Below are 115,343 nucleotides of genomic sequence, written 5' to 3' on the forward strand. Positions count from 1 at the left end.
GCGTGACGTTTGAGCGCCTGCCCGATTATGGGCGGCTGACCGTCCAGGCGGCGGCGAAGATCGCGAATCGCCTGGGCTTCAGCGGCTGAGTCACGGCAGAGGTTTACCAGGTACAGGTTATCAGGTTGCACGTTTGCAGGTTGTCTAGGTCTGGGCATATAGCAATACGCCCTTGTCTAGGTCTGGGCGTATAGCAATACGCCCTTGTCTAGGTCTGGGCGTATTGCTATACGCCCTTGTCTAGGTCTGGGCGTATAGCAATACGCCCTTGTCTAGGTCTGGGCGTATAGCAATACGCCCTTGTCTAGGTCTGGGCGTATAGCAATACGCCCTTCGCCGGTTCCGCGTTTCTTACCCACTCATTGGCACCGTTCACAAGGAGCATAGCGTGAAGACCAGTTTGCAAATCGCTTCCGAAGCTACGATTGCACCGATCAGCGCCGTTGCTGAGCAGCTTGGCATTCCCGATCAGTATGTCGAATATCACGGCCGCACCAAGGCCAAAATCGACCTGAACCTGCTCGATGCCTACCGCGACCGCCCGCTCGGCAAGTACATTCTGGTCACAGCAATCACGCCAACGCCGCTGGGCGAGGGCAAAACCACCACAACGATTGGCCTGGGCATGGCGCTCAACAAAATCGGCAAGCGCGCCGCGATTGCGCTGCGCCAAAGCTCGCTCGGCCCGGCCTTTGGCATCAAGGGTGGTGGCGCGGGCGGCGGCTACTCGCAGGTGGTGCCGCTGGAAGAAAGCATTGTGCACCTCAACGGCGACATCCACGCCATTCAGCAGGCCCACAACCAGATCGCCGCGCTGGTGGATAATAGCTGGTACCACGGCAACCCGCTGAATATCGACCCCGACCGGATCGTGATTCGCCGCGCCATGGACGTGAACGACCGCTTTCTGCGCAATATCACGATTGGCCTGGGCGGCGACAAGCACGGCTTCCCGCGCGACACCGGCTTCGACATGACTGTCGCCAGCGAGCTGATGGCGATCCTGGCGCTGGCCACCGGCTCGACCGCAGTCGAAGCGATCAAGAGCCTGCGCGCGCGGATCGGCAAGATGGTGGTCGCCTTCACCAAAGATGGCAAGCCCGTGACCGCCGAGGATGTGCGCGCGGCCGGCGCGGCCACCGTGCTGATGCGCGAAACGCTCAAGCCCAACCTGATGCAGACGATTGAGAACACGCCCGCCTTTATTCACGCCGGGCCATTCGCCAACATCGCGCACGGCAATTCCTCGATTGTGGCCGACCAGATCGCGCTGCGGCTGGCCGACTATGTCGTGACCGAGGCCGGCTTTGGTATGGACATGGGCGGTGAAAAGTTCTTCGACATCAAGTGCCGCGCTTCGGGCCTGTGGCCGGCCGCCGCCGTGGTGGTGGCGACGGTGCGCGCGCTGAAGAGCCACACCGGCAAGTACAAGATCACGCCGGGCAAGCCGCTGCCGCCCGAGCTGCTGGCCGAAAACCCCGACGACGTGCTGGTGGGCGGCGCGAACCTGCGCAAGCAGATCGCCAATGCGCGCGCGTTTGGCGTGCCGGTGGTGGTCGCGCTGAACGCCTTCCCCGACGACTATCCTTCCGAGATCGAGGCGGTGCGCCAGATCGCGCGCGAAGCTGGTGCAGCCGATATGGCGGTGAGCAGCGTGTTTGCCGACGGCGGCGCGGGCGGGGTCGATCTGGCGCAGAAGGTTGTCGCGGCGGCCGAAAGCTCGAACGCGACGCCGCAGTTCCTGTACCCGCTGGAGATGCCAATCAAAGGCAAGATCGACGCGATTGCGCGCGCGATCTATGGCGCGGATGGCGTGAGCTACACCGAGCAGGCCAGCGAGCAGATCGAGTCATTCGAGGCGAATGGCTTTGGCAACCTGCCGATCTGCATGGCCAAAACGCACCTGAGCCTGAGCCACGACGCCAAGCTGAAGGGCGCGCCGAGCAACTACACCTTCCATGTGCGCGAAGTGCGCGCCAGCGTTGGCGCGGGCTTTATCTACCCGCTGGCCGGCGACATGGTGACCATGCCGGGCCTGGGCGCGAACCCGGCCGCGCACACGATCGACATCGACGAAAACGGCAACACTGTCGGCCTGTTCTAGCGAACCACTGCGCGGGCGCGACGTGTATACCCGGCCCGCGCCTGACCTGATGCTAAAGAGGAATTCCATGACCGAGACCACCGACCGCCGACGCGAGCGGCGCGCCCGCCAGGCATCAGCCGCCAGCGCCGCGCGCATGCAGCCGATTACCTACAACCTGCCCGTCTATGAGCTGCTCAACCCCGAAGGTGTGCAGCGCGTGCACGAGATGTCGATGCGGATTTTGCGCGAGCTGGGGATCGATTTCTACGACGACGAGGCGCGCGAGATTTTGCGGGCGCACGGCGCGGATGTGCGCGGCGACACGGTCTTTTTCGACGAGGAGCTGCTGCTCAAGTATGTGGGCATGGCGCCGAGCCAGTTCACGCAGCTGGCGCGCAACCCGCAGAACAATGTCACCATCGGCGGCAACAACATGGTGTTCGCACCGGTGTATGGCTGCCCGTTTGTGGAAGACCTTGATGGCGGGCGGCGCGAGGCGACGCTGAAAGATTTCCAGAACTTCGTCAAGCTCGCCTACATGAGCCCGTACATTCACCACTCCGGCGGCACGGTGGTCGAACCAACCGACGAGCCGGTTTCGACGCGCCACCTCGACATGCTGCTCAGCCACATCACCTACAGCGACAAGGCGTTTATGGGCTCGGTGACCTCGGGCAAGAACGCCGCCGACAGCGTGGCAATCGCGGAAATTGTGTTTGGCGCTGATACCATTCGCCAGAACCCCGCGCTGCTCTCGCTGATCAATGTCAGCAGCCCGCGCCGCTTCGACGACCGCATGCTGTCCTGTATCAAGGTGTACGCCCGCGCCCGCCAGGCCATGATCATCACGCCATTCATTCTGGCCGGCGCAATGGGCCCGACCAGCGTGGCCGGCACGGTGGCGCAGCTCAACGCCGAGGCGCTGGCTGGCATTGCGCTCTGCCAGATGATCAACCCTGGCACGCCCGTGATCTACGGCTCCTTCCTCTCGACTATCGACCTGCAAAGCGGCGCGCCGACCTTTGGCACGCCCGAAAGCCAGACCGCACTCTACATCAGCGCGCAGATGGCCCGCCACTATGGCCTGCCCTTCCGCGGCGGCGGCACCTTCTCGTCCTCCAAAGTTCCCGACGCGCAGGCCGGCTATGAGTCGATTATGGTAATGATCCCGACGGTGATGGCGCGCACGAACTTCGTGCTCCACTCGGCCGGCTGGCTGGAAAATGGCCTCGTGTCGGGCTACGAGAAATTCGTGCTCGACTGCGAAATCCTGGGCATGCTGCACATCTGGGCCAAGGGCGTCGACCTTTCCGACGAGGCCTTTGCGATGGATGCCTTTGCCGAGGTGCCGCCCGGCGGCCACTTCCTGGGCACCGCGCACACGCTGCGCCACTTCCGCGACGCCTTCTACCGCGCCGAGCTGTTCGACTACAACTCGGCCGAGCAATGGGAGCTGAACGGCGCTCCCGACACCTACGCCCGCGCGAATGCCAAAGTCAAGCAGCTGCTGGCGAGCTACGAAGCGCCCGCGATCGATGCCGGCACTGCCGAAGCGCTGCGCCGCTTTATCGAGCAGCGCAAGGCCGAAATCGCTATCGAACCGCGAGATTTCTAAATTACGATTTACGATTTTGGATTTGCGATTGGGTTTTCCCAAGCCGCAATCTGAAATCGTAAATCTGAAATCGTAAATACAATGTCGCAGACCTTGATGAAAGAAGCCCGCCGCGCGCCGGGCAGCGAGTGGCTGAAGAATCACCCCAAACTGCTTGAGGTCGCCTATGTCGCCTCGAAGCGGCTGATTACGCTGAGCTACCCGCTCGTGCGGAAAGTCGCGCCGCGCTTTGCCGAGCGCTTTATGGTGCGCAGCGAAGAGGTGGTGAAGGGCTACGCCTTCAACTGCCAGATGTGCGGCCAGTGCATTCTGCACAGCACCGGCATGACCTGCCCGATGAACTGCCCAAAGAACCTGCGCAACGGCCCGTGCGGCGGCGTGCGCCCGAATGGCAACTGCGAAGTTATTCCCGACATGCCGTGCGTATGGACACAGGCGTGGCAGCGCAGTCAAAGCATGCTGATCTTTGCCGACGAAATTCATGTCGTGCAGCCGCCAGTAAATCGCTCGCTGCAAGGCACGTCGTCGTGGGTGAATATGCTCGACGGCATCGACACGCAGACGCCCAAGGGCTGGCAACCGGTGGGAAAGAGTTAGAAAGTTAGCAAGTTAGAAGGTTGCAGGTTGGCGAGGAACCAAGAACTGACGAAGGGCGTATTGCTCTGCGCCCAGACCAAGAACTGAGAATTCGCTAACCTTCAAACCTGTAACCTGCCAACGTGCAACTTGTAAACCTTCAAACCTGCAACCTGCCAACGTGCAACTTGTAAACCTGCAACCCGTAACCTGTGAACTGGTGAACCATGACCCGAGCATCCGCGCCAACGAGCCCTGCCCCCGCGACAATCAGCCGGCTTGAGCGCGTGCTGCGCTCGGGCCGTTTCGCCGTCACCGCCGAGCTGGACGCGCCCGACAGCGCCGACCCTGCTGATGTCTACAAAAATGCCCTGGTGCTGGCCGAGGTTTGCGACGCGATCAATGCCACCGACGGCTCGGGCGCGAACTGCCATATGAGCAGCCTGAGCTGCTGCGCGCTGCTGACCCGCGCCGGCTACGAGCCGGTGTTGCAGGTAAGCTGCCGCGACCGCAACCGCATCGCCATTCAGGGCGATCTGCTGGGCGCGGCGGCCCTGGGCGTGCGCAATGTGCTCTGCCTCACCGGCGACGACGTGACCAACGGCGACCAGCCCGAGGCCAAGCGCGTCTTCGACTTCGACTCGATCCAGCTCTTGCAGGTCGCCCGCACCATGCGCGACCGCGGCGTGTTTCTGAGCGGGCGCAAGCTCACCACGCCGCCGCGCATGTTTCTTGGCGCGGCCGAAAACCCCTTCGCGCCGCCCTACGACTGGCGACCGCACCGGCTGGCCAAAAAAGTCGCGGCTGGCGCGCAGTTCATTCAAACCCAATACTGCTTCGACGTGCCGCGCTTCGAGCGTTTTATGCAGGGCGTGCGCGACCTGGGTGTGCACGAAAAGGTTTTCATTCTGGTGGGCGTTGGCCCGCTGCGCTCGGCCAAGGCTGCCGAGTTTATGCGCACGCGCGTGCCGGGCGTGTGGATCCCCGACGCGCTGATGGACCGGCTGAACAAGACGCCCAAAAACCGCCAGGCCGAAGAAGGCAAGCAGATCTGCATTGAGATCATCCAGCAGGTGCGCGAGATCGTAGGCGTGCATGGCGTGCATGTGATGGCCTACCGCCAGGAAGAAACCGTCGCCGAAATCATCCATCGCGCCGGGCTGTTCCCGCGCCGCGCCAGCGCATCCCTTGCGGCCGCGCCCGCCAGCGAGCGCACCATTACCGACGTGCCGTTTGTCTGAGGCTGTATAAACGCCGCGCCTTTTGCGCTTCACTATGATCGGGAGGGAGTTCGTGGAAACGACCGTTTCATCGCCAACGCAAACCGTGATCATCGGGCCGGGGCGGCCGTTTGTGATCATTGGCGAGCGCATCAACCCGACTGGCCGCAAGCTGCTGGCGAAAGAGATGGCCGAGGGCAACTTCGACCGGGTGCGCGCCGACGCGATTGCGCAGGTTGCCGCTGGCGCGCATATGCTCGATGTCAACGCGGGCGTGCCGCTGGCCGACGAGCCGGCGCTGCTGGCGGAAGCGATTCGCGTGGTGCAGTCGGTGGTCGAGGTGCCAATCTGCATCGATTCCTCAATTGTCGCGGCGCTGCGCGAAGGGCTGCGCGTGGTCAAGGGCAAGCCGCTGGTCAACTCCGTCACGGGCGAGGAAGAGCGCCTGGAGGTGGTGCTGCCGATGGTGGCCGAGCGCGGCGCGGCCGTGATTGGCGTGGCGAATGATGAAACTGGCATTTCCTACGACCCGATCGAGCGCTTCAAAGTGGCGAAAAAGATTGTCGAGCGCGCCGAGTCGTACGGCATCCCGCGCCAGGATGTTATAATCGACCCGCTCGCCATGCCGGCGGGCGCGGTGCCCGGCGCGGCGGCCACGCTCTACCAGCTTGTGCGGATGATTCGCGAGGAGCTGGGCTGCAACACAACCTGCGGCGCGAGCAATATTTCGTTCGGCCTGCCCGACCGCGCGGCGCTGAATGGCACATTTCTGGCAATGGCGATTGGCGCGGGCATGGGCTGCGCAATCACCAACCCAATCGAGGGCGAGATCAAAAAGGGCATCATGGCGGCGAACCTGATGATGGGTTACGACGAAAACTGCCTGGCCTGGATTGGCGCGCACCGCGACACCGCCGCCGCGCCAGCCGCTGCTGCGGGAGCTGCGCCGAGCGCCGCCGACGCGGCTCGCGCCGCCCGCGAAGCACGCCGCGCCGCGCGCCGCGGTGGCGACACACCTGGGAACTAAAGCTGGCTTGGAACGACCACGCCTGTCGTACAATACTTTTCAACCTAAAAGGAGCGACCAACATGGACTTTTCAGATCTGAGCGACGAAGATCTGTGGCTGCAGATGCAGGATGACCTGTACGACGGCATGAAAGAAGAAGTCGCCGCGCAGACACACGAGGCGCTGAAGCGCAACTTCTCGCCGCAGGAAGTGCTGGGCCTGGGCCTGGTGGCCGGCATGGACATCGTCGGCGTCGACTTCCGCGATGGCGTGCTGTTCGTGCCCGAGGTGCTGATGGCCGCCAACGCCATGAAGGCGGGCATGGAAATCCTGCGCCCGCTGCTGGTCGAAACTGGCGCGGCGCGCATCGGCACCATGGTGATCGGCACCGTCAAGGGCGACATTCACGACATTGGCAAGAACCTGGTGGCGATGATGATGGAAGGCGCGGGCTTTGAAGTGATCAACCTCGGCATCAACAACGACGCCGACAAGTTCCTCGAAGCGATCAAGCAGCACCAGCCCGACATTATTGGCATGAGCGCGCTGCTCACCACGACCATGCCCTATATGAAGGTCGTGATCGACGCGCTGGGCGAAGAAGGCTTGCGCGACACGGTGTACGTGATGGTTGGCGGCGCGCCCGTAACCGAGACCTTCGCGAAGGCGGTTGGCGCGGATGCCTATGGCCGCGACGCGGCCGTGGCTGTCGAGCTGGCCAAGGCGTTTATGAACAAACGCCGGGCCGCGTAGAATTCGTTTGAGTTTATTTTTGTGTGTGTTTTCCGTGCTACGCACGGAAAACACACACAAAAAGATCAAAAATACCTTATTTTCATGACAAACCATCGCGTTGTTTTTCAGCCGTCTGGCCGCCAGGGCACCGTCGCCGAAGGGACGACCCTGCTCGATGCGGCGCGCCAGCTTGGCGTAGATGTCGATAGTATCTGCGGCGGGCGGCAAACCTGCGGCAAGTGCAAAATTCTGGTCGAGAACGGCGAGTTCGCCAAGTACGCGCTCGAATCCTCGGCCGCGCACCTGTCGCCGGCCGACGCCACCGAGACCGACTATTTTGCGCATCACGGCGGCATGCCGAACGGTGCGCGCCTGTCGTGCGCGGCCTGCATCAGCGGCGACGTGCTCGTCACCGTGCCGCCGGAAAGCCAGTCGCACCGCCAGATCATTCGCAAAACCGCCACCGAGCGCGTGATCGAGGTCGACCCAACCGTGCGGCAGGTGTTTGTCGAGGTTGAGCAGCACGAGCTTGGTGCGCGCAAAGGCGACTGGGAACGACTGCAAGAGGCACTTGCGCGCGAGTGGGGCTTCCAGAATCTGCGGATCGACCTGCAGGCATTGCGGCGGCTCGGCCCGGCGCTGAAATCGGGCAAGCATCGCATCACTGTGGTGGTGTGGAACGACGCCGAGGTGATTGATGTGCAGCCCGGCTACCACGAGGGCGTGTATGGCCTGGCCGTCGACGTTGGCTCGACCACCGTGGCCGCGCACCTGTGTGATCTGCGCACGGGCGCGGTGCTGGCGACTGAGTCGATGATGAACCCGCAGGTCACCTATGGCGAAGACCTGATGAGCCGCGTCAGCTACGCCATGATGCACGCCGATGGCCTGAAAAAGATGCACGAGGCGATCATCGCCGGGCTGAACAAGCTGGCTGGCATGGCTGCCCACGCCGCCGGCCTGCGCGCCCGCGACATTCACGAAATTGTGCTGGCGGGCAACACTGTTATGCACCACATCCTGCTTGGCCTCGACCCGACCGACCTGGGCGGCGCGCCTTTCACGCTGGCAACGCACGCGCCGATCGATATGAAGGCGCGCGACCTGGGCCTGAAGCTGCACCCCGGCGCGAATGTGCATTTCATGGCGCTGGAAGCGGGCCATGTCGGCTCGGACAATGTGGGCGTGCTGGTGGCCGAAGCGCCTGATCAGCAGGATTCGATCATGCTGGTGATCGATGTCGGTACCAACGCGGAAATTCTGCTTGGCAACCGCGAGCGCCTGCTGAGCTGCAGCAGCCCGACCGGCCCGGCCTTCGAGGGCGCGCAGATCGCGCACGGTCAGCGCGCCGCGCCCGGCGCAATCGAGCGCGTGCGGATCGACCCGGCCACGAAAGAGCCGCGCTTCAAAGTCATTGGCCGCGAAGATTGGTCGGACGAGCTGGAACCCGGCGAGATCGGCGCGACCGGCATCTGCGGCTCGGGTATCATCGAGGTTGTGGCCGAAATGTTCACGGCGGGCGTGCTGCGCGCGGATGGGCGATTTGACGACAGTCAGCACTCAGCACTCAGCACTCAGCAAAACGGCGACGGTTTGGCTGGCACAGAACTGCCGACTGCCAACGGCCAACTGCCAACTGGGCGCGTCCGCTGGAACGGCCCCAAGGGCGAGTATATTCTGGCAACTGCCGACCAGACTGCGACCGGGCGCGAGATTGTGGTGACGCAGGACGATGTGCGCAATATTCAGCTTGCCAAGGGCGCGCTCTATGCTGGCTGTAAGCTGCTGATGCACCGCCGCGGCGTTGATCATGTCGACAAGATTGTGCTGGCAGGCGCGTTCGGCAGCTATATCGACCCGCTGCGCGCCATGGTGCTGGGCCTCTACCCCGACTGCGATCTGTCGCAGGTGTATGCGGTGGGCAATGCGGCCGGCGACGGCGCGCGAATTGCCTTGCTCAGCAAATCGCGCCGCGCCGAGGCCGCCCGTGCCGCCCGCAAGGTCGACTATATCGAGACGGCAATCGATCCCGAGTTTCAGGCCGAGTTCGTTGGCGCAATGCACATGCCGCACATGAGCGATGCTTTCCCGCATCTCGATGCGCTGGGTATTCTGCCTGCCCGCGCCGAAGCCGCCGAAAGCGACCGCGCCCGCCGCCGCCGCGAACGCCGAGCGAGATAAACAACGCGCAATGGCACGAAGGCCAAACGATTGAGCCACAGAGAACACAGAGTTCACCGAGCAGTAAAACTAAACTCAGTGCTCTCGGTGCGCTCTGTGGCTCGGCTGGCCTTTCGCTGTAGTGGGAAAAAGGGAAGTCATGAGCCGACGCAGTGTGTTAATCGAATCGCTGGAAGCCACGCCCCGCGATCTGGCGCGCATGCTGCGCCGCGTGAGCGACGAGGCCGCGCGCGAGCGGCCCGCGCCCGGCGAGTGGTGCATTGCCGACGTGATCGCGCATTTCGCCTACATCGAGGAGCCCTACCTCGCACGCCTGCGCCGCATCATCGAGCAGGACAACCCGTTCGAGCCATACCTGCACCCCGACGAATCCGCGCACGACTTGTCGCACCCGCTCCAGGAGCTGCTGGAAGAATTCCTGCAGCGCCGCGCCGAAACGGTCGCTTTTCTGCAAAGCCTTGAGCAGCGCGACTGGGGCCGCCCGCTGGTGCACGCAACCATTGGCCCGACGCGTTTCCGCGATCAGGTGCAGGAGCTGGTGAGCCACGACAACACGCATCTGGCGCAGTTAGTGGCACTGCGCGAACATCTTGATCAAGCCCCCTCGCCCCCTGCCCCCGCTCCCCCATCGGGTGAGCGGGGAAAATAAGGTGTGATGGTGGTCGCCGCATTGCGGCGACCACCATCACTACCAACTCACCCCTCCCCGCGCTCGGGGAGGGGCAGGGGAGGGGCCTGGAAACGTTGATAGATTGAACCGCTGATAAAGAGGAACAAGCCATGCCCGAACGTCGAACACCGCTGTACGATAATCACATCCGCCTGGGGGCGCAGATGGTGAAGGGCGGCGGCGACTACATGTTCCCGCTTTCCTATACCTCGCCGGTCGAGGAGCATGTCAACACGCGCACCAACGTTGGCATGCAGGATCTCTCGACCATGGGCGAGGTCGATGTCAAGGGCCCGGGCGCCGAGCGCCTGCTCAACCAGCTCCTGGTGAACGAGATCAAAGACCTGCTGCCTGGCCAGGCGCGCTACTCGACGATGTGCCGCGAGGACGGCGGTGTGGTGGATGACATCACGGTCTACAAGTTCAACGACGAGCACTACATGGTCGTCACCAGCTCGGGGCCGCGCAAGAAAACCGCGCGCTGGATCGCCGACCATGCTGTGGGCACCAGCACCTACGTCACCGACATCAGCCCCGCCGTGGCGCTGCCGGTGGTGCAGGGGCCGCGCTCACGCGATTTCCTCAAGGCCGTTGCGCAGAATGTCGACATCGATGCGTTGAAGTTCTTCCGCTTTGCGCCCGCCCGCATCAACGAAACCGAACTGCTGATTTCGCGCTCGGGCTACACCGGCGAGCTGGGCTACGAGCTGTACACGCCCGCCGAGGAAGCCGGCGCGCTGTGGGATTACCTCGTTCAGCAGGGGCGCGAGTTCGGTCTGAAGCCTTACGGCGTGGCGGCCATGCAGACCTTGCGACTGGAAAAAGCATTCCCGCTCTACGGCAACGACATCAACGAAGACTACACGCCCTTCCACGTGGGTCTCGACCGCTGGATTCGTTTCGACAAGCGCGATTTCATTGGCCGCGACGCGCTGCTGCGCCTGCAGCAGACCGGCCTGGATCGCCGCTGGGTTGGGTTGACCTTGCAGGGCGATATTCCTGCCGCCGTGAATGCAACGGTGTGGAGCGTTGGCGCGGTGAACCCGAACGACGAAACGATGTACAGCGGACCCGAGGCCGGCTCCAAGAAAGATCGCATTCTGCCGGGCGAGGAAGTTGGCCACGTGACGTTCAGCGAGCGCGGCCACACCGTCGGCAAGATCCTGGCGCTGGCGTATGTGCGCACCTCGCACTCCTACCCCGGCAGCCGTCTGCTCGTCGATGTGAAGGGCAAGCCGGTGCCGGCAGTCGTGACGCCCACGCCATTCTTCGACCCGCAGGGCGCCCGCCTCCGCGCAAAGGCATGAAAACAGGTCATTCAAAAACACTGAATATTTCTTACCACCAAGGCACCAAGGCACCAAGGTTGTAAGAACACTGTCACTTTCTTGGTGTCTTGGTGTCTTGGTGGTTATAAATAGGAAGCATATGAATAGGCTTGCAAAACGCTATAACACGATTGTCGTTGGCGTGGGCGGCGCGGGCAGCCCAACGGTGTATGAGCTTGCCAAGCGCGGCAAGCGCGTGCTCGGGCTGGAGCGCTACGACATCCCGCACGACATGGGCTCGTCGCACGGCTACACGCGCATCATTCGCCTGGCCTACTACGAGCACCCTTCCTACGTGATGCTGCTGCGCCGCGCCTACGAATTGTGGCGCGAAATCCAGTCGCGCGTGGGTGAGCAACTGCTGCATATCACCGGCTCGATCGACGCCGGCCCGGCCGATAGCTGGGTGTTCAAGGGCTCGTGGCAATCGTGCCTCGACCACAATCTGCCGCACGAAGTGCTGACCGGCAGGGAGCTGGCGGCGCGCTACCCCGGCTATCGCCTACCCTTCGAGACCATGGCGCTGCTGCAGCCCGAAGGCGGCTACCTGACACCCGAGCGCTGCATTGTGGCGTATGTCGAAGCGGCGCAGGCGCTGGGGGCCGAGGTGCATGGCCGCGAAACCGTGCTGGGCTGGGAGCCGCTGGGCGGCGGCGTGCGCGTGACGACCGACCGCGACGTGTACGAGGCCGACAGTCTGGTGATTACGGCGGGCGCGTGGAATGGCGAGCTGGTCGATGTGCTGGGCGGTCTGCTCGAACCTGAGCGGCAGGTGCTGGCCTGGCTGCAGCCCTCCAAACCCGAGTATTTCGCGCCCGAGCGCTTCCCGGTCTTCAACCTGCTGGTCAACGAAGGGCGCTACTACGGCTTCCCAGTCGTGTCGGTGCCGGGCTTTAAGTTTGGGCGCTACCACCACCTCGAAGAAGTGGTCAACCCCGACACGATGTTTCGCGAGCCAACGCTGGAAGACGAGCACCTGCTGCGCGAGTTTGCCGAGCGCTACTTCCCCGACGGCAGCGGGCCGACCATGTCGCTGAAATCGTGCATGTTCACCAACACGCCCGATCACCACTTCATCATCGACGTGCACCCACAATACCCGCAGGTGTCGTTCACCTCGCCCTGCTCGGGCCACGGCTACAAGTTTGCCAGCGTGCTTGGCGAAATCATGGCCGACCTGGCCGAGCGCGGTGACACGCGCCATAACATCGAGCTGTTCCGGCTTGAGCGCTTTGCGAATCACCCGCGCGCGCGCCGCAGCATTCGGCCGGCCCAGCCGCGCCTGCCGAACGGCGTGAATCGCCACGCGCACACGCACAATGGCCTGTACGAGCGCCAGTCGCTCAATGCCGCCGAGGCCGTCGACGCGATCCGCCCGTTCTGGTAAGCGCATTGGACACAGACGAACACGGAAACGTAAGCATATTGGACGCAGACGAACACGGAAAACGCGGAGCAACGGCAGGAAGTTATCATTCTGCGTTCGCTCGCGTTCATCCGCGTCCGGTTTTGGCGCGCAATTGGACGAATGCGCGCTGATCCTCTAAAATATTGGAACACTTACTCAATGAATGAGTATATCGACGGCACGACGCCGCCTTCATTTCCGAGGGCGGCGCTATGCAGCCACATGTTGCAACAAGGAATAGTTCATGGCCAATCGTTTTCTTGAACTGATCGCCCGCGGCGAGCCGGTGGTGGCCGATGGCGGCATGGGCACCATGCTGATGAATGCCGGCCTGCTGTTTGGCGACCCGCCCGAGCAGTGGAATGTGCTGCCCGACAAGCAGCCGCATGTGCGTGCCATCCACCGTGGCTACCTCGACGCAGGCGCGCAAATCATTCTGACGAATAGCTTCGGCGGCACCGCGTTTCGTCTGAAGCTGCATAATTTGCAGGATCGCGTGTTTGAGCTGAACCGCGCTGCCGCCGAGCTGGCGCGCTCCGAAGCGGGCGAAGATCGCGTCGTGGCCGGCTCGATCGGCCCGAGCGGCGAGCTGTTCGAGCCCATGGGCGCGCTGACCTTTGACGCGGCGGTGGCTGGCTTTGCGGCTCAGGCGGCGGGCCTGGCGGCTGGCGGCGTTGATGTGCTGTGGATCGAAACCATGAGCGACTTGCAGGAAGTGCGTGCAGCCGTCGTCGGCGCGCGCCAGGGCGCACCGCACCTGCCGGTCGTCGCCACCATGACCTTCGACACGCGCGGCTTTACCATGATGGGCGTCAGCCCGGCGCAGGCGGTTGAAGAGCTGGCCGAGCTGGAGCTGGCCGCGCTGGGCGGCAACTGCGGCAACGGCACTGCCGAGATCGAAGGCGTGGTCTATGGCATGAGCCAGACCGGCACAGCCCTGCCGCTGATCGCCAAAAGCAACGCTGGCCTGCCCGATATGGTCGATGGCCGGGCAGTCTACAACGGCACGCCCGAAATCATGGCCGAGTACGCCCGCCGCGTGCGCGCGCTTGGCGCGACCATCATTGGCGCATGCTGCGGCAGCTCGCCTGCGCACATTGCTGCAATTGCCCAGGCCCTGCGCGAGCAGCCCGCGCTGGAGCTGAGCGAGATAGAGCTGGCCAGCGCGCCCGCCCAGCGTCAGTCGCCCGAGGCTGGCCGCCGCGCCCGCGAAGATCGCCGCGCCCGCCGGAGCGCGTAATATCGTTAGCAGGTTTGAAAGTTCGCAAGTTGCAGGTTTTCCACCGTAACTTGCCAACCTTCAAACCTGCCAACCTGCAACATCGATGACAGACATCGCTTCCCAAACCGAAGAAACGCCCGTCGCCTTTGTGCTGTGCGGCGCGCTGGCCCGCGAAGTCGTGGCGATGGTGAAGCGGCACGGCTGGAATGTCGCGCTGTTCGGCGTGGCCGCGCAGGATCATATGGTGCCGCAGCGCATCGGCCCGGATGTCGAGCGGCGGCTGCGCGAGCTCATTCCGCGCTTTGCGCGCGTGGTGGTGGTGTATGGCGACTGCGGCACCAGCGGCGCGCTCGATAGCGTGCTGGAGCGCTACAACGTGCCGCGCATCGCCGGCCCGCACTGCTACGAAATGTACGCCGGCCCGCGCTTCGACGGCATGATGGACGAAGAGCCCGGCACTTTTTTCCTAACCGACTTTCTGGTGCGTGGCTTTGAAGGCACCATCCTGAAGGGCATGGGCCTCGACCGCTTCCCCGAGCTGCGCGACACCTACTTCGCCAACTATCGCCGTTTGGTCTATCTGGCGCAGCAAACCGATCCCGCGCTGGAAACAAAGGCCAGTCAGATCGCGCAGACGCTGAACTTACCGCTGGAGATTCGCCCGACCGGCTATGGCGACCTCGAAACGCGCCTGGTCGATCTGATGGCCGAAATCGCGCAGCCGCAGTTCCAGCCGCGCATGGCCGAACCGCTGCCTGTGGCGGAAGAAGCGCCGCGCCGACCCGCCCGCGAGCGCCGCACCGCCCGCAGAACCGTGGCTAGCGGCGGGTAAATCGCGCTACGAATATATTCGAGCAGTGCTGCAGTTCCATCCGAAGAAGAGGTGAATCACATGGCAAGCTACCAGATCATGTACTGGGCCGACATTCCCGTGCAGGTGCGCGCCAAAGGCGCGGGCGGCCGCGCCAAAGCCCAGCTCGCCGAGCGCTTCCAGGAAGCGGTCGATCTCGCCGCCATGTCGGTGGGCTGGATCGGCTCGGACGAATACACCAACGCCTACCACTGGGGCGGTGAGCAGGAGCGCGACGGCACTGCGCAGGAAGTGGTCGATGCCGTAGTGGCCGAGATCGAAGCGCAGCACCCGCGCGTCGACTGGCGGGCCACTGCCACCACCATCCGCGCTGCCACCGAAACTGGCGGCTAGTTGCCCACCACAACTGAGAAAACCCGCAGCCAGCGATGCCACCCGTGCGTCCCTGGCTGTTTGTTTATCAGAGATCTTCGCGCCCCGCCCGATGCGTACATCTATTCAGAAAGCCGTGGCCGACGAAATACTGAAAAGCTATAGCGAGGCGTAATACTTTCGTTATTTCTGACTAAGATCTCGCGGCTATAGTACAACCATATCGAGATACACAAGGACAGACGCCATGCATAAACTTCTCGCATCCGAAATCACCCCCGAGCACCTGTTTCGTTCGCGCCGCCAGTTCATGCGCAACGCTGGCGCTTTGGCGCTTGGCTCGCTCGCGCTCGCAGCCTGTGGTGGAACATCCGATCAGTCGGCTGCCGGTGCAGGTGGAACGACCGCAGGCGCAACTGCTGCGCCCGGCGCGACCAACGGCCAGACCGACGAGCTTGGCGACGCCCTGACGCCCTACGATGCGGTGACGGGCTATAACAACTACTACGAATTCACCACCGACAAAGAAGGCGTGGCTGCGCTGGCCCAGAACTTCAAGACCACGCCGTGGACGCTTGAGGTCGGCGGCCTGGTCAACAAGCCGCAGAAAATCGCCATCGAAGACCTGCTCAAGCGCTACCCGCAGGAAGAGCGCATCTATCGCCACCGCTGCGTCGAAGGCTGGTCGATGGTCATTCCGTGGACGGGTTTCGCGCTGAACAAGCTGCTCAAAGACGTTGAGCCAACCGCGCAGGCCAAGTATGTGCGCTTCCAAAGCGTTATGCGCCCCGAAGAAATGCCCGGCCAGTCGAGCGTCTGGTACACATGGCCCTATGTCGAGGGTTTGCGCCTCGACGAAGCGATGAATGACCTCGCTCTCATGGTCACCGGCGTGTATGGCAAGCCCGCCCTGCCGCAGAATGGCGCGCCACTGCGCCTCTCGGTGCCGTGGAAATATGGCTTCAAGAGCATCAAGGCGATTGTGAAAATCGACCTGGTCGACGAGCAGCCCACCAGCCTGTGGATGAACGCCGCGTCGAATGAGTATGGCTTCTACGCCAACGTGAACCCCGATGTCCCGCACCCGCGCTGGTCGCAATCCACCGAGCGCCGCATTGGCGAGCTCTCGCGCCGCAAGACGCTGCCGTTCAACGGCTATGCCGATCAGGTCGCCAAGCTCTACGACGGCATGGATCTGCGGGTGAATTACTAAATGGAAGAACGCACAACAACAGGAGCTGGCATGTCTGCTACGCCGCTGCCCGAAACCAAACCCCGCGTTCGCCCGGCGCGCCCTGGCTTCGCGCCGCTCGGTATTTCGCTGGCCGACTGGTTGCGCATTGCCACGCATATTGGCGCGCTGATTCCGCTGGCGCTGCTGCTCTGGGATGGCTACCATAACCATCTCACCGCCAACCCAATTCAGGAAATAACCTTCCGCACCGGCAAAACCGCGATCATTCTGCTGGGGCTTTCGCTGCTGTGCACGCCGCTCAATATTGTGCTGGGCTGGAAGGCCGTGCTGCCGCTGCGTCGCCCGCTTGGTCTCTATGCCTTCTTCTATGTCTGTTTGCACCTGCTCATCTTCGCCGTGCTCGATTACGGTCTCGACTGGGGCTTGATCCAGCAGACGATTGCCGAGAAGCGTTATGTGCTGGTGGGTTTCGCGGCGTTTCTGCTGCTGGTGCCGCTGGCGCTAACATCAACCAAAGGCTGGCAGAAGCGTCTGGGGAAACGGTGGAAGCAGCTTCATCGGCTGGTCTATCTTGTGGCGCTGCTGGCGGTCATTCACTTTGTGTGGCTGGTAAAATCCGACATTCGCGAACCGCTGCTGTACGGGCTGATCCTGGCAGTGCTGCTTGTGCTCCGCATTTCGTCCGTCCGCCGCGCGATCACGCGTCTGCGCTCGCGGCTGGCGCGCTAAACGCCACAGCCACCAACCACAAAGGACGACGGATGAATTGAATCCGCCGTCCTTTTCTTTCTTTTTCTATGGCCGCGTAGCTTACCTGCCGCGCCAGTTCAACATTGCAATACACGCGGCCAGCCAGCTCATCCCAAGCGTGTAGCCGCCCAGCACATCGCTCAGGTAGTGGTCGCCAAAGAACATGCGCGTGTAGCCTACCACTAGCACCAATCCCACAACGCCAAGCACTGCTGCGAGCCGCAATTCGCGCGGAATGCGCGGGAATGCTGCCCACAGCAGCAAGCCATACAGCACTGTTGCCATCATCGCGTGCCCGCTTGGGAAACCCGTGTCGCGGATCGGGACGAACGGCGCGTGGAGCGGAATGCGCGGCGCGGCCAGGGCGTGACGCACCACTTCATTCAACGCAAACGCGCCGCACACAACTGCCAGCAGCGCCACAAGCTCGCGCCACTGCCGGCGCAGCCCCAGCCACACTACCAGTTCCAGCACAATAAACACCAGAATTGAGCGCCCAAACTCCCCCAGAACGATCAGAATTGTGTCCAGCGCGCCACCTTCGTCGCGATGAAATTGCTGGGTTAGTGCGAAATCCTGCGCGGTGAATCCAGGCTGGTGTACGCGCCCCGCCAGCATCACAAAGCCAACAAACCCACAGCCTGCCAGTAACAGCCATAGCAAAGAACCCATTCGTAGCCGCATCCGAGACTCCTACAAGGCGTTATATTGTACGGGTACAGAATTTACCGTAACCGTATCAGCTTTCGCAACAATAACAAGGAACAAGCATGAGCTATACCGGATCAGAAAGCGACCGGCGCGTCGATCTGGCGATCGTTGGCGCGGGAATTGTTGGCCTTGCCACTGCGCGCGAGCTGCTGGGGCGCTACCCGCACCTGCGCGTCGTTGTGCTCGACAAAGAGCCGGCCATCGCCCAGCACCAGACTGGCCGCAACAGCGGCGTCATCCACTCGGGCCTGTACTACAAGCCCGGCTCGCTGAAAGCCCGCCTGTGCGTGCAAGGCGCCGCTGCCATGATGCGCTACTGCGACGAGCGCGGCATCCCCTACAACGTCTGCGGCAAAGTCGTGGTCGCCACCAGCGCCGATGAGCAGGCCCGCCTTCAGGATCTCTACCAGCGCGGGTTGGCGAATGGCATCCCACAGCTGGAAATGATCGGCCCCGAGCGGCTGCGCGAGATCGAACCGCACGCAGTTGGCTTGCAGGCAATCTACTCGCCGCGCACTGCCATCGTCGACTATGGGCTTGTCGCGGCCGCCTACGCCGACGACATCCGCGCGCTGGGTGGTGAAGTACTCACCAGCCACGAAGTGCGTCGCATCGCCCGCACTGGCGAGCGCGTCTGGCTCGAAACACCCGCCGGCATGATCGAAACCCGCTTCCTGATTACCTGCGCGGGCGTCTACTCCGACCGGGTGGCCGCGCTCAGTGGCGCGCCGCGCGACCCCCGCATTGTGCCGTTTCGCGGCGACTACTACATCCTCAAACCCGAGCAGCGCCACCTGATCAACGCGCTAATTTACCCGGTGCCCGACCCAGCCTTTCCCTTCCTCGGCGTCCACTCAACGCTGAAAATGGATGGCTCGATGTGGTTAGGGCCGAATGCCGTGCTGGCCTTTGGGCGCGAAGGCTACCGGCGCTGGGATGTCAACCTGCCCGATCTGGCCGATGCCCTGCGCTATCGCGGCTTCCAGCGGCTGGCACGCTCCTACTGGCAGGTTGGCATGAGCGAAATGCTGCGCGACTGGAGCAAGGCACTCTTCGTGGCGGCGGTGCAGCGTTTCGTGCCCGAAGTCACGGCCGAGGGTGTAGTCGAGGGGCCAGCCGGCATTCGCGCTCAGGCGCTCGCCCCCGATGGCAGCATGGTCGATGATTTTGTGTTCCACCAGGATGGCCCGATTATTCACGTGCGCAATGCGCCTTCGCCCGGTGCCACGTCGTCGCTGATGATCGGCGCGGAAATTGGCACGATGGCAGCACAGTCGTTTGCGCTCGGCGCGTGAGTATGGCAGGCGGGCGCAGCCACCTGTGCCCGCCTTACGCGCTTATTCCGCCCAGATCGAAATATCGCGCACCTGCCACGGCCCGCCCCACCAGCCCGCGCCACGAAACTGCACGCTGCTCGTTCGTGTCGGCACAGGCATCCAGTACGACTTGAAGTGGTCTTCGTTCAGCTTTTTTTGCGCCTGCAACTGCGCAGCCTGCCAGCTCGCGCCGCCGTCGAAGCTCACTTCAAGCGTGCTGCCGATGCCGGCAAAGCGCAAGTGCGCGTTCGGCGGCGCAGGCGCGGGGAAATGTACGCTGCCTGCCGCATCCGGCCCCGCGCTGCGCCGGTCGGCGCGCAGAATGGTAAATGGCAGCGCCGGGCTGATGCGAATATTGTCCCAGTGCCACGTATCTGGCTCGCACACCGCTCCACAGCCATCCGACTTGCTTGGGTTGTAGGAATGGTGCCCAAACTGCACGACTCCACGACCCCAGTCGAGTTCCGACATATCGACGTCAACCCAGCTAAAGTGGTACGCTGGCATACCGAACTGAATATGCGTGCGCGCAATTCGCAGCTCAAACGTATCGCGGCGCTTGGCATCGGGTGTGAGCATGCTCTCATAGCTCACCCAGCTCTGCCCTGGCAGCTCAGTCGCCACAAAATCGTTGATCACAAACACATTGAAGTTCGTGCCGCCATTGAATGTGTTCATCCGCACATGGATCGCATTGCGCGGCACGCCACTCAGGTCGGGCAGCCAATCCTCCAGCGGCAGTTGCAGTTGCTCCGGGTAGGGTGTGATCCACAGGTCAACCCAATCGCGCTGTGAGGTGCGCAACGTAGAAAGATCGAAGCGTACAACCGCTTCACCCTGCGAAAAATCGACCATCTGGTTGGGCGTCAGGTAGATTACCCCATAGCCCTCGGCCTTGATCGCGGTCATCAGGTGGTCGCGGCAGAGGAACACCGCGTCGTCATACGAAGTGATTGTGTGGGTTTCGGGTGGCGCGCCGCAGTCGCTGCCGTGCATCGCCGCGACAGGCTCGAGCACTTCCCACGTGCCAACATCGCGCGAGTGCACCGTCACATCCCAGGTGCTGGGTTTCCAGGGCTGCGGCGCGGTGGGATTACCATCAAATGTTTCAAGAAACGCATGATCTGGGGCAGCTTGTACCGCTGTGGCAACGCCTGTTGCAGGTGCAGCCCTGGTTGCAGGTGCCGTTGTGCTGGCTGCTGCGGGGGCTGGCGTTCGCTCAAGGAGTTGTGTGTCGTTTGCCGCACCCAGGCCGAGTGCAATCACCAGCGCGCCGGCCAGAAATAGTGCGACCGGCAGAATCGCAGGGTGTGTTGTTTTCATTGTGGATGTGACGCGAGCATGCTATTCTGCCGCGCCGCCTTCCTGCTTGCTGAGGGCGCGGGCTTCCTCCTGAGTGGCGCAGCGTACCCCGCCCGCGCTCACGTAGCCGATCACGCGCGCCGGGTTGCCAACCACCACAGCGTGCTCAGGCACATCCCGCGTCACCACCGCGCCCGATCCTACCAGCGCCCAGCGCCCGATCGTCACGCCAGTGACCACGACACTGCCTGCGCCCAGCGCCGCGCCATAGCACACCCGCGTCTGCCCAACATGCCAGTCGTCCGCGCTTTTCAGCGTCCCGTTCGGGTTAATCGCCCGTGGCACGCGGTCGTTCGTGAAGATCACATGCGGCCCAATGAATACGCCATCTTCCACGGTAAGCCCAACATACAGCGACGCATTGTTCTGAATCTTGACATTGTCGCCCACCACCACATCGCACTCAATATACACATTCCGCGCAACAATGCAGTTTTTGCCCACCTGCGCTCGCTCGCGAATCTGCACATTGCTCCACACGCGCGTCCCTGCGCCAATGCTGGCTTCCGGCGATACGTCGGCACTCGGATGAATGATGGCCATATGCGTTCTGCCTCTTTCTGCAAAGTTATAGAGTGTTTGCTGGTGCGCCCGTCGGTGCGGGTGTTGTTTTCAGCGGCCAGTGGCGCAAGCAGCCCACCAGCGCATGGGCCGGCGAGCAGCGGAACGCGTACCACAGGCTTCGGCGCGCCCGCAATTGATTTCCCGCCGCAGCGTTGGCCTGCGCGTAGCCCAAAAAGTGCGCTGCCCACCATCCGCGATGCCGCCAGAGGATCGGCTCCAGGCGCAAGCGCTGCGCAAGCGGCAGGTCACGCGTGTGGCGATGAAAAATCGTGGCCATCGCCGGGAAGCGCCGCCACGCCAGTTCTTCTTCAGCCCCCTCGCGCTGCCGGAACAGCAGCACTGGCTGTTCAACCCGGCCGATCTGGTGGCGGCGCGCAACGCGCAACAGCCAGTCCCAATCGGTATCGCCGCTCAGCGAGGGATCCATCTCGCCCGCCTCGCGCGCCACATCACGGCGTGTCAGAATGGTGCCAACCTGCGGCCAGTAGCTGAGTAGTTCCTCAAACACCCAGCCCGACGGCAGTGGCCCTTCCGGCACTGGCGCGCCAAATGGCGTTCGGTCGGCATGCACAAGCTGCGATTGCGCGTGAACTGCTCCATATTCAGGGTGTTGTGCAAAAACTGCCAGCTGCGCGCCAACATTATTAGGCAGCCAGGCATCATCGTCATCCAGCAGCGTCACAAAGTCGCCATTCGCCATCCGCAGGCCGGTATTACGTGCGCGTGCCATTCCAATGCCATTGGTGTGCACATATATCACCGGGTAACGCGCAATGATTGCGCTCGTGTCATCAGTTGAGCCATCATCAACCACAATGATTTCAAGCTCAAATGTAAGCTGTTTGACGGCCAGCACACTCTCGATTGCTTCCTGCACAAGCCCGGCGCGATTGCGCGTTGTGATAATCACCGATACAAGCGGCATCGCACACTCTCTTTACAGCGATGTGTACCCGGGCACATTCAGCAGTTCAGGAATGGTCACAAATTCATAGCCTTCCGCACGCAGCGCCGGCACAATCCGCCTGATTGCCCGCGTTGTTTCGCGCTTCTGCCAGTATTGCGCGCCCGGGTACGCATCATGAAACAGTAGGATCGAGCCAGGCTTGGTGTCGCGGCGCGCTTTGTCGGCAATCGCGTGCCCATCAACTTCAGGAATACACCAGTCGAGCGTGTACACATCCCACCCGATAATCGTATATCCGCGCTGGTGCAGGCGCCGCCCCTCCCAGGGCGTCAGCCAGCCCCACGGCGGCCGGTACAGGCGCGGCAATTTCCCAAGAATTTTGCCAATATAGCGCGCCCCTTCATCAATATGGTCGCCGCCCCATGGCTTAATTGAGGTAATGCGTCGATGCGCCAGGGAATGGTTGCCGATCACATGGCCCTCGGTATCCATGCGTCGGAGCAAATCGGCATTTATAACGGCGTTTTGGCCTACACAGAAAAAGGTGCCTCTTACATTCATTTCGCCCATGGCCTCGATCAACTCTTCGGTGCAGGGCTTGCTCGGCCCATCATCAAATGTCAGAGCGATCTTGCGCTTATCGCGCGGCCCGTGGTTGCGAAACTGGCCAAGTCCGCCGCCAATTGGTGGGCTGAGCAGCAGGTTGCCAGTTTTGTTCAGGCCAAAAAACATCGTATTTTTCATGTGCTCAAGCATGCTGGAACCTCAACTAAACTTATATTGAAACTGGCAGGTGACGTTCTTGACGTTTGGCAGCAAGCTCTTGCAGCACGCGGAATGTGCGCCGGGCGTTTTTTTGTACATCGAAACGCTCTTCGGCAAGCGCGCGTGAAACCTGGCCCATCGCGATACGCTGCTGCTGGTCGCCAAGAATGCGCTCAATCGCCGCAACAAGCGCCACACCATCGTTTCCTGGCACAATATAGCCATTGCGCCCGCTTTGAATAATATCGGCGGTTCCCCCCACATCGCTGGCAATCACGGGCAAACCCGCTGCCATCGCTTCGATTGTGGCGATACCAAAGCATTCGCCGATGCTGGGAAGCACAAATAGGTCACTTTGTTGATAGAGTGTAAGCAGACGCTGGCTGTTCGGTTCCAAATCGCGATAGACAAAAATGCCGTTGCCAGCTGTAACTGGTTCGCGGGTCACAATATGCAGTTCGCAGTCTGGCTGCTGGCGCTGTTTGAACCACTCCAGCAGCAAGTTGCCACCTTTGCGGCGGAAATCGCCGCCAACAAACAGCACCCGTAACACCTTATCGTTTGGGCGCACGCTTAGATTTGGCTGCCAGAAATTCAAGCGCACACCCGGTGGTGTCACAATAATTTTGTCACCTGGCACATTATAATCATCAATGAGCGATTGCTTTGCCCAATGTGACCAGGCCTGTACGCGCACGGCAGCATCAAGCGTTCGTTTGAATAACTGCCATTTCAGGGTTGCTAGTGGCTTTGGGTCACGCCAGCCACTGGAATAGGCTTCCATACGGTCGATTTGCAGCGGTGTTGCATCCAGATCAATCATTGTGGGTATTGTTCGAAACGTGCGAAAAAAGAAAATACGCACCGAGGCATTCGTGAAGATAACGTCGCATTCAGCTTGCCGCAGCGCCCGATACATTTCGAAGGTGCCACGCATGACGCCGCTTACATATGAGGGCATGAACGGCAGGTACTCATCGCGCAGCCGTTCGAGCGAACCGCCGGCTTTGCGGTAGCTGATTTCATACCAGCGCGCATCCATTTCTGGCTCGTTCGCGGCTACAGCACGAAGGTTGTGGTAGTTCGTAATATGACCAGCAATCTGGTCCATAAAAAAACCGGCGGAGAAAGGCATCGCTGGCTCCTACACAATTGTCGAGCGATATAGCGTGCCAAGTGTTTTCGCAACCTGCTGGGCCGAAAAAGTGCTAGCTATTCGCTGATAGGCTTGCTCGCCGAACTGTGCGCGAAGGTGTGAGTCTTGCAGCAGCTGAATCGTGTGTGATGCAATCGATGCGGAATTACGCGGTTCAGCGCAAAATCCGCTCTCGCCATGCACCACCGCTTCGCCTTCACCGCCAAACGTAATGATCACTGCACGTCGCATTGCCATGGCTTCCAGCAAGCCAATCGACATTGAGCCTACAGGCACAGGCAACACAAACACATCCAGCAAGCCAAGATATGGCCGCGGATCGCTTTGGAAACCTGTAAACCGAACCTGGTCAGCAAAGCCAAGCCGTTCCGCCTGTGCTGCAAGTTCTTCGCGAAGCGAACCATCGCCAACCATAAGCAGGTATGTATTTGGGCAGGCAGCTAAAATTTCCGGCATCGCGTCGAATAAATAGTTCAAACCTTTTTCTGGTTCGAAGCGCACAACAGTCCCGATAATAAGCGCATCATCTGGCAGATCGTACTGGGTACGAAGATTCGCCAGCGCCGATTCTGGAATAGTTGGAAAATCATCGAGATCAACGCCATTATTTACCACTGTCGTGCGATGTTGTGGCGTATAGAGGTGGGCTGCCCGCGCAAGGTAATTCTTTTGCGAGACACAGACAAGGCCATCAATCAGCCGTGTCACCAGCGAACGGAGGGCGCGCTCAGGGACTGGAAGCTTTTCATCGGGCGCTAAATGCTCGGTGACATAGATGCGTTTCACACCAGCAAGTCGCGCCATCATCAACGCATACAACTGCCCGCGAAAGGTTGTCGAGTGCATATGGAGTACGTCAATTTTCCAGGTGCGCAAGTAGTGATACAGGCGTAGGCACTCTTTGGGGACATGAATAAGCCCATGCCGGCGATCAGGTGTTGCTTTCGCAACGTAATCTGACTCTTGCGCAAGCGAGCGATAAAAAGGCTCAGTGGCCTCCCATTCCGGGCAAATACTGAAGACCTCAAACTGGCTGCGGTCTAGATGCCTCGCAAGCAACTCGACATGCTCTTCCATGCCGCCAACAGAGATGCTATTCGTAAACAGCGCGACTCTTGTCAGCGAATGCGTGTTCTCGAAATGTGATAATTCTGCGGTTAAGGCTTTATCCATGCGCTGCCCTCCTGCATCGCAATTGAATGACACGTATGCGGTAAATGCTAATGCTGGTACGCGCACGCTTCACGCAGCATCGCCGCAATGTATTCCTGATCACTTTCGGTAAGCTGCGGGAATAGTGGAAGAATAATAGTTGTATCTTGGGCGCGCTCCGATTCGGGCAGAGATCGGTTGCGTGCAAGCTCGCGGTAGGGTGCCTCACGATGGGCGCACATAATACCGCGCCGGCTCGCAATGCCATGGTCAAGCAGATACTGCATCACCGCGCGCTGATCAGTTCCTTTGGGGAGGCGCACGCTATAGCTCTGCCAGTTGCTGCGCGCCCAGCGTGGCTCGTGTGGCACGCCTAAATCTGGAATATCGCCAAGCAATGTAGCGTACTGGTCGGCCAGTCGGCGTCGTGCTGCGACAATCTCGGGCAGGCGTTTGAGTTGTTCGCGCCCAACCGCCGCTTGAATATCGGTCATGCGATAGTTGAACCCAATGCTGGAGTGCTCTTCGAAAATCACCTCGTGTGCGCTGTGGCGAACACGATCATTCACGCTCATTCCATGCTGGCGCAGTAGCCGAAACTGCTGATCATATTGTGAATTGTGGGTCGTCAGCATGCCGCCATCGCCGGTGCTGATGACCTTGCGCGGATGGAAAGAGAAACAGGCAATATCGCCATGCGGCTTGCCAATACGCTCCCATTTTTCGTCGATAAGAATCTCGCTGCCGCTGGCGCAGGCTGCATCTTCCACAACCGGCAAGTTGTGGCGGCGGGCAATTGCCAGAATGGCTGGCATGTCGCATGGCATCCCGATCTGGTGGACGCACAGAATAGCTCGGGTGCGTGGCGTAATCGCTGCCTCAATCAGCGCCGGGTTCATGTTTTGCGTAGCGGGGTCAACATCCACAAAAATGGGTATAGCCTGACAGTAGTGAATACTGTTGGCCGTAGCGATGTATGAATGGCTGACGGTAATAACTTCGTCGCCGGGCTGCACGCCAACTGCAAGCAGCGCAAGGTGGAGCGCAGTGGTGCAATTGGAAACCGCACAGGCGTGTGTTGCCCCTGCAAAATCAGCGAATTCCTGCTCGAATGCTGCTACCTCCGGTCCTTGCGTGATCCAGCCTGACATAATTGGCCGTTTCGCGGCTTCTGCTTCAGCTTCGCCCATAACCGTCTTCGCGATTGGGATGGTGCGCATGCTTTTCTGCTCAATCATTTGCCTGCTCCGTTGCGCGTTGCCTGCCACCACGACACCAGCCGCCGCAAGCCTTCATCAAGATCAATCTGTGCTTCAAACCCAAGCATGTCGCGCGCCTTGGCGGTGCTGGCGAGGCGGCGCGGCACCGGGTTGACTTTGCGTTCGGGACCGTACTCAGGGTGCATATCTGCGCCCATCACACGCATCAGGGCGTAAGCCAAATCATTCAGGCTAGTTTCGACGCCACTCGCCACATTGAAGACTTGATCAGAAACATCGGACTCGGCGGCAAGCAAGTTGGCGCGCGCGATATCTTCAACGAATACAAAATCCATTGTTTGCGAACCATCGCCGAAAATCAGCGGCGGTTTGCCTTCAAGCAGGCGATCCATCCAGCGAATGAGTACTTCGGTATAAGCGCCGTAAATATCCATACGCGGCCCATACACATTGAAATAGCGCAACGCGACATAATTCAGGCCGTGCATGTCATTGAAGCTGCGCAGCAATCCTTCGTTATACGCCTTTAGCGCGCCGTAGATCGTGCGGTTGTTATATGGATGCTGCTCTTCGGTGGTTGGGAAATAATCCGCAAGCCCATACACCGAAGCCGAAGATGAGGCAATCACCTTTTTCACGCCAGCCTTGACGGCGGCTTCGAGCACATTAAAGGTTCCGTCGCCCAGCACTTCGTGCGCGAGGCGCGGATCTTCCGCGCACTGCGTTATGCGAATTGCCGCGAGATGGAATACCTGATCAATGCTCTGCATGGCTTCGGCAAGGAGTGCGCGGTCGCGGACATCGCCTTCGACGATTGTGACAGGGCCACGGCGCAGCGCTCCCGCGAGATTCGTGCGCTGGCCGCGCACAAAATTGTCGAGCACAACAATTTCGCTTACGGTGCCGCGCTCATAACGATCCATCAGCAAGTCGACAATATGTGACCCGATCAAACCGGCGCCACCAGTGACTAAAACTCGTTTTGATGTATTGCTCAAGGAATAGCCCCTTTCTTATGGCTGCCAGCTTTGCAGCGCCGCAATGACAACATCTTGCTGGTACTTCTGAAGTTCTGGGAACAACGGAAGCGATAGGACTTCATTGGCAGCTTGCTCAGCCTGCGGGAAGTCGCCGGCTTTGTAGCCAAGCTCAGCAAATGCGCGCTGGAGATGAACAGGGATTGGGTAGTGAATGCCAGTTGCGATTCCGCAGTCGTGCAGATACGACTGTAAGGCGTCACGCTGAGTGTGGCGCACTGCATAGATATGATAGACGTGCCGCCGGTCGCTCATTGCCTGTGGAAGTACAACTTTATTTTTTGGTAAGAGCGCGTCATAGCGGGCTGCGTGTCGGCGGCGGGCTTCTGTCCAATCCTCGATATAGCGCATTTTCACGCCGAGAACCGCCCCCTGAATACCTTCCATTCGGTAGTTAAAACCCTTGAGATCGTGATGATAGCGCCGCTCGGTACCCCAGTCGCGCAGCATGCGGACGCGGCGGGCGAACTCGGGATTGCTGCTTGTAACGGCTCCGCCTTCGCCATAGGCCCCCAGGTTCTTGCCAGGGTAGAAGCTAAAACACGCCAAGTCGCCAATGCCGCCCACACGGCGGCCCTTATATTCCGCACCATGTGCCTGCGCGGCGTCTTCAATTACAAGCAAATGGTATTTGCGCGCAATCGCAAGAATTGGGTCCATATCTGCTGGCTGGCCATACAGGTGCACCGGCAGAATAGCTTTGGTGCGCGGTGTAATAGCGGACTCAATTAGGTCAGGGTCGAGGGTTAAGGAAACCGGATCGATATCGACAAAAACTGGCTTTGCGCCGGTATAGTCAATTGCGGAGGCAGTTGCGATAAAGGTGAATGGTGTTGTGATTACCTCATCGCCAGGCCCAATACCAGCCGCAAGCAGCGCAAGATGAAGCGCGCTTGTGCCGGTGCTTACGCCCATTGCGTAGGATGCCCCGCAATAGGCAGCAAATTGCTCTTCGAAAGCAGTAACACTGGAACCAAGCACGAATTGGCTGCTTTCAAGCACCCCCAGCACTGCGGAATTGATCTCGTCTTTAATGGACTGGTATTGGGTTTTCAGATCAACGAACGGAATCATGAGATTTTCCTTGTATTGAAGATCGATATCGATAATTGCAAGATACGGAATTGTTTACAGATCGATGGGTGCGCCGCGCTTCGCAATTGATTGTGATGCGGCTTCGAGAATACGCACCACACGCAGCCCGACCTCGCCATCGGTCAATGGTTTGCGTTTGTTTGTGATGCATTCGATGAAGTGATTAGCTTCGATTTGAAGTGCCTCAATATTGTCGAGGCGTGGCGCCCACATGTCGCCGGCGCGGTAGCCGACTTTCAGTTGATAAATGTCGGCTGGCTGATCACTGAGTGTAATACCTTTGTCATAAACCTTAATTTTCTCGCTCATTTCAATGTCGTCGTAGACAATCATTTTTTGCGACCCACCAATCAGTGTTTGGCGTACCTTGACCGGCGCCAGCCAATTCACATGGAAGTGCGCAATCAAAGTGTCGGTGAAGTAGCACGTTAAATAGGCGAGGTTTTCGGGCTGCCCAGGAACGTGGGCCATACCTGTGGCGGCGATAGTGGCGGGGCTACGCTCAAATAGAAAGTCCATGATCGAGAGATCGTGAACTGCCAGATCCCACAGCACATTGACATCGTGCTGGAACAGGCCCAGATTGACACGGACAGAGTCGTAGTAGTGAATCTTGCCTGTGCTGCCGTTGTCAATCAGCTCTTTGATTTTGCGAACTGCGCTTGTGTAAACAAATGTGTGGTCCACCATCAGCGTCAGCTGGCGCTTTTCTGCCTCTTCGAGCAGATGTTCGGCTTGAGCTGAGGTTGTGGTGAATGGTTTCTCAACAAAGACATGCTTGCCTGCACGTAGTGCCTGAAGGGCCAGTTCATAATGAGATGAAACCGGAGTTGCAATTGCTACAGCGTCGATTGCTGGGTTTGACCACACATCTCGCACGTCAGTACAGGTTCGAACTCCTGGATAAATTGACTCAACCAGGGCGCGCCGCTCAGGGCGCTGATCACAAACGCTGACGATACGAGTATTTGCTACCTGCGAGAAGTTGCGAACGAGATTTGGCCCCCAATAACCATAACCAATTACACTCATTCCGATCATAAGTCCGCTCTCCTTGATAGTATAGTTGTGGAAAATTGATGGAAGCGGGATTGTGCACACAGTGTGTTTAATCAGAAGAAAATCGCAATATATAAATGGTTTACACGGAAATTGATACTATTGCACGATAGAAAAATCATGAAATATTTTGGAACACAAACGTATCCCTGTCTTTCGAAAAGCGGTGTAATTCAGGCGACGCGGCCGAAAATTTTAAACTATTGTAAGAAATAAGATGAAGATAATATCAAAAAATCACCATATGTACCGTGGCATCTCCTCAAGAAGATATGCGCTGTTCGGCCAATTTTGTCTGCAATTCATTCTCGCTGGGGTGATAGTGAGCTGCACAGGCGCGCCTTCACAACCGGCAGTGCAGCCAACACCCACTTTATCAGCCCTCATGGGTGCGCCATCGCCGGTAGCTACTCCTTCCCTACTACCAGTAACAGCGACACTTGAAATACCAAGGGCCGACGTTACTGTGACGGTTGATACGCTGCTTGGTCGCCATCCAATAAGTCCATTTATTTATGGAGTCAATGGGGCTTCTGCCGATGTACTTTCCAGCTTGCGTCCTACACTGAATCGGTGGGGGGGTAACCCAAGCACACGGTATAACTGGCAGCTAGGGAACGCTTGGAATTCAGGAAGTGATTGGCAGTATCGGAATGGCGATTATGGCTATACAGGTCGCTCTGCGAGCGATGATTTCGTTCAAGAAAGTACCAACGCAGGGGCTGAGGTTCTATTGACAGTGCCGACAATGGGGTGGGTGGCAAAAAATAACGATACTGCGACCTGTTCCTTTCCTGATAAAGACGGCAACTGCGGCGATGCCGGTGGCGCTAATTGCGAAAATCCCGGGCCGATAGCTGACCCTAACATGGCAAATACTCGCTCGGATGTGCAATCTGTCGTAGCGTGGATGCGACATATTCAAACGGAGGACGTGCGCTTTATTGCAATGGATAATGAGCCTGATCTTTGGGGGTACACTCACTATGACGTGCATCCAACATGTACATCGTACGATGAAATCCGCGATTCATACCTTACCTATGCCTCGGCTGTAAAAAGTGTTCTGCCCCATGCTGAATTGCTTGGCCCGGTAAGTTGTTGCTGGTATTACTACTGGAACTCTCCAAGTGGCGAAGTCGATCGTGAGCGGCATGGCGGCCAAGATTTTTTGCCGTGGTTTTTACAACAGGTGCGTGCTCACGATGAACAAAACGGTGTCCGCACGCTCGATGTACTCGATATTCACTTTTATCCTGAAGGTTTGTATAACGATCAATCGAATGCCCAGATTGATGCACAACGCTTGCGCAGCACCCGCTCACTATGGGATGCAACGTACATAGATGAGTCGTGGATTGCGCAGCCAGTCGCGCTTATTCCGCGTATGAAGCAGATAATTCAGCAGCAGTATCCCGGGACGAAACTTGGAATTAGTGAGTGGAACTGGGGTGGTGACAAAACGATGCCGGGTGCACTTGCGCTTGCGGAGGTGCTGGGCATCCTCGGTCGTGAAGATGTTTACCTGGCAAATTACTGGCGATACCCTGAACCTGGAACTCCAGGTTTTTATGCCTTCCAAATGTTTTCAAATTACGATCAGCGCGGCAGCCGTTTTGGCGATACCTCCGTCCAAGCAACGAGCACACATCCCCAGTTATTGAGTGCTTATGCGGCTATTGCAAAAGAGAATAGTCGCCTCACCCTGCTGCTGATTAATAAAGATCCTCAGCAAGCGGCAACTGTTGCAGTCGATTTGCAGAATTTTGCTAACCCGCGCGCGGTGACACTATTTCGCTATAGCGCCGACGTCCCGAAAAATATCACGAAGGAAGAACTTGGCATGCTTCCCTTTACTTTGGAAATTCCTCCGTATTCGCTTTCACTTCTGGTTATTGAGGCAAACCAATGAAACAGTACCAGTTCGGGTTTATTCTTGAGCAGGCCTTGGGGCATATTACCCATACAAAAAATCTTCAAGCAACAGTAGAACAAGATGCGTCTGTACAGGCATATTGGGGCCTGGTTCCTTTCGACGCTACTGGAATTGCAGGGCGCATTCCGCTGTTTCGGAGTAACTGGACGATTCGTGCAGGAGTTCGGGCGCGCCGCGAGGTGTCCGGGCTAGCAAAAGCCACGGCACTGGATGCAATACTCTTTCATACACAGGTACCAGCGATTCTTTCCACGGATTGGATCAAGCGTATTCCGAGCGTTGTCTCTCTGGATGCCACGCCCTTACAGTATGATGCGCTTGGTGAGGTATATGGCCACAAGCCCGGCGCTGCCTGGCTTGAGCGCACAAAATGGCGGCTCAATCGCGATTGTTTTCGCGCAGCCCGCCACCTTATTACATGGAGTGAGTGGGCCAAGCAGGGCTTGATCGCTGAATATGATGTGCCGCCAGAGAAGATCACGGTTATTCCGCCCGGGGTGCACGTCCGTGAGTGGTTCCGGGTTGAGCCCCGAAAAAAAACGGATGGACCGGTTAAAATCCTTTTCGTCGGTGGCGATTTTGCGCGTAAAGGAGGGCTGCTGCTTCTTGAGGCTTTTCGCGCTCTTCGGCCACTCGGCGTTGAACTCCACATCGTGACGCGAGATGCGCTTCCGTCAGAGCCAGGACTCTTTCTATATCACAATATGCAGCCAAATAGTCCAGCACTCAAAGCCCTGTATCATCGATCCGATATTTTTTGCCTGCCAACCTATGGCGACTGCTTGCCGATGGTTTTGTCGGAAGCTGGTGCCGCCGGCCTGCCTGTGGTTTCAACGCATGTGGCCGCCATTCCAGAGATTGTATCCGATGGCGAGACGGGCGCACTAATATCAGTTGGTGACACTGATGCTTTGACCAAGGCGTTGCGCAGGCTTATTTGCGATCCTGCGATGCGCTTGCGGCAAGGTGAACGAGCGGCTCAAGCTGTGGCTTCGAAGTTTGACGCCAGCCAAAATACACAGCGCCTGCTATCAGTTCTTAAGCGAGTAGCGCAAAAAAGCACCTAATAATTTTGCTTTCTTGCGCATTACTTTTGCGCAACAAGCGCGGTACACAGACAAATAGCCGAATATTGATAGCAATGCCCCAGGCAGGGCAAGGGATAGATGATGGCAGACGTCCTTCTCACCGTATCCGGCGTGATCGCGTCCAATATTTACGAGCAAGTTTCAGAGGGGAAGCGCCCACGGGCTGATTACCTTGAGTTGGCGCGCGCTCTAAATGCGGATCTACTCGATTATCCTGCGGCGCGGCGAGCAACAGGACGTTTTGGCATATTGCTGGAGCGTCTGGCTGGCGCAGATACTATGCTTGCCTGGGCATGCTTTCGGCTACGCAGGACTTATCGCACCATTTTTACCGATGGTGAGCAGGTTGGTATACCTTTTGCATTGATGAGCAAATTATTTGGCATGAACCAACGCGCTCATCATGTCATGATTGTCCACATTTTGTCGGTTAAAAAGAAGATGGTGTTTTTTGATTATATGGCTATCCAAAGCCATATTGATCGCTTTCTTGTTTACTCGACCTGGCAAAAGCAATTTATCGAGCAGCGTTGGTCGATAGCGTCGGAACGAGTTATTTTTACACCCTTCATGGTGGATGAAGGATTTTTTGATTCCGCCAAAACATGCGTTCAAACCGATATGGAGCCGATAATTTGTGCTGTGGGGCTGGAAGCTCGTGATTACCCAACCCTGCTGGATGCGGTGAAAGAATTGCCTGTGCAGGTGGTCATTGCGGCGGCCAGCCCCTGGTCGAAGCGTTCTGATGAAATGCAAGGGCGAATGATACCTGCAAATGTCCAGATACGAAAGTTTTCGCAGTACGAATTGCGCCAGCTGTATGCTGATGCGCGCTTTATGGTGATGCCGTTACAGAACGTCGAATTTCAAGCAGGGGTAACCGCAATTCTGGAAGCAATGGCAATGGAGCGGGCAGTTATTTGCTCACGCACTCCTGGCCAGACAGATGTGGTTGTCGAGGGCGAAACAGGTTTGTATGTTCCTCCAAACGATGCTATTGCGCTACGCAAGGCAATTGTTTATCTACTTACGAATGCCGATGTTGCCCAGCGCCTTGGAAAAGGTGGTCGAAAGCGCATTGAGCAATCAATGAGTCTGGATCATTATATTGATCGGCTCAATCAGGTGGTTTGTCAACTCTAATTGGCATATTGCGCTGCACAGATGCCAGTTTAGCAAGGATATATGAGCATGCTAAGTTTTATTACATCAGTTCTCCTTGTTGTCGAGGGCGGTGTTGCTTTTCTAGTTGGATATTTGCTTTTTTTGACTTGTATCGCCTTACTGGCACCCCGACACACAAAGTTTCGCGGCACTGAAAAACTGCACACATTTACCATCCTTGTTCCTGCTCACAACGAAGAAATTTTACTTCCAGAGTTACTTCAAAGCATAGAGGCGCTGGATTACCCGCATACAGCATACAATGTCTGTATTGTCGCGGATAATTGCACTGATCGTACATCAGTAATTGCACAACAGTTTGGCGCAAGCGTGTATGAGCGGTTTGACACGGAACATGTCGGAAAAGGCTATGCCCTTGAGTGGTTAATCGCACAACTTGAAGCTGAAGGGTTGCTTGGCGATGCCGTACTCATTCTTGATGCAGATTCTCTTATCTCAAGTAATTTTTTGCGCGTTATGAACACTCGTTTGGGGCATGGCGAGCGTGCCATCCAAGCGTACTACGCCGTCCGCGATCCCGAAAAATCTTGGAGTGCAAGCTTGCGGGCAGTGGCGTTGTCCGCGCTGCACTACTTGCGCCCTCTCGCTCGCAGCGTGCTAGGTGCTTCTGCTGGTCTCAAAGGGAATGGAATGGTGTTTTCTGCAGATATTATCCGTCGATACCATTGGTCCGCCTCGTTGACAGAAGATATTGAATATCATATGTCGCTTATCCTCGACAATCATCGTGTTACATTTGCGCCTGATGCCTTAGTCTGGGCTGAAATGCCCAACTCGTTAGCTGGTTCGCAAACGCAAAATGCCCGTTGGGAGCGTGGGCGTCAGGAAATGCTCCGGAGATATATGCCACAACTTGTTTATTTGGGAATCAAACATAAAAGTTTCTTATTGCTTGATGCCGCAATTGAACAACTTATTCCACCATTTTCGGTGTTGGCAGCTATATCTTTTTTGTCCTATGTCCTAGCTTTTGCGTTACAAAGCACTGTTGGCCTATGGGTGGCTTTTGCGCTTATTTTGGGCCAATCAATATATATTTGCGCCGGTCTCGTAATTTCGAATGCTCCTCGTCGAGTATATCAATCTTTGTTGTATGCTCCTGTCTTTATTCTTTGGAAATCACTCCTTTATTTACGAGTAATGATTGGCTATAATGAACGTAGTTGGATACGTACAGCGCGAAATGATACGTGATTTTCTCTTTGTTTTAGTGTTTAACCTAGTCTGTAAAGTGATCCTTAATTCTGTAATTCTCGATTGCCAAGCTGTAAACGAGGTGTAGATTGGAATATATTGAGAATAAAATGATTTTGGATGAAAAGGCTGCTCGCATGCTCGAAATATATGCGAACCGGCGTTTCGATAGTTTTCATTCAAGTCAGCGAATAAGAATTTCGCTCCTCTTGTGGGTTATTCGCCGCAAAATTCTGCGGAATTTAAAGCGGTGCCTAGATTTATTTGTGGCGATTTTGGCACTTATTGCTGTGTCGCCAATTATGCTGATAACTGCGATTGCAGTTAAGCTCGAATCGCCAGGTCCAATACTTTTTCGCCAAACTCGTGTAGGCCGGTGGGGTGAACACTTCCCATGTTATAAATTTCGTTCAATGTATATAGATGCCGAGCTACGTCTGCAAGAGCTCATGGCATTAAATGAAGCCGACGGTCCAGTATTTAAGATGAAGGACGATCCACGAGTCACACGTGTGGGTCGTATCATTCGTAAACTTAGTATCGACGAACTCCCACAGCTGTTCAATGTATTAAAAGGCCAAATGAGTCTTGTAGGCCCGCGACCTGCACTGCCTCGCGAAGTTGCCTTGTATAGCTACGAGCAGATTGGTCGCTTGAATGCTGTGCCGGGTATTACTGGTTTGCAGCAGGTATCTGGGCGAAGTAATGTTGATTTTAAGCGTTGGATCGAGCTAGATCTTCAATATATTTCCGAGCAGAGTCTCTGGAAAGATATTGAGATTTTGCTTAAAACAATCCCAGCTGTTCTTGTGAGCCGGGGCGCCTACTAATTTAGCCATACCAATGCGTGCAGTATCAATCATCTCAGCTATACATCACAGAAAGAGATCGGCACGATGCGCAAACTGCTTATCATTCTTGGTGTGCCCGTCGATGATCTGACAATGAGCGAAGCGCTTGATCGCCTTGAAAGTTTTATACATCAAGGACGAATAACTGGGCGCACACATCAAGTCACAACGGTCAATGCCGATTTTGTTGTCAATTCTCTCCACGATCCCGAACTACGCTTAATTCTCCAAGAATCAGATATGGCGACTGCCGACGGCATGCCGCTTGTTCTCGGAGCTCGTTTGCTTGGCATGCCAATGGCCGACCGAGTGACAGGCGCTGATCTTGTGCCTGCCTTAGCTGAGCGTGCCGCAGAAAAAGGTTTCTCCATCTTCTTGCTTGGTGCACGTGAGGGAATAGCTGCGCGTGCTGCTGATATTCTTCAGGAGCGGCATTGTGCATTGAAAATTGCCGGCGTCATCTCACCGCCGAATGTCGCTATACAGGAAATTGATCGATCAATTCTTGATCATATTCGGCAGGCAAAACCTGATATCTTATTGGTTGCTTTTGGAAATCCGAAGCAAGAAAAGTGGATTCGGGCCTATGCCGATTACCTTCAGATACCTGTATGCATTGGTGTTGGCGGCACATTTGATATGATTGCGGGTGTGACACGGCGGGCTCCACGGTGGATACAACGCGCCGGACTCGAGTGGCTTTACCGACTCATGCAGGAACCGCAACGACTATGGCGCCGCTATGTTCGTGATTTTGGCTATTTTGGGTATTTTTTTCTAAGACAGTGGTGGGCTTTGCGCCATGGTGATGTACTCAACCAGTATCTGCCGACTTCGGAGGGCATTATGATTGACAAAACCATCATACTTTCGATTGAGGGGCGGCTTGATATTCATAACTATTCAGCATTTGTTGAACAGGCAGAACACGCGCTCAATAAAACGCCGTTTCTTATTGTCAATCTTGAACACACAAAATTTCTTGATAGCACTGCCCTTGGCGCTCTTGTGGCGCTGACGAATCGCGCACGAGCAGCAGGTGGTTCATTGAGTCTTGCTGCCATCCCTTCAGATATTGCGCGAGTTCTTTCTTTGGTGCGGCTTGACATGTTTTTTGATATTTATGAAAGTGTCGATGCTGCGATTACGTTCCCTGCACCGCTTACTCCTGCTTCATCTTCGATACTATCATAAGGATTTCCATGCAAGTTCTGCTTCTTGCTACAAATGAGACGCCAAAGCTTGAGCCGCTAGGCACCACTTTAGCGACCCCTTTGATTCCTATTGTCAATCGTCCAGTAATGGAGATATTGATAGAATTGCTGGCCAGAAAAGGCTATAATAAGTTACTTGTTAGTTTGTATAAAGAGGGTGGAGCAATTGTTTCGCATTTTGGTATCGGGCGGCGTTGGGGAGTTCATATCGATTATGTGATGCAGCGCGAGGGGTGGGGCGATGCGGGAGCAGTCCGCTGGGTTGGAAACGCAATAACTGAAACTGTATTGGTAGTACCTGCCGATATAATTATTGATTTTGATATAGAGGCTGCTCTTGATGTTCATCGAGAATCCGGGTCTGCGCTAACACTTATAGCTGCCCGCCAAAATTGGCCGCCAAAACAACCACTTACTATTGATGAAAATGACAAAGTAATAGATAAAATCACACAAGATCGTAAGCTTCAGGTTGAATTTACTGGGGCGTTTTTTTGCGAGCCACGTATTATTAATTATGTTTCTAATAAATTGTTTTCTACTATATATCGCGATATTCTTCCAGCCCTACTTAACGAAAATCAAATCGTTAGAGCACATATCATTGATACTTACTGGAATCCTCTTGAAACTTTTCCTCAATATGAAGAGGCGCAACAAGCATTCTTATATAACTCCTTCCCTGCGGCGCGAAGAAATGTTGGCAGCGAGTCAGATATTCCTAAGACATTTCCTTTGACAATTCCTGGGAATCAAATTGCCCCTGGAATTTGGATAGGATTAAATACAACTATTCATCCTAGCGCACGCCTAGCCCCGCCTCTTTGTATCGGTGAAGGATGCCGAATAGGGCACAATGCCGAACTCGGGCCTGGGGCTATTATTGCTCCAAGTGTAGTTATTGATGATGAGGCGACAGTCCGGCACAGCACAATTCTGCGAAGGAGCTATATTGGTCGATTGGTCAATATCAACCATCGACTTGTTCACCAATCGACAATGATAGATTTGGTAACCGGATATAATATTGATGTAACGGATAAGTTTCTTATTTCAAATATCGAACTCCCAAAATGGCATAAGAAAAGACTGCTTCGAATCATAGATATTTTTGCTGCAATATTTTTTACATTTTTGCTTCTTCCGTTATTATTAGCGGTATTTTTGCTGACAGTAATATTCATAAATCGAAACCCTTTTAGTAAGCGTTTGTGCTATGGTCTTCGAGCGGTCGAAGGTAAATCCAAAAAAACCTTGCAGAATGCACAAATCTTTTCATTTCAAACAACGAGCAGGGATGGTTCTGTGAATGTACTAGGTAAAATGATTCGATTTTGTGGTATGCATCGTATGCCGGAATTGTGGAATGTGCTAAAGGGTGATTTGCGTTTTGTCGGAGTAAAACCGCTTACACTAGAAGAGCATTCATTCGCAGAAAAAACTTGGCAGCAGAAACGTGATCAGTATGCCATGGGATTTACAGGTTTATGGTATACCCAGTTTGCTGGTTCCAGTTCACTGAATGATATATTAATTGCTGATGCATACTATACCGCTACTCGAACATGGTTCGGCGACTTGAAAATATTTTTTCAAACTCCACTAGCGGGTTTTCGATCTCGTTTGGTACGAAGCCAAGTAGCTGTGCATGCAGATGCTTTTAGCGCAAATCATCCTGCCATTGAAAGATAAGGAGTTTTCATAAATGGACATGATGCATACTGTTTCTGGGAAAGTCAAAGTACTTCGACTATCTGGTCGTTTCGATAACTACGTGACACCTTTGATAAATGAATGGTTCGATAAAAATATAACCGGCGAAAGTTCACAAATTGTTGTTAATCTAGGGCAAGTTCATTTCATTGACTCGACCGCACTTGCTACTCTTGTTCAAGGTCTTAATCGATGCCATAAATATGAAGGCGATCTCTATCTCTGTGCCTTGCAGCAACAGGTGTACATGATTTTTGAGCTCACGAGGCTTGATAAAGCTTTTAATATTTTTCTCGACGAAGATCATGCCCTTTCAGTGTTTGCGAAGTAAACATGACCGTTAACGCCTTGGTAAATATGCGCACTCATCTTGCCACCCTTGCGAAAGGATGGCTAGCCAGTGGCGCCTCCGCTTTTGGAGTGTGGGGCGATGGCGTTCCATTGGCGTACTGGCCTGCACGCGATGTTCTCGAGCAACCGAGTTTGCGAGTGCCAGTTTACTATGAGCATCGACTTCTCGGCGACCTACGCGTAAGCGGTTTATATGATATTCAATCGCAAGAGCGCCTGGCTGCAGAAGCAGCTCTAGTATCTTATCTTATTAGGTTAGAAGAAGAGATGAACACTCTGGTAGCGGATCTTGTCGATAGCCAGGATAGGCTATTGGCAGTCTATCAGCTTACTCGTTCACTACGATACTATACAACGCTCGATGATACGCTTCGTGGCCTATTATTCGAGGCAATGAGATTGATCAATACACGTGCTGGGTTTGTCGTATATGAATCAGAAAATCAAGGAAATATAATTATTCAATATCCAGAAAGCTTTGGTGATGAAATGACTATTCATCACATGTTTGAGCAAGTAAAAAATCGCGAGAAAGAGATTTCTCTGAGCAAAAAAAATCTTCTTGTCAAATATTCAGAGCAGGCTGAAAATTTAATATTGATTCCTATCAGGATTCGTGGCTCTTTTGTAGCAGGTTTGGGTCTCGTAAATAAAGATGAAAACTTTTCTTCACCGGATGTTAAACTCGCACAAGTAATAATAGAGCAAGCCGGAACGCATATAGAACAAGTTCTTCTGCAGCAAGAAACACTTGAGCAGCGTAAAGTTCAGAGAGAGCTAGAACTCGCCCGTAGGGTTCAACTTCGTCTTTTACCACAGCATATTCCTTCAGTACAAGGACTTGACATTGCAGGTCATTCGAAACCAGCACGGCAGATAGGTGGCGATTTCTACGATTTCATAAGTCTACCAAATCGGCCATTTATGGTTGCAGTTGGTGATGTAAGCGGTAAGGCGCTTTCAGCAGCATTGCTTATGACCATGACCCGTACAGCCATTCATAGCAAAGCTAGTTATATGCCCAATCCAGAACCTGAGCTGGTCATGCGAAACTCGAACGAAGATTTATTCGAGGATTTTTTGCAAGTTGGAATGTTCGCCACCACTTTTATTGGGCAGTATCAGCCAGCTTCCCGGACAATAGTGTATGCTAATGCTGGTCACTCGCCCGTTATTTATTGTTCTGCTGATGGAATTCCAAAATTATTAGGTGCAGATAGTCCACCTCTTGGGGTTCTTAGAATGAGCATGTGTAAGAATCATGTGATATCGCTTGGGCCGGGCGATCTTCTGTTAATAGGGACGGACGGTCTAAATGAAGCACGTGGGCCTGAGGAAGAACTGTTTGGATATGATCGATTGCTCAATATTGTATCTACATCTGCTCATATGCCAGCGCAGTTCATATTAGAAAAAATATATACCGCGATTGAGGTGTTTAGTACAGGCCGACCACAAGATGATGATCAAACATTAGTTGTGATTAAAGGGGTGAATTAATGAATATCAATAGGGAGGATGTTATTAGTGTTGAAATACCTGCATCAACAAAATATCTTAGCATTTTGAGTGATTGTATTGAATGTATATTAAAGAGGAATGAAAATATTTTGTATAGTTATGTTTATCCTGTTCAAATGGCAGTGCACGAAACTTGTTCTAATATTGTAGAACACGCATGTGCTAACTTTCCTAATGGATACATCAAAGTGGTTTTCACTATAAAGATTGAAGAAAAAATTTTTGCTGTTGATATCTATGATAATGGTGATTCATTTGATATTGATATGATAGAACCTCCACTCCTCGATACTCCACAAGTTAGAGGTTATGGTTTGTTTATTGTGCACAAGCTAATGGACAATGTTTTATACCAGCCTATGTCAGGTAATAACCATTGGCGTCTAGTCAAGTATTTCAATTAATTTTATGAGGCTACGATGGCTAAGATTCTCATTGTAGATGACCATTCGACAAGCCAGCGCTTAATGGGTTTTATATTGCAGCAGAAACATCACGTTGTGGTTGCGGCGCTAAATGGGCGGCAAGCTCTAGAGCGTTTATCCGAGCAGCCGTTTGATTTGGTTATTACTGATATTAATATGCCGGAACTCAATGGGATTGAGCTATTGGAGCATATGCGCAGTAACTCTCAATATTGCATAATACCAGTAATTATTCTAACTGGTAGTGTGCAAGATCTTGATCATAGCCGAGCACGGGAGGCTGGGGCAGTAGCTTTTTTAACGAAGCCAGTAGGTTCTGATGAGATTATAGCCACAGTTGATCAGCTGTTGTCAGTTCAAAGTGGTGGCGAAGATAAGGCGCTACGCTCACATATAATTGAAACCAATGAAGAGGAAAAAGAAGCCGTAAACTTTCTAGGGCTGCGTCTCAAGAAGAATATCCACGTTATCTAAATAAAACGTGTCATTGAAGAGTTCATCATTTTTGAGATATATCCCTGTGATATAAGTATATTCTGGGTCATACTTAAGATTATCTAACCAAACAACGACTTCAACCCAAGTGCCTTCGGGAATGGTGCGATTAATATCTAGGTCATATAACCGTGTTTCAGAAAATAACGGTCTATCCAATGTTATCGGCGTATTGATTGTTACTGAAGTATCGTTTGATTTCCAATAGTTATACGAATTGCTTCCTGTTACTGTGATTGCCAGATCGCTTGTTGCAATACCTCGTCTCCCTCCCATTAACCACAAACGAAAACCCAAGACACTTTTCCTTAGAAATTGAACACCTGTATTTTTGTTGACGGTGAAAAATAAACTTCCAAAAGCCTTCAAAGGCTTAACTGCTAACGCAGTTTGCCCGTGTTGTGCTTTGATTTGATTGGTTTGCTCAAACTGCGTAAAATCGCTATTGCTTAAGCTCCAATCAGAGCTTAATAGATCGTCATAGATAGATATTTCTTGGATTTGGTCTGTTATTCTTGTGCTGACAAGGATATTCGTAGAAACTGTTCTAGTCGGTGAGGCACTTTCTGTGGCCGAGTAGATGTTGGATGGTGTTGTTGATTGGGTCTGTGGATGTATATCTGCGAAGAATGGAGCAACTGTTGGTGTTGCGTTTGTACTCGAATTAGGACTAGGTGCAGTATTTTGCCACGCGCAACTTGATACTAACAGACATACAAGAATATAGATAAAATAAACTTTTCGAGCGAAGTTTTTTTTCAAATCCTGATACTCCGGTAACTGTATTCGTTTTGGACGTTATTTCTTTTTTATTATTTTTGCTGGTATTCCTATTGCAGTCGAATGCTCAGGAATATCATGAATGACAACGGCATTAGCGCCAATAGTGACATTGTTCCCTACGCAAATACCACCCAAAACCCGCGCACCCGCACCTATGAAAACATCATTGCCAATATCAGGAAATTTCCACTCGTTACGCATGCCTATAGTTACAGCAGCGATAATACTGCAATTATGGCCAATATGCTTTGGCGCTATAACAGTGCCAATGGGATGAGGTATATATAGGCCACCTTCTATATCGGCCCCAATAACTATCTCCAAGCCATAATGACGGTAAATGCGCCGCTGGATGTGCCCAGGCAGAAACGGTATACGTTTGTGTTTGCACCATGAACCGAAGCGAAACCAGGCTGTAGCACGCAAAGGCATATGATGAAACAGAAGCCATATAATTAACCATGTAGAAAGTTGAGATGCGTTGGTTAAACGAAGTTGTGGGTGGTAGACTGACCAACGATATGCATCTTGTCGAAAGATGTCAAACATTTTACTGTACCTGCGCAAAGAAATTAGCTCGGCCGTCTAATTCGTCAGATATACCTTGGTAGTACTGGAGATTAAAAATGCCACTGTGTGTCATTTGGACAATTTTTTCTAAGCCTATACGATCACTTTGCCAAGCGAAAGACTGTAATAACCAGATTGTAAATTTACTTAGAATCCTACGATCTAAACAAATGCGAACAAGAAAGCGAATAAGTGTATTGCGCATTTGATATTCCTCAAATACCGCCTGTAACAACCATGATTGCTTTTTGTCGCGAGCAAAAATAACATCGTTTCTGCCGTAAGCGTATGGGGTTTCTATCCAGGAGCGAAAGCTTCGTTCAGCATAGTGATAACCAATTGCCTTTGGGTTAAAGAAAAATCGTAAACCTCTGGTTTTAAGTCTATATGCAAGTTCTACATCTTCGGCGCGCCTAAATTTTGGATCGAAACCGCCGCTAGCTAGTAAATGGCTGCGTTGCAGCGAAGTATTGCCTGTATAAAACTGGCGAGCTGTTGGCTGCCAACGACCATTTTGCATGCTGTAATACTGTTTTATTAACATTGCTTGCTCCCAACGAACCCAAGGTGTCATTTGGAATTGTTGCGGAGTTAGCATAGGTCCAAGCGCCACAATATTGCTACCTTGTTGCTCGTGAACATTGATGTGCTCAGCAATAAGTTCTGGTGTTGGAATGACGTCATCATCAACGAAAAGAACGTATTCACCTTTAGCATGTGCTATGCCTGAATTTCTTGCCGCTGCGGGGCCTTTATTCGGCTGTATGAGTAAACTTAAACGATATAGAGTCTTTAATTCTTGAACCATTTCGTTTGTGTGATCTGTCGAGCCATCTGAAATGACGATTACTTCAAAAGCATTATGATCGAAATTTTGTTCTTCGAGTGCTTGAAGAACTTTTTTTAAGCGATCAACCCGATTATATGTAGGTATAATCACACTAACTTTAAGCATGGTAATTTCTTTATCCTCACCCAAATGTCAGAGTTTGCGAATCACTCGTGCCGACACGCCAACCGCTAGGGAGCGTGGAGGGATGTCTCGATTCACAATACTGCCTGCTCCAACGACGCTTCCTCTACCAATAGTCACACCGCGAAGAACAATAACTCGAGCACCAATCCAAACGTTTTCTTCGAGAAATATTAGAGCAGAATCTGGCTGTTCGGTGCGTCCCTCCGGTTTAAGGCTGTGAAAATCATTATCCATCATGATTACATATGTTCCAATGTTTCAGTCGGACCCGATACGAACAAGGCTTTGTGCGGCGATAGAACAGCCGTAATTGATAAATACCCATTGCCTATTTCAAGTTGCCATTTGGGCCGATAGCTAGTTCAAGTTTTTTAATCGTCGAAACGAGGCACACACAGTCTCCAATAAAAGGAAGTTTGGAAAATCAACGAACGATACTCACTTGTGCTAAATTCGCCTTTGTGTGTATATATGGTCTTTTTTTGGTCGTGTGGTGGTGTCACATAGCGAAACATACGCTGTATCGACGCCCAATAAATACAAAAAGCGCTATTATTGGCCAAATGCTCAACATCCTTACTCAAGCGACGACAGCGATTAACCCATGCAATTGTCCGCTAGACGACCCAGCGACGCGGCTGCACTTGAAAACCGACCTGCTCGGCTGGACATGTGACAATCTTGATCGTGATGCCAAGGATTTTGGCAGCCCATTGGACACAATTCCTGTGTCTCCACCAGTGCTCCTTGCACGTCGTCACGATCTTGAATGTCGGCAGCGTGAACCGTGACTGTCAGCAGATTGCCTTCGGTATCAACAACCATCTGCCGTTTGCGCCCATCGACTTGTTTGCCTTCGTCAAAACCACGCTCGCCGCCAGCTTCGGCGGTTTTGACCGATTGGCTATCGATCACGATAGCGCTTGGCTCAGGCTCACGCCCTTACACTACGCGCACGGCGCGCCGCAAGCAGTCGTGGATTTCGAGCATCGTGCCATCGTCATTCCATTTATCGAAGTAGTAGTGAACGGTCCCTGATGTCGGAAAGTCGAGTGGGATCAAGCGCCACTGACAGCCAGTCCGATCCTGATATATCAAGGCGTCAATCATACGTTGAAGATTGACGGTGCGGCGGCAGCCACGACCTTCCTGTGGTGGGAAAATCGGTTCGATCCAGGCCCATTGCTCGTCGGTTAAGTCGGTCAGATATCCCATCATCACACCTTGGTTCTCGCATTCCAATGCACAAATCAATCATGGTATCACGATGGTCCTGATTTTCCAAACGCCCTCTAATAGCGTTCCTGAATTCTGAATATGAGGCGGCCCCTATAATCTAATGTGCTGGCTGAGCTTTTTGGCAGATCGTAAATGCCAGTATGCGCCTAAAACCGCAAAAAGGTTTTGGAAAACATCGTTTAGTACATGGAATATCATTATTAGTTTTATAAATGTTTTACTGATTTGAGTACTCTATGAAATTTGTTAATCCATCATACTGACTGGACTTTTGCAGATTTGCGGCAACAAGCTTCTGAGCATATGATCAGGCGAGCGTTGGTCTACCAGTTGGGAGGCACAGGTGCCAGCAATTGTCGCGATACCACAGGTGGTCGAGGAACTGCTGGTCCAGTTCGCCGACCTGTTTCCAAATGAGCCTTCACGCCGCCACTTTGCCGAATACCTGACCGGGCTGTTTGTAGCGGAGCACAAGACCGTGAGCGGTATCACGCGAGAGTTTGCCGCCCCACCCGACCAATCCACTCTCAATCGATGGTTGACTGAAGCGCCCTGGGATGTCCAGCGCATCAACGCGCACCGGCTCGAATGGCTTCAACAGGACGCTGCAACGCGCTATCGTCACGACGGCGTTATCGCGATCGATAACACTTTGATAGATCATGACGGCAAACTGATAGAGGATGTCGGCTATTTCTGGGACCATGCCGACAAACGCCACCTGATCGCCCACGATTACCTGTTTGCCAACTACGTCAACCCGAGTGGGAAGCATTATCCGCTCGATTTCCGGCGCTTCCGCAAGCGCGAGCAGTGCGACGACGAGCGCCCGTTCAAGAATCACACCGACCTCGCTAAGGAACTGATCGATTGGGTTGTCGCTGAGGACATACCGGGCGACTTCACCTTCGACAGTTACTTCACCAACGCGCCAATTATGAACACCCTCCACGCCAAAGGTCGCAGCTACATCGGTGATTTGAAAGCCAACCGAGTGATTGTAGTCAGCGGGAAGCAGACCAGCGTGACTGAGTGGGTCAAAACGCTCACGCCGCTTGTTCGCACCAAGTTTACGGTCGGCGGTCACACGCAATGGTAGCTTCACCAAGTCCGTTCGTCTGCCCAATGTCAACCACCCAGTGCGTATTCTGGTGTTGTGGTCAGAAGCAGAAGCTGCGACGCCACGCAAGATCCTGATCAGCAACCGAACCCAGTGGGAAGCTCATCGCATTTTGAAGGTCTACAAAAAGCGCTGGACAGGGACGGAGACCTTTCATCGGGACGGGAAGCAGCATTTGGGCATGGGCGAGTGTCAGCTCAGGGACGGGATGGGCCAGACCAGGCACATGCACCTCGTCGTCCTGGCGTACACGGCTCTGATGCGCCAATTGAAGCATGATCGTGCCTTCGAATGGGCTCACACACGCCTGATGACCATTGGCGAGTCCTGTCGCACCATCGCTCGCGAGACCTTGGGCAAAACGCTTGCTTGGGCCATCGAACAATCGCACCAAGGCATGACTCTGTCCGATATCAAGCTCCGTTTGGCTTTACCCTGAGCTTTCGCCTATTTCTGCAAAACCTTAGATACTGAGATGACTAGGCAGTTGCGATTTGATAATGCGAGCTGGAACACCTCCTACTAGCGAATTAGCAGGTACGTTTTTCGTCACCAAGGCTCCAGCTGCAACTACTGCTCCTGTGCCTATGGTGACGCCGGGTAATATTGTAGTGCGCGTGCCAATCCAAGCTCCGCTCTCGATAATAACTGGTAATGAATAAGTAGGTCCTGCTCGAAAGTTTGAAGGACCTTGGATATGGCTCGTAGTCAAAATTGAAACATGATGGCCAATTGCCACATAATCACCAATATGGATCGGCGATCCAAGATCAAACAAACACCCTAAATTAATCATTGCATAGTTGCCCATGTGTAAATTTTTGTAAAGAGTTGCGCTTCCAGTTAATATTGGCATGCCCCATATAACGCAGCCTTGTCCAATTTGAAACCCAGCCGCCCGCAATGCTAGTGCCCGCACTCGGCTTCCAGCATAAGCTGGTAATATACTGCAAATTAGCTGTGCAACTTGTAATCGAGGATGATAACCGCTCAATTCTTCTTTAACAATGCGAGATATTTTTTTTAATTTCAAACTCATGATATTCTGTTTTAGTACTTTTGAGTAAGGCGGTAAGATGTTACAGAGATGTTTCCACTGCAATTTATAATTCCCATCATCGTTCCAACGTAGATCATGCTTTGTGCCTCCCAAGACATATCTACATACGCGTAGATGAAATGCATAATAATATAGAGCGTTGCCATAAAAACGATCGATTTCAAATCGCCATCTGTAATATCCCACATACTTTGAGTGCCAACTACGATGGAAATTCCTATTAACATAAGTAGACTAATGAATCCAAAAATCCCTGTTTGCATCCAGATCCAAAGAATAGAATTATGGGTAATATATTGCCACCATTCAAAGAAACTGATATCAGGCATTGGAGCTACGATATAAAATTTATTTCCAAAACCTACTCCGGTAAAAGGGTGTTGTGCAATAGTAAACTTTGAATTCATATTCTCAATTATACGATAGACGTTCGAGGAATCATCTCGTCCCCCTTGCTTTGGCGAAATAACCGAACGAATTGCTCGAGCTGGCATTCCTATACTGCCGGTGCTATTCCAAAATGCTCCAATATATATAATACTTAATAGGAAAGCTATTGGTATAATAAACCAAAATGTTTTACGACGAACTTGGTATAATACAAAACTAATAATAATTATTGCTATAGCTAAGGTTATAAATGAAGCACGCCGTTGATTTGCAAAGTAGCTAATTAAAAATATCGGTATAAGCAGAGGTAGTATTAAACGCTTTTTTTGTGATCCACGAAACATCCAAATATTAAAGGTAAACACAAGTATAGTATTAATATGTATTGAGAAAGAATGTTCGGCTATTGCCTCGACGCTTCGAATATTAAAAGCCAGGACAGTTGCAATATAGATTATGCCGTTACATGAATCTAAAAAAACTGCAACTATTGCTATCAATATTAACGTATTGACATGTTTATTATTTTTTATGAGGTTGCTGGTTAGGATAAGCATTGAAGGAAGGTAATATATAACCCTTACTTCCCACAACGCTATTTTTTTATCACCTTGATGTACTAAGCCGTATATCAGACCCGTGGTTATAAAAAAGGCAAAGATCATTGCTGGCCAAAAAAGCGGACCTTTGAAGACCTCCATTTTGCGCTGAATTGCTGCCCGACTTAGCCACGAGATAAATGTGAGAACAATGAATATTTCTGCAGGACTGAAACTTGTGGCGCGCCCAATATACAATATTGATTCTGCGCTCGAAAGATTTTTAACGAAAGGAAACCAAGGGCTGAGAATCATATCGCCAGCGAGACCAAAGCCGACAATCTGGTAAACGCCATAGCGCGGTTCGTACAGAAGCGCCACTATGCCAGTTAAAAAAATAATCCATCCAATGAGAGCAAGAGGTGATGTGCCTCGGATTAAGCTTAATCCAACTAGAGCGCTTAATGCCAAAATCGCACTAAGCCAAGCCCAAGATATGGCAGAACTTCGCTGTAGCTGATAATGAGCTGTCAGAGGCTCTGTGCCTATCGAGATTGTATTTATCAATGTTGGGTCTCTTTAGATCTGATTAAGGAAAAAATATGCAAAGCATACAAATATTACTATTCCAAAAAGTAGCCATCGAGAAAATTTTAGCCTTCGATGTCTAACCTTTGGAGAAATAAAGAAGCAAGCTAAAATAAATAAAATAAATACCTTCATATTCTATTCTTGTCGTACGAAATGGTGTAGCCAGTTCGGTGAGCTTAAGTTTACTTGGTTCAGAATGACGCCTAAAATATTGAGGTGAGCGATCTCTTCAAGAGCCTGCCTTACCCTATTTACAGGTGTTACACCTTGTCGAATAACCAAGCAACATCCCTGACTTAAGGCGGCTAGTGCCGTAGCGTCACGCGACATATGAATTGCAGGGATGTCAATAATAATATGCTCGAAGCGCTCACCTAGCTGCGCCAAGATATTTTGGATTTGCTCGCTGCGCGCCATTGATGGTCGCAATACTGGATTTAAATTTCCAGCAGGTATAAACGAAAGATCTGGTATGGAGGTAGATGCAATTGCGCTTTCCAGAGTGCAAGCTCCTGTAAGAACCCCAGCTATACCAAGGCCAAAATCGTGCTCTATGCTTGCCGTATTTTTCTGCGCGATCCTGCGCTTCTGAATTGGCTTGGCAATCACAGGCTGAGAAACTAACCTAGATAAACCAGGCCTTTGCCAATTCAACTCCACAAGGCATGTGCTCGTTTGCATGTCGTTGGCAAGCGTAGCAGCAAACGCAAGTGACGAAAATGTTACGCCTTCGCCGCTCAGTGCGGAAACCACTGCCATAGTTTTGGGCAAGGTATTCCGGTACACTAATGCATTCTCTAGATGACGCATGCTACGCACAACTTCACTGGGGAAAGTATGCAATATTGTGCCATCTTTGGAGCAGAGTGTAATAGGGAGATCGGAATATTCTAAGACCGCTTGAGATGTTTGATGGTGCGACACTTCCTATGCTCCTTCTACTGAAAGAGGCTCGTTATGATTCCGATGTAGCCGACTTAAAGTGCTTAATGCAAACTGCTTGAACAATAAGAGGTCTTCAGCTGGGATTGCCTTGATCATCAAAATCATTCCAATATAGACAATTGTTCCGGCAAGTGCAGGAATTAGCATGAAAAAATCGGCCAGTAACCACATCGTATAAGCCATAAACCCACCTGCAACACAGATGCGTATCGCCGTAAAAATATTGTTTTTATTTAGCGATTCATTAGGAAGGAAGGTGATGCCAATGATGACCATGCCGATTTCAGTGATGAGGAAACTCAAAGCGCCAGCAATTGCACCATTGTCAAAGGCTGCCTGACACCAAGGAACGAGCAGCAGATCAAGAGGGAGTGTTGCAGCAGTAGCAAGTAGCATGACAACAGTCCAGCGATTCTGACGGTCGGTTGATGTAAGGAATTGACCCAGCAAAATATTCTGGTATGTTGGGATTAAGACAAGCCCTAATATTGCCAATACTGGTCCGCTTTGCGAAAAGTCATTTCCATAGAGTAGCACGACTAATGGTTTTGCAATAAATAGTAAGCATACGCCAATAGGTGTACTTAGAACGAGCATTAGATTAAAACTTTTTTGGATGATTCGCGGAAGTGAATTTGGAGTATGTGTGTAAATCCTTGTTAGGCTGGGAAAGATTGCTGTGGTAAAAATAACAGGGAAGAACATCATTGTACTAAAAAGGCGCGAAGCAGAACCATACCACCCTACTTGCGTTGTATTAATGAGCGATGAGATGACGATAACATCTACCTGTCCATATGCGACTAATCCTAAACTAGAAGCAAGGTAGGGTAGCCCAGTTCTAAGGATGCGGCGTAACTCGGCTGCGTTAAAAATTATGTGGACTGGATACTTTTTTCTTAGGAATAGATATTGTAGAACTAGACCAACACCCATAGCAATACTCGTGACGAATCCGATGCCATAGACGCCATATCCTAAAACGAGAACTGCTATTCCTAAAACAGTATTGACAATACGGCTCATTACATTAGCAATAGATACATAATGCATGAGCTCGAGTCCTTGTAGAGAAGCCTGTATTGCGAGATAGAGTTGCGTAATTAGTTGAGCAATACCAAGTAGTATAACCAAGATAATAGCAGTCGAAGAGAAATTGGCAATCTGAATATATACAGCAATAAGCCCACAGCTTAGAATGAAAAGGATTGTACGTGCGCCAAGTGTTGCGCTCAATAATAAAGGAGTTTTTTCTGGTGAGCGAGCTATTTCTTTGACAAGAAGTGTATCCATGCCAAAATTAATGATCACACCCATGATTGTCCACAAAGAAGAGGCAATAGTATACTCGCCGACTAGCTCTGCTCCCAGATAGCGGGCTAAAACTACTGTTAAAGCAAGCGTTAAACCCCAGGTCGCAAGCTGTGAAATTAGTAAAACACTAGCGTTTTTAAAAATCGTATTGGCAGTGTTGCGCATTATCGCAAATATCCTTATTTGTGATACAGGTTCGTGTAAATGCGGAATATTGTGTTGCTCTATAAGCTGGGCGAAACATAAATAGATGTATTGAGCAATGATGTTGTCTCGGAAATTACTACTAGCTGATGCTAACGCTTCCATTGCTGTCTATGGCGGAAATTGGGATTTGGGTGTGCTGGCTGAGTTGCTCGGCTGAACGGGTACTACTGAAAATATCGGAAGAGGTATTTGAAACATCAGCAGACTTTGGTAGCACTGGAGCAGGCAGGTGCTGTACATCGGGGATAAGCGCAAGAACTGGAAGTTCGAGACTGTTTTGAACGTCGATTGAAAATCGAAACGAGCGATCTAGAACCGCCCCGCCGACAATACTGAGTACACTAAGCATCAGCCCAATAACAAGAAAAAGCGCAGCGTTAAGCGCGATTATTTTCAGGCTTTGCTCGGCTTTTGTTGGGAGTGCTGGTGCATCAATGACGAGATAGTTTTGACGAACGTTGCTTTCAGCTTGTGATTTGGCGAGGCGCGCGCTTTCTTCTTTCTCAAGCGCATTTTCCAAGCGCGTCGAGGCTGTATCTATGGCGGCCTGAAGCTGTGCAACTTGGACTTGCTCTTCGGGTGGGCGCTCGCCACGGAGCGGCTGCGGATGAGCAAGCAGATAATTTTTTAGCTCTTCGCGAGCTTTTTGAAGCTCTGCTTGATAGGGAGGGATTACCTGAGCAAAAAACGATTGGGCAACAGCGCTTTCCTGCTGGTCACCGTTGAGTTTCCATTGAGTATAGGCTTCGATGGTGGCTTGGGCAATCTGTTGAGCAAGCGCAGGCTCTTTTGAAATCGCGCTAATTTCAATTAAATTATCACCAACCATTTGTACGGTGATTGCTTTACGAAAGGAATCGGTCACAGCACTTACTTCGTCGGGCCCATTGGCCATACGTGCTTCAAGTGATGTCTTTTTGATGGCAGAACGCACAAACGCATCGGTCTGAAGTAATTCTGATAGTTCGTTGAGAGTGAGTTGTGTTGGCGAACTCCAAGAGAAGCCGTCTTCGCCAATATTGGTTAGGGAAGAGAGAAGTGATGACTTTTGTACATATAATGTGCCCCGCGAAGTATACTCCGGTTTCGATAGCCCTATGAATCCGCCCGCGGCGCAGATCATGACGAAAATAGGTAAGAGATTAAGCCAGCGGTGGCGGAAATAGCTTTCGGAAACGCGGAGTATAACGAGGCGTATCATGCGTGGATCCTTGCCTTGAGCGCGATTACATAGGAAAGCTGATTCAAGAATTATTGCGTATGTAGCTTGGCAATATCTAGGGCTACAAGCGGCCTGGCGATAGTGACATTCTTTCTTTATAAACCTGATCATAAAGCGCTGGGCTATGGTAAAGGATACGGCCTAGATAGCCACATCGAAAGTAGAGGTGCTTGGGCAACGCTTGCGAAAACGTGATGTTGTTTTGCGGTGGAATAATTTTACCGGAGAGGAAAGAGGTTTAGGAGAGGTGTGCGAAAATATCATTCAGGGGGAGGGCGTGAAGGCTTGGCAGAATAAGATCGCCTGCGGGTAGAGCGAGGCATTGAGTGACAGCGCCGGGCACAACGACGCAGCCCATGCCGGCGGCGCGAGCGGCCAAAATACCATTCGGCGAATCTTCGAAAACAAGGCAATGTGCTGGGTCGATATTCAGGCATGCGGCTGCACTGAGGAAGAGATCAGGAGCAGGTTTTGTGTGGCTCACGTCGTCGGCGGTGCGTACGCAGGCGAAGAAATGCCGAATGTGGTGAAATGCTAGCCACCCTTCAACCCAGTTGCGATCACTACTCGAAGCGACCGCGCAAGGTAGCCCAAGAGTGCGAGCTTCGGTGAGAATTGTTTCTACGCCAGGGAGCAGCGGCTGATTTTTGCTCAGTGCTGACTTGATGGCGCGCCGTTGCGCTGCGACAGCGGTTCGATCGACTGGATGGCCAAGTAGTGCTTCCAGATGATCGAGCGCGTTGAAGCCCTGGTTTGTGCCAAGCGCGTGCTGAAATAATTCCAGCGATAGGGAGTAACCATATTCGGAGTAGATCTGCTGCCAGCTTTCCAGTGCCGGGGTTTCAGTATCAACGAGAAGACCATCGAAATCGAAAAGCAAGGCTTGGATCATTGTGTGAGTTCTCGTTCTGTTGATATTGCGCTTATGATGTGAATGTAGCGCCATTGGGTGGGTTTGTCAATGCGCGCGCGGCTTTGGCTGGCCCCGCGTCGGGCAGCGCAAGCGTGATGCGAGTGCCAGCACTCGGATTGCTGCCTGCGGTTAGTGTTCCACCTATAACTGCCATGAGCGTGCTGTGGAGTGCCAAGCCCTGGCCACTGCCCTGGGATGCGGCGGCAAAGCCCATGCCAACCCCATTGTCGCTAATTGTTACTTCCAGACCATTACGCCAGCACGCCGCAACACTAAGCTGAAAGGGGCGTGTGCTGTCGGCAGGGCGGCCATAGCGGGCGGCATTGCGCACGGCTTCGCGCGCCGCATAGAAGCACACTTCAGCCGCCAGGGGTGAAAGGCGTTCGGCTAATTGCGCTGTAGCCGCTTCGATCTGCCATTCGATATGATCGAATGCGCTCGCGAACTCATTTTCGATTGCGTGCCGCAGAGCGTTGAGCAAGCCTAGACGCGCAAGCTCGGGCGCGGCGGTTGAAGGCAGCGCGTGGAGCAGGTTTGCGATCTGGCGATGCGTGTCGGAAAGCAGGGAAATGGCATCGGGCTGCGCGCTGCCGGCCTGAAGCATGAGCATTGCGGTATGGAGCTGCGGCAGCACATCGTCGTGCAAAACGCGGCGGGTGCGCTGATCGATCACCTGGCTTTCTGCGAGGCGCTGGCGCTGCAATTCCATCAGGCGGCGCGCCATTACCGTGCTCGCCTGCGCGTCGATCAGGCGTTCGCCGGCGGCACGCGCGATCTCCATTTCTTCCTGGGTATACAGCCCGCCGTCGCGTTTTTCGCCAAGCAGCAACATACCGATCAGGCCGCGCTCGCCCCACAAAGGCACCGCCCAGACTGCGCCGCCATACTGGCCGGGGTGGAGCGGCAGGCAAATCGTCTGCGGTGAGCGCGCCATTGCCACCAGCCGGGCCAGCGCGAGGTCGTTGGGGGCTGTGGTTGCGCTTGCGCCAGCGGTAACCGCTGGGCCGACGAGCGGGGCAAGCGGCCCGAGCGCGGCGAGGTAGGCCAGGCGCGCGTCGAGCACCTGTTCGCAGAGGACGCGCAAGGGTGTTGCTGCATCGAGTTCGGGCGGGGCAGCCGGGCGCAGCATGCGCTCGTAGAGCTGCTGGCTGGCCACAAATGGGCGCAGGGCATCCATGCTGCGTTCGCGATCCGCATAGGAGCGCCAGCTGAGCAGGGCGTAGAAGAGCGTCATCAGCAGGGTTGCCAGCAGAACACGATAGATCGAGTCGAGATCGCGAATACCGGGCAGTATCAAGCTCAGGCCGATCAGCGCGCCAAAGCCGGCGGCCAGGATGATACTGCGCTGCCAGTAGTGAAACAGGCCACCGCGTGGGAGTGCCTTACCCGTGAAAATCTCGTATGACACAATCGCCCGACCGATCAGCAAAATTGCAATGGCGAGCAGTCCGCAGATCAGCAGATCGAAGCCCACAAGCACAAACAGCGTACGCACAATATGGTCGCCAAGCAGCCGGGTTTGAATGCGGCTCAGAAATACGGCGACGGCAAGGCCCAGCGTCAGGGTTACAAGCAGCAGAATGACCGATGCGGCGATCAGCCAGGGGCGCGCGCGTCGGCGGGCTTCGTCGCCCATGAAGCGCTCGGAGGCGGCAGGGTTGCGCAGGGCAAGCAGGGCCAGCACGATGCAAAGGGTGCTATAGAGCGGGTAGACAAGCGCGGCCACCGGCAGGCCCGCGATCTGAAAAACGGCGATTGGCGCGCGGTTGAGCACTTCGTCGTAGCTGGGAAGCGGGTTGGCAACGGCAAGCGAAAGGATCGCGCCGAGGCCGAGTAAGCCCGCGACCAGCAGCCACACGCGCTGCCGCAGGCTGGCCAGCAGCCCGGCATACCAGACTGTCATGAGATACCAGAGATAGGGCGCGCCGACCACCGGCAGCCAGCTTGCGCGCCACCAGAACTCGGTGTCGGCGGCAAAGCCATCGAAGGTGTCGTAGGCGTGGCTTACCACTGCCGAGTGCCCGGCGAAAAAGAGGCCGCCCAGGATCAGCCCGCCGCCAGCAACCCAGGTACCCCAGCGGCGGCGCTCAGCGTTGAGTAGAACCGTCAGACCGAGCCAGATGAATGCAATCAGGTTGAAGAACGAGAGCGTGTTCACCAGCCATGTGAGGAGCAGATAAAGACGGTACGACATAGCTCACCCGTTGGTTTTCGGCTGCGCGCTAACTGCCATGCGCCGCCTCACAGCTCGTAGCGAACCCAGGTGCCGCGCGGATCGAGCTGGTGCGCAATGCCCTGATCGTCCCACATCAGCAGCCGCCCTTCGCGCATAATGATTGCGGCGCGCGTGCGGGCAACTTTTTCGTCGGTGGTGGTGTCGGCCAAACCCCAGGCCGCGTAGATCTGCCCGTTCGTGCGGCTGATGCTGCGCTTGTCGCGGAAGCCAAGCCGCGCTGCGATCTGCTCGTTGCTCATGCCCTGCGCCAGCATGCGCGCCACGGCCTGCTCGTTTGGCTCAAGCAGCGCCATGGGCGATTGGGCGTCTTTTTCGCGCACTTCCTGCACGCGCGACTCGATGTCGGGGTCGATGAAGCTGCGCCCACCAACCGCGTCGCGCAAGAGCGGCACGATCATCTGCGGCAGCAGGTAGTTCGACTTGCGCACATAGGCGTAGTGGCTGAGAATGCCCGAGCGCTGGAAGGCGCGGTAGTAGGCGTCGTCGTCCTGAATCGAGTAGAACACGACCGGCAGGCGCGGGAACTCGCGACGAATCGCAACTGCCGCTTCGATGCCGTTCATGCGGCCAGCGAGCTGCACATCCATCAGGATGGCGGCGGGCGGCGCAGCAAGGCAGGCTGCCAGCGCGTCTTCGCCACTGCCACAATCGCCCACCACATGCACTGCGCCGGTGGCGTTCAGGCCTGCCGCCAGGGCTGGGCGCAGGCGCTCGTTATCTTCGACCAAAAGCGTGGCAATCATAAGTTCGACTATCTCTACTGCCGCCAAAATATACGGCTGTGCCGTGAAGGCTAGCAGAAGGGTGCGCGCGCGTCAAGCACACGGGTGCGGGGCGGCGGTGCCTTAGGGGCTTGGCACCACGCCGTTTATGAACTAATCTCTTTATCATCCTGATGCTATTGTGGCGCTCAGGTTGCTGTGCTACAGTGAGCCGCGTGAATGCGCCGGCTGGCGTTTCATAGCCGAACAGCATTGCAGCCAATGAAGCGAGAACTTCCATGCACGAACGAATCTGGCAGCTCCACCTGTTTTTGAAGCGACATTCATTCTATGCGCTGGCGTTTGGCAGCGCGCTGACGCTGGGTTTGCTGGCGGCGCGCATTGTGCGCTACGATCGGCTGAGTCTGGTGTTTCTGGTGTGGAACCTGACCCTGGCATGGGTGCCCTACATGGCCAGCCTGTGGGCAATGGCGAGCCAGCGTCGCCGGCCGCAGGCGTGGTGGCTGCTGCTGCCAGCCGGTGCGCTCTGGCTTCTGTTCTTCCCGAATGCGCTGTACCTCGTAACCGACCTGGTGCATTTGCGCGAGCGCCCGCCGGTGCCGGTCTGGTACGATATTGGGCTGCTGGCGACCTTTGTGCTGAACGGCTGCTGGCTCGCCGTCGTATCGCTGCACCACATGCAGCAGCTGGTGCGCCGCATGGCGGGAGCGCTGGCGAGCTGGCTGTTTGTGCTGGCGGCCAGTGGCCTGAGCGGGCTGGGCGTGTATATGGGGCGGGTGCTGCGCTGGAACAGCTGGGATGTGCTGATTGAGCCGCGCGCTGTGCTGGCCGATGCTGTGAGGCCACTGCTGAACCCGCGCGGGCATGTGCCGCCGCTGGCGCTGAGCGCGGTGTTCACGGCTGTGCTGCTGATCTGCTATGCGATGTACCTGGCGGCTTACCAGGGCGGGCGCATGCAGGAAGATGGCTAGGCGCGATGTGCAGATGACACAGGCACATGCGTGCCTGTATCATCTGCGCGTTTGCTACGCCTCGTTCACTGGTACTTTGAAGCGCGCTACCTCTTCCTGCCCGCCTTTAGTGATTTTTACGTCGAACTCCCACTCGCCCAGCATCGAGAAGAACTCGCCTTTGACCTGGTAGCGCCCGTCGCCCAGTGGCTGGGCGTTTTGCTCGGGCGAAACCATGCCCATCGACTCCATGAGCGGCGCGGCCACAACCTGATCGGCCTGGACGGGCTGGCCAGATTTGTCGCGCACCTCGATGGTGGCGGTGTGCTCGGCGAAGCTCGCGCCGTCGAGGCTGAGCTGCACTTTGTAGGAAGCAGTTTCGGCCGTCTGGGTGCTGCCGCTCCCGCCGCAGCCGGCCAGCAGCGCGCCGATCAGCATGAGCATGAGCGCAAACGTTATCAAGCGTGGCATGGCGTTCCTTATCTATTGCACATCAATGGCGAATGGCACGGTAACGATCGAATCGGCGCGGCGAAACTGGCCCCAGAGCTGGTAGCGGCCGGGCTGGGGGAAGGTGTAGACGAACTGGATGTCGGGGCCGTAGTTGGTGCCGGTGGCGAGCAGGCCGGCCGGAGCCATTGGGCCTTGCGCGTGGATGTGGCCGAAAATCGAGCCGTCGTCGCTGCGGGCGATCAAGTGGCCGCCCATGCTGAGCCAGGGCTGCAAATCGTCGAGCGGCTTGCCGTCTTTGCTGAAGCTGAACGTGAAAATCGCCTGCTTGCCGGCTTTGATTGGGTCGATGGAAGACGTGAGCGCAACCTGCATGCCGTCGACGGTGCGCGTGCCCATGCCCTGAAATTGCGGCGCGGCAGCATTCGCGCTGCCCGCAACGGTGAAATCGCGCGCGATCACTTGCGTGCCGCTGTCCTGCCGCTCGATCTCGGCGTAGGCGGTATAACGCCCTGGCCGGTCGGGCGTGAGCGCAATGGCGTATTCGCCGGGGGCGCTGCGCGGCGGGTGAATGTGCTGATAATAGCCGCCGTCGGCGCTGATGACGACGAGGTGAATGAGCGCATCGTGGTGCGTAATCAGGTCGTCGATTGGCAGGCCGGTCGAGCCATCGCTGAGATCGAGCGTGAGGGTCATGGGCTGGCCGGCCTGCACGGTGGCGGGCGTGGTATGCACAGCGAGGTTGGCGTGTGGCCGGCCCACGCCGGTAGTTGCGGCGGCGCTGGCGGCCTGCGCGCTCTGGATCATGCTGCTGAACTGCTGCGCACCAAAGATCGCCGCCGCAATCAGGCAGGCAAACATCGCCTGACCGATCGTCCAGCCGACCCAGCGCGGCAAGGGCGTGGCGCGGCGCTGGTTGGCCAGCGAGGCCAGAATGCTGGCGACCATGGCAACGACCAGGCCACCAAGCGCGATGAACAGGCCAAGCGAGCCGGAAGCCAGCGGCGTGGCGGTGATGGTGAAAGGAATGCGCGCAACGCCACCGCCGCGCGGACCACTGATATTCGCTTCCAGCTCCCAGTCGCCCATGCGGTCGACCGCAAGCTCGGTGTAGTAAATGCCCTGCATGCCAGCCATGCCCTGTACCTCGGCGACGGGCGCGCGATCAAACGATTGCCCGCGTGGCACTGCGCGAAAGCGCATCGTGACGCCTGCCGCGTCGTCCAGCGGGGCGACGTTGAGGTAGAGTGGGGCGGGTGCGCCGGAAGGAATTTCGACGGTGATGGCAACTTCGTAGGGGCCAAAATCCTGGGTAAAGGTTTGGGATGGGCCGGTGTGGCCGCCGTGGGCCAGCGCCAGGCCAGGTATGGCAACTGCCAGACAGAGTATCAATGCGGTGAGGGCGATGCGCCCAGCACGGTAGGTCATGAAAGAACCTCCAGCGTGTGATTGTTTTCGCCCAGTATCATAGCATAGGAAATGGCGGCCGGGCAGCACAGCGGAGCTAAACGCTTGATGAGCATTTGTGAGCAGCTTGTAGCCGTATTGCTCGGCTTGAAGCCTTGACATGCATAATTGCGCGATGCTATGCTGCCCTTGCCCGCAGATGTACAGTGTTCCACCCGGAGAAGCTGCCATTATGCCCCGCCATTTGCCTCTTCTGCTTGTTCGTGTGCTTGTGCTTGCCATAGTGCTGGCTGCCATGCCTGCGCGCGTGCCGCGTACCGCTAGTGCGGCCGGTATGAGCGCCTCGCCAAACGCGCTCTCGGTTACGCTGCCGCTCGGCACTTCCGGCATACGCACCATTACAATCACGAACAGCACCAGCGCCGCGGTGACACCCAGTGTGCTGGAAGCCGAGCCGGCCTATAAACCCGCGCAGGCTGCGCCGCCAAGCGGCCCGCGCCGCGTGACACTACCCGCGCAGGGCGAGCGGCTCGACCCGCAGCTTGTTCGCGCGCTGGCTGCGCCGGGTCAGCGCGCCGATTTTGTGGTGTACCTGCGCGACCAGGCCGACCTCGGCGCGGCCTACGCGATAGGCGATTGGGACGCGCGCGGGCGCTATGTCTACGACGCCTTGCGTGCTCAGGCCGGGCAAACCCAGGCGCGCATGCTGGCCGAACTCGAGGCGCGTGGTGTGGTGGCGCGCCCGCTGTGGATCGTGAATGCGCTGGCGGTGCATGGCTCGCTGGCCGATGCGCAGGCGCTGGCTGGGCGCGAAGAAGTGGCGCTGGTGCGCGCAAACCATATTCATGCCCTGCCAACCGTGCAGCCGAGCGTGGCAGCAAGCGGCGACCTGTGCTCGCCCGACGCGCCAAGCAATACCACCTGCTGGAACATTCGAAAGGTTGGCACCGACCGGGTGTGGCGCGACTTTGGCGCAACCGGGCGCGGCATTGTTGTGGCGAATATCGACACGGGCGTGCGTTTCGACCACCCGGCGCTGATCGCGCAATATCGCGGCTACCGCGCCGGCAGCCCACCCGATCATAACTACAACTGGTTCGATCCCAAGCTGCTGGTGTTCGCGCCGAACGACCAGAACGGCCACGGCACGCATACGATGGGAACGATGGTGGCGGCAGGCAAGGGCAACGCAGCGCAGCCTTCGGTTGGGATGGCCCCCGAGGCGCGCTGGATTGCCGCGCAAGGCTGCGCTTCGTATGCGTGCAGCGACCTTGACTTGATCGACTCGGCGCAGTGGATGCTGGCCCCTACGGCACTGAACGGCACGAACCCGCGCCCCGATCTGCGCCCGATGATCATCAATAACTCCTGGGCCGATATGGGCGGCAACGACTGGTATGCCGGCTACGTGGCGGCATGGCGCGCTGCCGGCATCTTCCCTGTGTTTGCGGCAGGCAACAGCGGCAGCGCGTGTGGCTCGATCGGTTCGCCCAGCGACTACACCGATGTGTTTGGTGTTGGCGCGACCGACGAGCGCGATATTGCGACATGGTTCAGCGCGCGTGGCCCGACAGTTGATGGCCGGGTCAAGCCCGATGTGGTCGCGCCCGGCGGCGGCGAGGGCATTCTGTCCACCAGCAACGGCGATGGACTCGATTACCGCACGCTGCAAGGCACTTCGATGGCCACGCCGCTGGTGGCCGGCCTGGTGGCGCTGATCTGGTCGGCGAACCCTGGCCTGGTGGGCGATTATGATCGCACAGTGGCGCTGATCAAGAGCAGCGCGCGGCCGCTGCGCGACGATAGCTGCGGCGACGGCCAGCAGGTGCCGAATAGTGTGTATGGCTATGGGCGCGTCGATGCCTATGCCGCCGTGCAGCGCGCCCGTGTCGATGTGCCGTGGCTGTCGGTAACGGCGTCGCCCGGCCAGCTTGCGCCCGGCGCGAGCGGCAACGCGCAGCTGCGTTTGGATGCCTCGCGGGTGCCGGGGCCAGGCGTGTACCATGCGCGCGTTGAGCTGTTTGCGACGCTGACCGCAGCGCCTCAATCAGTCGACATAACATTTTCTGTAAGCGCAAGCTCCAATCAGGCAGTGCTCAGCGGGCGAGTGATGGCCGACGATACCGGCGCGCCCGTGGCTGCGCAAGTGAGTGTGGCTGGCGGCCTGGCGGTTCCCACCGATGCAGACGGCACATTCACACTGGTTGTAGCACCCGGCAGCTACCAACTGCGAGTCAGCGCGCCGTCGTTTCTGCCGTACCAGCGCGCAATTACTGTGAATGGCAACGCGCATCTGCCCGATACACGCCTCCAGCCGGCCTACCCGACCCTGGCGCTGGCGCACCCGTCGCTCGACCTTGCGCTGAATTTCGCGCAAACGCGCAGCGTCAGTATTACGCTGGCGAACGATGGTCCGCAGCCACTCGAATACACTGCCCGCGTGCTGCCCGACAGCTTTGCGGTGCAGCGCAGCGATGCGCCGGGCGGGCCGGCCTACCAGTGGATCGATCTGCCCAGCAGCGCCCGGCAATTACTGCTGCGCGGCAAACCCTACAGCGACACTGTGCCACTCGGCTTCCCATTTCCATTCTATGGCTCGACGTATACCGAAACAGTAGCCGCGGCCGACGGTTTTCTGTCCTTCAGCCTGCCAATTGGCGAGTACATCAAGCCCGTCACTGGCTGCTTCCCCGACACGGCCTTTCTGTATCGCGAAATTGCGCCTTTCCGCGCCGATATCGACCTGGCGCGCGGCGGGGCGATACGCTATGCGACGCTCAGCGGGCGGCGGGCGTTTGTCATTAGCTACGAGAATGTGCACCTGGCGGGCAGCGCCCCCGAAGCCTACAGCTTTCAGGTCATTCTGCACGACGACGGGCGCATTGTTTACCAGTATCGTGACATCCCAGCTATGCCCGCAAGCGTGGCGGTGGGCGTGCAGCAAACCACGCTTGATTATCAGTCGCTTGGCTGTGGCAGCGCCGCGCCAATTGCGGCCGGGCTGGCAATCGAGCTGCGCCCGCAGTACGAGCCGGCTGAGTGGCTGACCTTGAGCGAAGCAGGCGGCACTGTGCCGGCGGATGGCCGGCAGGCCCTGCGCGCAACCGTGCATTGGGTTTTTCCAATGCCGTTTTCGCAACAGGCGCGCATCGAGCTGCGCACCAGCGACCCACTTCACAGAATTGTGCTGGTGCCGCTAACCCTGGACCCCCGCCCCGCGCCAAACACGCGCTGGCTGCCACTCATCAGTCAACCATGGGAATAAGCTGAGCCGCTCGCGATGCAAGCGATGCCGAGGCTCGTGGTATACTAGGGTATGTACCCATTCCACCCGCTGACTGTGCATCTGCCGATTGGGCTGCTGCTGGGCAATGCTGCCCTCACCGCGCTGTATTTACGGCGCGGCGATCGCGCATACGAAACAAGCGCGTTTCACTGCCTGTGGCTCGGCTGGCTGGGCGCGCTGCTGGCGGTGGCCCTGGGCGTCTTCGACGCAGCGCGCGTTGTGCTTGGCGCAGGCGTGCAGGGCAATACGCTCGCCTGGGTGAATGCACACGCACTGGTTGGCGCGGCGATTCTGGTGGTGTACTGGCAGGCCTGGCAAATGCGCCGCCGCACACCCGGCATTCTCGACAATGCGCAGGCGCGGCAAGGCTACCTTGCGCGCTTGGGCCTGGGCGTGGCGCTGCTGGTGCTCGATGGCTGGCTGGGCGGGCACCTTGTGTACAGTTTGCGGCTGGGCGTTGCACCATAGCGCCCGTGCGCGGGTGAGTGAAACAAAGCGAGGAAAGCATGCTCGGGGCGTTTATGTACTTCTGCCTGTGGCTGCCGCTGAATATTGCGCGGCTGATCTGGTGGAACTGGAAGGTCGAGGGCAAGGAAAACCTCCCGCCACGCGGCCAGGGCATGATCCTCGCAGTGAATCACCTTAACTGGACCGATATTCACATTCTGGGGGCGTCGCTGCCGCTTTCGCACCGCCCGTGGTGGATCGCCAAGATCGAGATGTTCCTCAACCGCGCGATCACGTGGTGGCTGCGCGAGATGCAGGTGATCCCAATCAAGCGTGGCAAGCGCGACACCGCCGCAATGGATGCGTCTGAAACGGCGCTGCGCGAGGGCGGCGTGCTGGTCGTCTTCCCCGAAGGCCATCGCAGCCGCGAGGGCGGCCTGCTCGAAGGGCGTGGCGGCGCGGTGCGGCTGGCAGTGCGCACAGGGGTGCCGATTGTGCCGATCGCAATCTGGGGCACTGAGAATGGCCTGAAGGGCGCGGCACTGCGCAAGCCTATTCATGTTAAGATCGGCAAGCCGTTTTATATGAGCGCGCCGAACGGCAAAATTCCGTGGGATCGCATGAACGAGCTGACCGAGACGATGATGCTGAGCCTCGCCGAGCTGCTGCCGGCAGAGTACTGGGGTTTCTACCGCGAGCGGATGGTGCAGTTGCAGCTGAGCGCCAATTCTGCGCCAGCCGAGCCGGGCGTGTAGCACGATTGCGTCAACACAAACGCCGCTGGCGCTCGCCAGCGGCGTTTGTATGTTCGGAAATTTCGGTGCAAGCTACCCGACCAGCGTGCCTTCGTCGGGCTCGCCCAGCAGCTTGTTCGTCAGGAACAAGGCCAGCCGCGTCGCGAGCGCGCTCAGCACCAGGCTCAGAATGCCATATACCAGCCGCCGCTTGGTATCGTCGTCCATGAAGTCCTCCCCATCATACTGCGTGTTAACTGCGTCGCCGCCCGCCAAAAATGATCGTCGCGAAGTAGAGCAGTTGCAGCACAGCCTGCGCCGCGCCGGCAATATACGTCAGCGCGGCAGCGTTCAGCATCGAGCTGACGCCCTGCGCTTCTTGCGTGGTGACGAGCCCATTACGCATAAGCATTTCGCGTGCCCGCGAACTGGCATTCAGCTCCACCGGCAGCGTAATCAGCGAGAAAAAGACGGCAGCGCTCATCAGGATCAGGCCCACGACGGCAATGGTGAAGCCCAGGTTGCCGCCCCGCCCGGCTGCCGCGCCAAACATCAGGCCGATGAAGACCAGAATGGTGCCGAAGCTCGAGCCGATATTGGCAATGCCGACAATGCCCGAGCGCAATTGCAGCCAGAAGTAGCCTTGCTTGTCTTGCAGGGCGTGGCCCAGCTCGTGCGCGACCACCGCCATTGCCGCCACCGATGGCGTTTGCGACGAGCCGGCCGAGAGGCGCATGACTTTGCCACGCGGGTCGTAGTGGTCGGTCAGGTCGCCGGGGATCATTTCGACCTGCACATACTCCAGGCCCTCGTTGCGCATCAGCACGCGCGCAACGTCGGCGCCGGTCATGTTCTGCATATTGCGCACTTGCGAGTATTTCTGGTAGGTCGATTTGACCTTCCACTGCGCAAACAGCGCCAGCCCAATCGCGGGCAGCATGAATATCAGATATTGAAAGTTAAAGAATAGGAATGGCATCGCATCCTCCCGCAACAAGCCACACATCGTGGCATGGACAGTATAGCACCAGAGGCGCGTTTACGGCATTAGAACCGTGTTAGAGGTCGTGCTTTTACTCTAAGCTCGCAGGGAACGTGTACCACCAGGACACCAAGGCACCAAGGTTTTAGGAAGATATTGAGTTTGCTGCCGTGCTGAAATGCACAAGCGCATCCTGAGTGCGCGAAGCGCGTATCGAAGGGTGCGCCAAGTATGCACACAATTTAAGAGGCTTTGTAAACTCACGCAGCCCTACGCGCCTGTGCCAATGCTCAGTGCGGCGTCGATGGTGGCGGCCAGCCGGTTGCGCAGCCACGCCCACGTTTCGCGGCCACTGCGCGGCGCGAGCAGCAGCCCGCACGCCACACCGATTAGGAAGATACGCAGTCGCATCAGATACCCTCGCCGCTGGTGTTAGTCGGGCGCGCGCTGCCAAGCATATCCTGCGCGCTTACCTGCACTTTTGCTACCGCGTCGGAGGCGATCTGCTGGGCGCGCTGCACGGCGTCGTCGGCGCGCTGCTTGAGCTCAACGCCGCGCTCGCTGATCTGCTCGCGTGTTTCGGCCCCGCTGCGCGGCACCAGCAGCGTTGCCGCCGCAGCGCCCACCATTGCCCCGAGAAACAGCCCGCCCAGCAACACCAGATCGTTCTTGTCCTGGCTCATATCACCATTCCTTTCGTGTGCTGAATGGAAATTTGCGCGTATGCAATTCCTGGCATTTCCCCATGCAAGTCGTGTGCCAATCGCGGCGTGTTGCGCTATTGTAGCGCCACGCACCGCCGAGTCAAATTTGTTCCCCGCTTGTAACTTTGCCGCGCTAGAGTGGCAGCAGGCCGCCCCGCCATGCCGCCGAAGGAGATGGCGTATAATGCGTATGCTATGAAGATCGAAATTTCCCCCACGCCCGACGACGATACGGTTGCGGCGATCATGGCGGCGCTGGCCGCGTATGATGCTGGCGCGCCCGGCGAGCTTGCGGCCGCTGGCCCGCGCGCTTCGATCTGGGCGGCGGCCAGCCGCCAGGCCGCGCAGGGCTTGCCGCCACCACTCACGCCCGCGCCACGCTGGGCCGAGGCCGAGCGCGCGCGCCGCGCCGAGCGCTGGAGCAGCGGCATTGTTGGTTTGTAGCTCGCTGCCCGCCCGTGCTATTGCCGGCGGCATTACGGATTTATGTGCATGTTTGACACTGTGCTGATTGCGAACCGCGGCGAGATCGCCCTGCGGGTGATGCGCGCCTGCAAAGAGCTGGGCCTGCGCACCGTTGCTGTGTACAGCGAGGCCGATCGCGATGCGCCGCACGTGCGCTACGCCGACGCGGCTTTTCTGATTGGCCCGCCGCCCGCGCCGCAAAGCTACCTCGACGCCGACGCGATTGTGGCGGCGGCGCGCGCCGCTGGCGCGGGGGCGGTACACCCCGGCTATGGTTTCCTGGCCGAAAATGCTGGCTTTGCGCGCGCCTGCGCCGCCGCCGGCCTGGTGTTTATTGGCCCGCCGCCCGAGGCGATGGATCGCATGGGCGGCAAGGTTGCAGCCCGCCGCGAGGCCACCCACGCGGGCGTGCCGCTGGTGCCCGGCACGCTCGAGCCAGTCGAAAGCCCGGACGCGGTTGTGGTGCTGGCTGAGGAGTTCGGCTACCCGGTGGCGATCAAGGCGGTGGGCGGCGGCGGCGGGCGCGGCCTGCGCGTGGTGCGCGCCGCTGGCGAAATACCCGCAGCCTTTGAAAGCGCCCGCCGCGAGGCCGAGTCGGCCTTCAAAAACCCTGAGCTGTATGTCGAAAAGTATCTCGACGACCCGCGCCACATCGAGATTCAGGTGCTGGCCGACACGCACGGCAACGCCATTCATCTCGGCGAGCGCGACTGCTCGGTGCAGCGCCGCCACCAGAAGCTGATCGAGGAATGCCCGGCGCATGTGCTTACGCCCGAGCTGCGCGCGCGCATGGGCGCGGCGGCGGTGGCGCTCACGAAGTCGGTGGGCTATGTTGGCGCGGGCACGCTGGAGTTTCTGTTTCAGAACGGCCAGTTTTATTTTCTGGAAATGAACACGCGCATCCAGGTCGAACACACCGTCACCGAAATGGTCACCGGCGTCGATCTGGTGCAGGCGCAGATTCGCGTCGCGCAGGGCGAGCAGCTCTGGCTCACGCAGGAGCAGGTGACGTGGCGCGGCCACGCAATCGAGTGTCGCATCAACGCCGAAGACCCCGCGCACGGCTTTCGGCCTTCGCTTGGCACCCTGAGGGAGTATCAGGAACCAACCGGCTATGGCGTGCGGATCGACAGCGGCGTGCGACCGGGCTATACCATCCCGCAGTACTACGACTCGATGATCGCCAAGCTGGTGACGTGGGGCGCAAGCCGCGCCGAGGCGATTGGCCGCATGCGTCGCGCGCTGGCCGATTATCGCGTGGGTGGCATGGCGACGACTATTCCCTTCCACCAGATTGCGCTGGCGCATCCTGCCTTTCAGGCCGGCGATGTGACGGTGAACTTCATTCCGCGCTACCTGAACGACCAGCTTGCTGCGCTTGTCAGTGGCGCACCCGCCGCTCCCGCCGACGGTGCCACGCCCGCCGAGCTGCGCACTTTCACCGTCGAGGTGAATGGCCGCCGCTTCGATGTGCGCGTGGCCGAAACTGGTGCGCCCGCCGCCGTGGCAACGAACGGCGCCAGCCCGCGCCCGGCGGCGCGCCGAACGGCCAGCGCGCCCAAGCCCGCCGCTGCCGATGGTGTGGTCAGCTCGATCCAGGGCGTGGTGCTGGCGGTGAAGGCCGAGCCGGGCCAGCAGGTCGAGGCCGGGCAGGTGCTGTTCCTGATCGAGGCGATGAAGATGGAGAACGAGATCACCGCCCCGCACACTGGCACGATTGCCGAGGTGCGCGCCCAGGCTGGCCAGATTGTCGAGGCCGGGGCGTTGCTGGCGACCTTTGCGCCGAAAGATTGAACGCAATTCTCCGAGTTCAGCAGGACCATCTGCCACCAAGACACCAAGACACCAAGTGCGCTGGAATGCTAAAATCTTGGTGCCTTGGTGTCTTGGTGGTTATCTAGAAGCTAGGTCTTTTGACAGACCAGCGGAAGTGCGCGAAGATCGGGCCGCCGACCTTCGCGCACTTTTGCGTTTACCAGAAAGCCGATTGCAATGAGCACGCCCCTGCCCGAATCGTTTCGCCACCTCAACGAGCTGGTGGCCGCGCGCCTGCCCGACCGCCCGAAGCTCGCGGCCATGTTTGCGCGCTGCTTCGCTAACACTTACGAAACAACCCTGCGCCCGCAGCCCGACGGCACGACCTTTGTGATAACGGGCGACATTCCGGCAATGTGGCTGCGCGATTCGGCCTGCCAGCTGCGGCCCTACCTTGCGCTGGCCGCGCACGACGCCGCGCTGGCCGACATGATTGCGGGCGTGATTCGTCGCCAGGTGGCCTTTGTGCTGCTCGACCCCTATGCCAACGCCTTCAACGAAGCGCCAAACGACGCGCACTACAGCGCCGCAGACCAGAGCGACATCGCCATCCACCCGCAGGTGTGGGAGCGCAAGTACGAGCTGGATTCACTGTGCTTTGTGCTGCAGCTGGCGTGGCTGTTCTGGCAGGCCACCGGGCGCACCGATCATTTCGACGCTGAGTTTGCGCGCGCCGCGCACACGATTATGGCGCTCTTCGCCCGCGAGCAGCACCGCGCTACCGAGTCGACCTATACATTCCAGCGCAGTAACTGCCCGCCAACCGACACGCTGACGCATGACGGGCGCGGCGCACCCGTGGCCGAAACCGGCATGATCTGGTCGGGTTTTCGCCCCAGCGACGATGCCTGCGAGCTAGGTTTGTTTATTCCCGCGAATATGTTTGCAGCCGTCGCGCTGGGCTACCTGGCCGAGATCGCCACTGGCCCGCTCGCTGACGCGGAGTTAGCCGCCGATGCGGAGACGATGCGCGCCGAGGTCGAAGACGGCCTGCGCCGCTACGCGACCACGCAGCACCCCGACTTTGGCACGATCTACGCCTACGAAACCGATGGCTTCGGCAACTATGTGCTGATGGACGACGCTGGCGTGCCGAGCCTGCTTTCCGCCCCCTACCTCGGCTTCTGCGCCGCCGACGCCCCAACCTACCAGAACACGCGCCGCTGGGCGCTGAGCGAAGCGAATCCATTCTTCTTTAGCGGAAGTGCCGCCACCGGCATTGGCAGCCCGCACACGCCCGCGCCCTATATCTGGCCGCTTGGGCTGGCAATGCAGGGCCTGACCGCCAGCGACCCGGCCGAGCGCACGGCGTTGCTGGCCGTGCTGGAGCGCACCGACGCCGGCACCTTCCTGATGCACGAAGGCTTCCATGCCGACGACCCCGCGCAGTTCACGCGCTCGTGGTTTGCGTGGGCCAATGCGCTGTTCAGCGAGCTGGTGCTGGTGGAATGCGGTCTGCTCGCGCCGGGCGGCGTGCGCCTGAGCGCGTGGTAATAGCCTGCAAATAAGGCCGCCTGGGATCGTTGCCACGAAGGCACGAAGGCACGAAAGGCGGGGAACGAAGGGCGGAGAACCGAGAGCAGGATGCTTCGATACACCGTAGCAGCGAAGGCCACAAGGGCCAGTACGCGCCGCGCCTGGAAAGAAGTGAAGGCTCATTGGAAGGGAATGCGCGCTCACTGGAAGGGAACACGGTGTCGTTGGAAAGGAACACGCGCTCACTGGAAAGCAATGCGGTGTCGTTGGAAAGGAATGCGCGCTCACTGGAAAGGAACGCGGTCTCGTTGCAAAGAAACACGCGCTCACTGGAACGAAATGCAGCCTCGTTGGAACGAAATGCGCGCTCACTGGAAAGGAACATGCGTTGGTTCGAGCAGATTTCTACCAATCTGGCTTGCTTTGGTGTGAGGCAATCGTTCACAAGCCAAAATTCTCCTGAATCCTGACTGCTGAATCCTGAAACCTGCCCGCGCAACCATTTGGTATAATGCCGCCACCGACAGCAAGCAAAGGATGGAGCCATGCCAGAATTATTTGCGGCCAGCCTGACGCCCTTCACCTCGCCCACCGGCGACGTCGACCACGAATGGATTCCCAAGCACCTGCGCTGGCTGGAAGCCAACGGCGCGGATGGCGTTGTGCCGTGCGGCACCACCGGCGAAGGTCCGTCGCTCGGCTTGAGCGAGCGCAAGGCAGTGATCGACACGGTGCTGAAGAACCGGGGCAAGCTGCGCGTGATCGCCGGCACCGGCTGCGTGGCGCTGCCCGAAACGATTGAGGCCACGCGCTATGCGCTTGAGCAGGGGGCAGACGCGGCGCTGGTGATCCCGCCCTACTACTTCAAGAATCCCTCCGACGCCGGTTTGCTGGCCTTCTACCGCGCCGTCTGCGATGCGCTGCCAGCGGGCGGAAAGATCATGCTCTACCACATTCCGCCAGTGAGCCAGATCGCCATTCCCGCCGCTGTGATCGCCGGCCTGCTCGAAAGCCACCCCGGCGCGATCTACGGCCTGAAGGACAGCGGCGGCGATGGCGACCACACAGCCATGCTGCTCGACCGCTTCCCGCAGCTCAAGATCTTCACCGGCGGCGCACCGCTGCTGGCCCGCGCACTGGCCGATGGCGCGGCGGGCGGCATTTTTGCGCTGGCCAACGCCTTCCCACGCGAGATGCGCGCGATCATCGACGCCCACCAGTCGGGCGGCGATGTGGCCGGGGCGCAGCGCCGCGTGGCCGCGCTGAGTGATACGCTCAAGCAGCACGGCGCGATCCCGTCGCTCAAGGCCGCGCTGCCGCAGCTGGCCGATCTGCCGCCCTCCTCGCCGCGCGCGCCGCTTGTGCCGCTGGCCGAGGCAGCCGCCGAGGCGCTGGTGGCGCAGATGCGGGCGATCTAGCCCATGCCCGTAGCCGAGCAACCTGTTGCGCTGATCACGGGCGCATCGCGGGGCATTGGCGCGGCGACCGCGCGCGAGCTGGCCCGGCGCGGCTATGCGCTGGCGCTGGCCGCGCGCTCGGTCGCGCCGCTGGAAGAGCTGGCTGCCGAGCTTGCGCAAACCGGCGCGCCGGCCCTGGCCGTGCCTGCCGACATGCGCAGCCTGCCCGATTTGCAGAATATGGTCGACGCGGTGCTGGCGCGCTATGGCCGCGTGGATGTGCTGGTGCTGAACGCGGGCATTGGCGGCGGCGGCGTAGTGGCGCGCATGCCCGCCGACACCGCCGCCAACACCATTGGCACCAACCTGATTGCGCCGATTGAGCTGGCGCGCATGCTGCTTCCCGGCATGCTCACGCGCGGCAGCGGCGCGATTGTGCTGATCGGCTCGGTGGCGGGCCGCATAGCGGTGCCGACCTCGGCAGTGTATGGCGCCTCGAAGTTCGGCCTGCGCGGCTTTGCCGACGGCCTGCGCCGCGAGGTCGCGCACCGTGGCGTGAGCGTAAGCCTGGTGTCGCCTGGCTTTGTGCGCACCAGCATGACCGCCGATATGCGTTTCCCCCTGCCCGGCCCCGAGCTGGTGGCTCGCGCCGTTGCCCGCGCCATTACCCGGCCGCGCCGCGAGGTGTTTGTGCCGGGCTACTATGCCCTGCCAGTGTGGCTGGCGCAAGCCCTGCCCGCCCTCACCGACGCGCTGCTGCGGCGCACCCGCCGCCGTTGACACCACCCCCAAAGCGCGGTATAGTACCGCCTGTTGCCCTGAGGCGGGCGCGCTGCATCGTACCGCGGCGCTGCTGCATCGCCCGGAGCGACCAATCACAGGTTTGTACCATGCATGATATTGCGATACCGACGGCGGAGTTGCCGGAAGCCATTCGTACCTGGCTTGCGCTGCAACCCGCCGTTGTTTTTACTGTGGAACGGCTGGATGACCAGCGCGTCTTGCTGCGCCCGCTGCCCGATGTTGCGCCCGAGCTGCTGGCCCGCGCGCAGGTGACGCTGGCGCAATACCGCGACGCGCTGATGAACCTTACATAGTAGTTTTGAATTTTGAGAGCTGAGTTTTGAGTTTGAAACATGCTCACTCAGCATTCAAACCTGGCAAACCTGGAATGAATTATCTTTCGCCGGCCGACCTGATCGCTATTCACGAGCTGCTGCTGACGACCTTTGGCGGGATGCGCGGCATTACCGAGGCGGGTTTTGGCCGGCTGGAAGCAGCAGCCGCCGCGCCGCAGGCCAGCATGTTCGGCGAAGCGATCTATGCCGACCGGAGCGCGCAAGCCGCCGCGCTGTGCCTGGGCATTGCGCGGGCGCACCCGTTCTCGGATGGCAACAAGCGCGTGGCACTGGTGGCGCTGGATGTCTTTCTGCGGCAGAATGGCGCGCGCCTGGCCGCCAGCAACGACGACGCCTACGAAGCGATTATGGCACTGGCGCGCGGCGACATGCGCCACGCCGAGCTGGCCGATTGGGTGGCGCGGCACAGCGCTGAGTTGTAGCTTGTGCGCGTTAGGTGCGCCGGATTGTAACGCACACCTGCACGCTTCCACGGCACAATGGTATGGAGTACCTGACGCTCGACGATATTCTGGCGATTCGCGAAACGCTGGTGCAGGCGCGGGCGGCCTATGGCGATGGCGACCGCTACGAAATTCATACCATGGACGGCCTGATGTCGGCGCTGGCCGCGCCGCGTCGCTCGGCCTTTGGCGCCGAGCTGTTTCCGACCCTGGCCGATAAAGCTGGCGCGCTGGTGTATGCGCTGGTGCAAAACCACCCGTTCTGGGATGGCAACAAGCGCATTGCAGCCGCCGCGCTTCGCCTGTTTGCCGAGCGGAATGGTGCGCGGCTGGCGGCGAGCGAGCCCGAGCTGCGGGCATTCACCAGCGGCATTGCGCGCGGGCAACTGCGCGACGGCGCGCTGGGCGCGTGGGTTGATGCGCACCTTGAGATTCGGGCGTGAGGCGGCAGGCTGCGGCTGTAAAGCCTTTCCTGCTGGCACAAACGCTACCACACAATTAGGAGGAGTGTTTCGATGTCCAAGAAGTGGGTCTACCTGTTTAGCGAAGGCGACTCCAGCATGCGCGACCTGCTGGGCGGCAAAGGCGCCGGCGTTGCCGAAATGACGAAATCGGGCGTGCCGGTGCCGCCTGGCTTTACCATCACCACCGAAGCCTGCAACAGCTACTACGACAACAACAAGCAGTTCCCCGATGGGCTGTGGGAGCAGGTGACCGAGGCGATGAAGGATGTCGAGGCCAAGACCGGCAAGAAGTTTGGCGACCCGTCGAACCCGCTGCTGGTGTCGGTGCGCTCGGGCGCGAAGTTCTCGATGCCGGGCATGATGGACACCGTGCTGAACCTCGGCCTCAACCCCGAGACGCTGGCCGGCCTGGCCAAGCTGACTGACAACCCGCGCTTTGCCGCCGACGCCTACCGCCGCTTTGTGCAGCTGTTCGGCAAGATCGTGCTGGGCGTCGAGGGCGAGAAGTTCGAGCATGTGCTGAACGTGGCCAAGGGCGATACCCGCCAGGATACCGATCTCAGCGCCGACGAGCTGACCGAGATCACCGAGCAGTTCAAGCAGATCATCAAGCAGGATGCTGGCGTCGACTTCCCGACCGACCCCTACGAGCAGCTGCGCTACGCGATTGGTGCGGTGTTCAGCTCGTGGATGGGCCGCCGCGCAATCGACTACCGCCGCCTGAACAAGATTGCCGACAACCTCGGCACCGGCGTGAACGTGCAGGCGATGGTGTTCGGCAACATGGGCAACGACAGCGCCACCGGCGTGGCGTTCAGCCGCAACCCCTCGACCGGCGACTCGGCGCTGTATGGCGAGTACCTCGTCAATGCGCAGGGCGAAGATGTGGTGGCCGGCGTTCGCACCCCGCGCCCGATCTCCGAGCTGCAGGCCGAGATGGGCGTGGTGTACGACCAGTTCGCCGCGATCGCCAAGCAGCTTGAAGGCCACTACAAAGACGTGCAGGACATGGAGTTTACCATCGAGAAGGGTAAGCTCTGGATGCTGCAGACGCGCAATGGCAAGCGCACCGGCGCGGCCGCTGTGAAGATTGCGGTCGATCTGGTGCACGAGGGTGTGATCGACGAGAAAACCGCAGTTGAGCGGGTGGAGCCGGCCGCGCTCGACCAGTTGCTGCACCCGACGATTAAAGATGACTCGAAGGCCGCCGCGCGCAAGGCGGGTTCGTACCTGACCACTGGCCTGCCGGCCTCGCCGGGCGCGGCCAGCGGCACGGTGGTGTTCGACCCCGACGAGGCCGAGGAGCTTGCCAAGAATGGCGCGAAGGTCATTCTGGTGCGCACCGAGACCGCGCCGGAAGACTTCCACGGCATGGTTGCGGCGCAGGCCATCCTCACCGCACGTGGCGGTATGACCTCGCACGCGGCCGTGGTGGCGCGTGGCATGGGCAAGCCCTGCGTGGCCGGTGCCGGTGAGCTGAAGATCGACTACAAGGCCGGCGAGTTCACCGCGAACGGCCAGACGATCAAGCACGGCGACTCGATCTCGCTCGACGGCAGCACTGGCGAAGTGTTCGCTGGCCAGCTACCAACCTCGGAGCCAACCCTGACCGGCGATTTCGCTGAGTTCATGAGCTGGGCCGATACGTACCGCAAGCTGGGCGTGCGCACCAACGCCGACACCCCGCACGATGCGCAGGTGGCCCGCAGCTTTGGTGCCGAGGGCATCGGCCTGTGCCGCACTGAGCACATGTTCTTCGAGGGCGACCGCATCGACGCGGTGCGCGAGATGATCGTGGCTGAGTCGCTCGATGCGCGTAAGGCTGCGCTAGCCAAAATTCTGCCGCTGCAGCAGAGCGACTTCGAGGGCATTTTCGAGGCGATGGATGGCTTCCCCGTCACCATCCGCACGCTCGACCCGCCGCTGCACGAATTCCTGCCGCACGGCGACGCTGAGATCGATGATCTGGCGGCCAAGATGGGCATTGACTCGAAGAAGCTGCACGCCACCATCGAGAACTTGCGCGAGTCCAACCCGATGCTGGGCTTCCGCGGCTGCCGGCTTGGCATCATGTACCCCGAAATCACCGAAATGCAGGCGCGAGCGATCTTCCAGGCTGCGGCGGCGGTTCAGAAGCGCGGCATCAAAGTGCATCCCGAGGTTATGATCCCGCTGGTGAACGACGTAACCGAGCTCAAAGCGCAGGCCGATCTGGTGCGTGGCGTCGCCGCTGAGGTGATCGCCGCGACTGGCGAGCAGATCGAATATATGATCGGCACGATGATCGAGCTGCCGCGCGCTGCGCTGACTGCCGACAAGATCGCCACCGAGGCGCAGTTCTTCTCGTTCGGCACCAACGACCTGACGCAGACGACCTTTGGCCTGAGCCGCGACGATGCCGGGCGCTTCTTGCCCGCATATGTTGAGCGCAAGCTGCTGAAGGACGACCCATTCCAGGTGCTCGATCAGGATGGCGTTGGCCAGCTTGTGCAGATGGGCACCGAGCGCGGCCGCAGCACACGCAGCAACCTGAAGGTCGGCATCTGCGGCGAGCACGGCGGCGAGCCGAGCAGCGTGATGTTCTGCCACAAGGTTGGCCTCAACTACGTGTCGTGCAGCCCCTACCGCGTGCCAATCGCCCGCCTTGCGGCGGCGCAGGCTGCGCTGGGCGACTCGACCCGCGACAAGTAGCACGGGCCGGCGCAACGCCGGATAATGTCAGGGCTGTGCCGGATCGCCACGCGCGATCCGGCACAGCCTTTGTGATTGAGCTTCTTTATCGTGGGAGCGCGAGGGAGGCAAAGCCTCCCTCGCAACTCTTTTATAGTGCCGGTCTCGGCCACGCAAGTGGCCGAGACCGGCACTATAAGAGTTCTTGGAGGGCCTGCCGGCCCTCCAAACCTCCCGCTGAGCGAACAATTAAATCGCATAGCGTATAACGATGAAAAGAGGAAAACAATGATTCGCGGAACGCGCATCAACCTGCGCACGGTTGGCCCGGCCGACTTGCCGATGCTCGACGCCTGGGCAGTTGACCCCGAATTCGCCAGTGAGTATAACTTCTTTGGCCTGGTGCCGCCGAACGCCTACACGCAGCGCATGGCCGGCGATGGCCTACTGAACGAGCGGCATGGCACACTGCTGGTGGTGCTGCCCGACGGCACGGCGGTGGGCGATGTCAGCTACCACGATGTGGCGTATGGCCCGGGAGCCTGGAGTCGCGTCTACAATATTGGCATTGCGCTTGCGCCCGAGCATCGCGGGCACGGCTACGGCAGCGAGGCGCAGCAGCTACTAGCCGCCTACCTGCTCGCCACCTACCCGGTCATGCGCATCGAGGCATCGACCGACATCACCAACACGCCCGAGCAGCGCGCGCTGGAGAAGGCTGGCTTCCAGCGCGATGGCGTGCTGCGCAAGGCGCAGTGGCGCAACGGCGGCTGGCACGACCTTGCGGTGTATAGCAAGCTGCGCGGCGAGTAAACCTGCTCATCAAGGGCGTATTGCAATACGCCCGAACGATGCAACTGCACAATCAAAAATGCGCTAGCGCCGCCGGAGCTGCGCGAGGCGCGCAAGCACGCGCTCGGCAATGGCGCGCAGGCGGCTTTCGCGGGCGGCGGGGAGCGGCTGGCCGCTGTAGCGCGCCGCGCCCAGCAGGTCGGTCATTTCGTCGAGGGCAGGGGGCTCGCCGGCCTGGGGCGCAAGGAGCCGCCCATACTCGCGCAGTGTTGCGCCGGGCGGCCAGGGAATACCGGCGCGCGCGCCGCCGCGCTCAAGCTGCGCCTGAATGTCGAGTGCCAGCGGCGGGCGCTGGCGCGGGCGGCCACGCCACCACAGCGCCGCAGAAAGCGCAGCCACCAGCGCCAGCGCGCCAGCCCAGATCCACGGGCCGTTCGTGCTGTTGCGTGCCTCAGCGGGCGGCGCGGCCACTGGCACGGGCGTGGGGAAATCGGGCTCGCCGCCGCCGCGCGCCGGCAGTGGGCGAATCGGCGTTGGCTCGAAGGGCAGCCAGCGCCCGTCGATATACAGCTCGGCCCAGGCGTGCGCGTCGGCCTGGCGCACCAGGTAGGTGTTACTGGCCGCGTCGAACTCGCCGGTAGCGTAGCCGATTGCCAGCCGCGCCGGGATGCCCAGGCTGCGCGCCATCACCGCCATTGCCGACGCGTAGTAGGTGCAGTAGCCCTGCCGCATGTCGAACAGAAACTGCTCGACGGCGTCGCCGCGCGGGGGGATGGGCTGAACCGTATAGGCGTAGGGCAGGCCGCGCAGGTAGGCTTCCAGCGCGAGCGCCCGCTCGTAGGCCGAAGCGCGCCCGCCCGCCACCACCTGCGCCAGGTCGCGCACGCGCTGCGAGTAATCGTTTGGCAGCGCGAGGTAGCTGCTCATGTCGGGCGGGGCCGAATCGAGGCGCGGCGGGATGGCCTGCTCCTGCGGGCGCGAAATGATTTGGTAGCGGGTGGCGCTGCCAACCGTGGTGAGGGCCGCCAGCGAACCGTCGGGCAGCCGCTCGGCATTGGCGGCGAGGTCGGTTGTGACAATGTCGGGCATCCCAACGACGATCGTTCGATCGTCGCGCAGGTCTTCTATTTCTTCCAGAACGCTCCCCGGCATGTCTTCCGGCGTGAGCGCCACGGTGGTGAAATCGCCAATGCGGGCGTTGGTGGTCCAGCCGGCGCTGGTGTAGAAGTTGAACAGGCGCGCGCGCCAGTAGCGCGGCCAGGGGCCAGCCGGCAGCGGCGTGCCCGTATGGATGCGCAGAATGACTTTGCTGGGCGGCGCTTTTTCAAGCGACACGCCCAATGGCAGGGCCGGCAGCTGCGAAATGCCGATCTGGGCCGCCGAGCGCTGCGGGCGCGGGATGTTGCGCTCCAGCACGGCCATGCCCGAAGGCAGCTCGACATCGCGCCAGAAGAAATCGGCCAGCGGGTTGCTGACGGTGGTTGGGATGATCTCGGCCAGCACAATCACCAGCATGACGCAGCACGCGCCCCAGGCAATCGCATCGGGCCTCAGCTCGTCGGAATAATCGGCACCGCGCGCATCCCAGCGGCGCTCGCGGCGGCGGGCGGCATTCACCAGCAGCAGCAGCAGGATGAGTGTCAGCGCAAAGGCGACCTCAACGCCACTGCTGCCGCCGAGCAGGGCAGTGAGGGTGACGGCGGCAAGGGTTGGGATGCCCCAGGGCAGCAGGGCGCGCTCGCGGGCCAGCGCCCAGCCGAGGGTGAGCGCGGCCAGCCATGTCGTGGCAAGCCCGCCCACCAGCACGATCAGGCGCGCCCCGGCCTCGCCGCCAGCAGGCGCGGCCAGCAGATTGCCCCAGAAGCGCGCAAGTGCGGTTGCCAGGAACGGCAGTGCGCGCATCTCGGGGGTGGGCGCAGACGCGCCGCGCAGGCCGGCCCACAGCCCTGCCAGGTAGGCAGCGGCATCTTCGGCAATCAGGCCACGCGGCGGCAGGATATCGGCTGCGCGGACGACAAGCAGCGCGCCAGTGGCGAGGAGCGCAAGCAGCAGGGCCGCGACCCACATGGCGCGAAAGGCGCGATTCGGCCAGGGTGCGGCGGGCGGGCGGCCCAAACGGAGCGCAATCGTGAAGCCCAGCGCGGCGGCCAGGGTGAACGAACCCGCCGGCAGTGGCAGCTTGGCGCTGGCCGCCGCCGACGCCGCGCACAGCAACGCCGCCAGCCCCAGCGTGAATGGGAGCCAGCCAATGCGCGGGCGGAGCAGCCGCAGAAGCTTCACGACAAGCGTATCCATTGCGCGAAAGTATAGCAGGAGTCGGGGGTCAGGAGTCAGGAGTCAGGAGACAAGGGGTATGACGGATATTTCTGCAGGGCGGGCTGAAGCCGCTGGAAACAAGCCGCCACGCTCCATTCACCAGCTCACCCGACCGTGAACGGTCGGGCTGAAGCCACCAAGCCCTTGCAGGGCTGCTGCTCGCCAGCCTCGCAGAGGCTTTGTACGATCAGACCGGTCGTTTACGGGCGGGCAGTGCGTGAAACAAGCTGTGTGCAGAACTTTCCGTCATACCCGCAGACACCAGGCAGGAGTAGACTGCTATGTGTGCGTTTTCTGCGCTCAGCCGAACGGACTCCGCGTTTGTAACCATCACCCTCGGCGGCCTCTGTGCGCTGTGTGGCTCAACCGTTTTGCTCTCGGCTCTAGTTTTACCCTGCCGCCGAACTTCCTGAGCCTGTCGAAGGACAGATAAAAAGCGCGCAATTGCGCAAGGCTGGCGCTGCCGCTACAATAGCGCCGTGGCCAGACGGGCCACCCGAAGGAAGCAACATGGAAATAATCAACCCATTTACCGAGCGCGGGCGCATCACCAGTCCCGAGCGGTTCGTTGGGCGCTGGAGCGAGCTTGGCCTGATTTTTGAGCGGATCGAAGCGGGCCGGCCGGTGCTGATCAGCGGCACGCCAGGCATTGGCGTTTCGTCCCTGCTGACGCACCTGACGCAGGCGGCGGCGGTGAACCTGGAAACCCCCGAGCTGCGCGCCTACTACCTCGATATTGCGCTGGCCGCCGACGCCGCGCAGATCTACGAAACGCTGGCTGGCTCGCTTGGGCAGCGCGGCGACACGCTGGCGGCGCTGGAGCTGGCGCTGGTGGCAGTGGATGACCCGGTGCTGGTGTGCCTCGACAACGCGCAGGCCGCGCTGGCGGCTGGCTGGGGCGCGGCGCTGCTCGAGGCGCTGGCGCGCGTGGTGCGCGGCGGGCAGTTTCTGCTGGTGGTTGGCATGCGCGGCGCGGCGCCGCCGCTGAGCGAACGCTTTGCAATGCTGAAACTTGGCGCGTTTGCGCAAACCGAAGTGCGCCTGCTGACCGAAACCTACCTGGACGGTACGGGCGTGAGCTTTTCGCCCGGGGAAACGCGCGAGATCATCGAGCTGAGCGCCGCGCACCCGGCCTATGTGCAGCGGGCCGCATTCTACCTGTTTCAGAGCAAAACCGGCGGCAGCCCCGACTGGCAGGCGGCTTTCCGTGCCGAGGTGCGCGAGCGGCCCGTGCCGGGCGCGCCGCTGCCACCGGCGGTGTTTCAGGGCGGCGCGCTCACGGGCGTGGCGCAATCGAGCTATGGCGGGGCTGCCGAAGGCGCGCAGGCGAAAGGTGCGCCGCCACAGCACGCCCTGCCCGAGATCGCCGGGCTGGCTGGCGTGGCAGTGGGCCTCGTTGCTTTTCTGGTGGTTTTTCTGCTGAGCCGAAGCTGGCTGATCGCGCTGCTGGCGGGAATTGTGGGCCTGGTGGTGATGGCGCTGCAGTTGCGCAGGCGTCGGCGCTAGAGCAGGAGTCAGGAGTTAGGAGACAAGTAGCCAGAATATTCTTGGCTTCCTGAAACAGATGACGCACGACTCGCTATGAATCTCCTTTCATAGTGTGTCGTGCGTCGTTTTTATGGTGCTGCGGGTATCAGGCGCTACAAGAAGTAGAGCCCGCACATCACTGCTACCACCAGCATCGCCACAATGGCATAGCGCGCGATGGCGTAGGGCCGTAGCTGCGCCTGCGCCTGCCCATACAATGGCGTAAGGTCGAGGTGCAGGTAGTCGCCGTAGGTTGCCAGCGTGCGGCGCAGCTCGCGGCGCGGAATGTATTCCCAGTTTTCTCGCTCGATCGCCTGCAGGAATTCCCAGCGGATTTTGCAGTCGCGCTCGGCCTGATGCAGCGTAATTCGGTTTGAAAGCCGGGCAGATTGCACCTGAATGCCGCTGCGTGCTGCTGGCACCGGCTGTGCCGGCACGGCGGCTGTGGCTGGTGGTGGCGCTCCTGCGTCGAGGGTGGGTGGGCGTGGCGACGAGGCCGCCGCCACGGGCAGCGGCTCGGGGCGCGGCGCGCTGGCTGCGGGCGCTGGGTTGGCGCTGGCGCGGCGCAGCACCGACTCGATGCGCGCGTGGAGCTGGGCCATGCTGAACGGCTTGGTCAGGTAATCGTCGGCGCCAGCGCTCAGCCCATACACCACATCCGCGTCGGCGCTCTTAGCGGTGAGCATAACGATTGGCACGCTTGAGCAGGAGCGGATCTGGCGGCACACTTCCCAGCCGCTGATTTGCGGCATCATCACATCGAGAATGACGAGGTCGGGCCGGTCGAGCATGAAGCGCTGGAGCGCGAGCAGGCCGTTCTGCAAATATGTCACCCGGTAGCCAAAGCCCGAAAGCTGGTATAGCAATAGTTTGCCGATCGCTGGCTCATCGTCAACGACCAAAATATGTGGAGCCATTGCAATCTTCCTCTACCCTCTGCGCAGGCAGGCTACGCATCTCCATAGGTGCTACTGGTACAGCATATGCAGCGCAGTGTCGCGAATCACCGACGGCTGCCGCTCGTCGTAGGCGAGCTGCCCGATTGCAACCCAGCCAGCCAGCGTATCGAGCCGGCAGACTGCCGCAATGCAGCGCAGCCGGATGACCAGTTGAGCGTTGGCGTCCTGGGCCAGCGAGATCAGCGTGGGCGCGGCTTCCTGCCAGCGCAGCTTGCCAAGCGACTCGGCCGCCAGCGCGCGCAGCTGCGGTTCGTCGTCGCTTTGCAGCAGCTCGTGGAGCATGGGCGCGGCGGCAATATCGCCAGCCAGGTATTCGAGCAGGCGCAGGCGCAGCGCCGTGGGCCATGATCGCTCGATCAGGAGCGCGCGCAGTTCGTCGGGTGGCGTGTCGGCGTCGAGCAGGGCTTCGAGCGCCAGCAGGCGGAAAGGCAGCGCGCCCTGCTGCAAGTAGGTGCGCAGCAGCGGGCGATACTCGCTGCCGCCGAGCTTCAGCAGCGCGCCGACCGCTTGCAGACGCAGGGCGTGGTCGGTGTTCGGCTGCTGGCTGAGCTGCACAAGCTTGGGCGACACGCTCACGTCGCCGATGTCGGCCAGCGCGTCGATGGCGGCCTGGGCCACGCTGCTGTTCGGGTCGTCGAAATATTGCAGCATGAGCGACAAGGCATCATGGTCGTGGGCACGGCCAAGTGTGCGCAGCGCGCCGGCGAGCAGTGGCGTGGGCTGGCGCTCGATGCGGAGCAGGTCGCGCATGGTTCGGCAGCCTTCGGGGCTGAGCGTGCTGGGCAGGTAGTCGGCCGCCATGCCGCGCAGGGTCATATCTTCCTGCGGGTCGCTGGCGATGCGCAGCAGGATCGTTTCGGTGGTTGGGTCGTTCAGCAGGCCGAGGCCGAGAATGGCCTGCCCGCGCAGATGCGTGTCGCTGGCCGGGTCGTCGGCAAGCTGGCGCAGCAGCGGCAGGGCGCTAAACACGTGCCGTTGCCCAAGCCCTTCGGCCAGCGCGCCACGCGTAAAGGTGTCGAGCGCCGGGTTCATCAGTGCGCGTGCCATCAGCGCTTCGCCGCCAGGGTGGCCGGCCAGGTGCTGCACCACCAGCCAGCGCGTGAGCGAGCTGAGTTCATTAGCTTCAAGCAGGTAGCCCAGCATGTCGGTTGAATCGGGGCCGTCGAGATCGGCCAGCGCGGCGATCAGGTCGGCGGTCGCGCCGCCAGCCGTGTCGTCGAGCAAGGTTGCCAGCAGCGCGGCGCGCGCGGTGTTGCCGCCAATGGCGATCAGCGCCTGCGCCGCCGCGAGCCGCACCCGGTCGGCCTCGCCATCGAGAAACTCGCCAAGCGAGCTGGGCCGCGCGTCGGGCGTAAGCGCGTGCGCCATGGCCGATGCAAGCTGCTCGATCATGCGCGGCGGGATGGCGCTGTTGTCGAGGCAGTTTTCGGCTGGCAGTTGCAGCAGGCGTGGCGTGAGGCCGCGGTGCAGGCGCTCGGTGGCCCCGGCACCCAGCAGCTGCGAGAGCGTGTCGCTGGCCTGCACATCGCCAAGCTCGCCAAGCGCGTGAATCGCCGCCAGCGAAAGCTGTGTGTCGTGGATGCTGCGCTCAAGCAGGGCCAGCAGTGGCGCGGTGGCTTCGGGGTTGCGCAGCCGCCCCAGGCCAATGCAGCAGCTTTCGATCAGCAGGTGCGCGGCCGGCGGTAGCTCGAGCAGGCGCACGAGATCGCGCAGGGCGGGCTGGTAGCCGGCTGCGCCCAGGCTGCGCGCCACGGCAGCGCGAATGACCTCGGCAATGTCTTTGCGATTGAGCAGCAGGTGTAGCTCGGCGTGGCCGGGCTGGTGTTTTTCCAGCTGCTCGATCGCGCGCTTTCGGGCGATCAGCGGCAGGCGCGGGTCGGTGGCGCACTGGGCGAGCTGGTGGGCCACGCCGTTGCTGGGGCTGTCGCCCAGCGCTTCGATTGCGGCCATGCGCAGTTCCCAGCTGGCCGAGCGATCCACGGCGGTGCGGCCCCAGGCAATAACGGCGCGCTCGGGGCCAAGGCTGCCCAGCGCGCTCAGCGCGGCCTGGCGAATATGCGGGTCGCTCGCCTCGGCGGCGCGCTCAAGCGTGCCCACTGCGGTTGGCAGGCCCGTGCTGGCGATCACATTGATTGCGGCAACCCGCAGTGCCGGCTCAAGCCGCTGGTCTTCAATAAATGGCGTGGCAATGCGCAAAATGCGCACTGGCTCGCCAATGCGCTCAAGCGCCAGCAGGCCACCGCGCGCGAGCACGGCGTCGAGCATTGGTCGCTGCTCGGCGGGGTGCAGGGCGTGAAGCGAGATCCAGCGCGCCAGCACGGCTTCGTTGGCATTAATCGGTGTGGAGATCGGCAGGCGCAGCTCGACTTTGCCCAGCAGGTGCTCGATCAGCTCCCAGCCAAAGTCGAGTGGCGCGCTGTTGCTTAGCGCAAGGTTCAGCATCTGCGTGTTTGCCAGCGCGGGCGGCAGCAGGTTGAACAGGCGCATCAGGAAGGTGGGCGCGCTGGCTTCGGCTGCCAGGGCGGTGTTGATCGCCGCCTCAAGCGCGCCGCCGTTCTCGTGCAGCAGCGCGGTGGCCTGCTCGCGGGTTTGGTCGGCTGCATTGCCAACGAGCTGCGCCAGGCCCGCAATCACGCGCAGCGTCCACGCGCTGTTCGCCGGGGCGCGTTCGCGCAGGCAGCGGCCAAGCAGCAGCATGTAGGGCGGGTCGCTGAGCGCGCGATTCCAAAGCTGCTCGTACAATGGCGAAGGGTCGTCGAGCATGGTGGCGAGCAGCAGCGCCAGTTCGCGCTGTTCGTCGGGCGAAACCAGCTCGATCAGGTCGAGGCGCTGTTCGGCGGCAAGCTGGCGCGCAGCCAGGTAGCGGCGGATCTGCGGGTGGTAGAAGCGATAGCGCCCAGCGCTGTCTTTTGCCACCAACGTGTTAGCAGGCTGCACGGTGGGCGGCTCGTCGTAGGCGGCGAGAAGCTGCAGAGCGGCAATCGGCGGCGAGTCGCTCAGGTCGGCAGGCGTGATGCCAACCGCCAGACTGAGCGCCATGGCGTACAGCTCAGCGCGCGACGCGGGCAGGCCCATGCGCGGCGCCACCCACGCCAGCAGCGCGATCTCGAACAGGCGCGCGCCAAGCGGGTGCAGCGCGTGGAATGGGGCCAGCGCGCTATCGAGCACGGCGCGGTGCTGCGGCGGGGCCAGGTGCTCGACCCACGACGTCAGAATCGCGGGCGTGACGGGCGCAATGCGCAATGGGTGATACCCGGCCCATTCCGGCTCGCTGGCGCTCACCGACACAATCAGTGTGCTGAGCGAATCGGGCACGGTGCGGCGCTGGAGCGCGATTCGCCACACATACTGGCGATCGTCGGGCAGTTCGTCAAGCCCATAGATCAGCGCGATACTCGGGCGCTCGCCCGGCGACGCCTCGGCGGATTGTGGGCGCCAGAAAGCCAGGCGTGGCGGCTGGGCGGTGGGCGGCGGGTTCAGGCTGGCGATCTGCAGGTTGAGAATGCGGTCGGGCGCGCTTACGCCATCGTCAACCAGCGCCAGGTCGACAAGCATGGGTAGCTGCGATACACTGCTTGCCATGCGAACCGCGCACTGCATCAGCGCCAGCCGCCGCCCGCTGCCGGTTGGGCCGGCAATCGTCACGTGCGTATGCTCGCGCAAGCAGGCATCGAGCTTGCACGGTGTTCCGTCGGTGTCGGTTAGCTCAAGCGGCAGATCTGCCAGGGCCGGCAGATGCTGCAGCAGGCGGTGCGTGCTGAATGTGGCGGCAAGCGCTCGGCGGTAGGCCAGCATTGCTGGGGCCTGGCGAGCTCGATCGTTCATGTGTAATACAGCCATCAGGTAGCTCCATGCGCGACTGCACAGGTTGCGTGCATGGACATGGTAGCTGTGTCGTACCACTTGCGACAAGCTATCGAAATTACATCGCCATTACACTGACTTTGCGATTGTTTCACAACCGGGGGCGTATGCGTATTCTGCTCCTCAATCCATTCCATAGTGGCTCACATGCCGCAGTTGCCGAAGGTTTCCGCGCGCACAGCCGCCACGAAGTCACCCTGCTGGCGCTTTCGGCGGCGGGCGGCTGGCGCTGGCGCATGCGTGGCGCGGCGATTACGCTGGCCCGGCAGCTGCGCGCCCACATGCAGGCCGATCCGCGCCCGTTCGATCTGGTGCTGACGACCGATATGCTCGACCTTGCGACATTTCTGGGTCTTGCGCGCGATCTGCTGGGCGCGACGCCAGTGTCGCTCTACTTTCACGAAAATCAGCTTACCTACCCGCTGCCCGCTGGCCGCCAGCGCGACCTGGCCTTTCCCTGGATCAACTACACCAGCGCGCTCGCCGCCGATGCCGTGCTGTTCAATTCGGCCTTTCACCAGCGCGCCTTTCTGGAAGCGCTGCCCACGCTGCCTGGCCGCTACCACGACCACCAGGAGCTTGATCTGCTCGACATAATTGCTGCAAGGGCGCAGGTACTGCCGCCCGGCATCGATCTGCGGCGGCTCGATCTGCCCGAGAACGATGCTCAGCTTTCACATTCGGGCGTCCCGCTCATTGTGTGGAACAGCCGCTGGGAGTACGACAAAGGGCCGGAGGCGTTTTTTGCGGCGCTGCGTGCGCTGGCCGAAACCGGGCGCGACTTTCGCGTGGCCGCGCTGGGCGAGCATGTCGATCCGAACGAGCCGAACTTCCTGGCTGCCCGAGAATGGCTGGGTGATCGCGTGCTGGCGTGGGGCTACGCGCCCGATCTGGCGAGCTACCGCGCGTGGCTGTGGCGTGCCGACATTGTGGTGAGCTGCGCGGTGCAGGAATTTTTTGGCATCAGTGTGATCGAGGCGATGTACTGCGGCTGCATGCCGATTCTGCCGCGCCGCCTGAGCTACCCCGAGCTGCTGCCCGCCGCCTTGCACGCCCGCTGCCTGTACGATGATCACGCAAGCCTGGTGGCGCAGCTTGCAGCGGCGCTGGACGATCTGCCCAACCTGCCGCGTGAGAATTTCCGCAATATCGCGGCGCGCTACGACTGGCACGCGCTCGCGCCCGCCTACGACGCGCTTTTCGAGCAAGTGGCCGCGCGCGAGTGAGCGCCCAAGGCCATGTCAAGGTTGGAAAAGCGAGCGACCTCTATCCACAGATTACGCAGATTACACAGATATAAGGCCTCTAATCTGCGTAATCTGCGTAATCTGTGGATGGATTTAGGCCCTGGTAACAGCCATGGCGGCAGCCTGTGGTACAATGCGCGCCGACAACCCACTCCGTTCACTGAAGGAGCCGTGATGCTCAACCGCATGCTTCTGCGCCCGCTTGTGCTGGCGCTGTTTGGCGCGATTTTGCTCGCTGCCTGTGGTGGCACGCCCGCCGCCCCCGCGCCAACCCAGGCGCCGGCCGCCACTGCCGCGCCAACGGCTGCGCCCGCGCCAACAGCCGTTCCGCCCACTGCCGCGCCAACGGTTGCGCCAACCGCCGCGCCGACAGCGGAGCCCACCGCCGAACCAAACCCCAGCGTTGACCCGATCACCGGCGCGGTGGGGCTGGCGCGTGGCAGCGTCACGCATCGCCCGGCAATCGTGATGATCGACAACCACCCCGATGCCTACCCGCAGAGTGGGCTTGATCACGCGGCGGTGGTGTTCGAGGCACTGGCCGAGTTTGGCGTCACGCGCTTTATGGCGGTATTTGTGCCCGGCCTCACGCCCGACGCCGCCAAAATTGGGCCGGTGCGCAGCACGCGCCTGTACTTCGCGCAGTGGGCAATGGGCTTTCACGCACTGTATGGTCACGCGGGTGGGTCGCCGCAGGGCCTGGAGCTGGTGGAAAGCACCGACGAGCTGGTGAACCTCGACGCGTTGCACAAGGACGCTGGCGGGTATTATGCCCGCGCCGCCGACCGCGATGCGCCGCATAATCTGTACACCAGCAGCCAGCAGCTTGCCCGCGCCGCCGCCGATTTCTCCGTGGCCGAGTTCGTTGACCCAACGATTGGCTTTCTGTTCAAAACCGACGCCGCCGAGAATCTGCGCCCGCAGGAGCAAACGCTCAACTACTATTTCATCTACAAGGAAGATGACGCCGGCTGGCTCTACGACCGCAAAACGAATGGCTACTTGCGTTTGCGGCGTGGCAAGGCCGCCCGCGATGCCGAAAGCGGCAAGCAGCTCTGGACAAAAAATGTCGTGGTGATGGAAGTTTCTGAGCAGCGCATCGCCGACGACCCCAAGGGGCGGATCGAGCAGGCGGTGGTGGGCAGCGGGCGCGCGCGTGTGTTTAGCGATGGCATTGAGCGCGAGGTGACGTGGCAGAAAGATGCCGCTGCCGGCCCGCTCGGCTTTTTCGACGCCGACGGCAGCGAGATCAAGCTGAACGCCGGGCCGGTCTGGATCGTTGCGGTGCCGTCGCTGGATAACCTGACGGTGGAGTAGCGGGGTGAATGTTGAATGTTGAGTGTTGAGTGCTAAGTTGAAAACTCAACACTCAACACTTTACATTCAGCATTCCTAAAGCTCGCGCCGGCCGTCGAGCGCCGAGCCAAGCGTAGACGGATCGGCCCACTCGAGGTCGCCGCCGGTTGGCAGGCCGCGCGCCAAACGCGTGACCTTTACGCCCAGCGGGGCCAGGGCGCGGTGCAGGTGGAACGAAGTCGCCTCGCCTTCGAGGTTGGGGTTGGTGGCGAGCAACACTTCGTCGATCTGCTCGCTGCGCACGCGATCCACCAGCTCGTCAAAGCGGATGTCTTCGCGGTTCATGCCTTCCAGCGGGGCAATGCGCCCGTGCAGCACGTGGTACACGCCGCGCCACGCACTGGTGCGCTCAATCGCCAGCACGTCCAGCGGTTCTTCCACCACGCAGATGCGCGCCTGATCACGCGATTCATTGCTGCAAATCAGGCATGGGTCGCTGACGGTGATGTTGAAGCAGCGCGAGCAGTAGCGCACATTGTCTTTCAGGCTGGCAAGCGCCTCGGCCAGCGCGTGGGCCTGCTCGTCGGGGGCGCGCAGCAGGAAGAAGACCAGCCGCGACGCCGTTTTCGGGCCAATGCCCGGCAGGCGGCTGAACTCTTCCATGAGCCGCGCCACTGGCTCGATCAGCCCTTGTTGTTCGAAACCGTTTGTCATAGTAATGTTGAGTTTTGAATTTTGAGTGTTGAGTTTTTCACTCAACACTCAAAATTCAACATTCAAAACTTTCTAGAACAGCCCCGGCATCTTCATGCCCTGCGTCAGCGGGCCCATGCGCTGCTCGGCCAGCGCCTGCGCCTTGGTGTTCGCGTCTTTGATCGCGGTCAGAATCAGGTCCTGCAGCGTCTCGACATCCTCGGGGTCCACAACTTCGGGCGCGATTTTCACGCCCTGCACCTCGCGGTGGCCGTTCATCGTCACGCTGACATAGCTGCCGGCGGTGCCTTCGACCGTTTCTTTGCCAAGCTCTTCCTGAATCTTGGCCATCTGCTTTTGCATCTGCTGAGCCATCTGCTGAAGCTGGCGCGGGTTCATAGCTACTCCTTTAGTGTTGCTCGACATCAATGATGTCGGCATCGAAAATATTGATCGCGGCTTTTACGTGCGGGTCTTTGCGGCTGTTGCGAATCTGCTCGCGGCGCATGTTCGGGCTTTCGCGGTTCTGGGCCTCGGCCACGCAGCTAATGCGGTAGTTCGCGCCAACGAACTTGCTGAGCACCAGCTCGATCACGCGGCGCGCTTTCTGCTCCTCGATGCGCTTGACCTGCCACTCGTTCTTGACCTCGAAGACAATCACGTCGTCCTTGATGTCGATGGGGCGGACGCCGCCGCTGCTGGTGAGCAGCACGAACAGCGTGCGGTCGCGGGCCTTGATGCCTTGCAGAACGTCTTCCCAGTGCGTTTCAATGCGCTCCAGCAGCTCGGCGGCGGCATTGTCCGACGCAATTGCGCCCATGTCGGGCGCGGGCGTGTGGCTGGCGGCAACCGGCGCGGGTGGCGCTTGTGGCGCGGGCGCGCTTGGGCGTGGCTGGTAGCCTGTGTCGGGCGGGCCTTCGAGCTCGTAGGCGTCGATTGGCGGCTCGGGCATGGATGGTGGCCCCGACTCGGCGGGCGGCGCGCTGTAGGCTTCAATTGGCGGCTCGGGCTGGCGCTGTGGGGCAGGCGCAGAAACCGGGCGCGGCGCGGGCGCTTGCGCAACTGGCTGCGGAGCTGGCGCTTGTGGCGCGGGCGCGCTTGGGCGCGGCGCTGCGGGCTGTGGCGCAGGCGTTGCGGCGCGTGGCTGCGGGGCGACGCGAGCGGCCGGCGCGGGCGCGGCCAGCGATTCTACCACTGCCAGCTCCAGCGGAAGCTGGCCGTAGGCGCTGGTGCGCAGCTGCTGGTCGAGGCCGCTGAACAGCTTCACCCAGCCAAGCAGCGCGCCCAGATCGGCGGCAGCCGTCTGGCGGCGCAGCATGGCCAGGTCGTCGTCGGTCGTGTCGAGCAGCGCCGGGTCGCCGCCAGCCTTCATCAGCATCAGGGCACGCAGGCGCTCGACCACATCGCGCGTGAACTGGCGCAGGTCGGCCCCTTGCTCGGCCACGCCATTGAGCGCGCGCAGTGCGTTGCTCAGGTCGGACGCGATCAGCGCGTCGGTCAGGGCGGTGACCTCCTGGGCCTCGCTGGCACCCAGCAGGCCGCGCACCTGCGCCAGCGTAATCGTTCCGCTGCCATAGGCCATGAGTTGATCGAGCACGCTTAGCGCGTCGCGCATGGAGCCGGTGGCGGCGCGGGCAATCGCTTCGGCCACGCCCGCTTCCAGCGCAATACCTTCCTCGGCGGCAACGGCATGCAGGTGCTCGGTCGTCGCGCCAACGGTGTGGCGGCTGAAGGTGAAGCGCTGGCAGCGCGACAGGATGGTGGCCGGGACTTTATGATTTTCGGTGGTGGCTAGAATAAACAGCGCGTGGCCGGGCGGCTCTTCCAGCGTTTTCAGCAGCGCGTTGAAGGCCGCCGTCGAGAGCATATGCACTTCGTCGATGATATAAACCTTGTACGCGCCGCTGGTGGGCCGGAACTGCACGCGCTCAATGATTTCGCGCGCATCTTCGACGCTGGTGTGCGAGGCCGCGTCCATCTCAATCACGTCGACGGCGCGCCCCTCGGCAATCGCCCGGCACGAATCGCACTCGCCGCAGGGCCGCTGCTCGGCTGGCGCGGTGCAATTGACGGCCTTAGCGAGCAGGCGCGCCACCGTGGTTTTGCCCACGCCGCGCGGCCCGGTAAACAGGTAGGCATGCGCAATTCGCCCCTCGGCGATGGCGTTGCGCAGGGTTTGGACGATATGTTCCTGGCCGACAAGCTCGCCAAAAGTCTGCGAGCGATAGCGGCGATAAAGCGCTTGGGAAGCCATGTGTCTCTCTCGGATGCGTTTGCACCGGGCATTATACCCTACGGCACTAGCCCCCGCAAGCACAGATTTGCGAATCCCACGACGATGGACGAACGACGACCGACCACCAGAGAGTTAACCGCAAAGAACGCAAAGGGCGCAGAGAGTTGAAAGTCGCAGGTTGTCAGGTGGTAAGCATAGCCGGGGCGTATCGCATACGCCTGCGGTTGCAGGTTGTCAGGTTGCAGGTTGTCAGGTGGTAAGCATAGCCGGGGCGTATCGCATACGCCTGCGGTTGCAGGTTGCGGTTCAACGGTTCTGCCAACTTAACTTTCAAAACTCAACGCTCAATATTTGCCAACCTGCAACGTGCAAACATTCAACCTGCAACTCCTCACGGTATGCGCCGTGCTACTCAGCCCTATGCATCCGTGCCGCGCCGCTGCGCCGTATGCCACACAGCCAAGCTGGAAAGGAAGCACCATGCGCCTGGGATTCGCCGTGAAAGTAATGGCACGGCCCGATCTGCCCTCGAACGACGCGCGCCGCTGGCAGAACAGCCCGCACCTGCGCGTCAGCCTGCAATATCTCGCAGCGATCTTCGATTATCTGGAGCAGGCCGGCATTCATATGTACCGCATCAGCTCCGACCTCGCGCCCTACCTCACGCACCCCGATCTGCCGCAGTTCCACAACCAGATCGACGAGTGCGCGGCCGAGCTGGCGGCGCTGGGCGAGCGCGCCCGCGCACAGGGCCTGCGCCTCTCCTTCCATCCCTCGCAGTATATCCTGCTCAATAGCCCCGACGCCGCGCTGGTCGAGAAAAGCATTGCCGACCTCAAGGCGCAGTCCGAGCTGCTCGACGCGATGGGGCTTGGCCCGGAGGCCGTGGTGGTGACGCATGTTGGCGGGGTGTATGGCGACACGCTCAGCGGGCGCGAGCGCTGGGTCGAAACCTATGCGCGCCTGCCTGAGGTCGTGCGGCGGCGGCTGGTGCTCGAAAACGACGACAATCGCTACGATGTGGCCGATATTCTTTGGATTAACGAGCGCTGTGGCGTGCCGCTGGTGTTCGACAACCTCCACCACTGGTGCCTCAACCGCGCCGGGCTCGATACCCACGCAGCCTTAGCGAACTGTCTGCAAACCTGGCCCACAGGTGTGCGCCCGAAGATTCACTACAGCTCGCCGCGCACCGAGCTGCGCACGCTGGAGCGGCGGAACAAAACCACCGGCAAAATCGAGCGCGTGCAGGCCCCGCCGATCTGGTCGGGCCACGCCGACTACCTGAACCCCTTCGAGTTTATCACCTTTCTGCGCGGCGCGGCCAGCCTGCCCGATTTCGACATCATGATCGAGAGCAAGCTCAAAGACGTCTCGCTGCTGCAACTGCGCGCCGACCTGCAACGCTACGCGCCCGACGTAGCTGCGCGCTTTGCCGAAGATATGGTATTGGCCTAAGCCACAGAGCGCACAGAGAACACCGAGCGAGAAAAGTTCGGTGTTCTCTGTATTCTTGCCCACTGAATCTTCCTCCCTCCATGCCCCCGTGCCTCCGTGGTTTTTTCTCTTCTCCCCTTCGTGTCTTCGCGCCTTCGTGGTTCCGTTTTCCTTTGCCCTCCGTGCCTTCGCGCCTTCGTGGTTTCGTTTCCTCTGCCCTCCGTGCCTTCGTGCCTCCGTGGTTCGCCTCCCCTCCATTCGTGTCTTCGCGCCTTCGTGGTTTCGTTTTCCTTCGAACGGAACTGCCACAGCCATTCGCGCGTCATGGGTGCAACGACGTTTGAACACAAACTCTCAAGGAGCACATCATGAACCGCGTACGAATCATTGCTCTGCTGGCGCTCGCGCTGATCCTGTCCGCATGTGGCGGCTCGCCTGCGGCAGCGCCTTCCACGGCCGCCGAAATGCCTGCCCAGGGTGCGGCCGCCCCGGCAGCAAGCGGCGGCGGCGCCAACGCGCTGGAGTCGTATGATGCCAAACCGCCGGCCGCGCCCGGCGAGCCCGCCGCGCAGGGCCAGGATGGCGCGCAGAACATCGAGCGCCTGGTGATCAAAACTGCCGACCTCGCGCTGCAGGTGGAAAGCGCGCGCGAGGCCGAGGCCAAGCTGCGGGCGCTCGTCAGCCAGTTGGGCGGCTATGTCGTCAAGGTTGAGACCACTGGTGCCGACGCCGACATGACCTCGCGCGTGACGTTCCGTGTGCCGGCCGCCCGCTTCGACGAGGCGCTGGCGGGCGCGCAGGGCCTGGCAACCAAGCTGCTTTCGCGCACTGTCAGCGGCGACGACGTGACCGAGGAGTTTGTGGACCTCAGCTCGCGGCTGCGCAACCTTGAGGCCACGCGCGACCGCCTGCTGACCTTTTTGGAGAAGGCCGAGAATGTCGAAGACGCGCTGAAGGTGAACGAGTCGCTCACGCAGATTCAGGGCCAGATCGAGCAGCTCAAGGGTCGCCAGCAGTTTCTGCAGCAGAGCGCCGCGCTTTCGACGATCACCGCGTTCCTGTCGCCGGTGCCGGTCACGCCCATCCTGACCGAAGAAGGCTGGCAGCCCGCCACCGTCGCGCGCCGCGCCCTGCGCGGCCTGGTCGAGTTTGGGCAGGGCATTGCGGAGCTGCTGATTGTGCTGGTGATTTGGGCGCCTGTGTGGCTGCCGCTCCTGCTGGCCGGCTGGTGGCTGCTGCGCCGTGTTCGCCGCCCGCGCCGCCAGCCGGTTGCCACGCCGCCCTCGAACCCTGAATACTCTGGAAAATAAATTTCCTTACACTCAGCTTCCTGGAAGCTTGCCCGTTGTATGAAATAACGTATTTTCCAGAGTACTGAAGCGGCCTAATTGGCGCAGTGAGTCTGGGCACAGCAAGGAGCTTACGGGCCACCCTTGCTGTGCTCTTTTTGTGCGCGCCGACGGTCTGCCAGCCACCCCAGCAGGCGCATGACCCGGCCATTTTCAAGACGCTGAATAAGCGTTTCGCAGTGCTGGATGTGAAGGTTCTTGCTAGCAAGAAGCTGTTCATACGCTGCGATCATGTGGTTTTGTTGGTCGAGTTGCAGGTGTTGGCGTTCGAGTTCCTGAGCTTGTTGTATAACCAGTGCAGCGAGATCGTTAGTCATCGGATCAGGAGTGGTGCGCGTGAACGAACCATCGACATACTGCATGGGCGCGCCACGAGGCGGAAGTTGTTCTTCACGTAGCGGCTGCTGCAGCACGAAAATAGCGGTAAGTGTTGGCACTTCGGCCAGATCCTCCAGCGGGACGGGCGTAATACTCCAGGCCGAACTTGGCACGACCTCAGGAAGTGGTAGATTGAAATCGAGCACCTGGCCGGGCTGGCCTAACCAGTGGCTGTAATACTTCACGTCGGCAAAATACTGCTGAAAACAGGCATCCCACTGGCGCGGCGACCAAATGTTGACATGAAAGGGATTGATAAGGTTTGCAGCGCGCAAGTAGGTGGTAGTAATGGGTGGCACTGCGATGATCATGGTGCCGTTTTTTGTGAGCAGCCTCACCGCAGTGTGCAGAAACGCGGCAATATCGGCGACATGCTCCAGCACATTCGACGAAAAGATCACATCAAACGAACTATCGGCAAAACCGTGAATCGCTGCCAAATCCATTGCGTGAAAACGCAGGTTGGGCCGTTGGAAATGCGCCTGACTGAATGCCACTGCGCCGGTGTCAAGTTCAATGCCATCAACCGAGTGGGCTCCATGATCGGCTAAATCGGCCGCGCCATAGCCAGTGCCCGAGCCGGCATCAAGAACCTTGCAACCCTGGCACCAGGGGCGGGCAAATTCATAAATAGAAAGATGGGCCTGAAAACACGAATCGTTAACGAGCGGCGAGACGCGCTCGCCATCGGTAAGTGGGGCTGGCTCCCGAGATGCAGCTGCCATACTCGTCCTGTCATTAGTTTTTGCGTGCTGTATTATACGTGCCGGATGCGGTGCCGGTCAATCAGTGCACACGCTCCACTGGCATATGGAATGCTATACTTACGGCGATACAACCGTAGATGGAGCCTGTTATGGAATCATCAATCCACCCTGGGCCAACAATTCTGGTGATCTTTGGCGCGGGCGGCGACCTGACATGGCGCAAGCTGGTGCCGGCCTTATATAACCTGTATGTTGATCGCTGGCTGCCCGAGCAGTTTGCGGTCATTGGGCTCGACCTCAAGCCCATGAGCGACGACGACTTTCGCACGCACCTGCGCGACGGCACCGACCAGTTTTCGCGGCGCGGCAAAACCGACCCGGCCGCGTGGGACGGGTTCGCGGCACGTTTCGCGCTCAGCGCCGCCGATTTTGCCGACCCGGCCGCCTACAAGGCGCTGGCCGAGCGCATCGATGCGCAAGAAAAGCAGTGGAATGCCCCGGCCACGCATGTCTACTACCTCGCCACCCCGCCCACGCTGATGAAAACCATTGCCGAAAATCTTGCGCAGGCTGGCCTCGCCGCCGACCGCGCGCGCAACCGCGTAGTGTTCGAAAAACCCTTCGGCCACGACCTCGCCTCGGCGCGCGATCTCGACGGCGCGCTCAACACCATTTTCGACGAGCGCCAGATCTTCCGCATCGACCACTACCTGGGCAAGGAAACCGTGCAGAACATTCTGGCTTTTCGCTTTGCTAACGCCTTTTTTGAGCCAATGTGGGATCGCCGCTATATCGACCATGTGCAGATTTCGGTGGCGGAAGAAGTTGGTGTCGAGCATCGCGGCGGTTACTACGACCATGCCGGCGCGCTGCGCGACATGATTCAGAATCACCTCCTGCAACTGCTCTGCCTGATCGCCATGGAGCCGCCGGTTTCGTTCGAGGCCGAGGAGATCCGCAATAAGAAGCTCGATGTGCTGCATGCCGTGCGACCAATTCTGCCCGATCAGGTGGATCGTGTGGCGGTGCGCGGGCAGTATGGCGCGGGCCGTATTGCGGGCAAGCCAGTGGCGGCCTACCGCGCCGAGCCGGGTGTCGCGCCCGATTCGCGCACTGAAACCTACGCCGCGCTGAAGCTGTATGTCGATAACTGGCGCTGGCAGGATGTTCCCTTCTACATGCGCACCGGCAAGCGCCTGCCCGAGCGAACCTCGGAAATCATCATCCAGCTGCGCCCGGCGCCGCACCAGTCCTTCCCCAGCGGGGTGGTGGGTGAATGGCAGCCCAACCGCATTGTCATCAACATCCAGCCGGCCGAAGGTATTCTGCTGCGCTTCCAGGCCAAGCAGCCCGGCCTGAATATGCGGCTGGGGCCGGAGGACATGCGCTTCACCTACAAAGAAGCCTTCGACACCGAGTCGCCCGAAGCCTACGAAACCCTGCTGCTTGACGTCATGCAAGGCGACGCGACCCTGTTTATGCGCGCCGACCAGGTCGAGGCGGCGTGGACGATTGTGATGCCGGTGCTGGAGCACTGGGCGGTCGACAAGCCAAGCGAGTTTCCAAACTACGCGGCCGGGAGCTGGGGGCCTGAAGCGGCTGAGCAGCTGCTTGCCGCCGACTCGCGGCGCTGGCTGCTGCCCACCTTCGCTTCACGCGACCCCGACGCGCCAGATACGCCCGACGCTTGATTCTAATGCTGCGCTAGTAGCCAATTGGCGGCGAGCGTGCTATAATAGCAATCGACATCGGCAGGGGGCGCTCAGCGTGGTATTCCTACCGTGTCGTATCTAATCTGAAATGCTCAAGAACGGAGCGAAGCACAACAATGGCTGAGAAGAAATCAAAGACCGACGTTACCGCGCGCGATAAGAGCGGCCGCGCAACCGACCACAGCTGCAACAACTGTGGGCAGCAGATCATGAACGACCGCGATATGGTCGTTGTGATGGATGGCCGCCGCCGCAACAAGACCTACCATCACCGCGCATGCCTGCAGAAGGCGATTGCGTAGGTCGCACCCATCCCGATGTTTAGCACACGGCTCGCTCGCAAGAGCGGGTCGTGTGCTATATACGACTCATCTGCATTTTTCTTTTTACCACTGCAAAGCCGAAAATGTCATAGCTGCCCGGTGATACGCCCCGTATCACTGAATTGTTAATTGACAAACCGGCGGCAAATGCCTACACTCTCCATACATTAATCTCCTCATTGCTGCCACTACAATCGAAGACAGCCAAACGGTCCACAGCTCACTGCAATTCGTGAGGGGTGGCTGGTGAATGCGCTGCACGCGGCACTCTGCCGGCTCAGCGCGGGCGGATTGTGGTGAGGGTGTGCCTGCGGCCGCGCATGAAAGGGTGCCGCATGACACTCAAAGAAATCTACCAGGTCGAAACCAACAAATGGGATGCGATTGCTGACGGGCCGCGCGGGCGGATTAATTCGTTTGCCCCGCAGGAAACGTTCGAAACGTATGCGCGTGGCCGCCAGCAGCTGCGCGGAATTGTGCAGTTTCTTGGCGATTTGCGCGGCAAGCATGTGCTTGAGTATGGCTGTGGCCTGGGGCACGTTTCCACCCTGCTGGTGCGGAGCGGCGCGAAAGTCACCAGCTTCGATCTGTCGCGGCGCAGCGTGGATGTCGCAACCCGCCGCATCGAGCGCAACAACCCCGGAGTCGAGGCCAGCATAGCCGTTGCTGCTGGCGAAACCATCCCCTTTGCCGACGAAACGTTTGATATTGTGTTTGGCAAGGCAATTCTGCATCACCTCGATGTGGCGATTGGCGCGCCCGACCTGTATCGCGTGCTGAAGCCCGGCGGCAAGGCGGTGTTCAGCGAGCCGATGGGCATGAACCCGGTGCTGAATTTCGTGCGCGACTATGTGTGGTACCCGAAGAAAACGCCGCGCGGCGCGGATGTGCCGCTTTCCTATGAGGAGATCGAGGCGTGGGGCGCGCGCTTTCGCGAGTATCACTACCAGGAAGTCGAGCTGCTGAGCATGGTTGAGCGTGGCTTTGGCTTCAACCGTAAATTCCCTAAGCTGCGCCGCACCGACGATTTCCTGCTGGAAAACGTGCCCGCGCTGCGCCGCTACTGCCGCTATGTGGTGATGTTTATGGTGAAATAATTAGGATTTTCGCTCAGACAGAATTTACGCCTGCGGTGGGCAAGGAAGTCTCTCTTTTCTTGTCACTTTTTTGCGCTGTAGCGCAAAAAAGTGACAAGAAACTGATGCAGGGCATCGCTGCAAGCGAAAGCCCTGATACTATCAACTCCGTTGTTTCTGGTGTTGCGCCCGGCGAAGCTAGGGCGGTATCAGCATTGTGGTAACTAACCCCATCCCCCAACCCCTGCTCTGAAAACGCGTTAGAGCGGGTCGCCCAGCTCGTTGCCGACATAATATGCGCCGACCAGGCTCTTGTTGGCTTCCTGCTCGTAGTATTCGTACCACCACTTCGCCGCCTGCCAGATCGCCTCGGGGCAGCTCGAACGGCTTTCCAGGCCAGGTGTCAGGTCGAAGCCTACCGCGCCAAAGACGATCTCCAGCATGGCAGCGGCGGGAATGCCCAGGCCGTCGTAGAGCGGGTTGCAGTTGCCCGCGCCCACGCCCCACACAAAGCCCAGCCAGCGCAAAATCAGCTCCAGCGAGTCGAGCACCGGGCGCTGCTGCCGAAAGCGGTTCAGCGCATCGGCGATTTGCGCTTGCGGCACAGCAATGCGCAATAACGCAATATTCGGGTAGTCGCGCGCGCTGCGGTAGTGGTCAATGCGGTTTTGCTGCACGCCATTCGTGGGCGGCGGGAAGCCAAAGCCAGCCGGCGGATCGAGCGAGATTTCGAACACCGACGTTTTGGCGAAGGGCTTCGCGACTGGCCCCAGCAGCATCGCGTGCGACCAGTGGCTCGGGCGCATGTCGTGGCGGATGTGCGATTGCGCCACACGCAGCCGGAATGAGGCAATGTCCGAGCCGCCCACCAGCACGATCTGGCTGATCTCCTCGCTGTCGAGAATATTGCGCTCCAGCCAGGTCAGGTTACTTTCGCGGCGGCCGCGCGCATCTTCCTTGAAGAGCGTATTCGGGTGGGTCGCGTTCGAGCGGAGAATGCTAATCATTGGTTCTTCTCACACTGTTCTGCTTCTACGAAAGTCGCAGGCGAAACGGGCCGAGCACAACTGGCTGGCGGGTGGTAGTCCCGAGGCTCAGCGGGTAGTAGGTCACGCGCAGGTCGAGTCCGCCGCCGCTCTGGCGGAAGCTGAGCATGGCGACATGGTTGCCGCGCTGCATGTGGGTGGTTGGGTCGACCGTTGCGAAGCGGTTGGCGGCCACCTGGCTGGCGAAATAGGCCGGTGGGCGCTTGGGGTCGGGGTGGCGCGGCCAGGGGTCGGGCGTGCCGCCGAACCAGCGGCTGATTGCCGAGCGCGCGCCGGCAATCTGATCGGCCACGGGCATTGCCACCAGCGAGGCCGGCGAGGCGATGATCTCGCGCAGGGCAATGCGCCCGCTCACCTGATCGCGCACTTCGGTCATGCGGCCCCAGTGTACGTCGCCCGTCAGGCACAGCACATCGCGCCCGGCGTCGATCAGGCGGGTAAGCGCGCGCACCACAGCGGCATAATCGCCATAGTTAGTCAGCTCGTAGTCGGCCACCGCGCCGGTGAGCAGGCTGGCTGGCTCGGCAAGCAGCGTTTGGCCCGAAACGAACACGCCATACAGCTTCTGGTCGATCACATGCTGCACCCAGGCGTCTAGCTCGCCCAGCTCGGCGGGCGAAAACGTGCCGTGCAGATCGCGGTCGCGATTGGTGCGGCCATCGGCCAGGAAGAACGAGAGCGGCGCAATGTCGAGCGTATGCGCGCTGCCCAGCGGCTCAGCGTAGCTGTGCTGAAAGGCGCTGTACATTGCCTGTGCCGCGCGCTGCCAGCTGTCGCGCCCGCCAGCCGTCCAGGTGTTGCTGATATATGGCGCAGTGCTGGGGTAGTTGTTCCAGTACTCGTGGTCGTCGGGGATGAGCAGGCTCGGCGCGGCGGCCAGGATGCGGGCGTAGCCTTCTGGGCCAAGCCAGTTGCGCCGGTAGTCGGCTTCGAATTTCTCGGCCAGGGCGGCGGCGCTGCTGGGGAAAATGAAGTGCGTGGGCAGATCGAGGTAGACCTGGTCGCCCATCAGCAGGGTCATGTGGGGCTGCGACGCGCCGCCAAGCTGCGAGACGACCGTGCCCGCCACGCCGCCAACATCTTCGGGCTGGTAGAAACACGAGATGATCAGGACGTTGAACCACTGGTCGAGCAGGTTTGGCACGGCGGCGGGCATGGTGCGAAACACCTGGCTGCGCCGCTCGTTGCCAGCCTGCAAGGTGATCGTGTAGCGCGTGTCGGGCGTCAGGTTGCGGAATTCATACATGCCCGTGAATGCACGCGTTGCGCCCGCTGGCGGTGCAAGATCGCCACTGCGCGCAGGGGCCAGCGCATGGAGCGCGGCTGGCACGCGCACTGCGCCGTCGAGCTGCCACCCAAGCGCGGGCGGATCGGCTGCGCCAAACACACCCACCCACAGACGCAGCCGGTCGCTGGCCGCAGCGCGCTGGTAGATCACAAGATCCATAACGCCCCTTGGTGAGTTGGCAGGTTACAGGTTTGCAGGCGTATGCGATACGCCCCGGCTGCAACCTGCAACCTGCAACCTGATAACCTGCAACCTGATAACCTGCAACCTGATAACCTGATAACCTGCAAACCTGCAACCTGATAACCTGCAACCTGATAACCTGCAAACCCGCAAATCTAAAAATAGCGGCTGAGGTTGTCGAAGATCTGCCCAACATCGCCGGTGCTGCCCTTCACCAGAATGGTGCGCGAGAAATCGACGATTCCTTGCAGCGTGTTGGCGGCCTCGCTCTGGTCGCTGGTATTGCCATACGCCACTGGGAAGATGCTGATGCCGCTTTCGTCGAACGTGTTCTTGAGCTGGTCGAAAGTGGTGCGGCTGGCGTTCTCCGCGCCGTCAGTGAGCAGCACAATCGCCTTGATGCGCTCGTCGCTTTCTTCGGGCAGGGCATCGAGCGCCTGCTTGGCGGCGAGAAGCGAGTCGTAAATGGCGGTTTTGCCCTGCGGGCGCAGGCGCTGGATGGCGTCGCTCAGCGCGATACGGTTGTCGCCCAGCGGCGCGGGCTGCACCTCGACTTTGGCGGTGCTGGAGAAGGAAACCAGGCCGATGCGATCTTCGGGCAGAATGCGCTGCAAAAAGGTTTCAAGGCCGGCCTTGGCCTGATCGAGCTTGCCATCTTCGTCCATGGAGCCCGAAACATCGACCACCAGAATCACGTCGGCGCGCTTGCGGTTCTGCGCCCAGGTTTGCTTGGCGGCCACAATCACATCGGCGGGCGGGAAGGGCAGCACATTCTGCACGCCCTGCGGCTGCACGCCAAACGCCGCGCTGATCGGGTCGGCCAGCGGGACATCGACATTGGCCGGGCGGAAACCAAAGCTCATTGCCAGCTTCTGGCTGTCGGGCGTGAGCAGGAAGTTGAAGAACTGATCGGCGGCCTGGCGCTCGTCGGTAGTGGCGCTCGCCATCACAATAAACGGGTCGTCGTGGTAGAAGGTGCCTTCTTTCGGGTAGATTGCCACCAGCGGCACCTGCGGGTTTTTGTTCTTGTTGAAGTCGATCAGCGTGACTTCTTCCATTGGGAAGGCCGAAATGTACGACATGCCGAATTTCTGCATGTTGTCGCTGAACACCAGTGTGTTGTAGCCATAGTGCTTGATCGCCTTGCCCAGATCGCGAATGAACTGCGTGCTCGTGTCGCTCTGAATGTCGGCGATGCTCAGGTCGCGCTGCTTGCCGGAAGACGCGTAGAACTCGGCCAGCAGCGTTGAAAGCGCCGAGGTGCTGATCTCAGGGTCGGTGTGGCCCCACGAGAAGCGGCCCCATTCGGGGTGGCCGAATTTCCCCCAGCCCTGCGGGTCGTTGGTTAGCTCCAGCAGGTCGGCCCAGCCGATTGGCTTGTTTGGGTAGCCCATCGCCTCGGCCATTGGCTTCCACATCGATATTACCACCGGCGTGAGCACCAGCGCGCGGTTAGAAACCGCAATATTGGGGTTGCTGGCTTCCTGCTTCAGCACTTCGAGCCATGTCGAGGCCGAAGGCGACCAAATCGTTGGCTTGAGCTGGCCGTTTTTGATCTCGGTGCGCGCGGCGCCGCTTGATTTATTCACGCCCTCAACGAAAACCACCTGCCCGTTGATCTTGGTGTTGCTCGCATTAAACGCGCTGATACGCTCGGTCAGCCAGCCTTCTTTCTCGGGGCTGTAGGCAATGCCGATCTTGAGCGCGTTGCTGGGGGCTTCGGGCGTGCCGTTTGCGCTGGTGCTGCCGCCGCCGGGCAGGCTGCAGGCCACCAGCAGAAGCGCGAAAAGCATGATCGAAATTTTGCGCATGGGCAAACTCCTCAAATTAGTCTGATGGGCGCGCAGAATGGCTAAGCTACCGGCATCTTATCATGAAATTGGCGGCGTGGGCAGGTGCTGCGGTGCATAGCCAGGGCCATGTCAAAGTCCCAAAATTCATCCACAGATTACGCAGATTGCGCAGATTATAATTCCATATCTGTGTAATCTGCGTAATCTGTGGATAGATCTCGTTCTTGTTCCAACTGTGACATGGCCTTGGCGCATAGCTGTGCGCCGTTCCGGGCGCAGCGGGCGCGCTTCACTATACTACGAAATGCGGCAGCGATTGTTTCAGGGGCGGAAATACAACAAGGCCCCCAGCATTGCTGAGAGCCCTGGTATGCGGTAGGTGAGAGTTACTTGTCGATAGTGACGCAGGGGGCAGGTGGGGCCGGGCAGTTACGAATCACTGGGAAGTACATCTGCTCGGCCGGGATGAGCTGAACCGTCGTCGTGCCGAACGCGCCGCCCTGCGCGGTGCCGCGCACCACCGCCGGCCCGGCAACATGCCCGGTCAGCAGCACGCTGGCGCTTCCGCTGGCATTGGTGATTGCACTTGCCGGGCTCAGCTTGCCGCTGCTGGTGGTGAAAGTCACCGTCTGGCCGGCCATAACCGCGCCATTCGAATCGCGCACAACCGCCGTTACCACCGAGCTTTGCACGCCATTGTTCTTGATCGTGGCTGGCGCGGCGCCCAGCGCCACTGAAGCCGCCGCAGAGGTGTAGGTGTTCGTCGACGTGTCGATCGGCTGGTAGTTGTTATGGAAGAAGAACGACTGCACGTCGTGGTTCTCATACGCGCCGCCAGTGCCGCCCGTGAAGCCCACAAAGGCATCGGGGCCGATATCATTTGCCAGGTTGCGCGTCGCCGTCATCACAAGCTGCGCAGCGGCGCGATTGTTTGCGGTGTTCATACGCACTTCGAGCGCATTCGTCGCGCCGTTGTAATCGACCCACACGTGCCAGGTGTTGTTCGCCAGGGCGCCGGGCGCTGGGGCCGTCTGCACCGAGTGAACGTCGCCGTTGATATCCAGGCCGATGTGGTTGGCATCGGGGTCGGCAATGCCGTCTTCGACGTTCTTCCAGGTGTCGAACTCAATGCCAACGCTGGGCATAATGCCTTTGTAGCCGAGGCCGCCGCCCGACGATGTCACATCATTCGCCTGGGTCTGGATGGTGAACACAATGCCGTCGGCAGGCGGAACCGAGCCCTGCGAAAACTGCAGCACAAAATACGAGCTAAACGACCGCTTGTTGGCCAGTGAGATGCGGTTCTTGAAGAAGGCGCTGCCGTTCTGCTGGGCGACTGCTGGCGTCAGACGGATGGCGCTGCCAACCAGCTGCGACGCGCCATTGAGCTTCCATACCCCAATATTTGCATTGTTAAATGAGGGGAATGCTGCTGTAATCGTTAAGTTGGCGGCCGACGCATTGGAAGCGCCAATTGATACTAAGAGGACAAGAGTACTGATAATAGATATAAAGCGCGCAGATATAAAGCGTCGCTGCCAAAAACTCGATTTCGATGGGCGCATGTTTCCTCCAATACTATAGACGGTTTCTTCTGTAAAAATAGTAAGGATTAAAGAATGGTAAACTCCTTTCATATCAAAAGAATGTATAAATAACAAGGAAATAGTAAAATTTTGGGTATGATCAATCTGGCCATGATGTGTTGGCTTAATGAAAGACGTAAAAATATTGTATAGCTGATATGATGCCTTTGAAATATTCTATTAAATACCTATGTATAAGTAATACTAGCTGAATCCGTTATTCTGGTCAAATGAATATTTATTTAAATAAGACGATGTAAATATGACTTTTGGGCTAAATTATATTACTAAATAGTAATCAGGAAACGAGGAAACGTAGTATCTGCTTATACGTATAGCTCTTTCCGCAGCCATATACGCTACGCATTACCAAAATGGCACCTAGGCAGACGTACCTGCGAATCATTGCTCGCGGTTCATCTACGATGAATGGCCGTAGAGTAAGGTGCTGCAATGTCGCTCATTTTTCTTGCGCTGGCCTGGATGTTGGGCCTGGTGATTGCCGACCTTTATACACTGCCCGCTGGCGTGCTGGCACTGCTTGCGCTTGGCAGCGCGCTGCTGGCTGGCCTGTTTGGCCGGGCACCCCGGTTGCGCCTGGTGGCGCTGGCGCTGTGCTGCATGGCGCTGGCCGGGGCGCGGCTGGCGTGGGCCGAGGCGGTTGCCACACCGCAGAGCGTATGGCTGCTGAACGAGCGCGGCGACATAGTGGTGGAAGGCGTGGTGATCGATGACCCGCGCCGCACGGCCGATGGGCAGCGCATGACGCTTCGGGTGGGGCGGGCGCAGGTGCAGGGGCGCTGGCAGGCCGCAGAAGGGCTGGTGCTCGCCACGCTGCCCGCCTATCCCGAGTGGCATTATGGCGATCGGCTGCGCCTGCACGGTATGCTCAGCACACCCCGCGAGGCCGAGCGCGCTGGCCAGTTCGACTACCGGCAATACCTGGTGCGCAAGCACATTTTCAGCATTATGAAGCCGCAGAGCGTGCAGGCTGTGGCCAGCAGCACGCTCACTCCCTGGCGTTTCCTGCTCGATCTGCGCGACCGCGCCCGGCGCGTGCTGCTGCGCGAGCTGCCCGAGCCACAGGCGTCGCTGGCAGTTGGCATCCTGCTGGGCCTGCAATCGACCATCCCCGACGATGTCAGCGCCGATTTTTCGGCCACTGGCACATCGCACATTCTGGTCATATCGGGCTGGAATATTTCGATCATCGCCGCCGCGCTATACCGCCTGGCGGAAACATTCAAGCTCGCGAAGCGGCGCGCTTTCTGGCCGATCCTTGCCACGATCTGGCTCTACACCCTGTTTGTCGGCGCGACGCCAACCGTGATACGCGCGGCAGTGATGGGCACGATTGTGGTGGTGGGGCAGCGGCTCGAGCGCCCGGCCCACGCCTGGACGACACTCTTCGCGGCGTGCTGGGCAATGACGCTGTGGGATCCGCAGACGCTGTGGGATCTGGGCTTTCAGCTGAGCGCGCTGGCCACGGCCTCGCTGTTTGCGTTTGGCAAGGGCACCGAGGCGCTGCTGATGCGCACCCCTCTGCGCGTGAGCTGGCTCGGCTGGGCGCGCGAGGCGCTTACGGCCACGCTGGCGGCGCAGGTGCTGGCCTTGCCGCTCATCCTTTACCAGTTTGGCAACCTGAGCGTGATCGCGCCACTGGCGAATGTGGTGCTGCTGCCGGTGGTACCATACGCCATGCTGTTTGGCGCGCTGGCTTTGCTGGCAGGGATGCTCTACCTGCCGCTCGGGCAAGGGCTGGCGCTGGTGGCTTACCTGTTCCTCGCCTGGCTCACTGAAGGCGCGCGCTGGTTTGCGCGCGTGCCGGGCGCGGCGATGCAACTGCCGCCTTTTCCGCTCTGGGTGCTGCTGGCCTACTACGCAATTGTTCTCGGTGGGTGGCTGTGGGGCATGGGGCCGCAGCAAGGGCCGTGGCTGCCGGGCGCGTTTGGCAAGGAGGCGACGGCGCTGGCGGCAATGGAGAGCCAGTGACGGCACCGCTGGAAACTTGAAGTCTGGAAAGCGTTTCTGGTGGTGCGTGAAGCTATTGCGCACCACCAGAACTGTGAATCACGCCTACTTGCTGACCGCCCGCACGCCCATCGGGTCGCGCAGGAACAGCAGGTCGCGCCAGCCCGTGTCGCACTCAAGCTGTGGGATCTGCCGCTCGAAGCCGGGCGCGTTCAGCGCCGGGTCGGCACCAAGCCCGCTGGAGAGCTGATCGATCAGGGCGCTGTACGCAAGCTGTTCGCCAGCATTGTTGAGCGTTTTAGTGAGGTAGTAGGTCAGCGCGCCGTTGTACGAGCCACCCAGATGCGCGTCGGCGGCAGTCTGCCGATCCTGGCAGGCAGTGATCAGCACCATCGTCCCTGCCACATCGCGCTGCCCAAACAGTTCCTCGCGGGCCTGCTGCTCGAACTGCTTCATCATGGCATCGAAGCGCGACTGGTCGTTGGCCAGTGTGCCATCGCGCTGCCACAGCTCACGAATTCGGGTGGCGGCGATTTCCTTGATCTTCTTCTGGTTGTCGCGCTTGCGGGCGGCCACGTCCTGCGCGATCTTGGTGCGCTCGTCGTTGTCGGGGCCGAGCGAGCGGCTGATGATGCCGTTTTCCAGGTCGCGCTGGTTGGTGCCCGAGTGGCAGCAGTCCATCACCACGACCAGGTGCGTGTCGGCGCCAATGTTCGCGTACAGGTCGCGCAGCTCGTCGTCGATGAGAAAGCTGCTGTAGTTGTCCCACGAGTAGTCGTAGGGCGCGAGCGCTTCATCGGTGCCATCTTCTTCGTCGCCGCTGGTGTCGGGCACCTGCACGCCATGCCCCGAGAAGTGGAACAGGCGCACCGGTTTTTCTTCGCCGGCGTCGCGCTGGCTGAGCCATGCCAGCCCATCCACAATCGCCTGCTTGGTAGCAGCGCTGTCGGTCAGTTCGCGCACGTCGGCTGCGGCCACGCCATAGGTTTCGGTCAGCAGGCTGTGCATGCTCTTAACATCGTTCACGCAGCCTTTCAGCTCGGCTTTGGGGTTCGGGTACTTGTTGATGCCAACAAGAAGCGCTTTCACTGCCATTGCTGTGTCCTTTCTGTATGGCCGGCGGGCGGCCACGCTGCATTATTGCCCAAGCGCGAGCGGGCAGGAATAGGTTGTGTAATCGAACTCGGGGGTGTTGTTTGCAATGTCGTTGATCAGTGGCTCAAGCACGGCTGGGTTAATCTGGCTGTTGACGCGGCAGGCCACCTGGCTGAGCAGCGTTTCGCGATCAAGCGGGTAGGTGCGTATCGCGCCATCGTACGAGCTGGTGATGATTGAAGCAGCCGCGTTGTTCTCGCCGCCGGGCACAAACACCGCGCCAGTCACGGTGTCGGATGCGCCGCGCAGTATCATGGTTTCGCTGCCTTGCAGGTTCCACATGCGGGCACTTTTGTCGTCGGAGGCTGTCAGCACGCTCTGGCCGTCGGGGCTGAAACGCACGACACGTACTGGCAGGGTGTGGCCACGAAGGTAGATCGGTGTTTCGGGCGCGTCCAGGTTCCAGAGCTGCACGGTATTGCCTTCGTTGCTAACCGCCAGCCATTTTCCATCCGGACTAAACACGGCTTCTATGGGCAGCGAGTCTTGCGGAAGCGAGTGCAGTTCATGCCCGGCCAGATCCCACAAGCGCACGGTGTTATCGTAGCTGAGGGTGGCGATCTGCTGGCTGTTCGGGCTGAAAATGGCGCGCTGAACCGCGCCGCTATGCCCTTGCAGCGTGGCGATCAACTTGCCGCTGCGATCCCACACTCGCGCGGTATGGTCGTCGGACGCGGTGACGATGTGCTGGCCGTCGGGGCTGAATTCGGCGTCGTTCACCCAGAAGTCGTGCCCGACCAGGCTGGCAAGCAGCTTGCCGTCGCGATCCCAGATGCGCGCTTCGTAGCCTTCAGCCGTCACAATCGCCTGCCCGTCGGGGCTGAAGTGCGCATTGCGCATAGTCTCGTCGCTGCCCACAAGTGTGGCGAGCCTGGTTCCATTGCGGTCGAGTAGCTCGGGGCCGTCGTCGGTGACGACCAGCACGCGCTCGCCATCACGGCTTGTCTCTGCCGACAGGATTGACGCATCCAGCGAGAAGCGTGCGTTCTGGCCGTCGCTCAGCGACCAGAGCGTGGCGATGTTATCGCTGGCAGTGAGTAGTTCTTTGCCGTCGGAAGCGAGCACCATGCTGTCAATGGCGGCTTCTTCGGTTCGTACCAGGCCGGGGATGTGCGGATGTGCCTGCCACAGCTGGGCGCTGCCATCCGTCAGCACACTGAACACATACTTGCCATCGGGGCTGCACCAGGCTTCGTCGACAGGAGCAGTGTGGCGGAACACAAGCTGCTGGTAGCCGTCGAGCGACCACAGGCGCGCGGTATCGTCGGTTGATGCCGTGATGATTGTCGAACCATCCTTGCTGAAATGAGCATTCAGAACCGCGTCGGTATGATCGTTCAGGCTGGCAAGCGGCTTGCCATCGAGCGACCAGATGCGCGCAGTACGATCGGCCGATGCGCTGAGCAGCCTGCTGCCGTCTGGGTTGAATTCCAGGCTATTGATCCAGCTGAAATGCCCTGCCAGAACGGTTGGCTCTTTCTCGGGCTGCGCCGTATCCCAGATTTCGATCCTGCCATTGTCGTAGCCGACGGCGAGCAGCTTGCCATCGGGGCTAAAAGCGGCATTTTCTGCGGTAAGATCGGCGTCTTCTTCTACCCCAAGCTGCACTGGTTCGGCGTCTGCACTCCACAGCCAGGCCGGCCCGTCAGTCATCAGCAAAACTGCCTGCGCCTGCGTGGGGCTGCCGATCATATTGTCGATCGGGGGCATGTCCGAGTCGACGGCTCCGCCAAGCGGCTTTTCTTCGCCCTGCGGCTGGCCGTCGAGCGACCATCGCTGCATCAGATTGCCGAGATCGGCGCTCAGGACGCTTTGATTGCCTGCCAGCACAATTGCGGTGTTGATTTCGTGCCCGGCGGCGAAATGCGCCAGCTCCTTGCCACTCAGGTCGCGCAGGTGCGCCGTGTTGTCGTTTTCCACCGTGAGAATGCTGTTGCCGTCGGGGCTGAAGCGCGCGCTATCGACCTGGTTGGCCAGCGTCGTGATGGTGCGCGTATCGAGCGACCACAGGCGGGCCGTAGAAGCGCCCCGCAGAAGAACGACGTTTGTCGACGGGCTGAACACGGCTTCTTCAACATCCAGCGTGCTGCTGATTGGCGCAACGACATCGGGCCGCGACAGCAGGTTGCGCAGGTTTTGCTGCGCCTCAAGCTGCAGCGTTTCGCTGACGCCCGAGCTTGCGCCACGCACCACGGCCTCGGCGGCCAGCAGGAAGGGCGCATCGGCGGCCGCGCCCGAAGGTGGGTTGTTTGAGGCAAACATGAGCCGCTGGACGCGCGAGCTTTGTTCGAGCTGGTTTGAATAAATAATCAGCGCGACCGCAGCCACCAGCAGCACGCTCAGCACGGCGATGGTGCTGAGCAGGCTGATGCGCCGCCAGCGTTTGCGCCGCGCCTGCTCGCCCTGGCTCTTGTCGATGAAGTCGCGCTCAAGCTGGTTCATCCAGCTATTGCTGGCGCGCCGCGTCACGCTGGCCCGCTCGAAGTCGGAATTGTCTTCCAGCCAGAGCTGCCCGGTAGCGCGCAGGCGGGCGTAGCGGCTTTTGGCGGCGTCGGCCTGCGATTTCCATTGCGCAGCCGAAGGGAACAGGCGGCGCTGAAGGGCGAGGTCGTCGTGCGCGCTGCGCAGCCAGCCCGTCATGTGATCCCATTTTTGCACCAGCGCGACATGCGCCGGCACCACATACGCGCCTTTTGAGTCGCCGCCGCCAACCACCAGCCGCTCGCTGATCAGCCGTTCGAGCAGGGCGCGCATGGCTTCGTAGACATCGCCCGCATAATCCAGCTCTTTGTCGTTGGAAAAATATGTTTTCGGCGAAGGCTGGTACGAGTAGTACACCTGGCGCAGCGTGGGCGGGTCGGTGTCGATATTCACCATGCGCAGCAGCAGCTGCTCGGCGCGCTGGCTCCCAATCTGGTCGTCCACTGCTGTGCGCAACTGATTGTAAATCGTGTTGGCGTGTTCCAGCAGCGCGCGCTCGGTGCCATTGAGCGGGCTGCTCATGTCGTCGTAGTCTTTGGTGATGATCGTGCGGTCGATCGGCGCGCGCTTGATGTAGTTGAGGTAGGTGGCGCTGAGCACCAGCGACAGCACCGGCAGCGCGCCCGGGTTGCCCGCGACGCTGTTGGCGATCTGGTTCACCAGCGTATCGTTCTCGAAAAACAGCACGCGCTCGCTGGCCGGGCCGACGATCATTTCCTGCAGTCGGTCGGTGCTGACTGTGCCGCTGATCGGGACGATATTTTCGGGCTTCCAGTGCGCCGTGAGCGGGCTGTTATTCGTCAGGTGCACCTTGCTGAAGAGGTCGAGCGCGTCGGAGCGAATGATGCCAACAATGCGCAGAATGTCGCTGTGCTTGCTCAGCGCGTCGGCAAGATCAGTTGCTGCGTCGCCGGCCTGGCTGCCCGGCTGGTTGCTGGCGCACAGTGCTTCGAGCTGATCGAGCACCAGCACAAGCTGCTGGCCAGCGTTGGCGCTGGCCCACGCGTCGATCCGCGCGCTGAGCGGGCCACGGTCGCCGTTCCAGCGCGCGGCCACGCGGTTCAGCAAACCATCGGGCGCGACCTCGGGCAGATCGAGCGCGGCGATCTGGTCGCATGGATTCTCGCCCAGCGTAATCGGCGCAAGAAGAGTGCGCGGCGTCTCGGTGTCGGCGCGCAGCTGCGGCAGCAGGCCGGCCTGCACCAGCGAGGTTTTGCCGCTGCCAGAAGGCCCGCTCACAATCGTCAGTGGCGCGCTTTGCAGCCTAAACATCAGAAGATTCGTTTCGTAACGCCGCCCAAAGAACAGCGTGTGCTCTTGTTCTGTAAAAGCGCGCAGGCCGGGGTAGGGGTTATTTTCGGGCGTGAGCTGCGGGTTATGCGGCAGATCGTAAGGGCTGTGGCCCGGCGCAAGAAAGACATATTCGCCTTTGTCCTGCTTGGCTAGCGGCCAGATCTGCGGCGTTTGCCGGCGGTTGCTGCCTATGCTCGACGTTTCGATCTGGTCGCGCAGGTAGGAATACAGGTCGGTAGCGGTGATTACGCCATCGTCGCGCACCAGGCCGGCGAACTTGCCTTCGAGCGCGGTGAACAGCGCTTCGGCAAAGGGCGAGTGCTCGGGGTTGCCCGCCAGCTCGTCGAAGGGCGCGTCGCTGGAGGTTTGGTCGGCGGCGCTGGAGGTGAGCACCTGCCAGGCCGGGTCTTTGATAAAGCGGGTGTAGCGCTCGAAATAGAGCTTTTTGGGCATTACCATCAGGTCGCGCTGCTTGGCCTGCCCCATATTCGCGCCGCGCACCGAGCCGGCAAAACAGCAGTCGAGAATGAACAGGAAATGCCGGCAGGGGAGCTGGTCGAGCGTGGCGATGACCTCGCTGTAGGGCAGCCAGCCCGCAGTGTGCCTGCGGTCGGCGTCCTGCGGAATGAGGTTGAGCGCCTCGTCGCCATCCTGCGTCTGGTCGGTCTGGCCGTGGCCAGCGTAGTATACCAGCAGGCGATCGTCCGGGCCTACCTTGCCGGGCAGCTGCGCGAGCGCCTGCTGTATTCCGGCTTTGGTGGCCTGCGCGTCGGTGAGCAGCGTGACGTTGTAGTAGTGCCTGGTTGCAAGAATATCGGCCAGGCGGCCCGCGTCGGCGGCAGCCGAGTGCAGGGGCGCGATGTCGTTAGTGTACGCGCCGATGCCAATCACAAGCGCGTAGCTGTGCGCGAATTCGCCTTCGACTTTCGGAAGGGTCGCGGTTTCAAAGCCATTGCTCATACGGCAAGTGCTCCTCGAACGCCAGAACTGTGCTGGTTCTATTACTGGGTTTATCAGGCCGGTTACCGCGGTGGATGCCACGCAGTGTAGCACGATTTGCGGCAGCTGTATATCAGGAATAGTACGTATTTAGTAGCAACAAGACAGCGGGCGAACAGCGCGGGTGTGGCTGCCCGCTCGCACGCGCGCCTTTCGTGGTTGCAATGCTGCGGAACGATGATCTGCCAGGCTGCGGCTGCGCGCAGGGCACTTATACGTAATTTATCGTATTGATCAGTGTCGTAGCGCCTGCTATGATCGGCGCAGACACCCCCCTCACAAACGTACACCGGGCAATCGCTGGAAGATGGAGTGTGGCGGCGCTTTGCAGCGCCGACGCGGGCAGGTGATGATGAGCCCTTACCTTGTCGTGCCCATGCGCCTGGATGCGCTGGTGCTCGACCACGATCAGATGGTGGCGGCGGCCTCGGCCGATTACGCGCGACTTCCCTACACCGATGGTGCCCAGGACTCGGGCGCTGATGTTGCCAATATCAGCGAAGAAATTCTCAGCCAGCCATTTCAGAACCAGGATCTGCTGCTGCGCCAGGGCGTGCACCTGCACTGGGCATTGCCCGATGCGCTGACGCGTGCGCGCGGCGACGACGGCCCGGCGGTGTTTCCAAGCGTGCCGAACCGCTGGCTGGTGCTGCGCAGCGGCGACGCCCCGGCCAAAGCCTGGATCGTGGAAAGCGACTACCTCTACCCCGATGGCGAGGGCGCCGCGCAGGGTGGCGTGAGCGTGCCATTCACCCCGAACCCGGCGGCAGGGCGGCACCGGCCATTTCGCTACCTGGGCCGCAGCATGCCGCTTGAACTCTGGCCGGGCGAGCTTGTGCCAGCCGAGCGGGTTGGCCGCGTGACGGCGGTGGGTTTCGAGCAGGCCGACGGCAGCGGCTATGGCGAGCCAACCTTTGCAGCGTTTTACCCGAATTGCCGCAGTGTGTTCGGCTTCTACGACGCCGACTTTGCCAGCGCGCCGCCGCCAGCCAGCCTGCAGTACGACGTGATTGGCTGGTATAGCCGCGCCGATCAGGATTACCTGGCGGGGTTTCGGGCGCGTGTGCTGCGGCAGGCCCAGCCTGGCGCGCCGCCGCCCAGCGCCGCCGAGCTGCGCAAGGCGCTCGAGCAGGATTCGCACTGGCTGCTGGAAGCGGGCGACCTGCCCGACCGCATGCTTTGCCACGCGCGCCTGATTTGCCGGCGCGACGCCGCGCCGCCAGCCCCCAGCACCACGCCGCACACAAGCATCACCGTTGGCAACACGGCGGTCGAGGCGCTGTCGGCCTTTCTGGGCCAGCAGATCGATGCCAGCAACCGGGCTTTGATCGAAGATCAGCTGGAGGCGCTGCATCTGCTGCCCCGGCTGGAACATCGCCAGCTGGATGTTGGCGCGAAATTTCGCGAAGCGCGCCACGAGCGTGGCTTCCAGGCCATCCCCGGCGGCTCGCTGTGGACGGTGCGGCTGGAACATGCAGAGGGCGATGCCAATGCCGAACAGGCCCAGGCGCGCGAATCGCTGGATCTGCGCGACGAGCTGGCCGGCACCCTGCTGATTGCGCTGAACCAGACGCAGCGCGAGTACGACGCGGCACTGATCGAGATCGATACGCTGCGCGCCCAGCTTTTTTCCGACTGGTACAAATACATGCTCTGCGCCTACCCGCCCGAAGATACGCGCGACGCCTACCCCGACGTTGATGAAGCGCGCCACTATGTGCGCACCCGCAGCCTTGAGCCGCTGCGCCGCCTGGATACCGCAACCACTGGCACACAGGCCGACACGCTCGAACGGCATATCACGGCGGCGCTGGCGCAGCTGCACGCCCGCCTGGCCGTGCTGAATCAGGGCGAGGCCATGCAGAAGGCGAAATCGAGCTATGTGGTGAAGCGCATCGCCGCGCCGCGCTACTGGCAGCCGCGCGACCCGGTGGTGCTGATCAGTGGCCCCGATATCGAACCAACCGCGCGCCACGGTCAGGATGGAGACCTTATATGCAAACTTGCGCCGCTGGAAACGCCCGCCGCGCTGGTGGTGGCCGCCCGCAGCAACCCGGCCCAGCTCCTGGCTGGTTTCCAGCCCGCGCCGCATCCCAATGGCGTTGGCGTCAACGAATGGGCCGCGCCATGGCACCCATTTCTGCTCGAATGGGAAGCGCAGCTCTACCCCTTGCGCAACCTGGGCAATATTGCCCCGGCCACGCTTGATTATGCCGATACCTTTGTCACCGCCAACTACCGGCTGCCGCCCGACCAGCCCGACTTTGTGCTTCCCGGCGGGGCGGGCGCGCTGGCGCAGGTGGCAATGGTGTATCGCGGGGCGAGCATCCTGACGCAGCACGCCGACGATTTGCTGGAGGCGCGGCTGGCCGATTACCTGCGCAGTGAGCTGCTCGACGACTTCTACAAGGCACAGAATATTCCAGCTGATCAGCGCGATCTTGCGTTCCTGCCCGTCCAGATCGACGCGCTTCAGCAGTGGTACGCTGCTGGCCACGCCGCGCTGGCAACGCCAGAAGGGCGCGCCCGCGACCCGCTGTTTACGGCAATGCGTGCGTATCGCGCGCTGCAGAGCGACACGACGCTTGCGCAGGCGCTTGGCGGTTTCCACCAGGCGCTGCTGCAACACCGCCAGGTGCGCCAGCTTGGCGTGGCCGACCCGCTGGGCTTTGGCGAGGCGCGCGCATTCAGCGATGAAGTGGGCAAGGCGGTGGGCTTGTTTACGCGCAGCGCGCCCGACCCGCTCAGCGACTTCAGCCCGATCCGCTCGGGCGCGCTCAAGCTGCTGCGCCTGCGCCTGATCGACACCTTTGGGCAGCTGCGCGACCTGCCGCTCGACCGGGTGAGCGCGGCGGAAAGCCTGCTGTTCGCTGGCTCGCCCGACCTGATCGCAATGCCGCCCCGGCTGGTGCAGCCCGCCCGCCTCGACCTGCGCTGGCTCGCTGCCGCCCACCCGAATCAGGAAATGGTCGATCACCCCGACGCCGCGCCCATCTGTGGCTGGCTGGTGCCCAATTTCCTCGACAACCAGCTGCTGGTGTACGACCCGGCCGGCCACGCGCTGGGCGCGCTTGATGCTCAGGGCGCATGGCTGCCGGCCCCTGGCGCGCCCGCCGCCGACCTGGCCAGCCTGAACCTGCCGCACCTGACGCGCATGGTCACGTTTCTGAGAGGCCAGGATTCTGGCCTGATGTCGAGCATGCTCGACGCAATTGAACAGGCGCTGGAGGTCATCGAGCCTGAAACCAGCCAGCAGCACCCCGAGCTGACGCTGCTGATGGGCCGGCCCCTGGCGCTGGTGCGCGCCGCGCTCGATCTGCAGCTGCGCGGCACACCGGCGGTGAACCAGGGCTGGGCCAGCTTCCAGCAGGATCTGACGCGCAACAATCGCGATCACGATAACTTCCCGCGCGTGCGCTTTCCCGTCTACCTGGGCGATGTCGGCCAGCTCAACGATGGCCTGGTTGGCTACTGGGTCGAAGACCAGCGCGGCGATTATGCCGACGGGCTGTTTTATGCCCCGCAATCGTACCAGGGCGGCAGCGCGCAGATCGTTGTGGCGAACGACCCGCGCGCCCGGCTGCTGTGTGGTGTGGAAGACCCGCCCGTGACGCTGTGCATGCTGCTCGATCCGCGTGGCGTTGTGCACGCCCGCTCAGGCATTCAGCCCGTGAAGGCGATTGGCCTGCTGCCCGAGCAGTACGTCGACGCGCTGCGCGCCATCGAGGTGACGTTTCTGGCCGCGCCCATCCTCACCGGCACGCGCACCATCGATCTGCCGCTGCCGAGCGAGCTTGGCTACGCCTGGTCGTGGCTTGAACACGACGGCGAGCAGTGGACCGAGCTGTTTTCGGCGCCCACGCTCGCCCGCGATGATTTTCGGCAGGCGCTGGCCGGGCGGCTCTGGGATGCCCTGCTCGACTCACACGTCGGCTGGCTGGCCCCGGCGGCTGGCGATACTGCGCTGGTGCGCGCCGCCGACGTGCCGGGGCGGGCTGCCACGCTGGCCGCGCCATTTGCGGGCTGGCAGGCGGCGGCGCAAACGCTGCTGGCCGAGTTCGGCGCAGGGCCGGTGCTACGCGCGCGCTTTATTGGGCGCGCCGCCGAAGCCCTGGGCGAGCCTGCCTGGGCCAGCCTGCACCGCGACGACGTGGGCTGGCTTGCGCCGCTGCCGGGCCGCCCCGAGCAAGCCCTGATTGTGCCACAGGACCAGCGCAAGCAGGCGGTGCTGGCGGGCAGCCTGGCCGGGGCCGAGCCACTGCTTGAGCAGATCTTCGACCTGCACCGCCAGCAGATCGGCACGCCCAGCACGCGCGCGACCTTCGCCGGCCCGCCCGAGCTGCGCGAAGGCTGGGTCAAGCTGCGCGCCGGCTAGGCATCCTGGCCCTGCTGCCTGCCGCAGCGAGCAATTCACGAACGATAGCGCGCCCACCCCTGATGCAATCAACCGGGTGCTCCGAGCGCCCGGCCGATTTCCTGAATAACG

Annotated in this window: 95 protein-coding genes and 2 pseudogenes (1 of these 97 only partly in view); 53 read left to right on the forward strand and 44 right to left on the reverse strand. The window is 59.3% G+C overall.

Annotation, left to right across the window (positions count from 1 at the left end):
- From M1P90_RS02105 to M1P90_RS02180, 16 genes are all read left to right on the forward strand, one after another.
- Nucleotides 1-89, forward strand: partial view of an IclR family transcriptional regulator gene (locus tag M1P90_RS02105; protein ID WP_483701001.1) — the end only. It extends 694 nt beyond the left edge of the window; the window shows 89 of its 783 coding nt (coding positions 695-783); its start codon lies off the left edge, out of view; the stop codon is at nt 87-89.
- A gap of 299 nt (nt 90-388) precedes the next feature.
- The gene (locus M1P90_RS02110) at nt 389-2,104 is read left to right on the forward strand and encodes a formate--tetrahydrofolate ligase (protein WP_483701002.1); all 1,716 of its coding nucleotides are present in this window, start codon (nt 389-391) and stop codon (nt 2,102-2,104) included.
- A gap of 67 nt (nt 2,105-2,171) precedes the next feature.
- On the forward strand, nt 2,172-3,701 hold the full coding sequence (locus M1P90_RS02115; protein WP_483701003.1) for a trimethylamine methyltransferase family protein: 1,530 nt from the start codon (nt 2,172-2,174) through the stop codon (nt 3,699-3,701).
- 81 nt (nt 3,702-3,782) lie between these two features.
- Complete coding sequence (locus M1P90_RS02120; protein WP_483701004.1) at nt 3,783-4,298, forward strand: methylenetetrahydrofolate reductase C-terminal domain-containing protein; 516 nt, start codon at nt 3,783-3,785, stop codon at nt 4,296-4,298.
- A gap of 206 nt (nt 4,299-4,504) precedes the next feature.
- A complete protein-coding gene (locus M1P90_RS02125; protein WP_483701005.1) occupies nt 4,505-5,518 on the forward strand; it encodes a methylenetetrahydrofolate reductase in 1,014 nt (337 codons plus the stop codon).
- A gap of 52 nt (nt 5,519-5,570) precedes the next feature.
- Nucleotides 5,571-6,524, forward strand: coding sequence for a dihydropteroate synthase (locus M1P90_RS02130; RefSeq protein ID WP_483701006.1), 954 nt, complete (start codon nt 5,571-5,573; stop codon nt 6,522-6,524).
- Between the two features lie 62 nt (nt 6,525-6,586).
- Nucleotides 6,587-7,258, forward strand: a complete 672-nt coding sequence (locus M1P90_RS02135; RefSeq protein WP_483701007.1) for a corrinoid protein — start codon at nt 6,587-6,589, stop codon at nt 7,256-7,258.
- Between the two features lie 84 nt (nt 7,259-7,342).
- Nucleotides 7,343-9,421 carry an ASKHA domain-containing protein gene (locus M1P90_RS02140; protein ID WP_483701008.1) on the forward strand — a complete coding sequence of 693 codons (2,079 nt, stop codon included), beginning with the start codon at nt 7,343-7,345 and terminating at the stop codon, nt 9,419-9,421.
- Between the two features lie 139 nt (nt 9,422-9,560).
- The gene (locus tag M1P90_RS02145; RefSeq protein WP_483701009.1) at nt 9,561-10,070 is read left to right on the forward strand and encodes a DinB family protein; all 510 of its coding nucleotides are present in this window, start codon (nt 9,561-9,563) and stop codon (nt 10,068-10,070) included.
- Between the two features lie 131 nt (nt 10,071-10,201).
- Entirely contained in the window at nt 10,202-11,398 is a 1,197-nt protein-coding gene (gcvT, locus tag M1P90_RS02150) for a glycine cleavage system aminomethyltransferase GcvT (protein ID WP_483701010.1), read from the forward strand.
- Between the two features lie 121 nt (nt 11,399-11,519).
- Nucleotides 11,520-12,806, forward strand: a complete 1,287-nt coding sequence (gene solA, locus M1P90_RS02155; protein WP_483701011.1) for an N-methyl-L-tryptophan oxidase — start codon at nt 11,520-11,522, stop codon at nt 12,804-12,806.
- 265 nt (nt 12,807-13,071) lie between these two features.
- Entirely contained in the window at nt 13,072-14,067 is a 996-nt protein-coding gene (gene bmt / locus M1P90_RS02160; protein ID WP_483701012.1) for a betaine--homocysteine S-methyltransferase, read from the forward strand.
- Between the two features lie 85 nt (nt 14,068-14,152).
- A complete protein-coding gene (locus tag M1P90_RS02165) occupies nt 14,153-14,881 on the forward strand; it encodes a DUF1638 domain-containing protein (RefSeq protein WP_483701013.1) in 729 nt (242 codons plus the stop codon).
- A 60-nt stretch (nt 14,882-14,941) separates the two neighbouring features.
- Nucleotides 14,942-15,253: a virulence factor gene (locus tag M1P90_RS02170; RefSeq protein WP_483701014.1), complete on the forward strand. Its 312-nt coding sequence runs from the start codon at nt 14,942-14,944 to the stop codon at nt 15,251-15,253.
- Between the two features lie 226 nt (nt 15,254-15,479).
- The gene (gene msrP, locus M1P90_RS02175) at nt 15,480-16,445 is read left to right on the forward strand and encodes a protein-methionine-sulfoxide reductase catalytic subunit MsrP (RefSeq protein ID WP_483701015.1); all 966 of its coding nucleotides are present in this window, start codon (nt 15,480-15,482) and stop codon (nt 16,443-16,445) included.
- A gap of 30 nt (nt 16,446-16,475) precedes the next feature.
- Entirely contained in the window at nt 16,476-17,156 is a 681-nt protein-coding gene (locus tag M1P90_RS02180; protein ID WP_483701016.1) for a protein-methionine-sulfoxide reductase heme-binding subunit MsrQ, read from the forward strand.
- A gap of 81 nt (nt 17,157-17,237) precedes the next feature.
- On the opposite strand, the gene M1P90_RS02185 is transcribed toward M1P90_RS02180, so the two are convergent.
- Entirely contained in the window at nt 17,238-17,849 is a 612-nt protein-coding gene (locus tag M1P90_RS02185) for a phosphatase PAP2 family protein (RefSeq protein ID WP_483701017.1), read from the reverse strand.
- Nucleotides 17,850-17,947: 98 nt separating this feature from the next.
- On the opposite strand from M1P90_RS02185, the gene lhgO reads away from it, so the two are divergent.
- On the forward strand, nt 17,948-19,183 hold the full coding sequence (gene lhgO / locus M1P90_RS02190; protein WP_483701018.1) for an L-2-hydroxyglutarate oxidase: 1,236 nt from the start codon (nt 17,948-17,950) through the stop codon (nt 19,181-19,183).
- A 42-nt stretch (nt 19,184-19,225) separates the two neighbouring features.
- Here lhgO and M1P90_RS02195 read toward each other — a convergent pair whose 3' ends face one another.
- From M1P90_RS02195 to M1P90_RS02240, 10 genes are read right to left on the reverse strand one after another with little or no spacing between them, the layout of a single operon-like run.
- Nucleotides 19,226-20,527, reverse strand: a complete 1,302-nt coding sequence (locus tag M1P90_RS02195) for a hypothetical protein (protein ID WP_483701019.1) — start codon at nt 20,525-20,527, stop codon at nt 19,226-19,228.
- Nucleotides 20,528-20,548: 21 nt separating this feature from the next.
- Complete coding sequence (locus M1P90_RS02200; RefSeq protein ID WP_483701020.1) at nt 20,549-21,109, reverse strand: acyltransferase; 561 nt, start codon at nt 21,107-21,109, stop codon at nt 20,549-20,551.
- Between the two features lie 25 nt (nt 21,110-21,134).
- Nucleotides 21,135-22,055 (reverse strand): glycosyltransferase family 2 protein, encoded by a 921-nt coding sequence (locus M1P90_RS02205; protein WP_483701021.1) that lies wholly within the window; start codon nt 22,053-22,055, stop codon nt 21,135-21,137.
- 12 nt (nt 22,056-22,067) lie between these two features.
- The gene (locus M1P90_RS02210; protein WP_483701022.1) at nt 22,068-22,793 is read right to left on the reverse strand and encodes a polysaccharide deacetylase family protein; all 726 of its coding nucleotides are present in this window, start codon (nt 22,791-22,793) and stop codon (nt 22,068-22,070) included.
- A 19-nt stretch (nt 22,794-22,812) separates the two neighbouring features.
- Nucleotides 22,813-23,937: a glycosyltransferase family 4 protein gene (locus M1P90_RS02215; RefSeq protein WP_483701023.1), complete on the reverse strand. Its 1,125-nt coding sequence runs from the start codon at nt 23,935-23,937 to the stop codon at nt 22,813-22,815.
- 9 nt (nt 23,938-23,946) lie between these two features.
- Nucleotides 23,947-25,131: a glycosyltransferase family 4 protein gene (locus M1P90_RS02220; protein WP_483701024.1), complete on the reverse strand. Its 1,185-nt coding sequence runs from the start codon at nt 25,129-25,131 to the stop codon at nt 23,947-23,949.
- A gap of 47 nt (nt 25,132-25,178) precedes the next feature.
- Nucleotides 25,179-26,348, reverse strand: coding sequence for a DegT/DnrJ/EryC1/StrS family aminotransferase (locus M1P90_RS02225; protein WP_483701025.1), 1,170 nt, complete (start codon nt 26,346-26,348; stop codon nt 25,179-25,181).
- Nucleotides 26,345-27,328, reverse strand: a complete 984-nt coding sequence (locus M1P90_RS02230) for an NAD-dependent epimerase/dehydratase family protein (protein WP_483701026.1) — start codon at nt 27,326-27,328, stop codon at nt 26,345-26,347. Before M1P90_RS02230 ends, M1P90_RS02225 begins: the two co-directional genes overlap by 4 nt.
- 15 nt (nt 27,329-27,343) lie before the next feature.
- Entirely contained in the window at nt 27,344-28,441 is a 1,098-nt protein-coding gene (locus M1P90_RS02235) for a DegT/DnrJ/EryC1/StrS family aminotransferase (protein WP_483701027.1), read from the reverse strand.
- 54 nt (nt 28,442-28,495) lie between these two features.
- Nucleotides 28,496-29,503 (reverse strand): Gfo/Idh/MocA family protein, encoded by a 1,008-nt coding sequence (locus tag M1P90_RS02240; protein WP_483701028.1) that lies wholly within the window; start codon nt 29,501-29,503, stop codon nt 28,496-28,498.
- 262 nt (nt 29,504-29,765) lie between these two features.
- On the opposite strand from M1P90_RS02240, the gene M1P90_RS02245 reads away from it, so the two are divergent.
- The 11 genes from M1P90_RS02245 (at nt 29,766) to M1P90_RS02295 (ending at nt 41,473) form a co-directional block, all read left to right on the forward strand.
- Nucleotides 29,766-31,433: a glycoside hydrolase family 44 protein gene (locus M1P90_RS02245; RefSeq protein ID WP_483701029.1), complete on the forward strand. Its 1,668-nt coding sequence runs from the start codon at nt 29,766-29,768 to the stop codon at nt 31,431-31,433.
- Nucleotides 31,430-32,524: a glycosyltransferase family 4 protein gene (locus M1P90_RS02250; protein ID WP_483701030.1), complete on the forward strand. Its 1,095-nt coding sequence runs from the start codon at nt 31,430-31,432 to the stop codon at nt 32,522-32,524. Before M1P90_RS02245 ends, M1P90_RS02250 begins: the two co-directional genes overlap by 4 nt.
- 102 nt (nt 32,525-32,626) lie before the next feature.
- Nucleotides 32,627-33,688, forward strand: a complete 1,062-nt coding sequence (locus M1P90_RS02255) for a glycosyltransferase family 4 protein (protein WP_483701031.1) — start codon at nt 32,627-32,629, stop codon at nt 33,686-33,688.
- Nucleotides 33,689-33,736: 48 nt separating this feature from the next.
- Entirely contained in the window at nt 33,737-34,924 is a 1,188-nt protein-coding gene (locus M1P90_RS02260; protein ID WP_483701032.1) for a glycosyltransferase family 2 protein, read from the forward strand.
- An 89-nt stretch (nt 34,925-35,013) separates the two neighbouring features.
- Nucleotides 35,014-35,754 (forward strand): exopolysaccharide biosynthesis polyprenyl glycosylphosphotransferase, encoded by a 741-nt coding sequence (locus M1P90_RS02265; RefSeq protein ID WP_483701033.1) that lies wholly within the window; start codon nt 35,014-35,016, stop codon nt 35,752-35,754.
- A 66-nt stretch (nt 35,755-35,820) separates the two neighbouring features.
- Nucleotides 35,821-36,969 (forward strand): WecB/TagA/CpsF family glycosyltransferase, encoded by a 1,149-nt coding sequence (locus M1P90_RS02270; protein WP_483701034.1) that lies wholly within the window; start codon nt 35,821-35,823, stop codon nt 36,967-36,969.
- Between the two features lie 8 nt (nt 36,970-36,977).
- Nucleotides 36,978-38,681 (forward strand): sugar transferase, encoded by a 1,704-nt coding sequence (locus M1P90_RS02275; RefSeq protein ID WP_483701035.1) that lies wholly within the window; start codon nt 36,978-36,980, stop codon nt 38,679-38,681.
- 13 nt (nt 38,682-38,694) lie between these two features.
- The gene (locus M1P90_RS02280; protein ID WP_483701036.1) at nt 38,695-39,033 is read left to right on the forward strand and encodes an STAS domain-containing protein; all 339 of its coding nucleotides are present in this window, start codon (nt 38,695-38,697) and stop codon (nt 39,031-39,033) included.
- Nucleotides 39,034-39,035: 2 nt separating this feature from the next.
- A complete protein-coding gene (locus M1P90_RS02285) occupies nt 39,036-40,553 on the forward strand; it encodes a PP2C family protein-serine/threonine phosphatase (protein WP_483701037.1) in 1,518 nt (505 codons plus the stop codon).
- The gene (locus M1P90_RS02290; RefSeq protein ID WP_483701038.1) at nt 40,553-40,978 is read left to right on the forward strand and encodes an ATP-binding protein; all 426 of its coding nucleotides are present in this window, start codon (nt 40,553-40,555) and stop codon (nt 40,976-40,978) included. Before M1P90_RS02285 ends, M1P90_RS02290 begins: the two co-directional genes overlap by 1 nt.
- A 15-nt stretch (nt 40,979-40,993) precedes the next feature.
- On the forward strand, nt 40,994-41,473 hold the full coding sequence (locus M1P90_RS02295; protein ID WP_483701039.1) for a response regulator: 480 nt from the start codon (nt 40,994-40,996) through the stop codon (nt 41,471-41,473).
- Here the strand turns inward: M1P90_RS02295 and M1P90_RS02300 are convergent.
- The 6 genes and pseudogenes from M1P90_RS02300 to M1P90_RS02325 all read right to left on the reverse strand — a co-directional run bounded on the left by M1P90_RS02300 (nt 41,435) and on the right by M1P90_RS02325 (nt 45,041).
- Nucleotides 41,435-42,256: a hypothetical protein gene (locus tag M1P90_RS02300; protein ID WP_483701040.1), complete on the reverse strand. Its 822-nt coding sequence runs from the start codon at nt 42,254-42,256 to the stop codon at nt 41,435-41,437. The two genes, M1P90_RS02295 and M1P90_RS02300, sit on opposite strands and share 39 nt — an antisense overlap.
- A 36-nt stretch (nt 42,257-42,292) precedes the next feature.
- Nucleotides 42,293-42,826 (reverse strand): serine O-acetyltransferase, encoded by a 534-nt coding sequence (locus M1P90_RS02305; protein WP_483701041.1) that lies wholly within the window; start codon nt 42,824-42,826, stop codon nt 42,293-42,295.
- A gap of 1 nt (nt 42,827) precedes the next feature.
- A complete protein-coding gene (epsD, locus tag M1P90_RS02310) occupies nt 42,828-43,802 on the reverse strand; it encodes an exopolysaccharide biosynthesis glycosyltransferase EpsD (RefSeq protein ID WP_483701042.1) in 975 nt (324 codons plus the stop codon).
- Nucleotides 43,803-43,829: 27 nt separating this feature from the next.
- Nucleotides 43,830-44,060, reverse strand: a complete 231-nt coding sequence (locus tag M1P90_RS02315) for a DapH/DapD/GlmU-related protein (RefSeq protein ID WP_483701043.1) — start codon at nt 44,058-44,060, stop codon at nt 43,830-43,832.
- A 360-nt stretch (nt 44,061-44,420) separates the two neighbouring features.
- Nucleotides 44,421-44,744 (reverse strand): annotated as a pseudogene (locus M1P90_RS02320) (transposase); the annotation flags it as partial.
- A gap of 21 nt (nt 44,745-44,765) precedes the next feature.
- Nucleotides 44,766-45,041 carry a transposase gene (locus M1P90_RS02325; protein WP_483701044.1) on the reverse strand — a complete coding sequence of 92 codons (276 nt, stop codon included), beginning with the start codon at nt 45,039-45,041 and terminating at the stop codon, nt 44,766-44,768.
- Nucleotides 45,042-45,405: 364 nt separating this feature from the next.
- On the opposite strand from M1P90_RS02325, the pseudogene M1P90_RS02330 reads away from it, so the two are divergent.
- Nucleotides 45,406-46,621 (forward strand): annotated as a pseudogene (locus M1P90_RS02330) (IS701 family transposase).
- 24 nt (nt 46,622-46,645) lie between these two features.
- On the opposite strand, the gene M1P90_RS02335 reads toward M1P90_RS02330, so the two are convergent.
- From M1P90_RS02335 to M1P90_RS02370, 8 genes are all read right to left on the reverse strand, one after another.
- Nucleotides 46,646-47,221: an acyltransferase gene (locus M1P90_RS02335; protein WP_483701045.1), complete on the reverse strand. Its 576-nt coding sequence runs from the start codon at nt 47,219-47,221 to the stop codon at nt 46,646-46,648.
- An 11-nt stretch (nt 47,222-47,232) separates the two neighbouring features.
- Nucleotides 47,233-48,738: an O-antigen ligase family protein gene (locus M1P90_RS02340; RefSeq protein WP_483701046.1), complete on the reverse strand. Its 1,506-nt coding sequence runs from the start codon at nt 48,736-48,738 to the stop codon at nt 47,233-47,235.
- Nucleotides 48,739-48,897: 159 nt separating this feature from the next.
- Nucleotides 48,898-49,686, reverse strand: coding sequence for a CpsD/CapB family tyrosine-protein kinase (locus tag M1P90_RS02345; protein ID WP_483701047.1), 789 nt, complete (start codon nt 49,684-49,686; stop codon nt 48,898-48,900).
- Between the two features lie 3 nt (nt 49,687-49,689).
- A complete protein-coding gene (locus tag M1P90_RS02350) occupies nt 49,690-51,330 on the reverse strand; it encodes a flippase (protein ID WP_483701048.1) in 1,641 nt (546 codons plus the stop codon).
- Complete coding sequence (locus M1P90_RS02355) at nt 51,308-52,429, reverse strand: GumC domain-containing protein (protein ID WP_483701049.1); 1,122 nt, start codon at nt 52,427-52,429, stop codon at nt 51,308-51,310. Before M1P90_RS02355 ends, M1P90_RS02350 begins: the two co-directional genes overlap by 23 nt.
- Nucleotides 52,430-52,688: 259 nt before the next feature.
- Nucleotides 52,689-53,342, reverse strand: coding sequence for an HAD family hydrolase (locus tag M1P90_RS02360; protein WP_483701050.1), 654 nt, complete (start codon nt 53,340-53,342; stop codon nt 52,689-52,691).
- 31 nt (nt 53,343-53,373) lie between these two features.
- Nucleotides 53,374-55,557 carry a sensor histidine kinase gene (locus tag M1P90_RS02365; protein WP_483701051.1) on the reverse strand — a complete coding sequence of 728 codons (2,184 nt, stop codon included), beginning with the start codon at nt 55,555-55,557 and terminating at the stop codon, nt 53,374-53,376.
- 47 nt (nt 55,558-55,604) lie between these two features.
- A complete protein-coding gene (locus M1P90_RS02370) occupies nt 55,605-56,342 on the reverse strand; it encodes a response regulator (RefSeq protein ID WP_483701052.1) in 738 nt (245 codons plus the stop codon).
- A gap of 257 nt (nt 56,343-56,599) precedes the next feature.
- Between M1P90_RS02370 and M1P90_RS02375 the strand changes: the two genes are divergently transcribed.
- Nucleotides 56,600-57,292, forward strand: coding sequence for a DUF1361 domain-containing protein (locus tag M1P90_RS02375; RefSeq protein WP_483701053.1), 693 nt, complete (start codon nt 56,600-56,602; stop codon nt 57,290-57,292).
- Between the two features lie 54 nt (nt 57,293-57,346).
- Here M1P90_RS02375 and M1P90_RS02380 read toward each other — a convergent pair whose 3' ends face one another.
- Both M1P90_RS02380 and M1P90_RS02385 read right to left on the reverse strand, forming a co-directional pair.
- Nucleotides 57,347-57,742, reverse strand: a complete 396-nt coding sequence (locus M1P90_RS02380) for a FixH family protein (RefSeq protein ID WP_483701054.1) — start codon at nt 57,740-57,742, stop codon at nt 57,347-57,349.
- A 12-nt stretch (nt 57,743-57,754) separates the two neighbouring features.
- Nucleotides 57,755-59,149 (reverse strand): hypothetical protein, encoded by a 1,395-nt coding sequence (locus M1P90_RS02385; RefSeq protein ID WP_483701055.1) that lies wholly within the window; start codon nt 59,147-59,149, stop codon nt 57,755-57,757.
- 313 nt (nt 59,150-59,462) lie between these two features.
- Between M1P90_RS02385 and M1P90_RS02390 the strand changes: the two genes are divergently transcribed.
- From M1P90_RS02390 to M1P90_RS02400, 3 genes are read left to right on the forward strand one after another with little or no spacing between them, the layout of a single operon-like run.
- A complete protein-coding gene (locus tag M1P90_RS02390; RefSeq protein WP_483701056.1) occupies nt 59,463-62,393 on the forward strand; it encodes a S8 family serine peptidase in 2,931 nt (976 codons plus the stop codon).
- 51 nt (nt 62,394-62,444) lie between these two features.
- Nucleotides 62,445-62,882 carry a DUF2231 domain-containing protein gene (locus M1P90_RS02395; RefSeq protein WP_483701057.1) on the forward strand — a complete coding sequence of 146 codons (438 nt, stop codon included), beginning with the start codon at nt 62,445-62,447 and terminating at the stop codon, nt 62,880-62,882.
- Nucleotides 62,883-62,920: 38 nt separating this feature from the next.
- The gene (locus M1P90_RS02400) at nt 62,921-63,616 is read left to right on the forward strand and encodes a lysophospholipid acyltransferase family protein (protein WP_483701058.1); all 696 of its coding nucleotides are present in this window, start codon (nt 62,921-62,923) and stop codon (nt 63,614-63,616) included.
- Nucleotides 63,617-63,688: 72 nt separating this feature from the next.
- Here the strand turns inward: M1P90_RS02400 and M1P90_RS02405 are convergent, their stop codons facing one another.
- The 4 genes from M1P90_RS02405 to M1P90_RS02420 form a co-directional block, all read right to left on the reverse strand.
- Complete coding sequence (locus M1P90_RS02405; RefSeq protein WP_483701059.1) at nt 63,689-63,823, reverse strand: hypothetical protein; 135 nt, start codon at nt 63,821-63,823, stop codon at nt 63,689-63,691.
- 25 nt (nt 63,824-63,848) lie between these two features.
- Nucleotides 63,849-64,574 carry a zinc metallopeptidase gene (locus tag M1P90_RS02410; RefSeq protein WP_483701060.1) on the reverse strand — a complete coding sequence of 242 codons (726 nt, stop codon included), beginning with the start codon at nt 64,572-64,574 and terminating at the stop codon, nt 63,849-63,851.
- A 273-nt stretch (nt 64,575-64,847) separates the two neighbouring features.
- On the reverse strand, nt 64,848-64,988 hold the full coding sequence (locus tag M1P90_RS02415) for a hypothetical protein (protein WP_483701061.1): 141 nt from the start codon (nt 64,986-64,988) through the stop codon (nt 64,848-64,850).
- A complete protein-coding gene (locus M1P90_RS02420) occupies nt 64,988-65,260 on the reverse strand; it encodes a YtxH domain-containing protein (protein ID WP_483701062.1) in 273 nt (90 codons plus the stop codon). The genes M1P90_RS02415 and M1P90_RS02420 overlap by 1 nt, the downstream gene beginning before the upstream one ends.
- Before the next feature lie 216 nt (nt 65,261-65,476).
- On the opposite strand from M1P90_RS02420, the gene M1P90_RS02425 reads away from it, so the two are divergent.
- The 10 genes from M1P90_RS02425 to M1P90_RS02470 all read left to right on the forward strand — a co-directional run bounded on the left by M1P90_RS02425 (nt 65,477) and on the right by M1P90_RS02470 (nt 75,963).
- Nucleotides 65,477-65,725, forward strand: a complete 249-nt coding sequence (locus M1P90_RS02425) for a hypothetical protein (protein ID WP_483701063.1) — start codon at nt 65,477-65,479, stop codon at nt 65,723-65,725.
- A gap of 48 nt (nt 65,726-65,773) precedes the next feature.
- Nucleotides 65,774-67,540, forward strand: coding sequence for an acetyl-CoA carboxylase biotin carboxylase subunit (gene accC / locus M1P90_RS02430; RefSeq protein ID WP_483701064.1), 1,767 nt, complete (start codon nt 65,774-65,776; stop codon nt 67,538-67,540).
- A gap of 198 nt (nt 67,541-67,738) precedes the next feature.
- Complete coding sequence (locus M1P90_RS02435) at nt 67,739-69,055, forward strand: glycoside hydrolase family 125 protein (RefSeq protein WP_483701065.1); 1,317 nt, start codon at nt 67,739-67,741, stop codon at nt 69,053-69,055.
- Nucleotides 69,056-69,582: 527 nt separating this feature from the next.
- Nucleotides 69,583-70,455 (forward strand): dihydrodipicolinate synthase family protein, encoded by an 873-nt coding sequence (locus M1P90_RS02440; protein WP_483701066.1) that lies wholly within the window; start codon nt 69,583-69,585, stop codon nt 70,453-70,455.
- Nucleotides 70,456-70,458: 3 nt separating this feature from the next.
- A complete protein-coding gene (locus M1P90_RS02445) occupies nt 70,459-71,214 on the forward strand; it encodes an SDR family NAD(P)-dependent oxidoreductase (RefSeq protein WP_483701067.1) in 756 nt (251 codons plus the stop codon).
- A gap of 110 nt (nt 71,215-71,324) precedes the next feature.
- The gene (locus M1P90_RS02450) at nt 71,325-71,531 is read left to right on the forward strand and encodes a hypothetical protein (protein WP_483701068.1); all 207 of its coding nucleotides are present in this window, start codon (nt 71,325-71,327) and stop codon (nt 71,529-71,531) included.
- Nucleotides 71,532-71,605: 74 nt separating this feature from the next.
- On the forward strand, nt 71,606-71,995 hold the full coding sequence (locus M1P90_RS02455) for a type II toxin-antitoxin system death-on-curing family toxin (protein WP_483701069.1): 390 nt from the start codon (nt 71,606-71,608) through the stop codon (nt 71,993-71,995).
- Nucleotides 71,996-72,057: 62 nt separating this feature from the next.
- Complete coding sequence (locus M1P90_RS02460; RefSeq protein WP_483701070.1) at nt 72,058-72,459, forward strand: type II toxin-antitoxin system death-on-curing family toxin; 402 nt, start codon at nt 72,058-72,060, stop codon at nt 72,457-72,459.
- Nucleotides 72,460-72,531: 72 nt separating this feature from the next.
- Complete coding sequence (gene ppdK, locus M1P90_RS02465; RefSeq protein WP_483701071.1) at nt 72,532-75,171, forward strand: pyruvate, phosphate dikinase; 2,640 nt, start codon at nt 72,532-72,534, stop codon at nt 75,169-75,171.
- 267 nt (nt 75,172-75,438) lie between these two features.
- Nucleotides 75,439-75,963, forward strand: a complete 525-nt coding sequence (locus M1P90_RS02470) for a GNAT family N-acetyltransferase (protein ID WP_483701072.1) — start codon at nt 75,439-75,441, stop codon at nt 75,961-75,963.
- 63 nt (nt 75,964-76,026) lie between these two features.
- On the opposite strand, the gene M1P90_RS02475 is transcribed toward M1P90_RS02470, so the two are convergent.
- Complete coding sequence (locus tag M1P90_RS02475) at nt 76,027-78,222, reverse strand: DUF4129 domain-containing transglutaminase family protein (protein WP_483701073.1); 2,196 nt, start codon at nt 78,220-78,222, stop codon at nt 76,027-76,029.
- A gap of 546 nt (nt 78,223-78,768) precedes the next feature.
- Between M1P90_RS02475 and M1P90_RS02480 the strand changes: the two genes are divergently transcribed.
- A complete protein-coding gene (locus M1P90_RS02480) occupies nt 78,769-79,764 on the forward strand; it encodes an AAA family ATPase (RefSeq protein WP_483701074.1) in 996 nt (331 codons plus the stop codon).
- 134 nt (nt 79,765-79,898) lie between these two features.
- Here M1P90_RS02480 and M1P90_RS02485 read toward each other — a convergent pair whose 3' ends face one another.
- Nucleotides 79,899-80,702: a response regulator gene (locus M1P90_RS02485; RefSeq protein WP_483701075.1), complete on the reverse strand. Its 804-nt coding sequence runs from the start codon at nt 80,700-80,702 to the stop codon at nt 79,899-79,901.
- Nucleotides 80,703-80,753: 51 nt separating this feature from the next.
- A complete protein-coding gene (locus M1P90_RS02490) occupies nt 80,754-84,569 on the reverse strand; it encodes a HEAT repeat domain-containing protein (protein WP_483701076.1) in 3,816 nt (1,271 codons plus the stop codon).
- A gap of 146 nt (nt 84,570-84,715) precedes the next feature.
- Here M1P90_RS02490 and M1P90_RS02495 point away from each other — a divergent pair, with 146 nt between their 5' ends.
- The gene (locus M1P90_RS02495; protein ID WP_483701077.1) at nt 84,716-85,834 is read left to right on the forward strand and encodes a tRNA-queuosine alpha-mannosyltransferase domain-containing protein; all 1,119 of its coding nucleotides are present in this window, start codon (nt 84,716-84,718) and stop codon (nt 85,832-85,834) included.
- Nucleotides 85,835-86,029: 195 nt separating this feature from the next.
- The gene (locus tag M1P90_RS02500) at nt 86,030-87,172 is read left to right on the forward strand and encodes a DUF3048 domain-containing protein (protein ID WP_483701078.1); all 1,143 of its coding nucleotides are present in this window, start codon (nt 86,030-86,032) and stop codon (nt 87,170-87,172) included.
- A 75-nt stretch (nt 87,173-87,247) separates the two neighbouring features.
- On the opposite strand, the gene recR is transcribed toward M1P90_RS02500, so the two are convergent.
- The 3 genes from recR to dnaX form a co-directional block, all read right to left on the reverse strand.
- Nucleotides 87,248-87,865 (reverse strand): recombination mediator RecR, encoded by a 618-nt coding sequence (gene recR / locus M1P90_RS02505; RefSeq protein ID WP_483701079.1) that lies wholly within the window; start codon nt 87,863-87,865, stop codon nt 87,248-87,250.
- A gap of 72 nt (nt 87,866-87,937) precedes the next feature.
- Nucleotides 87,938-88,243: a YbaB/EbfC family nucleoid-associated protein gene (locus M1P90_RS02510; RefSeq protein ID WP_483701080.1), complete on the reverse strand. Its 306-nt coding sequence runs from the start codon at nt 88,241-88,243 to the stop codon at nt 87,938-87,940.
- 10 nt (nt 88,244-88,253) lie between these two features.
- Entirely contained in the window at nt 88,254-90,098 is a 1,845-nt protein-coding gene (gene dnaX / locus M1P90_RS02515) for a DNA polymerase III subunit gamma/tau (protein ID WP_483701081.1), read from the reverse strand.
- A gap of 462 nt (nt 90,099-90,560) precedes the next feature.
- Here dnaX and uvsE point away from each other — a divergent pair, with 462 nt between their 5' ends.
- Nucleotides 90,561-91,538 carry a UV DNA damage repair endonuclease UvsE gene (gene uvsE, locus M1P90_RS02520; protein WP_483701082.1) on the forward strand — a complete coding sequence of 326 codons (978 nt, stop codon included), beginning with the start codon at nt 90,561-90,563 and terminating at the stop codon, nt 91,536-91,538.
- Between the two features lie 347 nt (nt 91,539-91,885).
- Nucleotides 91,886-92,827 carry a DUF4349 domain-containing protein gene (locus M1P90_RS02525; RefSeq protein ID WP_483701083.1) on the forward strand — a complete coding sequence of 314 codons (942 nt, stop codon included), beginning with the start codon at nt 91,886-91,888 and terminating at the stop codon, nt 92,825-92,827.
- A 110-nt stretch (nt 92,828-92,937) separates the two neighbouring features.
- Here the strand turns inward: M1P90_RS02525 and M1P90_RS02530 are convergent, their stop codons facing one another.
- On the reverse strand, nt 92,938-93,969 hold the full coding sequence (locus M1P90_RS02530; RefSeq protein ID WP_483701084.1) for a class I SAM-dependent methyltransferase: 1,032 nt from the start codon (nt 93,967-93,969) through the stop codon (nt 92,938-92,940).
- Nucleotides 93,970-94,100: 131 nt separating this feature from the next.
- Between M1P90_RS02530 and zwf the strand changes: the two genes are divergently transcribed.
- The 3 genes from zwf to M1P90_RS02545 all read left to right on the forward strand — a co-directional run bounded on the left by zwf (nt 94,101) and on the right by M1P90_RS02545 (nt 97,083).
- Nucleotides 94,101-95,642 (forward strand): glucose-6-phosphate dehydrogenase, encoded by a 1,542-nt coding sequence (gene zwf, locus M1P90_RS02535; RefSeq protein ID WP_483701085.1) that lies wholly within the window; start codon nt 94,101-94,103, stop codon nt 95,640-95,642.
- 137 nt (nt 95,643-95,779) lie between these two features.
- Nucleotides 95,780-95,965 (forward strand): hypothetical protein, encoded by a 186-nt coding sequence (locus tag M1P90_RS02540; protein ID WP_483701086.1) that lies wholly within the window; start codon nt 95,780-95,782, stop codon nt 95,963-95,965.
- Nucleotides 95,966-96,321: 356 nt separating this feature from the next.
- Nucleotides 96,322-97,083: a class I SAM-dependent methyltransferase gene (locus M1P90_RS02545; protein WP_483701087.1), complete on the forward strand. Its 762-nt coding sequence runs from the start codon at nt 96,322-96,324 to the stop codon at nt 97,081-97,083.
- A 239-nt stretch (nt 97,084-97,322) separates the two neighbouring features.
- Here the strand turns inward: M1P90_RS02545 and M1P90_RS02550 are convergent, their stop codons facing one another.
- The 4 genes from M1P90_RS02550 to M1P90_RS02565 all read right to left on the reverse strand — a co-directional run bounded on the left by M1P90_RS02550 (nt 97,323) and on the right by M1P90_RS02565 (nt 103,009).
- On the reverse strand, nt 97,323-98,069 hold the full coding sequence (locus M1P90_RS02550; RefSeq protein WP_483701088.1) for a hypothetical protein: 747 nt from the start codon (nt 98,067-98,069) through the stop codon (nt 97,323-97,325).
- 25 nt (nt 98,070-98,094) lie between these two features.
- A complete protein-coding gene (locus M1P90_RS02555; RefSeq protein ID WP_483701089.1) occupies nt 98,095-99,555 on the reverse strand; it encodes a metallophosphoesterase family protein in 1,461 nt (486 codons plus the stop codon).
- A gap of 179 nt (nt 99,556-99,734) precedes the next feature.
- The gene (locus tag M1P90_RS02560; protein ID WP_483701090.1) at nt 99,735-101,390 is read right to left on the reverse strand and encodes an extracellular solute-binding protein; all 1,656 of its coding nucleotides are present in this window, start codon (nt 101,388-101,390) and stop codon (nt 99,735-99,737) included.
- 368 nt (nt 101,391-101,758) lie between these two features.
- On the reverse strand, nt 101,759-103,009 hold the full coding sequence (locus M1P90_RS02565) for a lectin-like domain-containing protein (protein WP_483701091.1): 1,251 nt from the start codon (nt 103,007-103,009) through the stop codon (nt 101,759-101,761).
- Between the two features lie 402 nt (nt 103,010-103,411).
- Here M1P90_RS02565 and M1P90_RS02570 point away from each other — a divergent pair, with 402 nt between their 5' ends.
- On the forward strand, nt 103,412-104,950 hold the full coding sequence (locus M1P90_RS02570; protein ID WP_483701092.1) for a ComEC/Rec2 family competence protein: 1,539 nt from the start codon (nt 103,412-103,414) through the stop codon (nt 104,948-104,950).
- 84 nt (nt 104,951-105,034) lie between these two features.
- Here the strand turns inward: M1P90_RS02570 and M1P90_RS02575 are convergent, their stop codons facing one another.
- Together M1P90_RS02575 and M1P90_RS02580 are read right to left on the reverse strand one after the other, a co-directional pair.
- The gene (locus M1P90_RS02575) at nt 105,035-106,024 is read right to left on the reverse strand and encodes a caspase family protein (protein ID WP_483701093.1); all 990 of its coding nucleotides are present in this window, start codon (nt 106,022-106,024) and stop codon (nt 105,035-105,037) included.
- A gap of 42 nt (nt 106,025-106,066) precedes the next feature.
- On the reverse strand, nt 106,067-110,818 hold the full coding sequence (locus M1P90_RS02580) for an nSTAND1 domain-containing NTPase (protein ID WP_483701094.1): 4,752 nt from the start codon (nt 110,816-110,818) through the stop codon (nt 106,067-106,069).
- 364 nt (nt 110,819-111,182) lie between these two features.
- Between M1P90_RS02580 and M1P90_RS02585 the strand changes: the two genes are divergently transcribed.
- The gene (locus tag M1P90_RS02585) at nt 111,183-115,232 is read left to right on the forward strand and encodes a hypothetical protein (protein ID WP_483701095.1); all 4,050 of its coding nucleotides are present in this window, start codon (nt 111,183-111,185) and stop codon (nt 115,230-115,232) included.
- Nucleotides 115,233-115,343 lie beyond the last annotated feature (111 nt).

This window comes from Kouleothrix sp. 19917 (assembly GCF_057073505.1).

Excerpts from the sequence above, each read along its gene's own strand:
- M1P90_RS02115 (WP_483701003.1), top strand. The coding sequence starts at position 2,172 with ATGACCGAGACCACCGACCGCCGACGCGAGCGGCGCGCCCGCCAGGCA.
- M1P90_RS02120 (WP_483701004.1), top strand. The coding sequence starts at position 3,783 with ATGTCGCAGACCTTGATGAAAGAAGCCCGCCGCGCGCCGGGCAGCGAG.
- M1P90_RS02125 (WP_483701005.1), top strand. The coding sequence starts at position 4,505 with ATGACCCGAGCATCCGCGCCAACGAGCCCTGCCCCCGCGACAATCAGC.
- M1P90_RS02135 (WP_483701007.1), top strand. The coding sequence starts at position 6,587 with ATGGACTTTTCAGATCTGAGCGACGAAGATCTGTGGCTGCAGATGCAG.
- M1P90_RS02140 (WP_483701008.1), top strand. The coding sequence starts at position 7,343 with ATGACAAACCATCGCGTTGTTTTTCAGCCGTCTGGCCGCCAGGGCACC.
- M1P90_RS02145 (WP_483701009.1), top strand. The coding sequence starts at position 9,561 with ATGAGCCGACGCAGTGTGTTAATCGAATCGCTGGAAGCCACGCCCCGC.
- gcvT (WP_483701010.1), top strand. The coding sequence starts at position 10,202 with ATGCCCGAACGTCGAACACCGCTGTACGATAATCACATCCGCCTGGGG.
- solA (WP_483701011.1), top strand. The coding sequence starts at position 11,520 with ATGAATAGGCTTGCAAAACGCTATAACACGATTGTCGTTGGCGTGGGC.
- bmt (WP_483701012.1), top strand. The coding sequence starts at position 13,072 with ATGGCCAATCGTTTTCTTGAACTGATCGCCCGCGGCGAGCCGGTGGTG.
- M1P90_RS02165 (WP_483701013.1), top strand. The coding sequence starts at position 14,153 with ATGACAGACATCGCTTCCCAAACCGAAGAAACGCCCGTCGCCTTTGTG.
- M1P90_RS02170 (WP_483701014.1), top strand. The coding sequence starts at position 14,942 with ATGGCAAGCTACCAGATCATGTACTGGGCCGACATTCCCGTGCAGGTG.
- msrP (WP_483701015.1), top strand. The coding sequence starts at position 15,480 with ATGCATAAACTTCTCGCATCCGAAATCACCCCCGAGCACCTGTTTCGT.
- M1P90_RS02180 (WP_483701016.1), top strand. The coding sequence starts at position 16,476 with ATGTCTGCTACGCCGCTGCCCGAAACCAAACCCCGCGTTCGCCCGGCG.
- M1P90_RS02185 (WP_483701017.1), bottom strand. The coding sequence starts at position 17,849 with ATGGGTTCTTTGCTATGGCTGTTACTGGCAGGCTGTGGGTTTGTTGGC.
- lhgO (WP_483701018.1), top strand. The coding sequence starts at position 17,948 with ATGAGCTATACCGGATCAGAAAGCGACCGGCGCGTCGATCTGGCGATC.
- M1P90_RS02195 (WP_483701019.1), bottom strand. The coding sequence starts at position 20,527 with ATGAAAACAACACACCCTGCGATTCTGCCGGTCGCACTATTTCTGGCC.
- M1P90_RS02200 (WP_483701020.1), bottom strand. The coding sequence starts at position 21,109 with ATGGCCATCATTCATCCGAGTGCCGACGTATCGCCGGAAGCCAGCATT.
- M1P90_RS02205 (WP_483701021.1), bottom strand. The coding sequence starts at position 22,055 with ATGCCGCTTGTATCGGTGATTATCACAACGCGCAATCGCGCCGGGCTT.
- M1P90_RS02210 (WP_483701022.1), bottom strand. The coding sequence starts at position 22,793 with ATGCTTGAGCACATGAAAAATACGATGTTTTTTGGCCTGAACAAAACT.
- M1P90_RS02215 (WP_483701023.1), bottom strand. The coding sequence starts at position 23,937 with ATGCCTTTCTCCGCCGGTTTTTTTATGGACCAGATTGCTGGTCATATT.
- M1P90_RS02220 (WP_483701024.1), bottom strand. The coding sequence starts at position 25,131 with ATGGATAAAGCCTTAACCGCAGAATTATCACATTTCGAGAACACGCAT.
- M1P90_RS02225 (WP_483701025.1), bottom strand. The coding sequence starts at position 26,348 with ATGATTGAGCAGAAAAGCATGCGCACCATCCCAATCGCGAAGACGGTT.
- M1P90_RS02235 (WP_483701027.1), bottom strand. The coding sequence starts at position 28,441 with ATGATTCCGTTCGTTGATCTGAAAACCCAATACCAGTCCATTAAAGAC.
- M1P90_RS02240 (WP_483701028.1), bottom strand. The coding sequence starts at position 29,503 with ATGATCGGAATGAGTGTAATTGGTTATGGTTATTGGGGGCCAAATCTC.
- M1P90_RS02245 (WP_483701029.1), top strand. The coding sequence starts at position 29,766 with ATGTACCGTGGCATCTCCTCAAGAAGATATGCGCTGTTCGGCCAATTT.
- M1P90_RS02250 (WP_483701030.1), top strand. The coding sequence starts at position 31,430 with ATGAAACAGTACCAGTTCGGGTTTATTCTTGAGCAGGCCTTGGGGCAT.
- M1P90_RS02255 (WP_483701031.1), top strand. The coding sequence starts at position 32,627 with ATGGCAGACGTCCTTCTCACCGTATCCGGCGTGATCGCGTCCAATATT.
- M1P90_RS02260 (WP_483701032.1), top strand. The coding sequence starts at position 33,737 with ATGCTAAGTTTTATTACATCAGTTCTCCTTGTTGTCGAGGGCGGTGTT.
- M1P90_RS02270 (WP_483701034.1), top strand. The coding sequence starts at position 35,821 with ATGCGCAAACTGCTTATCATTCTTGGTGTGCCCGTCGATGATCTGACA.
- M1P90_RS02275 (WP_483701035.1), top strand. The coding sequence starts at position 36,978 with ATGCAAGTTCTGCTTCTTGCTACAAATGAGACGCCAAAGCTTGAGCCG.
- M1P90_RS02280 (WP_483701036.1), top strand. The coding sequence starts at position 38,695 with ATGGACATGATGCATACTGTTTCTGGGAAAGTCAAAGTACTTCGACTA.
- M1P90_RS02285 (WP_483701037.1), top strand. The coding sequence starts at position 39,036 with ATGACCGTTAACGCCTTGGTAAATATGCGCACTCATCTTGCCACCCTT.
- M1P90_RS02290 (WP_483701038.1), top strand. The coding sequence starts at position 40,553 with ATGAATATCAATAGGGAGGATGTTATTAGTGTTGAAATACCTGCATCA.
- M1P90_RS02295 (WP_483701039.1), top strand. The coding sequence starts at position 40,994 with ATGGCTAAGATTCTCATTGTAGATGACCATTCGACAAGCCAGCGCTTA.
- M1P90_RS02305 (WP_483701041.1), bottom strand. The coding sequence starts at position 42,826 with ATGTTTGACATCTTTCGACAAGATGCATATCGTTGGTCAGTCTACCAC.
- epsD (WP_483701042.1), bottom strand. The coding sequence starts at position 43,802 with ATGCTTAAAGTTAGTGTGATTATACCTACATATAATCGGGTTGATCGC.
- M1P90_RS02315 (WP_483701043.1), bottom strand. The coding sequence starts at position 44,060 with ATGATGGATAATGATTTTCACAGCCTTAAACCGGAGGGACGCACCGAA.
- M1P90_RS02325 (WP_483701044.1), bottom strand. The coding sequence starts at position 45,041 with ATGATGGGATATCTGACCGACTTAACCGACGAGCAATGGGCCTGGATC.
- M1P90_RS02335 (WP_483701045.1), bottom strand. The coding sequence starts at position 47,221 with ATGAGTTTGAAATTAAAAAAAATATCTCGCATTGTTAAAGAAGAATTG.
- M1P90_RS02350 (WP_483701048.1), bottom strand. The coding sequence starts at position 51,330 with ATGGAAGCGTTAGCATCAGCTAGTAGTAATTTCCGAGACAACATCATT.
- M1P90_RS02355 (WP_483701049.1), bottom strand. The coding sequence starts at position 52,429 with ATGATACGCCTCGTTATACTCCGCGTTTCCGAAAGCTATTTCCGCCAC.
- M1P90_RS02360 (WP_483701050.1), bottom strand. The coding sequence starts at position 53,342 with ATGATCCAAGCCTTGCTTTTCGATTTCGATGGTCTTCTCGTTGATACT.
- M1P90_RS02365 (WP_483701051.1), bottom strand. The coding sequence starts at position 55,557 with ATGTCGTACCGTCTTTATCTGCTCCTCACATGGCTGGTGAACACGCTC.
- M1P90_RS02370 (WP_483701052.1), bottom strand. The coding sequence starts at position 56,342 with ATGATTGCCACGCTTTTGGTCGAAGATAACGAGCGCCTGCGCCCAGCC.
- M1P90_RS02375 (WP_483701053.1), top strand. The coding sequence starts at position 56,600 with ATGCACGAACGAATCTGGCAGCTCCACCTGTTTTTGAAGCGACATTCA.
- M1P90_RS02380 (WP_483701054.1), bottom strand. The coding sequence starts at position 57,742 with ATGCCACGCTTGATAACGTTTGCGCTCATGCTCATGCTGATCGGCGCG.
- M1P90_RS02385 (WP_483701055.1), bottom strand. The coding sequence starts at position 59,149 with ATGACCTACCGTGCTGGGCGCATCGCCCTCACCGCATTGATACTCTGT.
- M1P90_RS02390 (WP_483701056.1), top strand. The coding sequence starts at position 59,463 with ATGAGCGCCTCGCCAAACGCGCTCTCGGTTACGCTGCCGCTCGGCACT.
- M1P90_RS02395 (WP_483701057.1), top strand. The coding sequence starts at position 62,445 with ATGTACCCATTCCACCCGCTGACTGTGCATCTGCCGATTGGGCTGCTG.
- M1P90_RS02400 (WP_483701058.1), top strand. The coding sequence starts at position 62,921 with ATGCTCGGGGCGTTTATGTACTTCTGCCTGTGGCTGCCGCTGAATATT.
- M1P90_RS02405 (WP_483701059.1), bottom strand. The coding sequence starts at position 63,823 with ATGGACGACGATACCAAGCGGCGGCTGGTATATGGCATTCTGAGCCTG.
- M1P90_RS02410 (WP_483701060.1), bottom strand. The coding sequence starts at position 64,574 with ATGCCATTCCTATTCTTTAACTTTCAATATCTGATATTCATGCTGCCC.
- M1P90_RS02415 (WP_483701061.1), bottom strand. The coding sequence starts at position 64,988 with ATGCGACTGCGTATCTTCCTAATCGGTGTGGCGTGCGGGCTGCTGCTC.
- M1P90_RS02420 (WP_483701062.1), bottom strand. The coding sequence starts at position 65,260 with ATGAGCCAGGACAAGAACGATCTGGTGTTGCTGGGCGGGCTGTTTCTC.
- M1P90_RS02425 (WP_483701063.1), top strand. The coding sequence starts at position 65,477 with ATGAAGATCGAAATTTCCCCCACGCCCGACGACGATACGGTTGCGGCG.
- accC (WP_483701064.1), top strand. The coding sequence starts at position 65,774 with ATGTTTGACACTGTGCTGATTGCGAACCGCGGCGAGATCGCCCTGCGG.
- M1P90_RS02435 (WP_483701065.1), top strand. The coding sequence starts at position 67,739 with ATGAGCACGCCCCTGCCCGAATCGTTTCGCCACCTCAACGAGCTGGTG.
- M1P90_RS02440 (WP_483701066.1), top strand. The coding sequence starts at position 69,583 with ATGCCAGAATTATTTGCGGCCAGCCTGACGCCCTTCACCTCGCCCACC.
- M1P90_RS02445 (WP_483701067.1), top strand. The coding sequence starts at position 70,459 with ATGCCCGTAGCCGAGCAACCTGTTGCGCTGATCACGGGCGCATCGCGG.
- M1P90_RS02450 (WP_483701068.1), top strand. The coding sequence starts at position 71,325 with ATGCATGATATTGCGATACCGACGGCGGAGTTGCCGGAAGCCATTCGT.
- M1P90_RS02455 (WP_483701069.1), top strand. The coding sequence starts at position 71,606 with ATGAATTATCTTTCGCCGGCCGACCTGATCGCTATTCACGAGCTGCTG.
- M1P90_RS02460 (WP_483701070.1), top strand. The coding sequence starts at position 72,058 with ATGGAGTACCTGACGCTCGACGATATTCTGGCGATTCGCGAAACGCTG.
- ppdK (WP_483701071.1), top strand. The coding sequence starts at position 72,532 with ATGTCCAAGAAGTGGGTCTACCTGTTTAGCGAAGGCGACTCCAGCATG.
- M1P90_RS02470 (WP_483701072.1), top strand. The coding sequence starts at position 75,439 with ATGATTCGCGGAACGCGCATCAACCTGCGCACGGTTGGCCCGGCCGAC.
- M1P90_RS02480 (WP_483701074.1), top strand. The coding sequence starts at position 78,769 with ATGGAAATAATCAACCCATTTACCGAGCGCGGGCGCATCACCAGTCCC.
- M1P90_RS02485 (WP_483701075.1), bottom strand. The coding sequence starts at position 80,702 with ATGGCTCCACATATTTTGGTCGTTGACGATGAGCCAGCGATCGGCAAA.
- M1P90_RS02490 (WP_483701076.1), bottom strand. The coding sequence starts at position 84,569 with ATGAACGATCGAGCTCGCCAGGCCCCAGCAATGCTGGCCTACCGCCGA.
- M1P90_RS02495 (WP_483701077.1), top strand. The coding sequence starts at position 84,716 with ATGCGTATTCTGCTCCTCAATCCATTCCATAGTGGCTCACATGCCGCA.
- M1P90_RS02500 (WP_483701078.1), top strand. The coding sequence starts at position 86,030 with ATGCTCAACCGCATGCTTCTGCGCCCGCTTGTGCTGGCGCTGTTTGGC.
- recR (WP_483701079.1), bottom strand. The coding sequence starts at position 87,865 with ATGACAAACGGTTTCGAACAACAAGGGCTGATCGAGCCAGTGGCGCGG.
- M1P90_RS02510 (WP_483701080.1), bottom strand. The coding sequence starts at position 88,243 with ATGAACCCGCGCCAGCTTCAGCAGATGGCTCAGCAGATGCAAAAGCAG.
- dnaX (WP_483701081.1), bottom strand. The coding sequence starts at position 90,098 with ATGGCTTCCCAAGCGCTTTATCGCCGCTATCGCTCGCAGACTTTTGGC.
- uvsE (WP_483701082.1), top strand. The coding sequence starts at position 90,561 with ATGCGCCTGGGATTCGCCGTGAAAGTAATGGCACGGCCCGATCTGCCC.
- M1P90_RS02525 (WP_483701083.1), top strand. The coding sequence starts at position 91,886 with ATGAACCGCGTACGAATCATTGCTCTGCTGGCGCTCGCGCTGATCCTG.
- M1P90_RS02530 (WP_483701084.1), bottom strand. The coding sequence starts at position 93,969 with ATGGCAGCTGCATCTCGGGAGCCAGCCCCACTTACCGATGGCGAGCGC.
- zwf (WP_483701085.1), top strand. The coding sequence starts at position 94,101 with ATGGAATCATCAATCCACCCTGGGCCAACAATTCTGGTGATCTTTGGC.
- M1P90_RS02540 (WP_483701086.1), top strand. The coding sequence starts at position 95,780 with ATGGCTGAGAAGAAATCAAAGACCGACGTTACCGCGCGCGATAAGAGC.
- M1P90_RS02545 (WP_483701087.1), top strand. The coding sequence starts at position 96,322 with ATGACACTCAAAGAAATCTACCAGGTCGAAACCAACAAATGGGATGCG.
- M1P90_RS02550 (WP_483701088.1), bottom strand. The coding sequence starts at position 98,069 with ATGATTAGCATTCTCCGCTCGAACGCGACCCACCCGAATACGCTCTTC.
- M1P90_RS02555 (WP_483701089.1), bottom strand. The coding sequence starts at position 99,555 with ATGGATCTTGTGATCTACCAGCGCGCTGCGGCCAGCGACCGGCTGCGT.
- M1P90_RS02560 (WP_483701090.1), bottom strand. The coding sequence starts at position 101,390 with ATGCGCAAAATTTCGATCATGCTTTTCGCGCTTCTGCTGGTGGCCTGC.
- M1P90_RS02565 (WP_483701091.1), bottom strand. The coding sequence starts at position 103,009 with ATGAAAGGAGTTTACCATTCTTTAATCCTTACTATTTTTACAGAAGAA.
- M1P90_RS02570 (WP_483701092.1), top strand. The coding sequence starts at position 103,412 with ATGTCGCTCATTTTTCTTGCGCTGGCCTGGATGTTGGGCCTGGTGATT.
- M1P90_RS02575 (WP_483701093.1), bottom strand. The coding sequence starts at position 106,024 with ATGGCAGTGAAAGCGCTTCTTGTTGGCATCAACAAGTACCCGAACCCC.
- M1P90_RS02580 (WP_483701094.1), bottom strand. The coding sequence starts at position 110,818 with ATGAGCAATGGCTTTGAAACCGCGACCCTTCCGAAAGTCGAAGGCGAA.